The organism is Actinokineospora sp. NBRC 105648 (assembly GCF_030269645.1).
In the GTDB taxonomy this organism is placed as follows: domain Bacteria; phylum Actinomycetota; class Actinomycetes; order Mycobacteriales; family Pseudonocardiaceae; genus Actinokineospora.
Genome location: NZ_BSTR01000013.1, coordinates 1 through 115,343 on the forward strand (window position 1 = coordinate 1; position 115,343 = coordinate 115,343).

Consider the following 115,343-nt stretch of genomic DNA (forward strand, 5'->3'; position numbering starts at 1 on the left):
AGAGTGCCGCTAAACTTGCCGTGGGTGGGGATGCCCTTACCCTGCCCTTTTCTCTCCACCGCGGTGCTCTAGGGGCCCCACACGAAGCGAGTTCACTAGATCGAGCCCCCTATCTTTTCCTCGGGCAGCCCAAGCGATGAGCCGCCGAAAGGTCGACCGTAGGTCCACATGCGACACACCTCACGAGCTACCCGAGTAAAGCGGAGGCTCGATCGGGTGGAATGCCTTCGCGCGGGGCCCCTAGAGCACCGCGGTGGGGAAAAAGCGTGGGGTGAAGGGCATCCCCACCACACGGCAAGTTTAGCGGTACTCCTCCCCCACACGAAGGCATTCCACCCGATCGAGCACTGGCGTAGCGGGTGTTGCGTACCAGCGCGCTCAGCTTTAGAGATTGAAGGGCAAAGGACGAAGAGCGAAGGACGAAGAGCGAAGGACGAAGAGCGGGGTGCGCGGTCGGGGTCAGGTCGGGGCACTGGTTGGGTTAGGTCGGGTTAGATGTTGCCGCGTTCGTTGAGGTATTGGAATGCGGTCTCGCGTAGCCTGGTGTGGATGCCGTCATAAGCGGGTGTCTTGACAATGCCCTTCGGCACCTTCGCCAGCATCGTGTAGGTGGTGTCGACAACGTTCCCCGCCGGTGCGAGTCCGGCCTGGCTCACCAGTTGGTAGGCGTCCAGTGCGTCCAGGTTCAGCAGCTCCGATGTCCAGCCGACCAGGTCGTGCTGGCTCACCCGGAAGGCGTCCTCCAGGGGACGGGCCGATCCCGTTGACATCAGGTAGTCGTCGTTCTCCAAGCGTGGCCACGCCGGGCCGCCGCCCTTGATCAGGTCGACCACGATCACGGTGGACATCGCGGCCTCGACCGCTGTTCCGCAGACCTCGCCCTCGCCCTGCCTGCAGTGGCCGTCGCCCAGGGAGATCAGGGCTCCGGGGACGTTCACGCCGAAGTACGCCGTCGTTCCGGCGCGCATCTCCGGGGTGTCCATGTTGCCGCCGTGCGCGCCCGGGGTGATGCTCATGATCACCTCGTGCGCGGCCGGGGCGACGCCCACGGTGCCGTGCATGGGGTCCAGGGGTAGTTCGACCGAGAAGTCGCTGGAGCGGGCCTGGAATCGGCAGGTGCCGCGCGTGGTGTCCACCTCGTACAACCAGACCCGTTCCGGCAGTGCCTCGTGCAGCATCGCCGTGGTGTGCGTGGCGGTCAGGGCGCCGAAGTGCGGGAAGGTGGTCGACACCGCCCAGTCGCGGACCGGGCGGATGTCGACGAAGTGCACGGCCACGGTGTCCCCCGGTTCGGCGCCGACCACCGCGATCGGGCCGGAAACCGGGTTCAGGTAGGGGAACTGGCAGACCTGGCTGGGCAAGTCGCCGATCCCCCGCACCGCGCCGCCGAAGCAGTCCTCTGTGGACAGCTCGACCACGGTGCCCGGCCGCACGGTGAGGACCGGTTCCCGGCCGCCGAAGACGAAGTTCGGCTCGCCCGGGGGCAGGGCCACGACCTCGATGCTCACTTGTCCTCCTGCGGTTCGCCGCCGATGCCCGCCAGTTCCGGTTTGCGGCCCGCCGCGAGCAGGCCGCCGAGGATGATCACGCCGATGCCCAGCCAGATGAAGCCGGTGGTCTGCGCGGCGACCTTCGCGTTGACCACCACGTAGGCCAGGATCGCGAACCCGATGGCGGGCGCGATCAGGTGCGCCCACCAGTTCCGGCTGCGGTTGCGCACGACGTAGTGCACGACCACGGACACGTGCAGCACCAGGAACGCCGTCATGGCACCGAAGTTCACCAGCGAGCTGAGCAGCGTGATCCCGTCGTCTCGGGACTGCATGTACAGACCCAGGGCCAGCGACACCCCGGCCACCAGCAGGGTCGCGTTGACCGGGATGCGCCGGGTCGGGTGGATCTTGGCCAGGAACCCGGGGAGCTGGCGGTCGCGGGCCATCGCGTAGAGCAGCCTGCTGGTGGCGGCCTGGGCGACCAGGGAGTTGGCGAAGCCCCAGGACACCGCCGTGGCCGCCGCCGTCAGCACGGCCAGCCAACCGCCGCCCGCGACCCGGGCCGCGTCGTAGAAGGCGGTCCCGCCGGAGTCGCCGTTGGCGATCAGGCCCGCCGGGTCGGGTACCAGCAGTGCCGCGACCCAGGTCTGCACGATGAACAGCACGCCGGTGACCAGCAGCGCGGCCACCATCGAGCGGCCGATCGCCTTGGCCGAGTCGCGGTTCTCCTCGGCCAAGGTGGAGATGCCGTCGAAGCCCAGGAAGCTGAGCACCGCGATCGACACCGCGCCGAACACCAGGCCCCAGGAGAACGTGGCGCTGTCGAACACCGGCTTGAAGCTGAAGCCGTGGCCCTTGCCCTGCACAAGGGCCACGACGCCGATCACCAGGAAGATCGCCAGGATGACCAGCTGGGCCACCAGCATCACCCGGTTGACCTTGGCGGTCATCTCGATCCCCAGGTAGTTCACCGCGGTGTTGAGCACCACGAAGATCACCAGCCAGAGCCACACCGACACGGCGGGCACCAGCGAGTTCATCGCGATGCCCGCGATCAGGTACAGCAGGCTGGGCACGAGCACGTAGTCGAGCAGGATCATCCAGCCCGCCAGGAAGCCGACCGGCGCGCCGATGCCGCGGCCGGCGTAGGTGTAGACCGAGCCGGCGATCGGGAACGCCTTGGACATCTGCGCGTAGGACCAGGCGGTGAACAGCATGGCGACCATGCCGATGGCGTAGGCGAGCGCGATCATGCCGCCGGAACCCTGGAACACGCTGCCGAAGATGCCGAACGGCGCGATCGGCACCATGAAGATCAACCCGTAGACCAGCAGGTCCCGGAACCCGAGCGAGCGCCGCAGCTCCTGCTTGTACCCGTACCGCGCGAGCTCCGCGTCCTCGCTCATGCGTCCTCCTGGCCGTGTCGTCGTCCGCGCAGCGTAGGCCCGATCCTTCCATTTGAAAAGATTCCGTCTGGAAGATCTTTACCCGCCGGACACCGCCCCGCCACGCTCACAGCTGCGTGATGACCGTGAGGTCGAGCCCGTCCGCGCGCGCCAGGAAACCGCCCGCGCGCGGTGGGCCCAGCGGAGCTGCCGACCACGCGCCGCGGTCGGTGGTGGCCAGCAGGCCCGCGGTGGCGATCTGGGCACCCGCGGCGTGCAGACCACCGGAGGCGGCCAGCGCCGCGACCAAGTGGACCCCGTCGTAGCAACCTTCGGCGTACGCGTCGAGCACCGGCGCGCGCCCGCCAAAGAGCGCGCGGTGCCGTTCGGCCAGGGCGATCCGGCGCTCGTCACCCTGGCCCGCGAACGAGCGCATCGCCGCGTACAGCTCGCCGGTGTCGTCGCCGCCCGCCGCCAGCAGGCCGTTCTCCTCCAATGAACCCGAGAGCCGCACGACCCGCGAGGCCAGCGGGGACGCCGCGAACGCGCGGTTGAACTTCGCCAGGTCGCGGCCCACCAGGCTGAGCAGGATGGCGTCCACCCGCACCCGGGTGAGCGCGCCGACGATCTCGTCGGCGTCGGTGCCGGGCCCGGGGAACGGCACCAGCCGCTCGGAGACCACCTCGGCGCCGAGCGCGTGCACGATCCCGGTCGCGACCCGGTGCACCGCGCGCGGCCAGATGTAGTCGCTGCCGACCAGGGCCCAGCGGCGCAGCCTGCGCCGGGCGACCAGCCAGCGCAGCGCGGGCGCGAGCTGCCGGGCCGGGCTGTCGCCGAGCAGCACCACCCCGGGGCGGCGCGACCCGCCCTCGTGCGGCGGGGTGAACACGTACGGCACCCGTCCGCCGAGCGCGACCTCCAACGACCGGTGCACATCGCTGGTGTGGAACCCGACGAACGCGTCGACCAGGCCCGCTAGCCCGGCGGCGTCCCCGGCGACCACCGCGGGATCACGACCGGCGTCGACCAGCACGAGCTGCACCTGGCGACCCGCCACCCCACCCGCGGTGTTGAGCTCGGTGGCCGCCAGGGACGCGGCGCCCAGACCCGACGGACCGGTCAGCCCGAGCGCGCCGGACAGCGGGAGCAGCAGGCCGATCCGCAGCGCGCCCGGGTCCGGACCGGCCACGGCGACCTCGACGCGGTCCCGCAGCACCGCGCGCACGACCGCAGACGAGTCCATGACCGGACAGTATGCTCGCGGGACACCCACCCCGGCGGAAGGCGCGTCATGGCTGATCAGCGCGGCACCACGGTGCCGGACCTGGTCGATCTGCTGACCCGCGCGCAGCGGGCACTGGCCCGCGACCTGGGCACGGTGTTCGAGGAGGAGGGCACCACGGTCGACCAGTGGCGCGTGCTGCGCGAGCTGGCGGTGCGCGAGCGGGCGATGGGCGAGCTGGCGGGCGCGCTGGAGATCCCGCACCCCACCCTCACCCGGTTGGTGGACACCCTGGTGGACTCGGCACTGCTCTACCGGTCACAGTCCGAAGAGGACCGCAGGCGGGTCTCGGTGCACGTCTCCGACCTCGGCCTGGCCAAGCTCGACCGGCTGGAGGCATTGGCCGCCGCGCACGAGCGCAAGCTCACCGCGGCGCTGCGCCCGGAGACCGTCGCCGACCTGTCCGGCCTGCTCCGGTCACTGCAGGCCCAGGACTCCTGACCAGCGGGAGCCCGGACCGAACAGGGCGTTCAGACGGTCAGAGGCCGATGGTGTTCTGCTGCAAGGGATCATCACTCGCGGCGGGGGTCATCGAGGCGGGCTCGAGGCGCTGCAGGCCCATGGCGCCGATCATCAGCATGAACGGCACTGCCAGTCCGATCCACATAGGACGGTCCCTTCCCGGTCGCCGACTCGCTTCACCCGACAGATACCCCCTCCCCCGGTCGGTTACACCAACCGGACGAACGGTGTGCGCTGCGTCACGAACCCGGACCGGGCACCGCGTGCCCCGGAGCCGCCCCAGCCGACGAGATCACCCGTACGTTCGCCCAGTTCGGAGCGGGTCAGCCGGTGTGCTCCGCACGTGCCTCCAGCCGTGCCACCCGCGCCACCAGCGGGGCGAGTTCCTTGCGCACCACCGCGGTGAGCGCCGCCGCGGGATCGCCGGCCTGGGCGCGCAGGTGCACGTACCCCGCCAGGGCCGCCACCACCGCCGCCCGCACCGCCTTGAGGTCGGCGCCCGCCGCCCGCAGGGCCGCGCCCCCGGCGCCGTCGGGCTCGGCGAGCAGGCCGATCAGCAGGTGCTCGCAGCCGACGTAGTTGTGCCCCAGCGACACCGCCTCGGTGACCGCGAGCTCCAGCGCGCCCGCCGCGCCAGTCGAGAACCGGTCGGCCGGGCCGTCCCCGGCGGGCAGCGCGACGACCACGGCGGGCGGGTCGACAGCCACCGCGCGCAGCACGTGCAGCGCCAGGTTCGTGCCCTCGGCCAGCATCCCGTGCAGCAGGTGCTCGGTGCCGACCTCGGCGGCGCCGTCGGCGCGCGCCCGCTCGATCGCCAGCCGCAGCACCGCGCGGGTGCGCTCGGTGAACTGGGCCAGCCCGGCCGTCGGGTCGGCGACCGCGAGGTCGCCCAGCACCGTCGCGCGGATCGCGGTCACCCGCTTGACCGACTGCTCCAGTGCCCGCTGGCACACCGCCGACACCGGCACGCCCGCCGCCCGGACCGCCTCGGCCAGCTCGTCCGGCAGGTACACGTTGATCTTCGGCATGGTCGCCCCTTTCGCTACCCCCATAGATAACCCCACAAGGGGTTACATGTCAAAGGGCCCGCACCGGAAACCGGTGCGGGCCCCTGTGACCAGCGGGGTGATCAGCCGCCGAGGGTGTGGAACAGATCGGTGTGGTCGTGGGTGCCCAGCACCGCGAGCGAGCCCGGGCCGATGGCCCAGACCGGGACGACCGCGCCGGTGTGCTGCTGGCTCGGCGCCGTGGCGGCCGGGGCGGCACCCGGGCCGCCGTAGCCGGCGGTGCCGTAGGTCAGCGTCAGGGTGGCGCCGTCCTTGGTGGTCAGGTTGGTCGAGTAGCCGGTGGGCAGGCCGTTGCCCGAGGCGTCCTCGGAGACGATCTGGCTGGTGTGCGCGTGGTCGGCGCTGACCACGACCAGGGTGTTGGGGTGGCTGCGCTGGTAGTCCAGCGCGACACCGATCGCCTTGTCGAACGCGACGGTCTCGCCGACCTGGCCGCAGGCGTTGGTGGCGTGGTCCTGCTTGTCGATCGAGGCACCCTCGACCTGCAGGAAGAAGCCGCGCCGGTTCTCCAGCAGGCTGATCGCCTTGCTGGTCATGTCGGCCAGGCTCGGCTCGTTGGCCGGGCGCTGGTTCTCCACGCACGGCGCGGGGGCGTTGCCCTTGCCGAGCGCCGCGGCCGGGCCGCTCCACTCGACGGCCATGTTGCTCGCGTTGAACAGGCCGAGCACCGGCTTGTCCGCCTTCTTCACCGCGGCGAGGCCCGCGGCGTCGGTGACGTACTGGAAGCCCTTGGCCTGCGCGGCCTGCGCGACGGTCTTGCCCGCGTCCGGACCACCGGTGACGGTCTGGTCGTAGCGGCCGCGGCCGCCACCGAGCAGGACGTCGATCTTGTGGTCGACCTGCTGCTCGGCGATCGAGCCCAGGCCGCCCACGGCCTTGGTCTCCTTGGCGCAGGCGGCCATGTTGGCCGGGCCCTGGCAGCCGCGCAGCGAGATGTGCGAGGACAGCACGGCCGGGGTGGCGTCGGTGATCTCGGCGGTGGAGACGTCGCCGACCTTCAGGCCGCGCTTCTGGGCCTTCTCCAGGACGGTCTCGTAGTTCTCGCCGGGCACGTCGATCGCGGTGCTCGGGCCCTGCGAGATCCGCTCGTCGATGGTCTTGCGGCCGGTCGCCCACATGGTGCCGGTGGAGGCCGAGTCCGGGTCGTAGTCGGGCAGGTACGGCGCCGCCGCGGCGGGCTTGACCGACCAGGTGGTGTCGAAACCGGTGAGCGCGAGCCGGTCGACGTTGAGCTTGTTGTGCACGCCCTGGTAGTAGCGGGCGGCGGTGATTTCCTGCGTGCCCATGCCATCGCCGATGAGGTAGATGACATTCGTCGGGTGCCGGTCGACAAGCGCCTGCACAATGGCGCGCTCGGTGGCGCCGGAACCGTTGAAAGAACCGTCCGCGGACGCGGTACCCGCGCCGACCGCGGCGGTGAGGGCGGCCACACCGGCGACGGCGACAATCACCTGTCGTTTCATTTATTGACCTTTCGCCTAACGAGGAGACTCGGGCGCACGGTAATCCCCGTTCACAGACGGCGGGTGTCCATTCGCCGTCCAGGCGATGACACTCCGCCCGGGGCAATGCGACACAACCGGCAATTCAGGTCAACGCACGGCGCAAACCGGACAAGCCGTCGGACCTCAGTCTTCCGGGTGACCACTGATCGGGCGGCGGTGCACGGGCAGTAGATCGACAACCCCGGCACACGAGCGCGTTTCCGCCACACGATCGGGTGGCATGGAAATCGCTACCCGGTTTCGGTCCGTATGGTGAATCCGCAGCGCGCCCGGACCCAGCGCCGATGCAGGCGCACGTTCGAAGGACTCACGTCATGACTTCAATTTCGGACTCGCCAAACCGTTCCCGGAACCGTGCCACCGGCAGGCGCGGGCTGCTCGTGACCGCCGCCGCCGTGGTCGCCGCGACCGCCACCGCGGGCGTCGCCGCCGCGGCCCCCGGGCAGACCGACACCGACGACACCATCGCCAAGGTCGTGGTCACCTCGGCGATCACCCTGACGAACCTGACCCCGGACTTCACCCTCACCGGGCTGCCGGGCGCCACCGTGGCGCAGAGCGGCATCGTCACCTTCACGGTCACCACCAACAACCTGGCGGGCTACGCGGTCACCGTGCAGAGCCGCACCCCGGCGCTCGCGCCGACGGCGTCGGGCAACACCGACTCGATCCCGATCAGCGCGCTGTCGGTGCGCGAGACCGGCACCACCCCGTACACCCCGCTGAGCAACACCGCCCCGGTGACCGTGCACAGCCAGTCGACCCGCTCGGCGCCGACCGGCGACAACCTGAGCAACGACTACCAGGTCGTGATCCCGTTCGTGAACGAGGACACCTACACCACGACCCTGGACTACGTCGCGACGACGCTCTGAACCGCTGACACGCCCATGGCCCACCCGCTCAGGGGTGGTGCCGTGCTCGCGACCGCCACGCTGCTGTGGGCCTGCACGGCTCCGGCCGCGCCAGCGGTCACGGCACCCGGCACCACAACACCCACCACCCCGACACCCACCACCGCGACCCCTGCGGGCTCGACCCCCGCCGGCTCGAGCACCACCACCCCGCCGTGGTCGAACCCGGCGCAGACCACCTCGTACAGCACCGTCCCGGCGGGGTTCTCGCTGACGGTGAGTCCCACCAGGATCGTGGTCGGACCGCAGGAGAGCACGGGCACGCACGAGGTCCTGGTGGTCAACCGGGGGCAGGCCCGGGCCACCGTCACCGTGCAGGAGCGCGACTTCGTCGGCGGTGCCGACGGCTCGCTGGTGTTCCAGGAGCGGGCGCCGTACTCGGCCTCGGAGTGGGTCGCGGTGAGCCCGACGACCTTCGACCTGGGACCGGGCACCAGCCAGGTGGTGCGCGCCGCGGTCGCGGTGCCCCCCGCGCCGGAGCCGGGCGACCACCAGGTCGCGCTGGTCTTCCTGGTCGAGGCCGGGGTCACCGAGGCCAACGTCCGGGTCAACCGGGGGGTGGCCACGCCGATCTACATCACCGTGTCCGGGCCCGCGCACGACTTCAGCACGATCACCGACCTGGCCGCGCCCGGCTTCGTGCTCGACGGGCCGGTGCGGCTCTCGGCCAAGGTCCACGACGAGGGCACCGTGCACCGCGACTTCCGCGGCCCCACCGCCCTGCGGGTGAGCGCGTCGGGCGAGAGCGCGACGTTCCCGGACTTCACCGTGCTGCGCGGCGGCACCCGCGACATCAGCACCGACTGGGAGCCGCCGCTGTTCTGCGTGTGCTACCCCAGCGTCACGGTCACCAACGCCAACGGGGTCACCCGCACGGTGCAGGCCCAGGTGGTGGTGGTCCCGCTGCACCTGATCGGCGTCGTGCTCGGCGCGCTGCTGGTCCTGTGGCTGGCCTACCGGCTGGCCCGGCGCCGCTACCGCGCGGCGGTGGCCACGGCGGCGGCCAGGGTGAACGAGTCGGGCGATGCGTAGGGCGACTGCCCTGACCGCGGCCGCGGCGCTGGTGGCCGGGGTGGTGGGCGCCGTGGTCGGCGGGGTCTCCCCCGGCACCGCCCGCGCGGCGGGCACCACCCTGTTCGACAACTCTTTCGCCTACAACACCATCGCCGCGGGCGGCACCGGCACGGTCACCGTGCCCACTCCGGTCGGCGGGGTCAACGCCGCCTGCCTGACCGCGACCGGCAACCTGCTCACCGGGCCGGTGACCAGCTGCCTGGGCACCACCGACGCCAACGGCGCGGGCAAGCTCCGGCTCACCTCGGCGGCGGTCACCCAGGCGGGGTCGGTGTTCGGCGCGACCAGCTTCCCCACGTCCAACGGCCTGGACATCACCTTCAACACCTACCAGTACGGCGGCACCGGGGCCGACGGCATCTCGTTCGTGCTGGCCGCGGTCGACCCGGCGAACCCGGTCATCCCGACCACCATCGGCCCCAACGGCGGCTCGCTGGGCTACTCCTCGAGCGCGGGGACCGTCGGCCTGCCCAACGGCTACCTGGGCATCGGCCTGGACGTCTACGGCAACTTCAGCTCGCCGAGCTTCCAGGGCTCCGGCTGCGCCAACCCCACCTACATCAGCGCCGCGGTCGCGGGGGCGATCGTGGTGCGCGGCCCGGGCAACGGCACGGTCGGCTACTGCGGGCTGACCACCACCTACGCCGGGACCACCGCGTCCCGGGTCACGCTGCGCGCCTCGACCAGGGCGGCCTCGGTGGTGCCGGTGCAGGTGCTGATCAACCCGACCACGGTGGCCTACACCTCGGCCACCGGCGTCTCGGTCGCGGGCAACTCCTACAAGGTCGTCGCCACCCCGGTCGGCGGCACCGCCAAGACGCTCACCGGCACCTTGCCGACCGTCTCGTCCACGCTGTACCCCTCGAGCAGCTGGCTCACCGCCTCCGGGGTGCCCAAGCAGCTCGCGTTCGGCTTCGCGGGCTCGACCGGCGCGGTCACCGACGTGCACGAGATCGGCAACGTCAAGGGCCTCAGCGCCAACCCGGTCCCCCAGCTCACGGTGAGCACGACCAGCTACTCGCCCGCCACCGCCACCGCGGGCGGTCCGGTCACCTACACCGTCTCCGCCGGTGTGCTCGCGGGCGCCGACGAGGCGAGCGCGGTCTCGGTCACCCAAACGCTGCCCGCGGGCGTGAAACCGCTGGGCGCCTACGGTTCCGGCTGGACCTGTGCGACCCCGGTGGGCCAGTCGGTCACCTGCACCACGACGGCCACCTCGATCGCCAACGGCACGACCCTGCCCAACATCACCGTCGTCGGGGTCGCCACCACCAGCGTCACCGCGGCCACCGTGCAGAGCGGGTCACCGTCCACTGTGTCCTCTTCGGACGGCAGCCCGGCGACCGACACCACGACCACGGCGGGCACCCTGGCGACCACGCCGTCCGGGCTGGCGCTCAGCCCGGCGACCGGGTCGGTGTCCGGCGGCGGGAACGTCACGATCACCGGCTCGAACATCACCAACGCCACCGCGATCGAGATCGGCACCACGGCCGAGCAGCAGGCGGGTACCCCGGTCACGCTGTTCCCCTGCACCGCCACAGTGACCACGGGGTGCTTCACCGTCTCGGGCAGCACGTTGGTGATCAACGGGATGCCCGCGCGGGCGTCGGTGGGCGCGGTGAACGTCACCGTGGTCACCCAGGGCGTGGCCAACTCGGTCGCCTACACCTATGTGGACAAACCCGCGACGCCCGCGGCGCCCACCGCCACCGCGGGTGTCACCAGCGCCACGGTCACCTGGACGGCGCCCGCCACCAATGGCAGCCCGATCACCGGCTACGTCGTCACGCCCTACCTGAACGGCGTGGCGCAGACACCGGTGAACTACGACGCGTCGGCCACGACACGCACCCTCACGGGCCTCACCGCGGGTGGGAACTACACCTTCACCGTCGCGGCGGTCAACGCGTACGGCACGTCAGCGGCCAGCCCGCTGTCCAACACCGTGGTGCCCTACACGGTGCCCACCGCGCCGACGATCACCGCGGCGAGCGCGGGCGACGCGCAGGCCACCCTCACCTGGACCGCGCCGACCAGCAACGGCGGCAGCGCGATCACCGGCTACGTGGTCACCCCGTACATCAACGGTGTCGCCCAGGCACCGCAGACGTTCAGCGGCACCGCGCTCACCCAGACCGTCACCGGCCTGACGCCTGGCACGGCGTACACGTTCACCGTCGCCGCGCAAAACGCCGCCGGGACCGGGCCGCCGTCGAGCTTCTCCGCCTCGGTCACCCCCAACCGCTCCCCCAGCCTGACCTTCGCCAACCCGGCGTCCGGCGAGGTCGGCGTCGCCTACAGCACGACGTTCACCGTCACCGACGGCACCGCGCCGTTCACCTGGTCCATCCCGAGCGGCGCGCTCCCGCCCGGCCTCACGCTCAACACCTCGACGGGCGTCCTGAGCGGCACCCCGACCACGGCGGGCAGTTACACCTTCACCGTCCAGGTCACCGACGCCAGCGGCCAGACCGCGACCAAGTCGGTGACGATCGTGATCGCCGCCCAGCCCACCATGACCTTCACCCCGCCCGCCGGTGAGGTTGGCGTCGCCTACACGACGCAGCCCACCGTCACCGGCGGCACCAGCCCGATCACCTACGCGGTCACCGCGGGCAGCCTCCCGGGCGGGCTCACGCTCAACACCTCGACCGGCGTGGTCAGCGGGACGCCCACGACGGCGGGCAGCTACACCTACACCCTCACCGCGACCGACGCGTTCAACCAGACCGCCGCCAAGACGGTGACCGTCGCGATCGCCGCACGGCCAACGCTGAGCACCGCGACGCCACCCGCACCGCAGGTGGGCGTCGCCTACAGCACCTCGTTCGACGTCACCGGCGGCACGGCGCCGTACTCGTGGGCGCTCACCGCGGGCAGCCTGCCGCCCGGGCTGACGCTCAACACCGCCACCGGGGTGCTCTCCGGGACGCCGACCACCACGGGGACGTACTCGTTCAGCGTCACCGTGATCGACGCCTTCGGGCAGACCGCGACCAAGGCGGTCACGCTGACCGTCGGCGCGGGTCCGATCGTGATCACCAAGACCGCCAACACGTCCTCGGCCGCGGTGGGCAGCACGGTGGCCTACACGATCACCGTGGCCAACACCGGCTCGACGGCGTTCACCGGGGTCACCCTGTCCGACCCGCTCGGCGGCGTGCTCGACGACGCCACCTACAGCGGCAACGCCACCGCGACCAGCGGCACGCTGACGTACTCGTCGTCCACCCTGGGCTGGACGGGCAACGTCGCCGCGGGCGCCACCGTCGTGATCAGCTACTCCGTCGCGGTCAGCAACCCGGGCACCGGCAACAAGATCCTGGCCAACACGGTGTCATCGTCCACTTTGGGCACGAACTGCCCCAGCGGCGGGGCCGACACCCGGTGCACCGCGACGGTCACCGTGCCCGGCCTGAACATCGTCAAGTCCGCCGACGTCTCCAGCACCACCCCGGGCGGCACGGTCCGCTACACGATCACCGCCACCAACACCGGCCAGACCGCCTTCGCCGCCGCCACCTTCACCGACGGACTCGCGGGTGTGCTCGACGACGCGAGCTACAACGGCGACGGCACAACCACTTCCGGCAGCGTGTCGTTCACCAGCCCGAACCTCACCTGGACCGGCCCGCTCGCGATCGGCGCGAGCACCACGGTCAGCTACTCGGTCACGGTCAACAACCCCGACACCGGCGACAAGGCGCTCACCGGCACGGTGACCTCGCCGACCGCGGGCAGCTCGTGCCCGAGCGCCGCCCCGGCCGCGCAGTGCACCTCGACGGTCACCGTGCTCGTCCCGGCGCTGTCGATCACCAACACGGCCAACACCACGAGCACCACCCCCGGCGGCACGGTGTCCTACACGGTCACCCTGGCCAACACCGGGCAGACCGCCTACACCGGCACGAGTGTCGCGATCGGACTGTCCGGCGCCCTGGACGACGCCATCTACGGCGGCGGTGCGAGCGCCACCAGCGGCAGCCTCGCCTACAGCGCGCCGACGCTCACCTGGACCGGGAACATCCCGATCGGCGGCACGGTCACCATCACCTACGCGCTCACCGCCCGCTCCCCCGCCCCGGGCGACAAGACGATCACCACGGTGGTGTCGTCGGGCGCGGCGGGCAGCGCGTGCCCGGCGGGCAGCGCGAACTCCGCGTGCACCAGCAACGTCCAGGTACTCATCCCGGGCCTCACGATCACAAAGGCCGCTGACTCGGCGACCACCACGCCGGGTGCCACCGTCCGCTACACCATCGCGGTCACCAACTCCGGCCAGACGCCCTACACGGGCGCCGCGCTGAGCGACCAGCTCACCGGCGTCCTCGACGACGCCACCTACAACGGCGACGCGGCGGCCACCAGCGGCAGTGTCTCCTACAGCGCGCCAACGCTTTCCTGGACGGGGAACCTGGCCGTGGGCGCCACCGCGACGATCACCTACTCGGTCGCGGTGAAGTCCCCGGCCACCGGCGACAAGACGATGACCAACACCGCCACCTCAACCGCGGCGGGCAGCACTTGCCCGACGGGCTCGCCGGGCGCCCAGTGCACCAGCACCGTCGCGGTCCTGATCCCGGCGCTGACCTTCGCGGTCACCCCGGACGCGACCACGACCACGCCGGGTTCGACGGTCAAGCACACCGTGTCGGTCACCAACAGCGGCCAGACCACCTACACCAACCTGGCCGTCACGGTGGATCTCAACGGCGCCACCGACGACGCGACCTACGACAACGACGCCGCCGTCAGCACCGGCAGCCTGGTCAACAACGGCGACGGCACCGCCACCTGGACGCTGAGCCTGGCCCCGGGCGCGGCGGCCAACCTGACGCTCACCACCACGGTGAACAACCCGGACACCGGCGACAAGGTGCTGCGGGTGGCGGCCTACAGCACGGCGGCGGGCAGCCCGTGCGCGGCGGGCTCGACCAGTTCGTCCTGCCGGGACACCGTGACCGTGCTGGTGCCGGGGCTGACGATCACCAAGTCCGCCAACGCGAGCGCGGTCACCCCGGGTGACCCGGTGACCTACACGGTGTCGGTGGTGAACTCCGGCCAGACCACCTACTCCCCCGCCGCGTTCACCGACGACCTCACCACCGTGCTCACCGACGCGGTCTACACCGGCAACGCCACCGCCACCACCGGTGCGGTGTCCTACTCCGCGCCAGTGTTGTCCTGGAGCGGCACCCTGGCGCCGGGGGCGACCGCGACGATCACCTACGCCGTGGCGGTCCGCGACCCGGACCCCGGTGACAAGCGCCTGATCAACACGATCGTCTCCAGCGCACCCGGCAACAACTGCCCCGCGGGCGGCACCGACGCGCGGTGCACGGCCACGGTGAGCGTCCTGGTACCCGCCCTCACGATCACCAGCACCGCGGGCAGCGCCACCACTGTCCCGGGGGCCACGCTCAGCAAGACCATCACCGTCACCAACTCCGGCGCGACGCCCTACACCGACGCGGCGTTCACCGACGCGCTGGCGGGAACCCTGGACGACGCGGACTACAACGGCGACGCCGCCGCCTCCACCGGCACGGTGTCCTACGCGGGTGGTGTGCTGAGCTGGTCGGGCAACCTGGCCGTCGGCGCCTCGGCGACGATCACCTACACGGTCGCTGTGCACCCGGCCGACGGCGGCGACAACCTGGTGAAGGACACCGTCACCTCGAGCACCCGGGGCGTGAACTGCACGTCCGGCAACACCGACAGCAGATGCGGCTCGACCGTCCCGGTGGCCAGACTCGTCCTCCAGCAGTCCTATCAGGACACCTCGACCACCCCCGGCGCGGTCGTCCGGCTCAACGCGACGTTCACCAACACCGGCAAGGTGGCCTACACCGGGATCACGGTGTCGAGCCCCAGCGCGGACACCCTCGACGACGCGATCGCCAACGGCGACCAGGCCGCCACCTCGGGCACGCTGTCGCTGGGCGCGAGCGCGATCAGCTGGACCGGCGACATCCCGGTCGGCGGCACGGTGTCGGTCACCGGCACGCTGACCGTCAAGAACCCCGACACCGGCAACAAGCTGCTCACCGGCACGATGAACTCGACCGCGCCGGGCAACAACTGTCCTACTGGGACGACCGACACCCGGTGCACCGCCGCGCTGCCGGTGCTCGTCCCGGGGCTGACCCTGACCAAGGCGGCCAACACCACCACCGCGGTCCCCGACGGCACAGTGAGCTACACGGTCACCGTCACCAACAGCGGCCAGACCGCGCAGACCGGCGCCGCGTTCACCGACTCGCTCTCCGCCGTGCTGGACGACGCCACGTACAACAACAACGGCGCGGCGACGACCGGCACGGTGTCGTTCGCCTCGGAAACCCTTTCCTGGAGCGGAAGCCTGGCCGTGGGCGCCGTCGCGACGATCACCTACTCGGTCACGGTCAACACCAACGGCACCGGCGACAAGACCCTGACCAACTCGGTCAGCTCGACCAACGCGGGCAGCACCTGCCCGCCCGCGAGCGGCAACACCGCGTGCACCAGCACCGTCGCCGTGCTCACCCCGGCGCTGACCCTGGTCAAGACCGCGGACCTGCCCAACGCCACGCTCGGGTCGACGGTCACCTACACGATCAGGGCCACCAACACCGGGCAGACGGCCTACGCCTCGGCCGCCTTCACCGACCCGCTGGCCGCCGTGCTCGACGACGCGGTCTACAACAACAACGCCACCGCCACCGCGGGCACCGTCTCCTACGCGAGCGGCGTGCTGAGCTGGTCCGGCCCGCTGGCGCTGGGCGCCGCGGCGACGATCACCTACACGGTCACCATCCGCAACCCGGACCCCGGCAACCAGTCGATGACCAACACCGTCGTCTCCACCACCCAGGGCGCCAACTGCGCCTCGGGGAGCACCGACGGCCGGTGCACCGCGACCGTGGCGGTCACCAACGCGACCAGCCTGACGCTGACCAAGACGGCCGACGTCACCGCGACCACCGCCGGGCAGCGGGTGACCTATACGGTCAAGGTGGTCAACGCCAGCATCCTGCCGGTGCTCAGCGCCGACTTCAGCGACCCGCTAGCCGACATCGTCGACGACGCCACCTACAACAACGACGCGGTCGTCTCGGCGGGCACGATCACCTACTCCGGCACCACGCTGTCCTGGGCGGGTTCCGTGGGCGCGCTGAGCACGGTCACCGCGACGTACTCGGTCACCACCAAGGCGGTGCCCACCGGCAACCAGATCCTGACCGGGCGAGTCGTCTCCACGGCGTTGCTCTCCAGCAATAACTGCCTGTCCACCAGCACGGACCCGCGCTGCGTCAGCACCATCCCGGTCGCGAGCCTGCGGATCCAGCAGGCCTACACCGAGACCTCGACCACCCCCGGCTCCACGGTGCACCTCACCGCGACGTTCACCAACACCGGGCAGTACGCCTACAACGGCATCTCGATCACCAGCCCGACCGCCGACACCCTCGACGACGCGATCCCCGGCGAGCAGTCGGTCAGCTCCGGGACGCTGGTGCTGTCCGCCACCGCGATCACCTGGACCGGCGACATCCCGGTCGGCGCCACGATCACGCTCACCGGCGAGCTGACCGCCAAGGACCCGCCGACCGGCAACAGGCTGCTCACCGGAACCCTCCAGTCCACCGCGCTGGGCAACAACTGTCCTACTGGGACGATGGACACCCGTTGCACGGCAACGGTCCCGGTGCTCATCCCCGGCCTGACGATCACCAAGAGCGCGGACACCACGTTCGTCGTCCCCGGCGGCACGGCGGGTTTCACGATCACCATCCGCAACTCGGGCCAGACGCCCTACACCGGCGCCTCGGTCACCGACGTCCTCTCCGGGCTGCTCGACGACGCGGTCTACAACAACAACGCGGTCGCTACCTCGGGCGCGGTGGTCTACACGAGCCCGAACCTGGTCTGGACCGGCAACCTGGCCGTTGGCGCGACCGCCACGGTCACCTACTCGGCCACCGCGCGGAACCCGGCCACCGGCGACAAGACCATGGTCAACCCGGTTTTCTCGACCACCGTCGGCAGCACCTGCCCACCCGCCAGCGGGGACGCGGCCTGCCGCACCACGGTCGCCGTGCTGACCCCGGCGCTGACCATCACGTCGTCGGCCGGGACCAGCTCGGCGATCCCCGGGCAGACGGTCGCCTACAGCGTCACCGCGACCAACACCGGCCAGACCGCCTACGGCGCGGCCACCTTCAGCGTCCCGCTGGCCGACGTGCTCGACGACGCCACCTACCCCGGCGGCGCGACCGCGAGCTCCGGCACGGTCACCGTCACCGGCCAGACGCTCACCTGGACCGGCCCGCTGGCCACCGGCGCGGCGGCGACGATCACCTACCCGGTGGTGGTGAACAACCCGGACACCGGCAACCACCGGCTCACCCAGACCGTGGTGTCGACCAGCCAGGGCAGCACCTGCCCGACGGGCGGGACCGACCCCCGGTGCACGACCTCGGTGCCGGTGGCCGGGCTGACGATCACCAACGTGGCGAGCACCGCCACCACCAAACCCACCTCGGTGGTGAGCTACACGGTGACCCTGGCCAACTCCGGCCAGACGCCGTACACCGGGATCACCGTCGACGCGGCCTTCGCCGGTGCCCTCGACGACGCCGACTACAACGGCGACGCCGCCACCAGCTCCGGCAGCCTGCTGCTGATCGCCGAGACCGGCACGGTGCGCTGGACCGGCGACCTCCCGGTCGGCGGCAGCGTGGTGATCACCGGGTCGGTGACGGTCAAGTACCCCGAGCCGGGCGACAAGGTGCTCAGCACCGTGGTGACCACGGCGGCGGCCGGGAGCAACTGCCCGACCGGCGGCGCGGACACCCGGTGCCGCACCAGCGTCACGGTGCTCACCCCGGCGCTGACCATCACCAAGTCGGCCGACACCACCACGACCACGCCGGGCGGCACGGTCGGCTACACGATCACGATCAGCAACACCGGCCAGACCCCGTACGCCGGCGCCCGGGTCAGCGACTCGCTGCGCGGGGTGCTCACCGACGCGACCTACCTCGGCGACGCCAGCGCGACCAGCGGCACCGTCGCCTACACGAACCCCACGCTGACCTGGACCGGCGACCTCGCGCTCGCCCAGGTGGTCGTGGTGGCCTACCACGTCCGGGTCAACACCCCCGACCTCGGCGACAAGCGGATGGTCAACGGCGTCGCCTCCGACGAGCTGGGCAGCACCTGCCCCACCGGCGACGCCCGAGCGGGGTGCTCGACCGAGGTCACCGTGCTGGTGCCCGCACTGGACATCACCGTCACCGCCGACCGGACCACCACCGTGCCGGGCGGGTCGGTCGACTACACGGTGACCATCGCCAACACCGGGCAGACCCCCTACGTCGGCGCGAACGTGGTCGTGCAGCTCGCCGGGGTGCTCGACGACGCGGCCTACGACGGCGACGGCACGGCCACCACCGGCGGCCTCGCCTTCACCGCGCCGAACCTCACCTGGACCGGCGACCTGGCGGTCGGCGCGACGGCGGTGGTCAGCTACGGCGTCACCGTCGCCCGGCCGGACACCGGCGACCTGCGGCTGGTCACCACGGCGTACTCGACCGCGCCGGGCAGCAGCTGCGGCGCGGGCTGCCAGAACACCGTGGTGGTGCTGATCCCGGGGCTGTCGGTGTCCACGACGGCGAACGTGTCCACCGCGACGCCCGGCGACGAGGTGGTCTTCACGATCACCCTGGTCAACACCGGGCAGACCGCGTACACGAACACCACGGTGAGCACATCGCTGGCGAACGTCGTCGACGACGCCCTGTTCGACGGCACCGTGACGGCCTCGACCGGCGTCGCCACCTACACCGCCCCGGCGCTCTCCTGGACCGGCAGCCTCGCCGTGGGCGCCACAGCGGTGATCACCTACGCGGTCACCGTCCGCTCCCCCGACCCGGGGGACAAACTGCTGACCTCGACCGTGGTGGCCCCCGCGCAGGGCAGCACGTGCCCGGCGGTGGGCGGCGCGCCCGCGTGCACGGTGTCGGTGACCGTCCTGGTCCCGGCGCTGACGATCAGCAAGACGGCGAGCTCGCCCACGGCGACGCCCGGGTCCACCGTCGGCTACCGGATCGTGGTCACCAACACCGGGCAGACCGCGTACCCGGCCGCGGTCGTCTCGGACTCGCTGCGCGACGTGCTCACCGACGCCGACTACGACGGCGACGCCGCGGTGGTCGGCGGCGGCACCCTGTCCTACGCCGACTCGACGATCACCTGGACCGGCGCGCTGCCGATCGGGGCGGCCGCGACGATCACCTACTCGGTCACCGTCCGCGACCCGGACCCCGGCGACAAGTGGCTGATGAACGAGGTCAGCTCGCCCTCGCCGGGCAGCAGCTGCCCGCCGGACGGCAGCGCCCCGGGCTGCTCGACCACGGTGCAGGTGCTGGTGCCCGCGCTGGCGATCACCAAGACGGCCGACACCGCGACCGCGGTGGCGGGCGGGTCGGTCCGCTACACCGTCACGCTCACCAACACCGGCGAGACCGACTACACCCCGGCGACCTTCGTCGACTCGCTGGCCGCGGTCCTCGACGACGCCGACTACGCGGGCGACGCCACCGCCAGCACCGGCGACGTCGCCTACACCGCGGGCACCATCACCTGGTCCGGCGGGCTCGCGGTGGACGAGGTCGCCACCGTGTCCTACTCGGTGCGCACGCGGTACCCGGCCACCGGCGACAAGACGCTGTCGAACCGGGTGTCCTCGCCGTCGGCGGGCGCGAGCTGCCGCACCGGCGCCGAGGCGGGCTGCTCGACCGCGGTGGCCCTGCTGGTGCCGGGCCTGGCGATCAGCAAGGCCGCGAACACCGCCCAGGTCGTGGCGGGCGGCTCCGTGCAGTACACGATCACCGCCACCAACACCGGCGAGGCCGACTACCCGTCGGTCACGATCACCGACCCGCTGGCGGGCGTGCTCGACGACGCCGTCTACAGCGACAACGCCACCGCCACGAGCGGCACCGTCGGCTACGCGGGCGGCACCGTCACCTGGACCGGGCCGGTCGCCCGCGGCGCCACCGTGCTGATCACGTTCACCGTCGCGGTCAACGCGGGCACGACCGGCGACGAGGTGCTGCGCAACCGGGTCGAGTCCGCGGCGGTCGGCAGCACATGCCCGGTCGGCGGCAGCGCGCCCGCCTGCTCGACGACGACCCCGGTCGCGCCGCGGTTCATCACGCTGACCGACCTGACCCCGGAGTTCACCCTGACCGGCCTGCCGGGCGTCGCGGTGGACTCGACCGGCATCGTCACCATGACGGTCACCACGAACAGCACCAGCGGCTACACGGTCACCGTGCGGCCGCTCTCGCCGACCCTGGTCGGCAGCACCACCACGATCCCGGTGGAACGGCTCAGCGTGCGGGAGACCGGCGGCGGGGCGTTCCAGCCGCTCGCGCCGGGCGCCGCGCGGGTCGTGCACCGGCAGGACACCCCCTCAGCACCGAGCGGCGACGCGGTCAGCAACGACTACCGGGTCGAGATCCCCGACGTCCCCTCGGACACGTACGCCGCGACGCTGGAGTACGTGGCAGGCACCCAGTGAGCCACCGCCAAGGAGACATGACGTGATCGCCACCGCAGTCCTGGCCGCCGTTCTACTGGCCGCCACCCCGGCCGAGGACGACTCGGCCCCGCGCCTGAGCATCGCGGTGGACAACACGCACGCCTCGGCGGTGGCGGGCGACCGGCTCACCTACACCGTGACGGTCCGCAACCTGGGCGCCACCGACGTCAGCGGGCTGGGCGTCACCCAGAGCGTGCCCGCCGGGCTGCACTTCGACACCGCCGAGCCGGACGGGCGGCCGCGGTCGGGCGCCGTGGCCTGGACCGTCGACCTGCCGCCCGCGGCCGAGGCGGTGTTCCACTCCACCATGACGGTCGTGGACACCCCGGCCGACCAGCTGCGCGTCGCCACCGTCGCGTGCGCGCGCACCGCGGGCGAGGACGGGCCGCCGCTGGTCTGCGCCTCGCACTCGGCGCAGCTGCCCGCGGGGGCGGCCGCCGCGGCCCAGGCGCGGGCACCGGAGCCGTGGATGGCCCGCAACCGGTGGTACGTCGCGGGCGGGCTGATCGTGGCGGCGGGCGGCGCGCTGGTCGTCCGGCGCCGTTTCTCCGGGCGCGAGGAGCAGGCGGAGGACGAGTAGGGCGCAATTCATCGAATTACCACCGGGAATTGGTGTCCGCTACCCATCCGGCGAACGCCCACTAGGCCACCCGGCGGAGTCGAGTTCGAATTCCCGCTACTCCCAGAGTTTCCCTTGGGAGTACTGGGAATGAAACACGACACAACTCCGGGTAGCTACCGGCCGGTTGGTACTCCCCGTCCAGAGCAGTGCGCGCACGACGACGTGCGCACCCGGTGAGGAGATCGTGAAAGTTTGTCCGAGATTGCCCGAAATACCTCACGCAGCGTTCCCGAATGGCCGACCAGGTAACTGACACACCCGCGCGCGAGACCTCGGCGGCCCCCCGAAAAACGTCGTAACGACAAGGGATCGACCGCGATCCACTGGTTGTTTCGTGACGATCATCGGGGACTGGACGAGGGGAACCACCATGGATGTCGTTGTGCCCGCGCACAACGAGGAGTTCGTGATCACCGGGTGCCTGGACCGGCTGGCCGACGCGACCTCGGTGAACCGGGTCATCGTGGTGGCCAACGGTTGCACGGACCGCACGGTCGAACTCGCCCGCGCGCACCCCAGCGCGCCGGAGGTCGTCGTGGTGGAGCGGCCCGGTAAAGCGGGCGCGCTCAACGCCGGTGACGCCCGCTGCGCCACGTTCCCCCGGGTGTACCTCGACGCCGACATCGAGCTCAGCGGCCCCGGCCTGGACGCCCTGGCCACCACGGCCAAGGACACCGACGCCGAGGCCGTGATGCCCGCGGTCCGCCTGGACCTGGCGGGCGCGTCGTGGCCGGTCCGCCGCTACTACGCGGTGTGGCAACGGCTCCCGGCGGTCAACAGCTCCTCGGCCGGGCGCGGGGTGTACCTGCTCACCGCGACCGCGCACGAGCGGGTCTTCCCGATGCCCACCGACCTGATCAGCGACGACGGCTATGTCTCCCAACGGGTCCCGCAGGACTCGCGGGCGCTGGCCACCGAGGCGGTCGTGGTCGTCAAGGCCCCCAAGGACGTGCGCAGCCTGCTGCGCCGCAGGCAGCGGGTGCACCAGGGCAACACCGGGCTGCCCCAGGGGAAGGCGGGCTCCACCGGCCTGCACACCATGGCCGAGCTGGTGCGCACCCGGCAGGCGGGCCCCGTAGACGTGCTGGTGTTCGTCGGCATCACCGCGCTGGCACGGCTGCTGGTGCGCACCCGCCGCGGCCCGGTCGAGTGGGGCACCGACCAGTCGACCCGGACGGCGGTCGCCGTCGACTCGTAGTCCACAAAGGACTCCAGTGCCGCCCTTATACCACAGGGTCCGGACTCCACCCCCGGTTGGGATCCACCCAATCGGCGCTGACCCATGCCCGCACGGGCTGCTAACTTCGGTTTCGGGCGAACATCTGGGGAGGGTGTTACACCGAAACCGAAAAGCTCACCGGCGCCACCGATCGGTCGCCGGTGATCCCGTGCGGCCGAACCCCGGCCGCGACTCATTCGCTTCCCACACAACGGAGGACGACTGTGTCCAGAAACGGCAGAATCGCCACCGCGCTCACCGCGGTGGCCGCGGCGGTGGCCGTCGCGATCGCGGTCCCCGCGGTCGCGAGCCCCGGCCCCGCACCGGTTCCCGCACCGGCGGGGACCACCTCGACGACCTACACCAGCGGCTTCGAGAGCGCGGACTGGCAGGGCTGGTCCCCCGAAGACGGCGGCAACTCCCGCGGCTGGTGGATCGACCACTCCACCGCCCAGGCGCACGGCGGCACGACCTCGCTGAACTACCAGCTCGACGGCACCTGGGACAACGGCACCATCTGGATCGAGAAGGTGTTCACCGGCCCGGTGAACACCGCGGTCCCGGTCACGGTGTCCTACTGGGCCTGGAGCCCGGCCGCGGGCGGCCCCGGCGCGGGCATCTGGGCCACCACGGCCTCGGTGCAGAACACCGACCACGTCCTGGGCAACACCGCGGGCAACGCCCCGTGGACCAACCTCGGCACCTGGGACCACACCCCCGAGCACTACTACGGCAGCTGGCACCAGTACACGGTGTCGACCACAGTGGACACCACGGTGTCCAGCGGCGCGATCAACGTCGCCATCGCCCTGCACGCCAACTTCGAGTCCAAGCGCACCTACCTGCACTTCGACGACGTCTCCGTCACGATCGGCTGAGGGGAAAACCCATGTCCAAGAGACTGATCGCCGTCGCCGCCGCCCTGCTCACCGCGGGCGCCACCCTCACCGGCCCCACCGCCACCGCCGCCCCGGACTCCACTGGCCCGAACCCCACCAGCCCGAACTCCACGACGGCGGTGACCCACACCTACGACTTCGAGAGCGCCGACCTCGACTCCAACTACGACGACGGCGAGACCTCGGGCTACTGGGTCGACCGCGACACCGCCCAGGCCCACGGCGGCACCAAGTCGGCCCGCTACCGGATCCGCTCCTTCACCTCGGCGGGCAAACCCTGGATCCAGTGGGTGTACTACTCCCCGCAGCAGTCCGCCGCCCTCCCGGTGAGCATCAGCTTCTGGGTCCACACCACAGCGGGCGGCCCCGCCAACACCTGGTCCGCCGCCGCCTACGCCGCCACCACCGACGCCCACGACGACACGGGCTCCCCGACAGCGGGCTGGCAGTACACCTCGGTGACCCAGACCAGCGGCACCTGGAAGAAGTACACCTTCACCACCACCGTCAACACCATCGGCAAGTCCGAGCTCTACACCGCCGTCGGCATCAAGGCCACCTTCCCCGCCACCAGGACCTACTACATCGACGACGCCACAGTCACCGTGGGATAGCAAGTCCACAGTAGAGACTCCATTCCAGACAGTCCTCGGGCAGTATGCACTTCGCCTCACCCCACCCCACCCCACCCGGCTCCCCTCCCACTCTGACCCTCGTCAGAACGGGCTGCCTCCACTCCCCACTCTCACCCCTCCTAAATGGAACTCGCCCAGCGCACTGCTGGATTGGGTGAACCTGTTTTGTCTGGGGAGAAAAGAGGCGCTAGCCTGGCCCAGGCGGTGGGTATCCCTTTCCCACCCGCTCTACCCACTGCGCCTCTTTTCTTAGGGGCCCCAGACAAAACAGGTTCACCCGATCCAGCCCCACAGCACAACCCGCGCAACCACCCGGGGCTCACCTACCCCAGCGCCGACAGCACCCGCGCCCGCAAGAGAGCCAGAACCAGCCCCTAGACATGCAACCGTCCGGCTGCCTAAGCTACTCACGCAGCCGGACGGCTGCATATCCACAGGAGGGCACCGCACGCACGAGGACCACGCACGAGGACACAGGAGCGGCACCATCGACGACGTCTTCCGGGCCCTGGCCGACCCCAGCAGGCGCGAGCTCCTCGACCGGCTCAACGCCCAGGACGGCCAGTCCCTGCGCGAGCTCTGCGCCGGTCTGGGCATGACGAGGCAGTCGGTGAGCAAGCACCTGGCCGTCCTGGAGGCGGCCAACCTGGTCACCGCCCGCTGGCGGGGCCGGGAGAAGCTGCACCACCTCAACGCGGAGCCGATCGGCGCCATCGCCGACCGCTGGATCAGCCGCTACACCCGCGAGCGCGTGCACCTCCTCGCCGACCTCAAACGAGCTCTGGAGCAACCGATGGCGCAAGAGGACTTCGTCTACACCACCTACATCAAGACCACGCCGGAGCAGCTGTGGCAGGCGCTGACCGACCCGGCGTTCACCAGCCAGTACTGGGGGGCCACCTTCACCAGCGAGTGGACCACCGGCGCGGAGATGACCTGGCACGAGAACGGCGTCACGATCACCGACCCGGCCCAGGTGGTGCTCGAGGCCGACCCGCCCAGGCGGCTGTCCTACACCTGGCACACGCTGAGCCGGGAGTGGGCCGACTCGCACCAGGCCGACCCCGAGGTGGTGGCGCGGATGGCCGCCGAGCCGCGCTCGCACGTCACCTTCGAGATCGAGGAGCAGGACGGGCAGGTCCGGCTGACCGTCGTGCACGGCGGGTTCGGCGCGGGCTCGGAGCTGCGCGAGGGCGTCAGCCAGGGCTGGCCGAAGATCCTCGCGGACCTGAAGTCGCTCGTGGAGCAGCGGGCCTAATCCGAACGGTCGGCAAGTACACGAACCATCAACGTTTCACCCGATCTCGTTACTAAAGACCCTTTCTGACGCTCCGGCCACACTCTGCGTATAGCTGACACCCCAGATCCCCGGCCGCCCCTCCGGTCGGGGACCGGTTCAGCCCGACTCAGCTCGACGAATGCCACAGAGCGTCCTATCCAGACGATCAGGCCGCCGGTGATCACCGGAAGTCTGCCGTCATGGGCGGCAAACTCGTGCGTACCAACCATGCGAAACCGCCGGGCAGTCCGATGTGGACACTCTGGCGGACCGCGGACCGCGAGACGCAGGCCGGCACCGACACCGAGCCGGAACCCAGGAAGGGACACACCATGAGTTCGGAAACCGGACGCCGGAAGAACCGCCGCTTCGCCGCCCTGGCGATCGTGGGCGGTGTGGTCGGCAGCACCCTGCTCACGCTGTCGCTGACCGGCACGCTCTCGGCGTTCACCGCCGCGATCACCAACACCACCGACACGGTCACCACCGGGTCGCTGGTGCTGCGCGAGACCGACGGCACCAACACCTGCATCAGCACCAGCTCGGCCACCAACTCGGCCAACTGCGCGACCATCAACAAGTACACCGGCACCACGCTGGTGCCCGGCGGCACGGCCACCAAGACCGTCACGCTGGCCAACGACGGCACGGTCACCCCGGCCACCTTCACCCTGACCCCGGGCACCTGCACGCAGTCCGGCTCGGTCAGCGGCATCACCCCGGCCACCGACTTCTGCACCCAGATCAACCTGAAGATCTACGCCGCGGCCACCGCCACCGGCACCCCGATCTACAACGGCAGCCTCTCCGGCTTCACCGCGGCGCTCCCGCTGACCCCGCTGGCCCCGGCGGCCACCCAGGCCTACACCTTCGTGGTGTCGGTGCCCTCCTCGCTGGGCAACACCTACATGGGGCTCACCGCGTCGCAGCCCCTCACCTGGACGTTCAGTTCCTGACCGGGTGGCAGACGAGCAGTCGCCCGACGGGCGGCGGGGCACCCGCCCCGCCGCCCGTCGGGTCGTGGTCACCGCGCTGGTGGGCCTGGTCCTGCTGGGCGCGGTCGCCACCGTGATCACCTGGCGGGCCACCGGCGGGCGGTGGCTCTCGGTGGACACACCGTCGATGGGCGAGGCCGCACCGGTGGGGACGCTCGTGCTGACCAGACCCACCAGCCTCGCCGAGCTCCAGGTCGGCGACATCATCTCGTTCAAGCCACCCGGCGGCGGCCCGATCCACACCCACCGGCTGGTCGCGGTCGACGGGTCCACCCTGCGCACCAAGGGGGACATCAACGGCGCCGAGGACGGCGTGCCGCTGCGCGAGGAGGACGTGCTGGGCAAGGTCGTCGCCCGCTGGTGGGGCCTGGCCTGGCTGGTCAAGGCGCTGCCGATCCTGGCCTTCGGCGGCCTGGCGGTGTGGCTGCTGACCCGCTGGACCGGCCCGAGGTGGCGCACCCCGCTGCGGCTGGTCGGCTACCCGCTGGTGGTGTGCGTGGCCGTGGTGGTGCTGCGGCCGCTGGTGGGGGCCACCCTGCTGTCCACCTTCGCCGCCGTGAACGAGACCAGGGCCACCGTGGTCTCCACCGGGATCCTCCCGATCCGGGTGAGCACACCGGACGGCCGGTACGCCGACCTGCGCGCGGGCCAGGTCAGCGACCTGGTCAGCACGGCCACCGACGACCGCGGCCACCTCCCGATCACCATCGACGCGCACATGCCGCTGTCCTGGTGGGTGGTCTGCCTGCTGCTGTGCGCGGTCCCGCTGGTGCTGTCCCTGTTCGTCCGGCCGAAGGTGGTGCCATGACCAAGCGACGCCTCGCCGCCCTCGCCGCGGTGGTCTTCGCGCTGTGCGCGTACCTGGGTACCAGCCCGACCCTGAGCGCCTACACGGCGAGCGTCGTGAACACGAACGACACGATCTCGATGTACGTCAACAACTGCCGCGCGACCGCCCTGGCCGACAGCGCCACCCGGCTCTACCCGCTCAACGAGAACACCGGCACCACCGCCTTCGATGTCTCCCCGTCCGCGGCCAACGGCGTCTACCAGGGCGGCAGGCAGTCGGTCAGCTCATCGCCCTACCCGTGCGTGCGCGACGTGGGCAACTTCGCGTCCGTCGACACCACCCACTACGTCTCCACCACCGGCACGCTCCCGGTGAGCGCCACCACGAGCTCCAGCCACGAGGCCTGGTTCCGCACGGTGAACAGCCAGGGCGTGATCACCGGCATGGGCGACCTGGCCACCGGCGCCTCCACCAAGAAGGACAACCTGCTGATCATCACCGCCCTCGGCCGGGTGGGGTTCCTGACCTACAACCTGCTGAACTACGAGATCACCTCCCCCTTCGCCTACAACGACGGCGCTTGGCACCACGTGGTCGGCGTGCACGACGCCAGCTTCGGCATCCGGCTCTACCTCGACGGCGCCCTGTCGGCCTCACTGTCCGGCGGCCACCCGGAAACCTTCAACGGCTACGTGCGAATCGGTTATGAGAGCACGTTGGGTTACGTCAACGGCTTCGCCACCCAGACCCTGTCCCACTTCGTGGGGAACTTGGCTTTCGTGGCGTACTACCCGTACGCGCTCACCGCCGCCCAGGTACTCGCGCACTACAACTCCGGCCGCTGATCAGCTCAGACACGCCGGGTCGGCCAATGGCTGCCAGGTAGGGATCAGTCGACCCGGCGGTTGGTGGCCACGATGGCCTGCCGGACCTGGTCGACCACTGGATATCGGCGTCCGCCCGGCGCAGTGGCGCGCGACCGACAGTGTGGGACATTCGCGCCGAGGGATCAGGCGATCGAGACGGCGTCCGCCGGCTGGGTGCGGCGGGCGCGTTGTTCGGTGGGGTCGGGGATGGGCACGGCGGCCACCAGCTGCCTGGTGTACTCGGCCGTCGGGGTGCGCAGGACCTCGTGGTGGGGGCCTTGTTCCACCACCTGGCCGCGGTGCAGGACCGCCACGCGGTGGGCGAGGCTGTCTACGACGGCCAGGTCGTGGCTGATGAACAGGCAGGCGAAGCCGTGTTCGCGTTGCAGGTCGGTGAGCAGGTCCAGGACCGCCGCCTGGACGGACACGTCCAGGGCGCTGGTGGGTTCGTCGGCGATCAGGAGGGCGGGGTTCAGGGCCAGCGCCCGGGCGATGCCGACCCGCTGGCGTTGGCCGCCGGAGAGTTCGCGGGGGCGGCGTTTGGCGTAGCTCGCCGGGAGGCGGACGGAGTCCAGCAGCTCGGCCACCCTGGCGCGGTAGTCGTTGCCGCGCAAGGTCTTGTGCACTTTCAGCGGCTCACCGACGCAGTCCTCAATGGACAACCGTGGGTTCAGTGAGCCGCCCGGGTCCTGGAAGACGAAACCCAGGTGGCGGCGGGCGGTTCGCGGGTCGCCGCCGAGGACTGACACCGTGCCGGTGGTGGGGTGCAGCAGGCCCGCCGCGACCCGGCCCAGGGTGGACTTGCCGGAGCCGGACTCGCCGACGAGGCCGACGACCTCACCCTGGCCGATGTGCAGTGAGACCCCCTGTACCGCGAGGAAGTCCTTGAACCGCACCGAGATGTCGGTCAACCGCAGGGCGTCGACCGGGGCGGGCAGGGCGGCCGCGGGTGCTCGGTGGCCCAGGCGGGGCACGGCGGCCAGGAGTTCGCGGGTGTAGGCGCGGGTGGGGCGGTCGAACAGGTCCGCGACGGGCGCCTGTTCGACCAACTCACCGCGGTGCATGACCGCGACCCGGTCGGCGAGGTCGGCGACCACGCCCATGTTGTGCGTGATCAGCAGGATCGCCGTGCCGAGGCGGTCGCGCAGGTCGCGCAGCAGGGACAGGATCTCCGCCTGCACGGTGACGTCCAGCGCGGTGGTCGGCTCGTCGGCGATGATCAGCGACGGCTCGTTGGCCAGCGCCAACGCGATGACCACGCGCTGTTTCTGGCCGCCGGAGAGCTGGTGGGGGTAGTAGCGCACGCGCGTCGCCGGGTCGGGGATGCCGACCAGGTCGAGCAGGCGGACGGCCTCCTGACGGGCCTGGGCGCGGGTCAGGCGGCGGTGCGCGCGGAGCACGGCCGCGATCTGCCAGCCGACGGTGTGGACCGGGTTGAGCGCGGTCGAGGGCTCCTGGAAGACCATGGCGACCTCCGTGCCGCGCACCCGCCGCAACGCTTCCTCACCCGCACCGACCAACTCGCGTCCACCCGCGCCCTCCTCACCAGGTTCTCCTTGCGCGCCAACGGGTCCGCGCGGTGAGTCCTGATCGCCGCCCAACCGCACGCTGCCGCGGACCGTGGCGGTGTCCGGCAGCAGGCCCAGGATCGCCTTGGCCGTCACCGACTTGCCCGAACAGGACTCCCCCACCAGCGCCAGGATCTCCCCCGGCGCCACCGCGAAGTCGATGCCCCGCACGGCTTGCACCGCACCGAAGGACACCGACAGGCCCGAGACCGTCAGCACGCTCATCGTCGCCACTCCCTAGTCGTAGACGCGTTCGGCCTCGGCCCAGAGCCGGGCGACGAGCTTGGGGTCGTAGTCGGCCTGCGCGCCCGGTTCGTAGCGCACCGAGGTCAGCGCGCCGGTGAACGGGAACGTGCGCTCGCGGGTGTGCAGGTCCCAGTCGACCGGGCCGCCGCGGTCGGCGCCGACGCTGATGCCGGTGAACGGCGCCATGCCGATCAACTGCGGCACCGGGCCGAGCCCCGCGGACTCGGATCCGATTTCCAGCACCAGGTTCCACTGGAAGTCGGGCAGCGCCTCGGCGCTCAGCCGGACGTCGACCGGGCCCGGTACCAGCGGCACCGGGCCGGCGCGGTGGACCTCGCCGTAGGCGTTGTAGGTGAGGTGCGCGGCGCCGTCCTCGACATACACGACGTAACCGCCGCCTTGGTCGCCATGGGCGAAGAGGACACCACGATCGGATGGATCATGGTCGAGGGACGCGGTGGCGGTGAAGTCGCGGAACTGGATCAGCTGCGCGGACCGGTAGCGCTCCAGCAGCGGCGTGCCCGGGTACAGGGTCACCGGCCGCTCAAAACGCTCGTCCGACGGCCTGCGCAGCTCGGCGGCGGGACCGTGGTCGGTGAGCGGGAAAACCGTGTTGTGCCAAGCCGCCTCTTCCCAGGCGGCGGCCAGCTCGGCCAGCTTCTCCGGGTGCTCGGCGGCCACGTTCGTCGTCTCGGTCGGGTCCTCGGCGACGTGGTAGAGCTCCCATTCGCTGTCGTCGTAGGGCTTCCCGGGAATGTGCCGGGTGACGACCTTCCAGCCGTCAGCGTAGTAGCCGCGGTTGCCGCCGGTCTCCGTGTACTGGCTGGTGTGCACGCTGGGCCGCTCGGCGTCGCGCAGCAGAGCGGCAAAACTGACGCCGTCCTGGTCCGCAGCCGGAACTCCTTGGCGCTGCGGCAAACGCGGCACACCGGCTAGTTCGAGCAACGTCGGCGTCACGTCCGTGACGTAGGTGTACTGGTGGCGCAGTCCCGGCTCGAGCCCAGCGGGCCAGTGCACGACGAACGGGGTGCGCACACCGCCCGCGTAGGTGTCGAACTTGTAGAGCCGGAACGGGGTGTTGGACGCCTGGGCCCACCCGCGCGGGTAGTGGATCGTGGTCTGCGGACCGCCCAGCAGGTCGACCTCGCGGGCGACATCACGCTCCCAAGTGGACGGAACACCCGGCACGTGCACGAACTGGCTGAAGTAGCTCCGCGTGCCCTCCGGGCCGCCCTCGGCGGTGGCGCCGTTGTCGGAGGTGAACACGATGACGGTGTTGTCCAGCTCGCCGTGCTTGCGCAGCGCGGCGACGATCCGACCTAGGCTCTGGTCCACATTGTCCAGTGACGCGGCGTAGACCTCCATGTACCGCGCGAAGAGCTCCCGCCGCGACTCCGGGATCTCCGTCCACGGCAGCACGTCGCGCCTGGGCTCGCTGTTGCGCGGCGGCAGCACCGTGCCCTCGGGGAACAGGCCCTCGGCGAGCTGCTTGGCGAAGCGGCGCTCGCGGATGACGTCCCAGCCCACGTCGTAGCGGCCGCGGTAGCGCTCCAGGTCGGCGGGCTTCGCGCCGAGCGGGCCGTGCATGGCGTGGTGGGCGAAGTAGAGGAAGAACGGCTTGTCCGGGTCGTTGGCCCGCAACGTGTCGATCATGCCGACGGCCCGGTCGGTGAGGTCGTCGGTGAGGTAGTAGCCCTCGGGGTAGTCGCCGACGTCGTAGGGGCTGTTGTCCCAGACCAGCCGGTGCGGGTGGTGCAGGTTGGTCAGGCCCTCCAGGCTGCCGAAGTAGCGGTCGAACCCGCGCTGCAGCGGCCAGGACCCGCGGTCGGCGGCGTCGTGGCTCGCGGCGTCGCGGGTCAGGTGCCACTTGCCGACGGCGAAGGTGGCGTACCCGGCCGCGCGCAGCGACTCGGCCACCGAGGGCGCGTCGTCGGGCAGCTGGAAGGAGTACGCGGGGTAGCCGGGGTCGGCGTTGGCCGGGAACGCGAAGCCGGCGCGGTGCGGGTTGAGGCCGGTGAGCAGCGCCGCGCGCGAGGGCGAGCAGAGCGGGGTGGTGTGGTAGTTGGTCAACCGCAGGCCACCAGCGGCGAGCGCGTCCAGGGTGGGCGTCTCGACCTCGCCGCCGAACGGGCCGATGTCGGCGTAGCCCAGGTCGTCCACCAGCACCACGACGATGTTCGGACCACCGGGGCGCCGCTCGGCGGGCCAGCCCGGGCGCGACTCGGCGAACGTGCGGCCGACCTGGCCGCTGAAGTCGCGGTAGCCGCGGGCGTGTTCTGGGATGGTCATCGAGCGGGTCCTTTCTCAGGCGCCGCGGGCGGCGTTCGCGGCTTGGGCGATCAACTGGAACCCCAGCACGAGCACGGCGGTGACCGCCAGGGGTCCGATCGCGAAGAGGGGGTTGAGGTCCAGGTAGCGCAGCGAGGTGGTCAGCACCGCTCCCAGCGAGGGGTGCGGTGGGCTCACACCGATGCCGAGCACGCTCATCGCCCCCTCGATGAACACCGCGACCGACATGGACAGTGCCAACTGGACGAGCACCGGCTCCAACGAGTTCGGCAGCACGTGTGTGCGCAGGATGTGCCCGCGCCCGGCCCCCACCACCTCGGCGGCGGTGACGAACTGCGACTCGCGGACCCGCAGCACCGCGGCCCGCAGCAGCCTGCCGAAGATCGGGATCTCCACCGTGACCACCACGATGACCACCGAGGTGGTGCCCGGCCCGATCACCGCGGCCAGCCCGATGGCCAGGATCAGCTGCGGGAAGGCGAGCAGCACGTCGAAGAGCCGCTGCACGGCGACGTCGAGCACGTTGTTCAGCGTCGCCAGCGCCCCGATGGCGCAGCCGAGCAGCGCGCCGGCGGGCACGGCCCCGAAGCTGATCAGCAGGTCGACCCGGATACCCGAGAGCAGCCGGGCGAGCACGTCGCGGTTGAGGTCGTCGGTGCCGAGCAGGTGCTCGGCGGAGGGCCCGAGCAGGTTGGCGCCGGGGATCTGCTCGTACGGGTCCCAGGGGACGAGCAGCGGCCCGATCACCCCGAGGGCCACCACGACACCCACCAGGACGAGCCCGACGAGCCCCTTGCCCCGCCGGAACGTGGTGGGCCGCTGGGGAACGGCTACCTCCACCGGTTCCTCGGCCGTGGCGGTCGGGTCGGTTGCGGTCATGCGGCGGCCCCCAGCCTGATCCTCGGGTCCAGCCACGCGTGGATCACGTCCGTGAGCAGCTGGACCAGCACGAACACGGTCACCGACAGCATCAAGAGCACCTGCACCACCGGGTAGTCCCGCCGGGTGATGCCCTGTTCGACCAACAGCCCCAAACCGGGCCAGGCGAAGATCGACTCCACCAGTACCGCACCGCCCAAGAGGGCACCGGTCTGAAGGCCGAGCGTGGTTATCGCTACCGGCAGCGCCCCGCGAAGAGCGTGTCGGAGCACTACCTCCCGACGCTTGACCCCGGCAGCACGAACCGTGGTCACGTAGTCCTGTCGCAGCTCTCCGCGCAGGGTCTCGGCGAGGAAGCCGGTAAGCACACCTGCCACCGGCAGCCCCAGACACACCGCAGGTAAGACCAGGTATTGCACCGTGATGTCGACCCGGTCCAAGAGCCCATTGGGAGGCACTCCCCCCGTCGGCAGCACGCGAAACAGCACGCCGAAGACGATGATCAGCAGCACCCCGGTGACGAAGGTCGGTAGCGCTACCGCCGCTGTGTGGAACGCGGTGAGCGCGCGGTCGACCCACCGGCTGCGGGTAGCCGCCCATAGCGGTCCGAGCAGCAGCGCGACGAGCACCGCCAGCACCAAGGCCGCCAGGGTCAGCGTGACCGTGTTGCCCAGGCCGTCGCCGACCAGCTCGGCGATGTCGCCGCCGATCAGGTACGACCGCCCGAGGTCACCGCTGAGCAGGCCGCCGATCCACTGCCCGTACTGGGTGACCACCGGCAGGTCCAAGCCGAGGTCGTGCCGGATCGCGGCCACCACCTCCGGTGACGCGTCCGGGCCCGCGAGGGCCGCGGCCGCGTCACCGGGGATCGCCCGCAGCACCAGGAAGATCAGCACTGAGGCGAGCCAGAGCACGATCAGCGCCGAGGGCGCCCGGCGCAGCAGGTAGCGGGTCATCCCAGGTAGGCCTTGCTCAGGTCCAGCTCCCGCCTGCGCGACCAGTCCACGTCGTGCAGGTTCGACCGGGTGACGAACTGCTCGAAGACCACGCCGATCTCGGCGAGGAAGGCGTTGTCGAGGAGCTGGTTGGACAGCGTCTTGTAGGCGGCGGTGGCCTCGGGACCGGTCGCGGTCGGCAGCTGCCACGCCTTCTCGGCGGCGGCGGTGTACTCCGGCGACAGGAAGTGCGAGGAGTTGCGGCGGGCGTTGAACGGGTAGGCGCTCACGGTCAGCGTGGACGGGGAGAACTGCGCCCACGAGTGGCTGGTCGTCCACAGCCCGGGGAACTGCGCGCCGATGAGCTGCTTGACGAACTGGGTGGAGTCGACCGGGGTGAGCTTCACCGTGATGCCCGCGTCGGCCAGGTCCTTCTGCACGACCTGGGCGATGGCGGTGTAGACCTGATCGTTGCCGACGTAGGCCAGCGGGATCTCCGGCACCGGCTTGCCGTACTCGGCCAGCAGCGCCTTGGCCTTGGCGATGTCGTGCCGGTAGCGGCCGTCGAGCTCCTGGTCGTAGGCCGGGCTGGTCTTGGGCCAGGGCAGCGAGACCGGGTAGCCCTTGTCCCGGAAGACCTCCTTGATGATCCGGTCCTTGTCCAGGGCGTAGGCCACGGCCTGGCGCACCCGCGCGTCCTCGAGCCCGGGGGCGGTCACGTTCAGGCCGACGTAGGCCTGCAGCTCGGCGCCCTCCAGCTGGACCGCCTTGACGCCCTCGGTGGTGGCGGCCGACTCCGCGTCGCGGTAGCCGACGCCGCGGGCGAGCTGCACCTGGCCCGAGCGCACCGCGGCGACGAGCGACTGGCTGTCCGGGATGACGCGGACGTGCACGCCGTCGAGGTAGGGCGCGCCGTCCCAGTAGTCGGCGTTGCGGGAGAACTTCAGCTCGGTGTTCGGCTTCCAGGCGTCGAACTTGAACGCGCCGGTGCCGACGAACCGCTTGCCGGTGGCGATGTCGGCCGCGGACTCCGAGTCGATCACCGGCACGGTGTCGAGCAGGTCGAACAGGTTGCTCACCGGGTGCTCCAGGTGCAGCACCACCTCCTGGGCCGACGGCGTGTCGATCGAGGTGATCGTCTTCGCGGTGCTGAGCAGCTGGCCGTTCCACTTCGGGTCGGCGTAGGAGGCGAGCGAGAACTTGACGTCGGCCGAGGTGAACGGCCGTCCGGTGTGGAACTTCACACCGTCGCGCAGCTTGAGGGTGAGGGTCTTGCCGCCGTCGGCGGCCTGCCACTCGGTCGCCAGCGCGGGCTTGGGCTCGAGCTTGTCGCGGTCGTAGTGCACCAGCGTGTCGTAGACGAGGCCGACCAGGGTGGTGATCGCCACGTTGCTGTTGGTGAACACGTTGCCGGGCACCAGGTCCAGGTTGACGCCCACCTCGGCGACACCACCGGGCTTGGGGGTGGCCGAGGCACCGGCGCCGCCGGTCTGGGCGTCCACGGCGGACTGGCAGGCGGTGGCGGCGAGCAGCACGGCGGCCGCCGCCGTGGCCTTGAGCGTCGCGCGTCTGGTCAGTGCGGTCATCGGGTGGGCGCCTTCCTGGCTGGTGGTTCCGAACGCGGGGCGGGTTCGAGGAGGTCGAGCGGGTGGTCGAAGAGCCGGTTGAGCAGGCCGGTGCACGCGGCCGTGGCCTGCAGCGTGGGGCCGAAGCGGGTCACCGAGACGATGTCGGCGCCGGGCAGGGTCGTGGTGGTGGCGAAGGCGTGCAGCAGGTCCGGCAGCCGCTCGGCCGGGTCGGTGATCGCCTGGCCGCCGAGCACCACCCGGTCGGGGTTGAGCGCGTCGCGCAGCAGGCCGACGGCCCGGCCAAGCGCGGCGGCCCGGTCGGCGAGCAGCCGCTGGGCCGCCGGTTCACCCGCGCGGGCGGCGGCGCGGACCAGGCGGATGTCCGGCTCTGCGACGACCCCTTGGCGCACCGCGTTCTCGGCCACGGTCCGGTCGGCCACGGTCGCCTCCAGGCAGCCGGTGGACCCGCACGGACATCGGGTGTCGCCGCCGATCGGCAGGTGCGCGATGCTGCCGCCGCCACCGGGGCCGCGGTGCAGCGAGCCGTCGACCGCGAGGACCATGCCGACGACCTCGCGGGCGTAGAAGTACAGCAGGCTCGACACCCGCGGCCCCCAGCCGAAGAGCAGCTCCGCGTTGGCCATCGCGGCGACGTGGCCGTCCAGGTGCACGGGGTAGCCGGTGGCGCGGTGCAGCAGGTCGGCGGCGGGCACCCGGTGCCAGCCGAGGCGCTCGTGGTCGAGCAGGCCGCGCTCGGTGTCGACCAGACCACCGCTCGCCAGGCCGATGCCGACCACGGTGCGCCGGGACCAGCGGCGCAAGAAGGAGCGCACCTTTCCCGCTATGTGGGCAAGTGCGTCCTCCGCGCTGCCGGGAGGTGTTGGGATTTCCTCGGAGTCCAAGAGGTTCCCGCGCAGATCCGCGAGTCCGTAGGTGGTGGTGCTCACGCCGATGTGCACGCCGCACGCGGCGAAGACGGTGTCGTCGAGGTCGATCGGCACCCGCGGCCTGCCGATCGCGCCCGCCGGGACCAGCTCGGGGAACTCCCGCAGCAGACCGATCTCGATGAGCGCGGCCACCTGCCTGCTCACCGTCGGCATGCTCAGCCCGGTGTGCTCGCCGATGGCCGCGCGGGAGAGCGGACCCTCGCGGCGGATCACCGCGAGCACCGCGGCGGCGTTGGCCGCGCGGACGCCGGTGCGCGGCGGGCGCAGGGTGTCGGTCAAGGGGAACCTCTCGCGGATGCCCGCTTTTGTTCGGCGGACTGGAAAAGGACACGGGTGGCGTCGATGGGGTACCGGTGGTGGTCAACGACAGCGGTGCACAGCCGAAGACTCCGTTCGTCCACACGGGATGTCAACGACGTCCGGGATATGGAATTCGGTCACCCACTTATTTTCAGTGCTTGACGGAAGCTTGTTGACCGCGCTGGGCCGTTCGTACCGTCGAGGAGCGGGGCCGCCCGCCCGCAGCCGCGATCGCGGCGCCACCCCTTGGAAAGGAACCGCTGTGAGCCTGTCTGTGGAAAGCGTGGGAACCGAGGACCAGGCGGTCTCCGTGGTCCGCCTCGGTTCGGCCATCGGCGCCCGGGTCGACGGCGTGGCGCTCGGCGGCGACCTGTCCGCCGACACCGTCGCCGCGATCCGCGCCGCGCTGCTCAAGCACAAGGTGATCTTCTTCCGCGGCCAGCAGCACCTCGACGACGCCGGCCAACTCGCGTTCGGCGAGCTGCTCGGCAGCCCGACGCTGGCGCACCCGACCGTGCGCGGCCGGGAGAACGCCAACGTCCTGCCGATCGACTCCGACTACGGCAAGGCCAACAGCTGGCACACCGACGTCACCTTCGTCGACCGGGTGCCCGCGATCTCCATCCTGCGCGCCGTGCACCTGCCGCCCTACGGCGGCGACACGACGTGGGCCAACACGGTGGCGGCCTACGAGTCGCTCCCCTTGTCGCTCAAGGCTTTGGTTGACGGCCTGTGGGCGCTGCACACCAACGCCTACGACTACGCGGCCAACATCGACGAGCTGCGCATCGGCGGCGTCGACGTCAAGACCGAGCAGTACCGGGCCGAGTTCGTCTCCGACGTCTACGAGACCGAGCACCCGGTGGTGCGCGTGCACCCGGAGACCGGCGAGCGGGCGCTGCTGCTGGGGCACTTCGTGAAGCGGCTCATCGGGCTCACCTCGACCGAGTCGCAGGCGCTCTACCAGCTGCTGCAGGCCAGGGTGACCCGGCTGGAGCACACCGTCCGCTGGCACTGGGAGGCCGGCGACGTCGCGATCTGGGACAACCGCGCCACCCAGCACTACGCCGTCGCCGACTACGACGACCAGGCCCGCAGGCTGCACCGGATCACCCTGGCGGGCGACGTCCCGGTGAGCATCGAGGGCACCCCCAGCGTCGTGCGCACCGGCGACGCCTCGCACTACTCGGCGCTGTAGGCACCTTTTTGTCCACTATGGACTGATCGGTCCGCGGACGTGGAACCGTCGACCACGGGGGGAGCGGGCCCGCCCGCTCCCCCCGTCGGCAGGCAAACAGGTGAGTCAGCCGCGCAGCAGGAGGTGGCGGTCTCGCCAGGCCAGGCGGAGCAGGGTGAGCGAGCCCGCGGACAGGCGTGGGTCGAGGCGGTCGATGGCCTCGTCGGTGAAGGGGATGTCGGATCGGCCGCCCTCACCGATCACGGTCCCCTCGTCGTTGGTCTTGACCAGTCCCGCGAAGAGCCGGTCGAAGACCTCGTCGTCGACCACGGCGACCGTGCGCTGGCTGGGCCCAAGGGTGAGGGCGTCCATGACGATCCCGTAGTACCAGAGCCGGAAGCGGCCGTCGGCCCGAGCGGCACCGAAGGACCGGAACGGTTCGGCGGTGTAGTCGACCGGGCTTGACCCGTCGGGTTCCGGGTTGCCGAGGAACTCCTCCGCGTACTCGCGCATGATGTTGCGCCACAACGAGAAGTCGGCGCCGCGGTTGGCGACCGAGGTGGGCTGGAACCCGCCCGCGGGCATCACCGTGCACAGGCCGCCGCCGTCGGCCACCGCCCGGCCGTCGCGCTGGTGCAGGACGAACCGGTGGTCGCCGTCCCGGCCGCGCCGGATGGTCAGCGTGATGATCCCCGGCGACATCACCCGCCGCGCGGGGTCGAAGGGATCGCCGAGTGCCGCCCGCAGCGGCAGGGCGCCCCAGCGCGGCAGCGATCCACCCGCGGCCAGCCACGCCGCCTTGAACTCGTGGGCGAACGCCTCCCTGGCGTCGAACCCGGCGAAGAACGTCGTCAGCCCGAAGGTCAACGTGAAACCGTTGTCCCGCTTGACCTCCAGCAGCCGGTAGCTGGGGCGGTCGTCGAACAGCAACGGCCGCGCGAGATCTCGGACGGCGTGGCTGGGGGTGGCGTACCGATCGCCCGCCGCCGTCAGCGGCAGCACGTGGTCCGCCGACCCGAGCCGCGGCAACGGTTGTTCGGCGAACGAGGCAACCAGGACGACCTCGTCCAGCTCGACGGGCTCGGCCAGCAGCCAACCGGAGCCGGTCAGCACGTGCCCACCGTCGGCGTGCTGGTCCCTGGAGTACAGGCGCAGCGCCGATTCCGAGAGTTCCCGCCCCAGAGCGCCCGGGGCCCGCCGAATCCGCAACCACTCCTGCTGACTGCGGCGCACCAGGTCGGAAACGGCCGGTGCCGCGTCCCGCTCCATCGGATACCTCCGAGAATCGAGGTCTTGCCACCGGCACTCGACCGACGGGAGGACGTGTCGGGACCCGGCCAGTCTGGCACAAGCGCATGGACCGGTCCGGGCACCGCGCGCCATCAGTACCAGGGCGGTGGTTCCTCCGGCGGCGGTAAGTCGGCCGGTGGTCGATGATGGTCCAGTGCGACCACTGACCGATCTCCTCGACGTCCTCGACCCCGCGTGGCCCGCCCTGTCGGCGGAACTGGCGGCGGGTCCGGTGCTGGTGCTGCCCGTCGACGCGGAGCAGGGCAGGCGCTGCCTGTTGGAGTTGCAGGTCACGGCCCGTTCGACGCTGGGCGCGCTGGCGCTGCACACCGGCGGCCTGCTCGTGCTGGACGGCTGGCTGCGGGTGTACGGCGGCGGCTCCGAGCTGCCGAGCCTGACCGCGGTGAACGGCGCCGACCTGGCGGTTGGTCTGGTCGTCGCGCACGACGTGCTCGGTGGCGTGTTCGCGGTGAACGGACCGGGCTCGGCCGATGCCGGCCGGCCAGGGGCGCCGGGGCAGATCGTGTACTTCGCGCCGGACACCGTGGCCTGGGAGTGCCTGGACATCGGCTACTCGGACTGGCTGTCCTGGCTGCTGACCGACGGCCCCGCCGAGTTCTACCGGAGCCTGCACTGGCCGGGGTGGCAGATCGAGGCGGCGGCGCTCGAGCTGTCGCAGGGGATCGTGGTGTACCCGTTCCCGTGGTCGACGCAGGCGGCGGCGGACATGGGGGCCACCCGCAGGCGGCCGGTCCCGATGACGGAGCTGCTCGGCCTGGCCGAGAACTCGTGCGAGCAGCTGGGTCTGCCGTCCCCCGGGTTCCTCGGCACGCTCTGACCACTCCCGCGCGGCGAGCCGGTGGCGCGGGCGACATCAGCCGCCTCGGCTATCGAGACCGAGGTGGCCCTGGCGGGATCCCGCGCCGAAGGCTGCCGCCGGACCGACCGCGCTGGTTCGGCGGGCCACCGCGCTACACCTGGGTCAGGCCGGGTTCTGCGGGGCCACCGCGCCACGTCTGGGTCAGGCGGGCTCCTCCACGCCCAGCGCGCCCAGGAACGTCCGCAGCTTGGCGCCCGTCTCGGCCAGTTCGGCGTCCGGGTCCGACCCCGGCACCAGGCCCGCCCCCGCGTACAGCCGCAGGTTCGGCCCCGCCACCTCGCCGCAGCGGATGGTCACCACCCACTCGCCGTCGCCCTGGGCGTTCGACCAGCCGACGACGCCGGTGTAGTAGCCGCGGTCGAAGGGCTCCAGGTCCGCGATGACGCGGCGGGCGCGTTCGGTCGGCGCGCCGCACACCGCGGGGGTGGGGTGCAGGGCGGTGGCCAGCTCCAACGCCGTGGTGTCCGCATCGGCCAGTACCCCGCTGACCCGGGTGGACAGGTGCCACATCGAGCGGGTGGGTAACAGCTCCGGCTGCGTCGGCACGGTCAGCTCGCGGCAGAACGGGGCGAGCGCGTCGGCCACCGCGCTGACCACCAGCTCGTGCTCGCGCCGGTCCTTGGCCGAACCGAGCAGCTCGGTGGCGTGCCGCCCGTCGAGCACCGGGTCCTCCGAGCGCGGCCGCGACCCGGCCAGCGGGTTGGACAGCACGAGCCGCCCGGTGCGCCTGATGAGCAGCTCAGGGCTGGTGCCGACCAGGGTGCGCCCGTCCAGCGGCGCGGCGAAGGTGTGCCCGCGCGGGTCACGCGCGGCCAGGGCGGCGACCAGCTCGGTCACGTCGACCGGCTCGGCGGCGACCAGGTCGAGCCTGCGGGCGAGCACCACCTTGCGCAGCGCGCCACCGGCCATGAGCTCCAACGCCCGGCGCACCCCGTCGCGGTAGGCCTCGGCGTCGGTGTGCTGGCTGAGCCACCGGGCCGACACCGATGGCCGGGGCCGCGTGGTCAGCGGCGCGCCCCTGCGGACGGTGCGCGGGATGACCAGCCTGCTGGGCGCACTGGGGTCGAACGGGACCGCGCCCACCACGATCTCGTCCCGCTCGAGCACCGCGACCGCCTCGGCGGGCGAGCGCAGCACGGCCCGCTCCCCCTCGGCCAGCAGCACCCCGGAGGGCGCGGCGAACAGGAACGCGCCCTCCCGGTAGTCGGCGACCAAGTCCGTCGACAGGGCCTCGGCGGGAAGTGCTCCCAGGACAGGCACAGGCTGCTCCGTTCGGGTCTGGATGTCCGCTGGTTTCGGGTGTCCACCGGTTTGGATGTCCACTGGATGTCCACTGTGGAGTGATCAGCTGGCGAGGGTGGCGCCGCCGTCGACGTAGAGGTTCTGCAGGGTGATGTGCCGGGCCCGGTCCGAGGCCAGGAACAGCACCGCGTCGGCGACGTCCGCGGCCGCGGCGAGGCGACCGAGTGGGATGCCGACCCGGTAGGACCCCGGGCTGCCCTCGATCACCTGGCGGGCCCCGGCGCCGGTCCACAGCGCGCGCTGGGCGGGGGTGTCGGTGGCGCCGGGCGAGACGATGTTGCACCGGATGCCGTGCTCGGCGAGCTCGAGCCCGAGGCACCGGGTGAACATGGTGGCGGCCGCCGCGGCGGCGGCGTGCGCGGCGAACCCGGCGCGCGGCACACCGGCGGCGTCCGAGCCGACGGTGATGATCGCGCCCGAGCCCCGGGCCACCATCTGGCGGGCCACCGCGCGGGAGGTGAAGAAGACACCGTCGACTTGGGCGGCGAAGGTGGACAGCCAGTCGTCGTCAGTGGACGCCAGCACCGGACCCGGGCGCGGGACACCGGCGACGGTCACCAGCAGGTCGATCGGTCCAAGATCGGTGCGCACCCGCTCGACCAACCGGTCGACGGCGGCGGAGTAGCTCACGTCCACGGCGTAGGGGCGTACCCGGGCCCGCCGCGCGACCTGCTCGGCGACCACGGCCTCGACCAGCACCGGGTCGGCGCCCACGGCCGCGACCTGCGCGTTCTCGCCCGCCAGGGCCGCGACGACGGCGGCACCGATGGCCTGGTCCGCGCCGGTCACCAGGGCGACCGCGCCCGCGAAACCAGACATCCGCACTCCCCGCTGTCGCCCGTCGAGCAGTATTTAGGCTAGCCTAACCTGGCCTGGAGCGGCAGTGGGTGTGTCCTACGTCCTGCGGGGTGGACAACCGAACGGGGCGGTCCACAGTGGACCGCCCCGGTGCGTACCCGCGGGTGTGGTGGGTGGCGTCAGCGCCGCGCGAGCCTGCGCTCGGGGGCGGTGCCGTAGTCGAGGTGGTAGTGCGCGAACACCTTGGGCTCGTCGGCCGCCAGCAGCTCACCGTCGGTGGGGATGCCGGGGGCGTCGCGGACCAGGTCCTTGTTGTACCGCACGCGGACGGCCTTGGGGGTCACCGTGACACCGTCGGCCGGGACGAACACCAGGTGGCGGCGGTTGAGGAAGCCGTACTCGACCGTCAGGAAGCTCGGCTCGTCGGTGAGCGTGTCGACGTAGACCGCCTCCAGCGCACCGATCTTCTTGGACTCGGGGTCGATGACGTCCAAGCCGACCCAGTCACGCAGGTTCTCCACGGGGAACATGTCTGGAAAGTACCCCGGAGCCGGGTGGGCGAACCGTGGGCGCGCGCACATGCTGCCCGGTCGGGTGACTTGGGCTTGCTGTGGCTGGTTCGTGCTTGTGGCTGTCGCGCGGGCTTCTGCTGTGGGGCTGGATTGGGTGAGCCCTGGGTTGGGCTGTGCTGCGGGGCTATCGCGCGAGTTGTGCTGTGGGGGCTGGATTGGGTGAACCTGTTTTGTCTGGGGCCCCTAAGAAAAGAGGCGCAGTGGGTAGAGCGGGTGGGAAAGGGATACCCACCGCCTGGGCCAGGCTAGCGCCTCTTTTCTCCCCAGACAAAACAGGTTCACCCAATCCAGCAGTGTGGTGCGCGAGTTGCGGTGGTGCGGCGGTCGGGAACCGGGGGTTGCAGAGGTGCTGCCATTGCGGTCGGAGCGGCGGTTGGTGCGGTGGTTAGTGCGGTGGTTAGTGCGGTGGTTAGTGCGGTGGTGCAACTGGAGGGGGAAGCCTCCGCATGGGCGCATGCCAACCACACGTCCCCGAATTTACTCGCGTAGGGCGGTGAAGACCGCGGAGAAGTCCTTGTCTCCGAATCCCTTTTCTCCCATCAGGGCGTAGAGTTCGTGTGCTTGTTCGGTGAGCGGTAGTCGAATACCTGCGCCGCGTGCGGTGTCCAATGCCAGCAAGAGGTCCTTGCTCATCAAAGCGCCCTTGAAGCCTGGCGCGAAGTCGTTGTCGGCTGGGCCGCCTTTCACTATTCCTGGTACTGGTGGGCGGGTTCGCAATGCCCAGCAATCGCCGGAGCTCGTGGTGGCGACGTCGAAGAGGAGGTTGGGGTTGATGCCCAACTGCTCCGCCAGCAGGAATGCCTCGGCTACCGCGACCATGGCCGCGCCCGCCATTACCTGGTTGGCCAGCTTCACCGCGACGCCGCTGCCTGCGGGTCCGCAGTGGATGATCCGCTGCCCGAGCACCGAGAGGATCGGGTGGGCCGCTGCCAGGACCTCGGCCGGGCCGCCCACCATGATCGTCAGCGTGCCGTCGGTGGCGCCGGTGCTGGAGCCGCTCACCGGTGCGTCCAGCATGCGCACCCCTTGCGCTGTGGCCTCGGTGTTGACGCGGGCGCTGGTTGCCGGGTCGATGGTGCTCATGTCCACCAGGACGCTGCCCGGGCGCATGCCCGCCAGTGCGCCGTCGGGGCCGGTTGTCGCGGCCAGCACGTGCGAACCCTTGGGCAGCATCGTGATCACCACGTCGGCGGTGTGGGCGGCGGTCCTGGCCGATGGCGCCGGTTGGGCGCCGTGTTCGGCCACCTCCGCCAGGGCGGCCGGGTCGGGGTCGTGGCCGGTGACGGTGTGCCCGGCGGCGAGCAGCCTGCGGGCCATCGGGCGGCCCATGGTGCCCAGGCCGATCACCGCCACCCGGCACCTCTCCTCGGGTGCCATGTCAGCGGCCCGCCAGGTCGGGGGTGGACGGCTCCAGCCAGACGATCTCGCCGAGGGTCACCGCGAGGTGGGTCATCGGGCTGTTCGGGCTGGCGCCGTGCCAGTGCTCCTCGCCGGGTGGGCAGCAGACGACGTCGCCGGCGCGGATGAGGCGGGGCTGTTCGCCGCGCACCTGGACGTAGCCCTCGCCCTCGGTGATGTAGAGCATCTGGCCGCCGCGGTGCCAGTGCCAGTTGTTGCGCGCGCCCGCCTCGAACCGCACCATCAGCACGCTGACCGTGTGCGGCTGCTCGGACGGGAACAGGTCGTGCAGGCCGGTCAGCCCGGTGAAGTGCGCCTGGTACTTGGGGGGCAGCGGCTCAAGCGCGTCCAGGCAGCCCGCTTCGTCGATGACTCGCATGTCAGTCCTCCGTGGTGCTGTTGTTCGACACCCGCGCCGCGAGCGCGGCGAGGGTCTGGTCGTCCATCAGGTCGGCGAGGCCCGCGTCGCCGCCGAAGCGCGCTCGGACGCGGCCGAGCATGCGGACCGCGGCCAGCGAGGAGCCGCCCGCGGTGAAGAAGCCGTCCTCGGGGCGCACCGGGCGGTCGAGGACCTCGGCCCAGATCGCCGCGAGCTCGGCCAGCACCTCCGGGCTCGCCGTGCCGGGGGTGGCCGCGGTCGCGGTGCCGCCACCTCGGTGCACGGTCAGCTCGACTGGGACGCCGAGTCCCGCGAGGGCCTGCTCCAGCCGTTCGCGCGGACCCGGTGGTGGCACGCTCGCCACCGCGGCTGCCCTTTCCACCGGGGCGGCGGGGTTCAGGCGGTAGGCGGTGAGGTTGGTGTAGCCGGTGTCCCGCAGGGCGTCCACTGTGGACGTATCGCAGGCGTAGCCCGCCCCGGTGAGCAGGGCCAGCAGGTCCGCCAGGTCGGCGGACTGGTGCACCTCCAGGATGATCCGCTCGACCACCGCCCAGTGCCGCTGTCGCAGCGACCCGAGGATCGCGACCTCGGCGCCCTCGGCGTCGACCTTGAGCAGGTCGACCCGGGGCTCGGCCAGCCGGTCGAGGATGTCGGCCAGCGCGACCACCTCGATCGGCACCGTGCGGGCGCCCGCCATCCGGTCGTCGGCGAGCTGGTCGACCACCGCGCCCGCCTCGTCGGCGGAGTCGGTGGTCGCCGGGTCCGCGCTGTCGGCCACCGCGGTGGCGATGGCGGCGCGGATCGCCGCCCGGTCGGCGGACCGGTCGCCCGCCAGGCTGGAGAAGACCGCGGCGTGCGGGTAGACGGTCATCGTCCCCGGTCCGGTGTGTCCGCCGACGGCCCACGGCAGGCAGGTCACCGGCAGGTCGTGGTCGGCGACGTTGGCCACCAGGGCCGCGTAGGCCTCGGGCGCGGGCTCGAAGGCGTACACCCGCGCCGCCGGGCGTTCTCTGGCCACGTACAGCGAGAACAGGCCGATGTTCGCGCCGACGTCGAGCACCACGGGCGCCGCGGGGAGCGGGGCGGCGTAGACGCGCTCGACGAAGATCTCGTCGTGGACGTAGTCGGTCTCGTGCGGGTTGAGCTCGGTGAGCACCGTGCCGTCGGGCAGCGCGCGCCGGGGCAGTCCCGAGCGCGAGTCCGCCACCCACACCTGGGCCACCACGGCCGAACCGTCGGAAGCGGGCCTGGTCTCCACCGCGGTGACCCCGACCTGCGCGGACAGGAAGCGGCGGACCCGGTCGGCGGCGTCGGCGAGGCCATTCGCGCGGGCTCTGCCCCGGGCTACGAGCGCGGTGGCGGTCAGTGCGTTACCCGTCAGTGCTTCGTCCATCAACGTGTCGTCCATCAGCGTCTCCTTCCTCAGGCGGTACGCGCCGCGGCGGCGGTACCGGTCAGCAGGAACACCGGTTCGGGACCGGTGTTGTCCTCGGTCGCGTACCGGGTGAGGAACTCGCGGGCGACGCCGTTGCGCCCGGTCTCGCGGAACCTGATGAGCGCGCGGCCGTCGGCGGCCACCGCGTTGAACAGCGCTTCGGCCACACCCCGGCCGAGCACTCGGCAACTCATCGCGAAGCACTCGACTGTGGTCTGCTCGGTGGTGGTCAAGGTGAGCGCGGCGGCCACGGTGCCGTAGTCGCCGAACCGGTCGGACATCGTGGCCAACCAAGCAGTCGCGCCCGAGTCGAGCAGGTCGCGGACGCTCGCGGCACCGACAGTCGCAGAGGTGAACTGGTTGGTACGGGCCAGGAGTTGGCGGATGCGACCGGTGTCCCCCGCATCCGCACGACGAACCCGGATGTCGGTACCCAGTCTGGCGTTGAGTTCCTCGGGGCCGGTGATCGCCGCTACCTCGGCGCGGCGCGCGTCGGCGAGGTAGGTGGCGTTGCGCAGCCGGTCCTCAGTGGTGGTGAAGAACCGGTCGAGTTCCCAGGTGTCGTCCAGGATCGCGCGCGCGTCCCGGTCCGGTGGCAGCTGGACGACGGTGACCTCGGGCAAGGCGGCGGTGGTCTCGGCGCACACGTACGGGTCGTCGTCGACCAGCACGAAGCTGTCCACACCCAGGCGCAGCTCGTCCGCCAGGGAGACCAGGTTAGTCCACTTCGGACTCCAGTTCACCCGGGTGGCGACGAAGTCCGCACGCTCGAGCACGAGGTCGTCCGTCCGCTCGGCGAAGACCCGCTCGACCGCGGCCGGGTCGTTGCGGCTGCACACGGCGAGTAGGAAACCCTGGTCCCGCTTGGCTTTGAGGAAACGCTGCACCACGAGGTAGCGCTCTCCCAGGTCCAGCTCACCCGGTGGCAGGTCGCCGCAGGCGCCGCCCCACAGCGTGTGGTCGCAGTCGATCGCGATCACCTTCTTCGGCCGGGCGGTCAGCGACTGGGCCACCCGGATGATCCCGACCGCCAGCGCGGCGAACGCCTCGTCGGTGTAGGGAAGGTGCGCGATCGCGGCGGCCTGCGGGTCGTGCGGGTTCGCACAACCCTGTTGGGCGAACCAATCCGCCGCCCGCACGACCGCGACCTCCGGGATCGCGCGCAACCCGTTGTTAACGAGATCTTCGACTTCGGGGCGGGTCGCGCCGGGCGGGTCGGGGCACAGCACCACCAGTGTCGGCACGGGTGCGGCGAACACGGTCACCGCGGCGATGAATGCCGCCGCGCGATCGGTGACCTCAGGCGCCCAGTCGGACGGGCGGACCAACGTGACGTTGACGCCGTCGGTGTTGCGCGCGAAAGCGCTGTGCGGCAACAGGAACTGCTCGGCGACCTGGCCGTAGGGCGCGACCGCCACCGGGTGGGGATGTCGGGTGTGGGTCAGGGCGTCGCGCAGGAACGCGGTCAACGGGTCGCAGGCGAACGTCGCGGCGACCAGCACCGACGGCGCTACTGGCGCCGCGCGGGACGGGGGCGGGACAACGGGATCGTGCTCGGTCACGGACACTGACGGCCTCCTCGGCTGCCGGGCTCGGTGTTTTCCCAACAGCAGCACGGCCCCTTGACGGCACTGGTTCACCGCCGTCGCTCACACCTCCGGGTGGCTGAGTGGGAGCACCATGGCGCACGTCCGCGCGCCGGGAACCACTGCCACGTCAGGCTTTCGAGGCCCACACGCGGTGTGCCCGCCGCCGCCGGAACCGCCCGTTCGCCGGGACCGCACCCCCTCGACCGAGGACCACGGGTTTCACGCACCGTGTTCGCGGGAACCCGTTCGGTACTCGGGCTGGACGGGGAGCCCGGGCGCCCCTAGGTTCCGACTCGTCGGGGCCACGCTAGTGTCCGGCCAAGATCATGATCGACTATGGAGGTTCCACCATGGCAGTGACCGCCGACCTGGACAAGCAGCTCGACAAGGCCTACGAGGGCCTGTCGGTCGCCGAGGTGCTCGACGCCCCGGTGGCCGCGCTGGCCGGGGTCAGCGAGGGTGACGCGGAGAAGCTGGCCGCCGCGTTCAACATCAAGACGGTGCGCGACCTGGGCACCAACAAGTACTTCCGGCTCGCCGCCGCGCTCGCCGACCTCGAGGCCTCGAGCAAGTAGGCAGGCCCGACCCGGCCGCCGCGCGCTCCCGGCGCGCGGCGGCCGTCCTTTGTGGATCGAGACCGGCCACGCCGGGCCGGTGCCGGCCAGGTGGCCGACCAGCCGCGGCGTGTCGACGAACCGCCTGCGCCGTGAGGTCGACCACCACACCGATAACCCGCCGCAGCGGGTCAGAGGAACTCGGTGAGCAGCTTGTTGACCGCCTCCGGGCGCTCCAGGTAACCGAAGTGGCCCGCGTCGGGCAGTTCATCGAAGCGCGCGCCGGGGATCATCCCGGCCACCTCGCGGCCCAGGTGCGGCGGCGCGATGAGGTCGTCGGCGAAGGCCAGCACCAGCGTCGGCGCGGTGATCCGGGCGCAGCGCGCGGGTAGCCCCGGGTCGTCGCCGATGTCCATCTGCGCGCGCACCCCCGGCCCGGCGGGCTGGTCGCCGAACTCCAGCACGTCGAGCCACTCCTGGACCTTGACCGGGTCGAACAGCGTGCGCGGCGACAGGTTCCACATCGCGGTCGTCGCGGCGTGGTAGCGCGGCGGGAGCCGGAGGCCCTGGTCGGTGAGCTGGCGCTCCCCCTCGTCGAACACCTCGTGCAGCGGCTCGGACCGGCCGCGCACGGCCATCAGCACGACCTTGCGCACCAGCGCGGGCTCCTCGGCGGCCAGGTGCAGCGCGATCCGGGCGCCCAGCGAGGTGCCGACCAGGGAGAAGCGGTCGAGACCCAGGTGCCGGGCGAGCGCGCGCACGTCGGCGGCGAGGTCGGCGACGGTGATGCCGTCGGCGCACAGGTCGGTCGGCGCGATGCCCCGGTTGTCCACCGCGATCACCCGGTGGCCCGCCGCCACCAGCGCGGGGACCTGGTGGATCTGCCACACCCGCCCGGAGCTGCCCATGCCCATGAGCAGGAAGACCGGGTCACCGGTGCCGTGGTCGTGGTAGCTCAGCTGGATCCCGTTGACGGGCACCACAGGCATCGGGCGTGACCTCCTCAGTAGTTAGGTCATCCTTATTTGTCGCCCGATCGAGTGTCAATTCGGGTCGCGCAGCCGAGTCAGCAGCCGGGTGAAGACGGCGTCGAGGACGTCCAGCTCGGCATCGGCGACGTCGGCGAAGAAGTACCGACGGACGGTCTCGACGTGCGCGGGGGCCGCGGCCACAATCGCCGTGCGGCCCGCCTCGGTGAGCCGGATCATGCAGCCCCGCGCGTCCTCCGGGCAGTCCTCCCGGACCACCAGACCCCGCTTGACCATGCGGCTGACCTGGTGGGAAAGCCTGCTGCGCTCCCAGCCGACCTCGGTGCCGAGGTCACGGAAGCGGACGACACCGTCGGCGGCCTCGGAGAGCGGGACCAGCAGGGCGTAGTCGGCCAGGGACAGGCCGCTGTCGCCGCTGAGCTGCCGTTCCTGGGCGTTCTGCAGCTCGCGGTGCAGTTCGCGGTAGGCCCGCCACACCCGGGCCTCGCGCTGGTCCAACCACCTCATGGGCGATCAGGCTACCCAGACTTTGTTGATGTGTCATCATTGGTTCGTGGAACTCGGCATCTACAGCTTCGCGGACCGGCACCCCGACCCGGCGACGGGCGAGCAGCTCTCGGTCGCCCAGGCACTCCGGAACACCCTCGAGCGGATCAAGCTCGCCGACGAGCTCGGGCTGTCCTTCTACGGCCTCGGCGAGCACCACCTGGACACCTACGCCATCTCCAACCCGGGGACGGTGCTGGCCGCGGCGGCGAGCGTGACCTCGAACATCACGCTGAGCAGCGCGGTCACGGTGCTCAGCACCGAGGACCCGGTGCGCCTCTACCAGCAGTTCAGCACGCTCGACCAGCTCAGCGGCGGGCGCGCCGAACTGCTGGCCGGGCGCGGTTCGTTCACCGAGTCGTTCCCGCTGTTCGGGGCCGACCTCGGCGACTACGACGAGCTGTTCGAGGAGAAGCTGGCGCTGCTGCTGCACATCGACCGGGAGGACCCGGTGACCTGGTCGGGCAAGTTCCGGCCGCCGCTGACCGGCGCCCGGGTGCTGCCCCGGCCGTTCGGCGACCGGCTGCGGATCTCCATCGGCACCGGCGGGAACCCGGAGTCGTCGATCCGCGCGGGCCTGCTGGGCCTGCCGGTGGTGTACGCGGTCATCGGCGGCGGCCCGGAGCGGTTCGCACCGCTGGTCGACCTCTACCGGCGCGCCGTCGAGGCGGGCGGACAGGGCGAGCCGCACGTGACGATGGGCGCGATCGGCTTGGTCGCGCGCAAGTCGCAGGAGGCCAAGGACGCGTTCTACCCGTACTGGCTGGAGACCATGAAGTACGGCGCCCGCGCCCGCGGCTGGACCGTCCCGAGCCGCGGCGACTACGACGCCTACACCGACGGCGCCTCGGCCATCTTCGCCGGCAGCCCGGACGAGATCGCCGACCGGCTGATCACCGTCGGGCGCCTGGTCGGGGCCGACCGGTACGCGATGCAGATGGACTGGTCCGGCGTGCCGCAGTCGATCGTGATGACGGCCATCGAGCTGCTGGGCACCGAGGTGCTGCCCGCCGTGCGCAAGGAACTCGGATAGCGGGAAGGGGCGCCAGGTGGTGCCGCGCGAGGACGGGCACGAGGTCCTGGATCCTCCGCTGACCCCGGCGCTACGGCTCGATCATGGTCACCCCGGTCCCCGGCGCGTTGCCCATCGCGGTCAACGCGGCGGGCGCCTCGGCCAGCGGGATCGTCTTGGTGATCATCAGGTCCGGGGTCAGCGCCCCGGCGGTGATCATCGACATGAGCTGCGGGTAGGCGTGCGCCTGCATGCCGTGGCTGCCGAGGACCGACAGCTCGTAGGCGATCACCCGGGCCATCGGCACCGGCGGGTCGGTGGGCAGCAACCCGACCTGCACGTGCCGCCCGCGCCTGCGCAGGCAGGTGATCGACGCGGCACAGGTACCCGGGCTGCCCAGGGCGTCCAGCGAGAGATGGGCCCCACCCCGCGTCGCCTCCACGATGGCGGTCGGGATGTCTACGGTGGTCACCGGGTTGAGGCCCAGCTCGGCCCCCATGGCGGCGGCAAGGTCCAACGCGGTCTGCGAGATGTCCACCGCGATCACCCGCGCACCCGCGGCGGCGGCCACCGCGACAGCGGACAGACCGACACCACCGCACCCGTGGACCGCCACCCACTCCCCCGGCGCGACCCGCCCCTGCGCGATCACCGCGCGGAACGCCGTAGCCACCCGACACCCCAGACCCGCCGCCGTCGCGAAGGACATCTCATCGGGCAAGCCGACCAGGTTGACCTCGGCGTCCTCGATCGCGACGTACTCCGCGAACGACCCCCAGTGCGTGAACCCGGGCTGGGTCTGCCGCTCGCACACCTGCTGATCACCAGCCGCGCACGCCGCGCAACTGCCACAGGCGCACACGAACGGAACCGTGACCCGATCCCCGATCCGAACCCGATCGACACCGGACCCGACGGCGGCCACGGTGCCCGCGAGCTCATGACCGGGAACGTGCGGCAACACGATGTCCGGGTCGTGGCCGATCCACCCGTGCCAGTCACTCCGGCACAGACCGGTAGCGGCCACCTGCACCACTACCCCTCGCGCGGAAGGGGCGGGATCAGGCACCCGCGTGACCTTCGGATCCACCCCGAACCCCTCGAACAGCACCGCCCGCACCGCAACTCCCTCCGCCGGTTGGTCGACGCCCCAGTCGACCACATGGACGACCACCGGCGAAACGCCCAGCAGACGGACACGGACCCGCGCCAGCCACGGCTGGCCAACCGCTGCCAGCGGGTGTGGAATCGGGAAGTGGCAGTGATGCGATAGGCGGTATGTGTGGAAATGTCGGGAGAGCGGCACGGAAGCAGGAGTCGAAGCGAGTGCAAAATCCCACCCCGGCCCACCAAACCGCAGCGGATAGGCCGCCCCCGCTGGAACGCAAGGCCCGCTACGGATGCTCGATCTAGTGGACTCGCTTCGTGTGGGGGGAGAGCACCGCTAAACTGGCCGGTGGTGGGGAATGCCCTTCACCCGCCCTTTTTTCACCACCGCGGTGCTCTAGGGGCCCCACACGAAGCGAGTTCACTAGATCGAGCCCACGCTCTTACTCGGGCAACGAAGACGGCAACACCAAAACGAGTCATTAGATCGAGCCCAGCTAGCCACCAGGCAACAAAGCAGCACCTGGGAAAAGCGCGAGAGGGTGGCCTGGGCATAGACCACCATCGCGTCCCAGCTGCACCGCCACCCGGCTCCCAACACCCCGACGCGGCACCGTTGCCGCGGCCGGGAGTGTCCACAGTGGTCGGCCTGTCGGGAGAAGAGCCACCTCGCCTCGTGCCCCGACGTCGCAGGGCACCGTGTGCCCTGGACCGCCGCCACGGTAACGACGTCGTCGAGTCCCAGGTACCTCCGAACGGCCCAAGCCCGAGTCTCAGCCGTGATCGATGCGTGATCTCTCCGAGACCGAGAGGTCGCCGCACACCCGTGCGGAACCGCCGATCAATCCACAATAGAATGTCTACTTCAGACTCCGAACTGGTAGCTCATGCTGGCGTCGTAGCCGCCTGCGTCGAGGAACAGCAGGTGATCCCCCGCGCGCAGCCCCGGGGGCAGCGCGAGCCCCTCTCGCGGCCGGTCGTGCTCCATGCACAGCCTGCCGAGCACCGCCTCGTCGCCCGGACCGAGTCTGCGCCAGTTCGCGCCGGGTGGGCGCCACAGGACCGGGTGCGGATGGGTGGTCCAGTCCGGTAGCTCGGCCACCGAAGCGTCCACTACCGCCGCCCGACCTGCCGGACCGTCGCGCACGTCGAGCACCGTGCTGAACACCGCCATGGCGGGCTCCACCAGGTACTTCCCCGGTTCGAACAGCACCTGGTCGACCGTGCCGAGCCGATCGGTGGCCACCCGCACAGCCCGCACCAGCGCGTCGGTCAGGTCCTCGGCCCGCGTAGCCGGTGACCAGCCACCGCCCAGGTCGAGGCACTGCACCCGCACCCCGGCTCGCGCGCACAGGTCGGCGGCCGCGGTGATCGCAATGGTGAACTCCCGCAGCCACCGCGCCTGGCCGATCCGGCTCGCCGCGCAGTGGAAGTGCAGGCCAATCCGCCCGACCGGGGCTGCCCGGAGCGCGTCGACCAAGCGCGCCTGGCCGGTTGGGTCACTGACGTCGACACCGAACCTGGACGGGACGCCCGGCGGGGCGAGGCGCACGCCGAGCACATCGGTGTGCACCGAGCCGTCCCGGATGAGGTCGACGGTGCGGGTCAGGTCGGCGAGCGAGTCGCAGAAGACGGCGCCGTACTTGGCCGGCACCCCGTCGAAGCGCCACCACTTGGCCGGGCCGTTGAGCACCACCCGGTCCGCCGGGAACCCGGCCGCGGCGCACCGGCGGGCCTCGGCCTGCGAGATCACCTCTGCGCCCGCGTCCGCGCGCAGCACCGCGTCGAGCACGCGCGGGTCCGGGTTCGTCTTCACCGAGTAGGCGAACCCGGTCGGCACGCCGCTGGCGCCCGCCACCGCGCGGGCCACCCCGGTGAGGGCGGCGATCCGGCGGTCGAGAACCGGGCGCAGCAGCACCCGGGCGGGTGAGTCGCCCGGGTCGACGGGCAGCGTGGCGGCGACGTCGGCGGCGGTCCGCTCGTCGAGGTCGAGCGGTTCGGTGGGCACCGGTCCGGCCGCCAGCCTGCGCGCGAGCACCGGCATGGCCGACGGGTGCTTGCCGCCGGTCGGCCATGCCGGTGCCCCGGCCGCCCGCGCGCCGAGCAGGCGCGGGGCAGCCGGGATCTCCTCGACGACCCGGACGAAACCGTTGGCGAGCAACGACTCCGGCCGGGTGGTGGAACTCCCGGTCGCGGCGGAGACCAGCCGCGCCGGGAGGTTGATCCCCGCCAGGGTGGCGCCGTGCACCCAGGCGGGGAAGCGGGGGTTGACCTCCAGCAGGTGGCGGTCACCGTCGTCGTCGCGCACCATCTCGACCTCGCCGCCGCCGGTCCAGCCGGTGTGCCGGACGAACTCGACCAGACCCGCGTGCTCGACCGGCTCGACCGCGCCCGCCCAGGTCTTGCCCTCAGGGGTGACCAGCGTCTTGCGCATGGCCGCCGCGCCGAGCAGCACGCCGTCCAGGGCGGCGAACACGATCGACTCCTCGACACCGTCGACGTGCTGTTGCAGCAGGACCTCACCCGCGCCCCAGGTGACCCGGGCCCGGTGCAGCGCGCCGGAGAGCGCCGTCAGGTCGGCGGGCGCGGTCGCCTCGTAGCGCGGACCCTTGACCCAGATCCGCCAGCCGTGCGCGACCGCGAACTCCGTCGCGTCCTCGATCCCGGCCGCGAGCAGGTATGCGGGGACCCGCAGACCCAGCAGCCGCGCGGCCTCGACCCCGGGCTTGCGCACGGCGTCGAACGCCGCGACCCCGGGCAGCAGCAGCGCGCGCTGCCCCGGGTGCCGCTCGGCGAGCAGGGCCGCCTCCAGGTCCAGTCCGGGTACGAACACCGCGTCCTCGGACAGCACCGCGTCGACCAACCCGGCGCACGTCGCGGCCAGGTCCGCAGCGGCCCAGTCGGGGCGCACCAGCACGCGGTCGAATACCGTCGCGCTGAGACCGGTGGCCGCCGCGGAGTAATCCACCGCGACCAACCGAGCCCCCGGCCAGGCGAGCCGGAGCGAACGGGCCACACCCAGCCCGGGCGACGGGTTGGGTCCACTATGGACACCAGAGACCAGGACCGTCGGTGCCACCACGCCCCCTCAGTGCCCGAGGGCGAAGTAGGCGGCGAGCCGCTCGCCCTCGCGCTCGCGCAACCGGGCCCACAGCTCGGCGTACTCCGCGGCCGGGATCTCGGAGTAGTCGTCGTTGTGGTCGGAGTAGTCCTGGAACGCGGTCTCGGCGAACTCCTCGGCGGACATCCGGGCCCGGGCCGCCGCCCAGCGGCCGCGCTCGCCGAGCGGGGTGTGCGGCAGCGGGTAGTAGCGGTAGGCGTCGAAGGCGAGCCGGGGCACCGCGTCGATCAGCGCCAGCGTCTGCCGGGCGTGCGCGCCGGTCTCGCCGGGCCAGCCGATGCCGATCGACGCCCGGAGCACGTAGCCCGTGTCCAGCGCGCGGTTGAGCACGTCGGTGGCCGCGGCCCGCAGCACCCCCTTGGCCAGCCGCTTCCTGGTCTCCGGCGCGGCCGACTCGACCCCGACGTAGAGCGAGCGGAAGCCCGCGCGGTACATGAGCGCGAGCAGGTCGGGGTAGCGCTCGAGGTCGGTGAGCTGGACGTCGCAGCCGAACCGGAACGGGGCGCCGTCGGCGATCATCCGGGCGCAGAACTCGCGGACCCGCTCCTGGGCGCGGTCGATGAAGCAGTCGTCGACGAAGTAGAAGCCGCGCGCGCCGGTGGCGGAATTCAGCGACCACAGGTCGGTGTGCAGCCTGGCCGCCGAGACAAATCGAAAACGGGCACCCGGGTATTGCGCGTTGAGATAGCAGAATGTGCACCGGCGGGTACACCCGCGCGCGGAGGCGACGTGGATACCGGGGACGCCCATGTTCGGCCAGCTGCGCGCCGGGTGGACGTAGCCGGGCAGCTCGGGCCACCAGCTGGGGACGCCGACGTCGTCGAGCGAGATCGGCTCGGCGCCGTGCACCAGCCCGGCCGGGCGCGACCGGTCGGCCAGCCAGGAGACCAGCGCTTGCTCGCCGTCGCCGAGGAAGATCGTGCGCACACCGCGCCAGATCGGGCTCGCCGGATCCGGGAAAGTGCTGACCAGGGGCCCACCCGCGATGATCGGGACACCCGGGGCGACCGCGCGCAGGTGGTCGACGGCGGCCCGGAACCGGCGCGCGCCGACCCCCTGCTTGGCGGTGAAACCCACCACCGTCGGGGGTGCGACGACCAGCTCGGCGTCCAGGCTCGCGGCGACGTCTTGGCCGTTCAGGTCGAGCACCCGAACCTCGTGCCCGACCGCGCGGAGCGCGTGACCGATGGTCAACGCACCCCACGGCGGGAACGCGCGCGGATCGACATCGTCGTAGATCCCCGGATGGATGAGCAACACCCGTTCACCGAGCATGACGCCTCCCCCTCGTCAAAATAGGGTGTCGCGGCATTTCCGAGACCTGTTACCCCCGGCCACATATCGATGCACCAGGCATTAACACATTCCCCCAACTTGTCACCCCGAACGAACCAAACGAATTCCCGAACCGACGAACCAACCTTCACGGAAAGTGAACGAGCCACCCACAGGCTGCGCCGACAGGGGACCCAGAGACCCAAGCCGCCACACGGAAGGGTGGGATCAGGCTGCCCGCCATCACCCATCCGACACCGTGCTGTCGTTTTTCCGCTGGTAGGAGCGCCCGCGACGGACGATGCTGGACGCCATGCACTCCGACACCGAGCGCTGCGTCCGCGCCGTCCAGTCCCGCGACGCCCGCTTCGACGGCTGGTTCTTCACCGCCGTCGTCACCACCGGCGTCTACTGCAGGCCCAGCTGCCCGGTCGCGCCGCCCAAGCCGGTGAACATGCGGTTCTACCCGAGCTCGGCGGCGGCCCAGCAGGCCGGTTTCCGGGCGTGCAAGCGGTGCAGGCCGGACGCCACCCCCGGCTCGCCGCAGTGGAACGAGCGCGCCGACCTCGTCGGCCGCGCCATGCGCCTCATCGCCGACGGGGTCGTGGACAACGGCGGCGTCACCGCCCTGGCCACCCGACTCGGCTACAGCGTCCGCCAGGTCGAACGCCAACTCCGCGCCGAACTCGGCGCGGGCCCGCTGGCACTGGCGCGGGCCCAACGAGCGCAAACAGCCCGGATCCTCATCGAAACCACCCCCCTGACCATGACAGACGTATCAGTGGCGGCGGGGTTCGGGAGCCTGCGGGCGTTCAACGAGACCGTGCGCGAGATCTTCGCCCTGTCCCCCACAGAGCTGCGACAACGCACCGCCAAGCGCACCCGGGCAACCCCCGGCGGCCTGTCCGTACGACTCCCGTTCCGCGCGCCGCTGTGCCCGGACAACCTCTTCGGCCACCTGGCCGCCACCGGCATCCCCGGCGTCGAGGAATGGCGCGACGGCGCCTACCGCCGCACGCTCCGCCTGCCCAACGGCCACGGCATCGTCGCCCTGCGCCCACTACCCGACCACATCCGCTGCGACCTGTCCCTGGCCGACCTGCGCGACCTCCCGGTCGCCATCGCCCGCTGCCGCCGCCTCTTGGACCTCGACGCCGACCCGACAGCCGTGGACGACCAACTGTCCACCGACCCGGCCCTGGCCCCCTTGATCGCCAAGAACCCCGGCCGACGCGTCCCCCGCACGGTCGACGGCCCGGAGCTGGCGGTCCGCGCCGTCCTGGGCCAACAGGTCTCCACCCAGGCCGCCCGCACCCACGCCTCCCGCTTGGTACAGGCACACGGCGAGGAAATCGAGGACACCGAAGGCGGCCTGACCCACCTCTTCCCCACTCCCGAGGCACTGGCCGACCTGGACCCCGAGTCCCTAGCCCTCCCCCGCTCCCGCCGCCGCACCCTGATCGCACTGGTGGAAGCCCTCACCACAACCCCCTTGGACCTCACCCCGGGCGCGGACTGGGAGGCGGCAAGGGAACGACTGCACGCCCTCCCCGGCTTCGGCCCCTGGACAGTGGAAACCATCGCCATGCGCGCCCTCGGCGACCCGGACGCCTTCATCCCCACCGACCTGGGCATCAAGGCAGCGGCGGAATCCCTTGACCTGCCAACATCTCCACGCGCCCTGACCGAACACGCCACCGCCTGGCGCCCGTGGCGCTCCTACGCCACCCAGTACCTCTGGGCCACCAGCACCCACCCCATCAACCACCTACCCGCATAACCCACGCCCAGCACCACACCGCGCACCGCACCGCACCGCACACCGACCTCTGAGGTGCTTCGAAGTTTCCGGACAGTGAACCAAGGTAGAATTGGGTTCTCTGGAAGGGGACGATGTTGGCGCGGTCGAGGAGGAGTTTCTCTCGGGAGTATCGGGAGGAAGCTGCGAAGTTGGTGATCGAGACCGGGCGTCCGATCGCACAGGTGGCGAAGGAGTTGGGTGTCGGTGAGGTCAGTCTCGGAAAGTGGGTGAAGGACTATCGTGCGTCGCAGGGTGGCGAGGAGTCGCCGTTGACTGTGTCGGAGCGGGCGAGATTGCGGGAGTTGGAGCGGGAAGCGCGTGATCTGAGGCTGGAGAACGAGTTCCTGAAAAAAGCTGCCGCGTACTTTGCCAAGGATCATCGGTGAGCGACAAGTTCGAGTTCATCGACGCACAGCACGCACCCGACAATACGGACTCCCCGACATCGTTGCCGGTCACGCGGATGTGTCGACTTCTCGGCATATCGCGGTCGGGCTTCTACGAATGGAGGACTCGCCCAACCTCGGCCACCCTGGTGCGTCGGAGCGGACTGTCGCGGTTGATCACGTCGTTCTTCGAGGCGTCCGACGGTACCTACGGCTATCGGCGGATCCACGCCGATCTGGCGGCCCAGGGCGTGCGGTGCGGGCCCGAGTTGGTACGTCAGGTCATGCGTGAGCTGGGGCTTCGAGCGTGTCAGCCCCGGCCGTGGCGGTTCTCACTGACCGCCGACGACGGCCAGGTCCACGACATCCCCGACCTGGTCCGGCGAGATTTCACCGCCGAGGCGCCGGGCCGGAAGGCCGTGGGCGACATCACCTACATCCCGACCGACGAAGGGTGGCTCTATCTCGCCACCGTCATCGATTGCCACACCAGGGCCGTGACCGGTTGGGCCATGGACGACAACTACAAGACTCCCCTGATCGACACCGCGATCCGCCACGCCGCCGGCAAGGGCCTCCTGGCCGACAACGCGATATTCCACTCCGACCGCGGCAGCAATTACACCTCGGCCACCTTCGCCGCCACCCTCACATCACTGCGAATCCGACAGTCCGTGGGCCGCACCGGAATCTGCTATGACAACGCCCTCGCGGAATCCTTCTTCGCCACCCTGAAAAACGAACTCGTCCACCGCACCCGCTACCCCACCCGCGAACACGCCCGCCAAGACATTGCCCGATACATCGAACTCCGCTACAATTCCAGACGCCGTCACTCCGCACTGGGATACCGCACACCACGAGAAGTGCACCACGCATACCATGCTCGACAATCAGCAGCTCCAGTCGCTGTTTAGTCACTGTCCGGAGACTTCGGGGCACCCCAATCTAGTGGACTCGCTTCGTGTGGGGGAGGAGTACCGCTAAACTTGACCCTGTGGTGGGGATGCCCTTCACCCCACGCTTTTTCCCCACCGCGGTGCTCTAGGGGCCCCACACGAAGCGAGTTCACTAGATCGAGCCCTGCTTGTAAATCGGGCAGCCCAAGCGACGAGCCGCCGAAGACGGTCGACCGTAGGTCGGTGTGCGGCACACCCTCCGAGCTGCCCGAGTAAGAGCGGGGCTCGATTGGCTGGACTGCCTTCGCGCGGGGCCCCTGGAGCACCGCGGTGGGGAAAAAGCGTGGGGTGAAGGGCATCCCCACACACGGCAAGTTTAGCGGTGCTCTCCCCCCACACGAAGGCAGTCCACCCAATCGAGCACAAACGTAGCGGGTCTTGCGTACCAGCGGGCTCGGCATTTAGAGATTGAAGGTAAAGGCAAGGGCAAGGGCAAGGGCAGGGTTGGTGGTGCGGTTTGTGGGTGGAAAGGCTGAGGGCGCAGCGGATGTGTTCCGCTGCGCCCTCGTCTCCGCTGCTCGCGACTCGACCTTCGTCAGTCGCCGTGCTGTGAGCCGGCCGGTCAGTCGATTGCCGGGTCGTATTCGTTCGGGTGGACTGTGTTGCTCAGCATTCGGCCGTGGGCGCCGAAGGTGAAGTGGGTTGGGGTTTGGCCGGTCTCGTCGAGTCCGAACAGGACTCCGTGGGACCGGAGCCTGCGTGCGTCGCGGTGGTCGGCGACCGTTACTGAAGCGCAGGGGATGACCTTCTCGCGCCAGGTGAAGACGTAGATGCCGGGGCGGAGCTCGTACACCGTGTTCTCGTCGGTGTCCGCTAGGCCCTTCTCCGGGCCCGCGAGGCACTGCCAGGTGTACCAGTGCCTGCTCAGGTAGACGTGCTCGTAGGCGTGGGCCTCGCTGTAGATCCACATCGCCCGCCTGCCGATGAGGGCGGTGCTGGGGGCGGGGGTCTCGCCCCGGACGTCGACGCCCTGGATGGTGGCGGGGGTGAAGGTCTGGGTGACCCGGGGGCGACCGTCGCCGATCGTGGTGCGGACCTCGAGGGCGCGGCCGAAGCGGGTGTCGAGGAACAGGGACACGGCCTGCTGGTGGTTCGCCTGCGCGTGCAGCTGCACGTAGTAGAGGCCGTCGTCGACCAGGAAGGTCTCGCACTGGTCCACACCGCCGTCCCACTCGACCCGGGTGCCGGTGAAGGACGCGGTCAGGGTGCTGCCGTCGGGGCGCTCCAGGACCAGCGTGCTGCCGTGCAGGTCACCCACGGTCGGGGCCTTGTTGGCGTCGAAACCCGGGGCCAGGCCGTCGAGCGGCAGCCAGGTCGAGGTGTCGGACAGGGAGAGCGCGGTGTCGGTCATGACGGTCCCTTCTCAGCGGGTTGCTCAGCAGTGTTGGCCGTGCGGCGCCCGGGCGGAACCGGGATGGGAACCGCCGTGCGGTCGCGGTCAAAGACGGTGCAGTGGGTGGCAACCGGAGCACCCCGGGAGCGCCCAGGATGGGCCGCATGCGTCTGGAACTCGCGGGTAGAGCGGTACTGGTGACCGGCGCGGCCTCGGGGATCGGCCTGGCCTGCGCGCGGGCGTTCCTCGCCGAGGGCGCCCGGGTGGCCATGCTGGACCGGGTGCCGGTGCCGGTGCTCGACGGGCTGGTGGTGCAGGCCGATGTCACCGACGAGTCCCAGGTCGTCGACGCGATCGCCTCGGTGGTGGCGCGGTTCGGCGGGCTGGACGTCGTGGTCGGGTGCGCCGGGGTGTCCGGGCCGGTCGGCACGCCGCTGGTGGAGACCAGCGCGGCCGACATCGCCAAGGTGCTCGCGGTCAACGTGACCGGCCAGCTGCTGGTCGCCAAGCACGCCGTGCCGCACCTGCCGGTCGGTGGTTCGATCGTCCTGCTGGCCAGCGACTCCGCCTTCGTCTCGGCCCCGGGGATGGTGCCCTACTGCGCCTCCAAGGGCGCCGTGGTGGCCCTGACCAGCGCGCTGGCCGTGGAGCTCGACGGCATCCGGGTCAACTGCGTCTGCCCGTCCATCGTGGACACCCCGATGGCCCGCGCGGACCTCGGCGACCACGTCATCGACGAGGCGGACTTCCCGGTCCTGGCCGCCGACGAGGTGGCCGCGCACGTGCTGTACCTGGCCTCGCCGGTGTCGCGGTCGATCAACGGCCAGGCCGTCCTGGCCGACTTCGGCGTGTCGGCCCGCTCCGGCTTCCCGGCCTGACCCCGCGCCACAGCGGGCGGGTTCGGCCGGCTCCGCGCCGGTGTCCGAGCACCACTGCCAGTCGGCGAAGACGCGGCGGCCCGGCCCGGGTCCGCGCCGAGGTCCAGCTCCGGTGGCGGGAACCGCCGCGCGACCCCCGGGTCGACCCGGTAGTCGACCAGTGCCCGCCAGGCGGATCCGGCGCGAGCGGTATTCGGCGATCAACGAGCGAGCGGTGCCCACCGACCCGATCAGGCCGGTGGGCACCGCCCACGATCCCCGGTGCTAGGCGCTCTCGCCCAGGTAGGCGTGGTGCAGGGTCTCCGGGGAGCCCAGCAGCTCCTGCGCGTCGCCCTGGTAGGTGACCCGGCCCGAGGACACCACCAGCGCGTCCTGGGCCACCCCGAGCGCCAGGTGCGTGAACTGCTCCACCAGCAGGATCGCCGCGCCCTCCTCGGCGAAGCGGGTGACCATCGGCAGCAGCCGGGTGAACACGACCGGGGCCAGGCCCAGGGACATCTCGTCGATCAGCAGGAACTTCGGTCGCGCGGCGAACGCCCTGGCCAGCACCACCATCTGCTGCTCTCCGCCGCTGAGCAGCGCGGTGGGGGAGTTCCGGCGCTTGTCCAGCTCCGGGAACAGCGCCAGCACCTCCTCCACTCGGGGCCAGGTGCGCGCGGTCAGCTTGAGGTTCTCCATCACGGTCAGCCCCGGGAACACCGCGCGGCCCTGTTCGATGTGCGCCAGGCCTTGCTTCGCCCTGGCCACCCGGGAGTGCTTGGTGATCTCGGTGTCTCCGATGTGGACACTGCCCGCCGCGGTCGGGACGACCCCGGAGATCGCCTCCAGCAGACTGGTCTTGCCCGCGCCGTTCGGTCCGACCAGGGCCGTGATCCGGCCCGGCGCCAGGGTGAGGGTGACGTCCCGGATGACCGGGCCCGCGCCGCGTGTGACCGTGACGTCCTGTACCCGCAAACCGCTCACAGCAACTCCGTTTCACCCATGTACGCCTTGAGCACCGCCGGGTCCGCCAGCACCTCGGCCTGCGGGCCGCTGGCCAGCACCTGGCCGAAGTCCAGCACCGTGATCGTGTCGCAGACGGTGCGCACCAGGTCCAGGTCGTGCTCGATGAGCAGCACCGACACCCCGAACCGGGCGGGCACCTGGCGCAGCCGGGCGCCGAGCGCGACGTGCTCCTCGTGCGGCAGGCCCGCGGCGGGCTCGTCGAGCAGCAGCACCTTCGGCTTGGCCAGCAGGTGGCCGACGACCTCCACGAGCCGCCGCGCGCCCACGTCGACGCGGCGCAGCGGGGTGCGCGCGGGTGGGCAGCCGAAGAACTCCAGCGCCTCGGCGATCTCCGTCCCGCTCAGCCTGCGCCGGGCGACGAACCGCACGTACGCCCCGACCGTCAGCCCTGCGGGCACCCGGTCCTGCTGGAAAGTCCGCCGCAGACCCGCCCGGGCGCGCTTGGTGGGTGAGAGCCCGGTCAGCGGACGCCCGTCCAACTCCACCGATCCGCTCGCCTGCGGGAGGAATCCGCTGATGATGTCGACCAAAGTGGACTTCCCGGCGCCGTTGGGGCCGATCACGCCGAGCACCCCGTTGGACGGCACTGCCAAGTCCACATGGGACAAAGCCTTGACCTCGCCGAAGCTGACACTCAGGTCGCGCACCACCAGCACCGGCGCGCCCGGTGGCGGCACCTCGAGGTCCGGTGGCGGCTCGGACAGCGCCACCCCGGCGGCGTCCTTCGAGCGCTTGCGCCACAGCTCGCGGACCAGGACGCCCAGGTTCCCGCCGGTGGTCAGCGCGTGCGTGCCGAGCAGGCCGAAGATGACGAAACCCCAGTCCTGCGGCACCCCCCAGCGCTTGAGCAGCTCGGGGACCGCGACCCACAGGACCGCGCCGAACACCGCCATGTCGATCAGGTGCGCGCCGGACATGATCGCCAGCACGTAGAGCGCCAGCGACTGCATCGCCGAGAAGCTGGCCGGGAAGGCCAAACCGACCTGGCCGGTCAGCAGGCCGCCCGCGACACCACCCAGTGCGGCGCTCACCGCGAACGCGGTCAGCTTCGACGTGCGCACGCTCGCGCCCGCCGCCGCCGTGCCGCGCTCGGAGAACGCCACCGCCTGCCACCCGCTGCCCCACCGGCCGCGGCGCAGGAAGTGCACACCCAGGCAGCACAGCGTGAGCACGATGATGCCGAGCAGGAAGTACTCCCGGTCATCGGCGAAGGCCGTGGGCCGCTCGACCGAGATGCCGTCGACGGTCCCCGGGAACTGGATCTGCACCAGTGTCAGGTCGGCCGCCGCGGCCAGGCCGAGGGTGACCACGGCGAGGTTGATGCCGCGCAACCGCAGCGCGGGCAGCCCGACGATCACGCCCACCACGCCCGCGGCCAGACCGCCGAGCAGCAGCCAGACGAAGAAGCCGCCGGGCGCGCCCTCCCGGTTGAGCCAGGACACCACCCACGCGCCGACGGCGGCGAAGGTCAGCTGGCACAGCGAGACCATGCCCGCGCTGCCGGTGACCACCCCCAGCCCCAGCAGCGCGATGCCCGCGACGATCGCGCTCATCCCGAGGTAGACGAAGTAGCCGTCGAGCCCGACGCTGAGCAGGTACCCGACGACGATGGCCGCCCCGGCGACGATGAGCGGGACCCCGAACCGGCTCAGCGGCCCTGGCTCAGCGCGTGACATCCCAAACCTCCTTGCGCCGCGAACGCGGCGGCAGTGCGATGACGGGCAACGCGGCGACGGGCAGTGCGGTGACAGGCAGTGCGGTGACAGGCAGTGCTGTGACAAGCAGTGCGGCGACCGGCGCGGTGTAGTGGAGGGCGGGCGCCGCACGGTCCCGTGTGGACCGGAGGGCAGGTGCCGCGTGGTCATTGGTGGATCGGAGTGCGGGCGCCGCCCGGTGCCGCACAGATCGGAGGGCGGGTGCCGAACGGTCCTGTGGGGACAGGAGGGCGGGTGCCGCGCGGTGCCGCACAGATCGGAGAGCGGGCGCGGCAAGGTCCTGCGGGGACTGGAGAGCGGGTGCCGCGCGGTCCTCGGTGGATCGGAGTGCGGGCGCCGCCCGGTGTCGCGCGGATCGGAGTGCGGGCGCCGCCCGGTGTCGCGCGGATCGGAGAGCGGGTGCGGCGCGGTGCTGCGCGGATCGGAGATCGGGAGCGGCGCAGTCCTGTGTGGACTTCAGAGCGGGGGCGGCGCGCCCGACCGCGGCCAGGGTGCCCAGCGCGGGCCCTGCCTCCGCGCTGGACACCCGTACCCGCCCGGTGCCCCTGGACACCGGCTCGTGGGCCGCGCGCGGCCCGTGTTCAGCGCGCGACATCCCAGACCTCCTTGCGCTGCGACCACAGGAGCAGGCCGACGATCACCAGGAACGGCAGGAAGTACCGCGCCACCGACAGGCTGTCCACCTGCGCCACCGCGCCCTGGGCCATGCCCAGCACCAGCCCGCCCGCGACCGCCAGGTCGAGCCTGCGGAAACCGCCCAGCAGGGCGGCGGCCGAGGCCGGGACCACCAGCATGGCCAGCGAGGTGGCGTCGTTGGACTGCGACGGCGCCACGATCGAGATGACCAGGGTGCTCAGCAGCCCGGTCACCCCCCAGACCGCGACGCTGAGCTTCTTGGCCGGGATGCCCATCAGCTCCGCGGTGGTCGGCCGCTCGGACAGCGCCCGCAGCTCCAGGCCGAACGAGCTCTTCACCAGCACCGCGCGGCAGCCCAGCGCGATCAGCACCGAGAGCGCCACGGTCACCACCGTCACCTGGCTGACCACCACGCCGTTCACCGAGAACGCCGGGCCGTCGAGGATCGGGTGGAAGGGCTGCGGCTTGTTGCCGAACAGGATGAACGAGAGCGAGATGAGCAGCAGGAGCACCGCGACGGTGACCGCCGAGCGGGTGCCGATGTCGGCCTCGGCCAGCCAGGTGGCGACGATCCAGCCGAGCAGCGCGCTCAGCAGGCCGCCCAGCGCGATCCCGACCAGCGTCGCCGCCCAGGTGGGCAGTCCGAAGTAGATGGACAGCCAGACCGCCACGTAGCAGCCGAACATCCCGGTCGCGGACTGGCTGAAGTTCACCACCCGCACGAGTCTGGACATCAGGGTCAGGCAGACGGCCAGTACCGCGAACAGCCCGCCCGCGGCGAGCCCCGCCAGTGCTCCTTGCAGCATGTGCTGTGTTCCCTACTACTCCTGGAGCGGTCGGGGCCGCGGTAGTCTCGCCCGCGGCCCCGACCGGTCGTGGTGGGTTCCCGTTACTTCTTGGGGATCCGCAGCCAGTCGTCCGCGGCCAGCTCCCACTTGTTGGTGCCGGTGGCGAGCTTGATCGGCCAGCCAGCGGTGTTGTCGTGGTGGGTCTGGCCCTTGCCGAACACGTACGGGGTGCCGACCATCGGGTCGCTGATCGGCGACATCTCCTGCAGCGCCTTGGTCACCGACTCCCGGTTGATGTCACCGGAGATGCCCTTGATCACCTGCAGGAAGTACTTCGCCGCCAGGTAGCCGCCCTGGCTGAACGAGGTCAGCGGGATGTTGTTCTTGGTCATCAGCTCCCGCCACTCCTTGGTCTGGGTGCTGGCGGCGTCGGTGAACGGGTAGAACTCGGCGGGCACGTAGACGCCAGCGCCGGCGTTGGCGATCGCCTTGGCGTAGTTCTCGCTGTAGACGCTGGTCAGCAGCAGCCAGGTGACGTCGTTCCAGCCCTGCGCCGCGGCGGCCTTGAGCTGGCCGATGGAGTCCGGCTCGACCGGGTTCACCGTGATGGCCTTGCAGCCCGCCGAGCGCGCCTTGACGATGTAGGAGGTGTAGTCCGATCCGCCGTAGGGGACCGTGGCGTCCATGTACGTGAGCTTCTTGCCGGTGATGGCGGTCCACTCGTCGATCGCGGCCTGGTACGAGGGCAGCGTGTTGCCCGCGATCTCCAGCAGCGCGCAGATGTTGTCGAGCTTGAGCACCTCGGAGCCGTAGAGCAGCGTCAGCGTCATGTCGTGGTACGGGCCGACGTTCGCCGGGGCGATGTTGGGGCTGCTGAAGCACGCCGGGTCCACGCCGATGCCGGAGATGGACAGGATCTTCTGCTGCGCGTAGTACTTGTTGTTGATCTCGCACTCGATCAGGCTCGACGAGCCGACCAGCGCGACCGCGTTGTCCGCGCCGACGACCTCGCGCGCGGCGGCCGCGGCGGCGGCCGGGTCGCCCTTGTCGTCGAGCGCCTTGTAGGAGATCTGGCGGCCGTTGACGCCACCGGCGGCGTTGGCGGCGTCGAAGACGGCCTTGGCCGCGGCCGAGGCCTCGGGGAAGGTCGCCGCACCGCTGAGCGCGTTGACCGAGCCGACCACGATCGGGCCGCTGGACCCGCCGCTGCCGCCGCTGCTGCTGTTGTTGGCACACCCGGCTGCGACGAGCGTGACCGCGGCGGCCACGGCCACGCGGCGCATGATCTTTCTCATAGCGGTCCCTGTCCTGTTTCTCGGCTGCGGTCGCTTTCGCTCGCAGTACACGGGGATCTTCGAGGTGGATGGGACCCTACGAGCGCCGAGCGCGCCGGGCCTTGGCTTTGCGGGCACGCAAGTTGTCTCGCCCGGCACGGGGTGCGACCTGGATCACCCCCGCGACGCCGAAAGCCGTCCCCCGGGCACGGGTGGGCCCGGGGAACGGCTTTCCTTCGCGGAGAAGGTCTATCCAGCGGTGGCGGCGACCACCGGTGCGGAGTCCACGATCTGCTCGAAGCTGGTGACGGTCTCGCCGTCGAACTTCCACACGTGCGCCACCCGCGCGGTGAACGAGCGGCCGGACTCCTTGTGGGTGGCCGCGTAGCTGCCCAGGCCGACCACCGTGGCACCGCCGTCGACGAGCTCGGCGAGGGTGAAGGTGTAGCCGTCCCAGTCCCGGCCGATCGCCTCGAACACGTTGGCGCGCACCGCGTCCGGGCCGGTGTAGGTGCCCGCGTAGGGGAACCCGGCGGCCTCGGTCCAGGTGGTCGAGGCGGTGATGGGGGCGAGCATGCCGTCGAGGTCACCGCGGTCGCTGGCCGCGTAGTGCGCGCTGACGACGTCCACTGTAGACAATCCGGTCTCCTTCTAGACGGGCTGGGCGTCGGGGTAGGTCACCGAGCCCAGCGGGTAGACGTGCCCACCGGCGGTGGAGTGCTCCGTGCTCCCGTCGCCGGTGATCCCGAGGAACACCCCGGTCGTGCGCAGCGCGAGCCCGAGGTCGTGCAGCCACACGCTGGCCACCGCGATGCGGAACTCGCGGAAGCAGAACAGGTACAGCCCGTCGGCGAACTTCCACACGGTCGAGAGGTCCATGTCCCCGTGCCCGCGCTGGATGCCCTCGAGGCACTGCCAGGCGTAGCGCTGCGAGGAGACGTAGACGTGCTCGTAGAGGTGTTCGGGGCTGTAGCGGTAGAGGTTGCGCCGACCGATCAGGTCGCGCGACGGGCCGGGGACCTCACCGGTCGGCTCGCCGCCGTCGGTGGTGCCCGCCCAGAAGGTCTGCGACACGCGGGGGACGCCCTCGACGTCCTCGGCACCCAGCACCGACCGCACGGCGAGCGCGCGGTGGGTGGTCGTGGAGAACACCACCGTCAGCGACTCGCCCTCGACGCTGGTCTTGGGCAGGTTCACGAAGTAGACGTCCTCGCGCACGGCGACCGCGTCGTAGGGGTCCTGCACACCGTTGCAGGTGAGCTTCTCCGCGTCGTCGAAGCGCAGGTCGAGCGTGCTGCCGTCATCGAGGGTGACGGTGAGCTCACGCCCGGTGAGATCGGCGTTGGGCAGGCGGTAGGTGGCGATCCCCGCGGCGAACTCGTCGTAGGTGCGCCACTCGTCCTCGGGTGCGGTCGACATGCGCCCATCGTGGGAGCCCGGCGCCCGCCGGGCCAGCCGCGCGGGTCCGCCTGAGCGCTGGGGGGCAAGATCTGGTCGCTCCAGGTCAACTGGCCTTGATCAACTGGATACGATGGTCCCCCGTGCTCAGCGGAGGGAGAACCGCCGTGCGGCGACCCTGGGTCGGCTACACAGTGCCGGTGCTGGCCAACGTCGTGCTGGGAGTCTTCGCCAGCTACCCGGTGCTGATCTACTACTCGGCCGCGCGCGACTACATCAGGGAGCGGTTCACCGGTATCGGGGACCCGCTGGAGGGTGACTTCACCGCGGCGCTCGCCGTCGGTGGCGTGCTGGCGGCGGTGGCCATCTTCGCGGCGGTGAACGCGATCCTGCGACACGCCGTGGCCGAGCGCGGCAGCTGGTACTGGCCGGTGACCATCACCCTGCTGCTCGCCCCCGGCCTGGCGGCACTCGCCTGGGCCGGACCGTTCGCTGGCTGAGTTCACCCAGTTCAGGTGAGGGGTTCACCCGGGTGTCACCCGATCGGGTAATACCCCGGCATGGACACGGCGATGCTGGTGCTGGTCGGGCTCATCGGCCTGGCCCTGCTGTTCGACTACACCAACGGCTTCCACGACTCGGCGAACTCGATCGCCACGGTGGTCGCCACCGGCGTGCTGCGCCCCAGGTGGGCGGTGGCCTGGGCGGCCGGGTTCAACTTCATCGCGTTCCTGCTGGTCGCCACGGCGGTGGCGGACACCGTCGGGCAGACGGTCAAACCGGAGTTCTTCAGCCCGACCCTGGTCTTCGCCGCCCTGTTCGGCGCGATCAGCTGGAACTACGTGTCCTGGCACCTGGGCCTGCCCACCTCGTCCTCGCACTCCCTGGTCGGCGGGCTGGTAGGTGCGGGCCTGGCGGTCGGCGGCTTCGCCGCGCTCAAAGGCGCCAGCGTGATCAAGACGGCGGTGTTCATCCTGGTCAGCCCGGTAGCGGGCATGCTGCTCGGCGGTCTCATCATGCTCGGCCTGCGCGCCCTGCTGGCCCGCGCCGACGTCGAGAAGAGCGAACGCGGCTTCCGCTGGGCGCAGCTGGTCTCCTCGGCGGCGGTCTCGGTAGGACACGGCGGCAACGACGCGCAGAAGACCATGGGCGTCATCGCGGCACTGCTGGTCAGCACCGGCCACCTACAGGCCCAGGACGGACACCTGCCCATCCCCCTGTGGGTCGGCCTGGCAGCCGCGAGCGCCATCGCCCTGGGCACCCTCTCCGGCGGTTGGCGAATCGTGAAGACCATGGGCAACGACATCACCCCACTACGCCCGGTGAGCGGCTTCGCGGCCGAGACCGGAGCAGCCATCGCCCTGTTCGGCTCGACAGCTCTGGGGGCACCGGTGTCCACAACACACACAGTGGCGGGTGCCATCACCGGCGTAGGCACGGTGAACAAGGGCGCATCAGTCGATTGGTCGATCTTCCGCCGAGTCGCACTGGCTTGGCTCGTGACGATCCCGTTCGCCGCAGTGGTCTCGGCGGGAACCTACGCACTGGCGACACTGCCCAACCACGCGGTTGCGGCGACGTTGTGCAGCTTGTTGGTGGCGGCCTTGGCTGTGTTCGTGGTGATCGCACTGCGCCGGGCACCGGGAGCGGGAGACGTGGAACCGGAACGCCGACCGGCAGTAGCGGAATCGCTCTAGCCCATTTCTTTCCTTTTCTCGACCCCCTGTCCAGTCACAGCGGCAAGGCGGCCGCCCCCTCCCGCCACCAAACCGCAGCGGATAGGCCGACCCTGCTGGTAAGCAAGTCCCGTTACGGATGCTCGATCTAGTGGACTTGCTTCGTGTGGAGGGAGAGTGCCGCTAAACTTGCCATGGGTGGGGATGCCCTTACCCTGCCCTTTTCTCTCCACCGCCGTGCTCTAGGGGCCCCGCGCGAAGCGAGTTCACTAGATCGAGCCCCCGTCTTTTCCTCGGGCAGCCCAAGCGATGAGCCACCGTGGACGGTCGACCGTAGGTCGGTGTGCGGCACACCGTGTGGGCTGCCCGAGTAAGAGCGGGGCTCGATTGGCTGGACTGCCTTCGCGTAGGGCCCCTAGAGCACCGCGGTGGGGAAAAAGCGTGGGGTGAAGGGCATCCCCACACACGGCAAGTTTAGCGGTGCTCTCCCCCCACACGAAGGCAGTCCACCCAATCGAGCACAAACGTAACGGGTGTTGCGTACCAGCGGGCTCGGCATTTAGAGATTTCGAGACTAAAGATTTAGGGCGAGGGCGAGGGCGAGGGCGAGGGCGAGGGCAAGGACAAGGGCGAGGGCAAGGACAAGGGCGAGGGCGAAGTTGCAGCGAGAGTTGGGTGCGGCGGATTAGGCGGGGTGGAGTGGGAAATTGGGAACTTGGAAAATGAAAAGCGTGAGGGCGGGCACCCCTGCCGGGTGCCCGCCCTCACGGGTCTGCGACTAGCTGCCTAGCTGATGACTCAGCCCAGGGTGAGGGCCAGGTCGTCGAGCACGAAGGAGGTCTGCAGTGAGGCGTCCTCGGTGCCGTTGAACTTCAGGGTGAAGGTGGAGCCTGCCAGGCTGGACACGTCGACCGACTTCTGCACGTAGCCGGCGGCCTTGTTGACGTTGGAGTAGCTGGCCAGCGTGGTCGAGCCTGCGGTCACGGTCAGCTTGTCGTAGACGGTGCTGCCGGTCTCGGCGGTGTCGATGTGCAGGTAGTAGGTCAGCGTGGCGCGGCAGCCCGCCGGGATGGTCACCGACTGGGCGACCGAGTCCGTGTGGGTCGAGCCGTAGCCGTTGAGCCACGCGTCGTAGGTGCCGCCGTGGGCGGGCTCCTGGGTGCCGAACTGGCCGATCACGCCGGAGGTCTGGGTCCAGGAGGCCGCGCCGGACTCGAAGCCCGGGTTGAGGATCTTCTGGCCCGAGCAGCCGCCGGGGGGAGCGGTGGTGGTGGTCGGCGGGGTGGTGGTGGTGCTCGACGGCGGGGTCGTCGTCGTGCCGCCGGTGCAGGTCGGGTCGGCCGACTGGGCCGGGACCGAGACCGCGTCCCAGGCCGCCTTGACCTTGTTGAACTCGACGCAGCTGCCCGGGTACAGGGTCTTGGCCGCCTGCAGCGTCCAGGTCCGGTACTTCAGGTAGGAGCTCGAGGAGGTCTTCAGCAGCATGGCGTTGTACATGATCTTGATGGCGCTCTGGATGCCGAGGCCGGTCAGGCTGCTGTTGTTGCAGGTCGGGCTGGCCGGCTTGCCCGCCGGGGCGTTGCCCTCGGCCAGCAGGTAGAACCAGTGGTTGCCCGGGCCCGCGGCCGCGTGCACCTCGCCGCCGGGGACGCTGCTGGAGTAGCAGTTGGCGTTGTTGTTCACCAGCGACGGGTTGTACATGTTGCGGATCGGGCCGTTGCCGACCAGGTTGATCTCCTCGCCGACCAGGTAGTCCGGCGGGTCGTACTGCGAGGCCTCGTTGGCGAAGGCCTCGGTGGCCGCGCCGAAGGTGTCGGCGACGAACTCCTGGGTGCCGCCGTTGGAGATGCCACCGGGGGTGTGGTCATCGATGCCGTGGCCCATCTCGTGGCCCACGACGTCCATCGAGCTGATCCAGCCGTTGGACTGGTTGTGACCGATCTGGACCTGCGAGCCGTCGTAGAAGGCGTTCAGGTCGTCCAGGCCGACCTTGATCGGCCACGCGCCGCCGTTGCCGTCCATGCCGTTGCGGCCCAGCCACTGGGAGAGCATCTTCTTCTCGGTCTGCGCGGCGAACAGCGCGTCGACGCAGCCGGTCTCCTTGCTCGTCGCCGAGCCGTTGCCCCAGCTGTCCGAGGACTTGGAGAACACCGTGCCGGTGCTCAGGTCCTGGCAGGACAGGTTGGTGGTGTTCGGGTCCCGCAGGGTGTACGTGCTGCCCGAGTGCGTGGTGTCGATGGTGACCGGGCCGTTGTAGGCGGAGTTGCCGCTGCCGTGCGCGACGTGCTCCTGGGTCCGGACGACCTTGCCGCTGGTGGCGTCGGTGTAGACGCTCAGCCGGCTGTACTCCCCGTCGGTGGAGGTGCCCTTGACAGTGGTCTCCCACGCCAGGGTCGGGGTGCCGAGCGAGACCACGACGAGCCTGCTGCCCTCGACCTCGGTGACGGCCTTCAGCTTGCCCTTGGCGGTGCCCTCGGCCTGCGCCTGGGTGATCTTGGCGGTGGTGCCGACGCCCTGGATCGCCTGGTCCTGGGCGACCGAGGTGTACTGCACCGCGCCCGCGGCGTTGGTGGCCACCACGAAGTCGCCGCCGATGACCGGCAGGCCCTTGTAGGTGCGGTCGTAGGAGACGTACTGCGAACCCGCGTACGAGTACACGTTGCGCTGGACGAACGCGTCGTCAGCGGAGGCGTGCAGGGCGGCCGGGCGGCTGTTGACCAGCGCGGTCGCGGCCTGGACCGCGTTGCCCTGGGCCTGTGCCGCGGACGCGGTGGGGGCCTGCGTGGCGTTCGGGGCCGCGACCGCGGTGCCGATCACCACCAGACCCGTCACCACCGCGCCACCCACGGCGAGCAAGCGATGTGTGGACTTCATGGAACATGGCTCCTTTCCCGCGACTCCACGCGGTCCCGGGCCGCTCGTGGCGGCCGGGCACGGCGAAACGCGGAAAATGCAGGGGGAACGAGTGATGGGAACACTCTGCTAACAAATGTCCGATTCGTGCTATTCGAATCGCGGCTTTCGAGTCGTGCCTTTCCTCGCCCTCTTCCGCCGCTTTTCGGGGCATGGCCGGACGTTCAGACGTTAACTCCGCGCAGGTCGGACCGGTAGACGTCGTGGCCGTCGAGATATTCACACATAGCCAAGTGTTAATCAGCCAATTCGGGCAACCCGCCGCAGAGCGGGCGGGGGTGCCCGGGTGTCGGGGGTCGAACGGCCGCATAGACCCACTGTGCGTAGGTGTCTTATGGTCCGATTCTTCCGAAAGACCCCTATCGCGTTTCGCCTTTGTAACGGTGGTGCCAAGAATTGTTCCGCCCGCGGCCGCGGTCGCGGCGGTCGCGCGTCGGCTTGTGCCTGCCGCACGCAGCGGGAAGGCTCTCCCGCCATGGGCGCTGGCGGGGTGGCGGGTCGGGAGCGGTTCCTGGCCGCGTTCGAACGCGCGCTACAGCCGCTCGAGGACGCCGAGGAGATCATGGCCGTCGCCGCGCGGCTGCTCGGCGGGCACATCGGGGCCGACCGGTGCGCCTACGCCCGGACCGAGACCGACCAGGACCACTTCGTGATGAGCGGCGGCCACGCCACCGGGCTGCCGCCGCTCTCCGGCCGGTTCGCCATGTCCCGGTTCGGGCCCGGGTGCCTGGCCGCGATGCGCGCGGGGCGGCCCTGGGTCGTGGTCGACAGCCACACCGACGAGCGGCTGGGCGACCGCGAGGCCTACCGGATCACCGGGATCCGGGCGGTCATCTGCGTGCCGCTGCACAAGGCGGGCCGGTTCGTCGCGGCCATGGCGGTGCACCAGACGACCGCGCGGGACTGGACGCCCGCCGAGGTCGACCTGGTCGACGTGGTGGTCGGGCGCTGCTGGGAGTCGCTGGAGCGCGCGCACGCGATCCGCGCGCTGCGGGAGAGCGAGGAGCGCTACCGGCTGCTGTTCGAGCGCGCCAAGGACGGCATCTGGATCGCCGACGCCGAACGCCGCTACGTCGAGGTCAACCCCGCCGCGTGCGAGCTGTTCGGCTACCGCCGGGAGGACCTGCTCGGCCGGACCGTCGAGGAGTTCATCGGGGCCGCCGACCAGGACAAGCTCGCCGACCTGGTCGACCGGCTGTCCGCGGGCGAGGTGGTCACCGAGGTGTGGGACGTGCGCCGCGCGGATGACCAGGTCATCGCGCTGGAGCTGAGCATGCAGGCCGTCCCCGGCGGTGGTCTGCAGGCGATCGGGCGCGACGTCACCGCCCGCGTGCGGGCCGAGGCCGAGCGCGAGCGGCTGCTGGCCCGCGAGCACGAGATCGCCGAGACCCTGCAGCGCAGCCTGCTGCCCCGCGAGTTGCCCCGGTTGGCCCGGCTGGCCACCGCCGCGCGCTACCTGCCCGCCGCCCGCCACACCCAGGCGGGTGGGGACTGGTACGAGGTCCTGCCGCTCACCGACACCGTGGTGGCCCTGTCGGTGGGCGACGTCGTCGGCAAGGGCCCGACGGCGGCGGCGGTGATGGGGCAGCTCCGCAGTGCCCTGGCCGGCTACCTGCTCGACGGCCACGCGCCCGCCGCGGCGCTGGAACGCCTCGACGGGTTCGCGCTGCGCACGCCGGGCGCGGTCGGCAGCACCTGCGCGTGCCTGACCTTCGACTGGTCGACCGGTGAGCTGCGCTGGGCGCTGGCGGGTCATCCGCCACCGCTGCTCGCTGAGGCGGGCGGCCAGCGCTACCTGACGGGCGCGGTCGGCACGGTGCTCGGCGTCCCGGGCCGGGCGGCCTACGCCGACCACGCCGAGACCCTGGTCCCCGGCACGTCCGTGGTGCTCTACACCGACGGCCTCGTCGAGCACCCGGGCCAGGTGATCGACACCGGCCTGGACCGGCGGCCGCCCTGGTGGGCGCGGGCGCCGACCTGGACCCGGACGCGCTGACCGCCCGGATCACCGGCGAACTGCTCGCCGACGGCCAGGACGACGACGTCGCCCTCGTCGTCGCCCGCTTCATCCCACCCCCGCTGACCAGGCGGAACATCCCCGCCGTCGCGGCCGAGCTGGCCGCGTTGCGCGAGGCGGTGGAGCAGTGGGCGGCCACCGCCTGCCTGCCCGACGACCTGCTGGGCGACCTGCAGCTGACGTTGGGCGAGGCCGCCGCGAACGCCGTCGAGCACGCCTACGCGGGCGGCGGCGACTTCGACGTCGAGATCGCCCGCACTGGCGACGGCGGCGTGGACGTGCGGGTCCGCGACCGCGGCCGGTGGCGTCCAGAGCCCGAGGACAACACCCACCGGGGCCGCGGCGTCGACATCATCCGCGCGCTGTCGCACTCGGTGGACTACCTCCAGTCCGACGCGGGCACGACGGTGCACTTCCACCTGACCCGCGAGACCCGTGCACTCCCCACACCGCCGACGACGCTCCCTGCGGGGGAGATCCGCGTCGTCCACCTCACCGAGGACCTCGACCTGGCAGGCGCGACCGCGCAACGCAAGCGGCTGAGCGACGAGCGGGGCCCGATCGCGGTCGACATCACCGAGGTCCGCTACCTCAGCAGCGCGGGTATCGCGTTGCTGTTGGAGCTCGCGGAGGGCCGCCCACTGACGGTGATCACCAGGGCAGGTAGCGCTCCCGCACGCATCTTGTCGTTGTCGGGCTTGGATAGCGCTACCGAGGGATTTCAGGTAGTCCGCGTTCCCAAGTAAACCGCGGGCACCTCGCGGGTCGGATCGATAGTCTCGGCCGGTGCTCAACGCGTTGCGGCTGCGCGACTTCCGGTTGCTCTGGTCGGCTCGCCTGGTCAGTCTGCTTGGTTCGTGGCTGCTCGTCGTCGCGGTTCCCGCGCACGTCCTCTTACTCACCGGCTCGCTGACAGCCACCGGTCTCACTCTTGCTGCCGAGTTCCTACCGCCGCTCCTCCTAGGTCCGCTCGCAGGCGTGTACGCGGACCGGCACGACCGGCGACGCTTGATGATCGTTGCCGACCTCGCGCGCGCGGTTGCGGTGGTCTTGCTCCTCTTCGTGCAAGAGCCTCAGGACGTCTGGCTCGCCTACCTGGCGCTGGCAGTGGAAAGCACTGGCACGGTCTTCTTCCGACCCGCCGCCCAAGCGCACACGCCAGCGGTAGTGGGAACCGGTCCGCTCTTAACGAGTGCCAACGCTCTTAACGCGATCACCGATGGCGCTGTCCGGCTCATCGGCGCACCGCTAGGTGGCGCGCTCCTGGCTGTCACCGGCTTCTCGGCGCTCGTCTGGATCGACATCAGCACCTATCTGCTGTCCGCCGCCGCGATCGCCGCCACCGCCCGCGTCTCCGCGCCCGCTCGCGAGCACAGGGTCGACATCAGGTCCGGTCTGGTCTTCCTCCGCGCGAACCGGACCGCTGCCGCGCTCTTAGCTGTCAACACACTCTTCTTATGCGCCAACGCTTCTCTTACCGCGCTCCTCGTCCCCTTCGGGGTCCAGGTTCTTGGCGGAACTGTCCAAACTGGCGTCTTGATGTCCGCGCTCGGTGTCAGGCTTCTTATCGGCGCCCCGCTGATCCGCCTCCCCGTGTCGACGACACGACTGCTCGCGGCCGCCCTTGCCCTCACCGGCATGGGGTTCGCCCTCCTGTTCAGCGCCACCGCGCTCCCGCTCGCCCTGGTCGCCGCCGTCCTCGTCGGGGCAGCGGGCTCGCTCGCGCTCGCCTCGATCCAGACGACCCTCAGCGCACCGCCCCCGACGAGCTGCTCGGTCGAGCCTCGGCCGCCTTCTTCACCGCCGAAGCCGCGGCGACCCTCGCGGGTGCGGTGGCGGGTCCGGCCCTCGCCCAAGCCCTCTCGATGACGACCACCGCCTACCTGGCGGCCGCCGCCACGGTGCTGGCAGGCGCGTTGGTCTCCTTCTTGCCACGCGCGTAGGCGGTCCACAGCGCCGCCAGCACCCCGAGGACGGCGAAGACGGCCAGGGTGAGGGGGATCCCGGCCGGGTACTCCTGGTCCGCGGTGAACCCGATCAGGACCGGGGCGACCGCGTTGGCCACCGAGGAGCAGGTCATCAGCACCGAGTTCGCCAACCTGCCGCGCGTGGTCGCCTGGGCCAGCCAGGCGAACAGGGTCGGGATCACCGGCCCGATGCCGAACCCGGCCACCGCGAAGCCCAGCACCGCCAGGTCGGGCCCGGTCGCCAGGCCGAGCCCGACCGCGGCCACCCCGAACCCGCAGCAGATGATCATCGCCGGCGGTGCCCAGAACAGCGCGACCGAGATGACGACGCGCCCCGCCGTGAGCCCGAGCCAGAACAGCGCGGTCATCCGCGCCGCGTCGACCGCCGGGGTCCCGGTCCAGATCAGGTAGGTGGCCTCCCAGGTGCCCGCGGACGTCTCCAGGACCCCGTAGAGGAAGCCGACCAGCGCGAACGGCAGCGTGAGCAGCACCACCGGGAACGCCGGTGCCGACACCTCGGCCGTGTCGCCGCGCGGCACCGGGCAGCGGGCGGCCGCGACGCACAACACGGACACGACCCCGACACCCACCAGCACGCCCCGGACGTCGACGCCCAGGCCGACCAGCAGCGGACCGGCGACCGCGCCGACCCCGAAGGCCGCGTTCAGCAGGTTGACCATCAGCACCCGGTAGCGGCCGAAGCCGTGCGCGAACGAGGTGTTCAGGTGCAGCGCCAGACCGCCGAAGCCGAGCCCGGCCACCACGGCGGCGACCAGCACCAGCGCCCACGCCGGGGCCAGCGCGATGCCGGCCACGCCGACCGCGAAGGCGCCGATCATCCCGGTCATCGCCGGGCGCGGCGCGAGGACGCGTTCGGCGAGCCCGCAGCCCACGATCGCGGCGAGCGAGCCCAGGTAGAACGCGGTGACCATCGACGCGCCGTCGGTGAGGTCGAGGTGGTGGCGCTCGCGCAGCGAGATCATGGCGACACCGAGCGTGGCGTTGGCCGCGCCGAGCGCCACGAACAGCACGAACGCCGCCGCCGTCGGGAACGCCCCCGGTCTCTGGCCCACCGTCGCCACCTTTTGTCCCAGAACTTGATAAAATCCGTCGACGCCCACGCTAGGTGAAGGAGTCGTCGGTGGAAAGGCCCGTTCGTCCTACCGCTGTGAGCAGGCTGCTGCGCCTCTTGCACGAAGAGGGGCCGATGAGCCGCGCGGAAGCGACCACCCGCCTCGGCCTGACCAGGACTGCGATCGGTGACGCCGCTCGGTGGCTCACCGACCTTGGCGTGCTCAGCGCCGAGCACACCGCCCCGGTCGGCCGCGGCAGACCGTCGCCACTGCTCGGCCCCGACGAGCGCGGGCCGGTCGTGGTCGCCGCGCACCTCCTACCGCGACGGGTGGACGTCGCCGTGGTCGGTCTCGGTGCGTCGCCTGGACCCAAGCGCGCGTACCCGCTGAGCGGTGAAGACGCACCCGCCAAGGTGTTGCGCGTCGTCGCTGGCCGGATCGCGGCGGCCGCACGGCGGGCCGGTAGACCGTGCGTGGGGGTAGCGGTAGGGCTGGCGGGTATGACCCGCGCAGGGGGCGTCGCACGCAACGCAGTGCATTTCAACTGGGATCACGTTCCTGCGCAAGAGTTGCTGGCAGAACACCTCCCGATGCCAGTCCTCTTGGAGAACGACTCCGGACTGACCGCCCTCGCCGAGTACCGCCGCGGCGCGGGCCGACACGCGGGGACGGTGCTGGTGCTCAGCTGCGCACACACTGGTATCGGGGGCGCCCTCTTAGGCGACGGTGTCTTCCCGCCCGGCGGACACGTCTTGGAGGCGGGGCACGTCTCGATCGACCTCGACGGGCTCCCGTGCACGTGCGGCCAGCTCGGCTGCCTGGAGATGTACTCCGACGGCCAGTCCATCCTGCGCGCCCTCGGCGCGGCGGACGTCGACGACCAGACCGCCTTGCGCTCGGTCCTCGACCGCGCGTGGTCCACCGGCTCCGCGGAGGCGCGGGTCGCGTTGACCGCCGCCGACCGCCTCGGCGTCGGTTTGGCCAGCATGGTCAACCTGCTGGCGCCGGAACGAGTGGTGCTGTCCGGCGTGCTGGGCGAGCTCTACCGGCTCGGCGCGGCCGAGGTGCGCGCCCGGCTGAACCGCTCGATCGTCGCCCGCGCCGACGGCACCGAGATCGTGGTCGGCACCGTCGCCGACCCGGTGCTCGTCGGCGCGGCCGAGTTGGCGTTCGAGGGCTTCCTGGCCCAGCCGCAGGACTTCGCGCTGTGAGAGAGGAGCTTCCGGTGGCCGAGCCGGTCAAGGCTGTGCTGTTCGACATGGACGGAGTCGTCGTCGACTCGCGAGCGGTGATCGAGGCCGCCTGGGGTGAGGTGTTCACCCGCTACACCGGCCGGGTGCTCACCCCGGCCGCGATCGAGGAGCACGTGCACGGCCGAGTCGGGAGCTATACCGTAGCCGCGCTGTTTCCAGAGCACCCCGACGCGCACGCCGAGATCTGGTCTGCGGTAGACGAGCTTGAGGAGAACGCGCACTACCAGTTGATTCCGGGCGTGCGGGACCTCTTAGCGGCTCTCACCGCGCGCGGCACGGTGGTCGGATTGGTAACCGGTAGTTGGCGAGCGAAAGTGCGCAACGTGCTGTCCCTGTTGGACCTGCCGACCCCGTTCGCGACGGTGGTCACGCGCGAAGACGTAGTGCACGGGAAACCGCACCCCGAGCCCTACCTGCTGGCGTGCGCGGCACTGGCTGTCGACCCGACTGACGCCCTGGTGTTCGAGGACTCGGCCAGCGGTGTCCGCTCTGCGTTGGCGGCGGGCTCCCGGTGCGTCGGCATCGGCGGTGCGGACTTGGCGGCCGAGGGCGCGCACCACGTGATCGCCGACTTCACCGAACTGCGACTGACCGGCGCTGGTCTGCTCGAAGGCGTCGATCCTCCGCTGAGTCTCCGGTGAAGTCCCCGCTTCGTGCCCCCGCCTCGCCACCGGGACGCTGACAAGCCCATCCCGCTCTCTACCGAGGCAACTACGTCGCCCGTCCCACCTGCGAGCACCCTCTGCTAAATCCATTGTGGACTGTCAGACCGCCGCAGGCGTGTTCGCGATCACCTGCTCCAGCAGGGCGCGCGCGGTGACTAGCTCGTCGATCGCGGCGGTGATCCGGTCGCGTTCGCGCTCTAGCTCGGGCACCAGTTCCGGGCAGCCCGGGGCCAGTCCGGCACCGGTGTCGACCATGCACGGCAGCAGCTCGCCGATGATCGCCGTGGACAGCCCGGCCGCCAGCAGGCTGCGGATGCCGCGCACCGTGGTGACGTGCTCGTCGGTGAACTGCCGGTAGCCGCTCGCCGACCGGGTGGGCGCCAGCAGCCCTTGTTCCTCGTAGTAGCGCAGCGACCGCTCGCTCACCCCGGTCCGCCGGGCCAGCTCGCCGATCCGCATGTGGCCTCCCTCACCGTGCGTTGACCTTCACGCCGGTGTCAACTTCTACCGTGCCGGTATGACATCCCAGCCACCAACATCCCAGCCGTCGACAACCCAACCGCCGACAATCCAGCTGCCGACAACCCAACCGCTGACAGCCGAGCAGCCCGTCACGATCCTGGGTCTGGGCCCGATGGGGCAGGCGCTCGCGGGCGCCTTCCTGCGCGCGGGCCACCCGACCACCGTGTGGAACCGAACTCCCGCCAGGGCGGACACCCTTGTCGCGCAGGGCGCGGTGTGTGCTGACACCGTCGCCCGCGCGGTCGCCGCCAGCCCGGTCGTGATCGTGTGCGTGATCGACTACGACGCCGTGCACGCCATCGTCGACCCGGTCGCCGACCAGCTCGCCGGGCGCGTGCTGGTGAACCTCACCTCCGACTCGCCCGACCGGGCCCGGACCACCGCGGCCTGGGCGGCTGATCGGCGCGTCGACTACCTCGACGGCTCGATCATGACGCCGACGACCACGATCGGCGGCCCGGCCGCCCTCGTCCTCTACAGCGGTCCCGCCGAGGTTTACGCCCGGAGCCGGGCGGTGTTGGCGAGCATCGGCGGTTCGGCCGCGCACCTGGGCGCCGACCCCGGTCGGGCCGCCGCGCACGACGTTGCCTTGCTGGACCTGTTCTGGACGACCATGAGCGGTCTCACGCACGCCTTCGCCCTGGCCAGGGCCGAGGGGATCACCGCGGCCGACCTCGCGCCCTACGCCGCGGGGATCGTCGGGCTGCTGACCGGTCAGGGGGTGATCGCCGACTTCGCCGCCAACGTCGACGCGGGCACGCACCCCGGCACGACCTCGGCCATCGACTCCGCGGCGGCGGGCATGCGGCACATCGCGCACGCCGCCCGGTCCCGCGGCATCGACACCGGTGTGCTCGACGCGGCATTGGCCGTGGCCGACCGCGCGATCGACACCGGTCACGGTGGGGACGCCTTCTCGCGGCTCGTGGACGTCCTCTCGCCACGGTCGGCCTAGTCGACTTCGCTTATGGCGCAGGGTGAACACGATCGGTGAACCGGACGTCGCTCGTTCGAGGACTTGTCGGGCACGGATGCGGTCGTAGTGTCCATTGTGGTCATATCATCGAGGCGGCGGAGGTCGGCGTGAACACCTTCAACATCTACTGGGACGACAACGCGACCGCGAACCAGATCCAGTGCATGATCAATTCTCTGCTGGCGATACCGGGGGGTGGGTCGGTGGAGCAGGAGGACGAGTACTTGGAGGCGACGATCCAGTGGGGGTCGGATCAGCGGGCGATCAACAATCTGCAGGGGCGGTTGAACTCCAGCTGTGGGAATGCTGGGTGTCGGCGGCCTGCTGAGTCTGTTGAGCTTGCTTGATCTTTGTGTACTTGCTGCGTCGGGGGTTCGAGCGTGGGCTCGTTTTCGTGTTGCCGTCTTCGTTGCCCGGGTCGCGAGGGTGGGCTCGGTCTGGCGGGTTTTGCTGCCCTGTGTTGCTCGGGTTTTGAGCGGGTCCTGCCGTGGTGTTGTCGTCTTCGTTGCCCGGGTTTCGAGCATGGCTCGATCTGGTGGACGCGCTTCAGGCGGCCGTCTTCGTTGCCCGGGTTACAAGCGTGGGCTCGATCTAGTGAACTCGCTTCGTGTGGGGCCCCTAGAGCACCGCGGTGGTGAAAAAAGGGCGGGTGAAGGGCATTCCCCACCACTGGTCAAGTTTAGCGGTGCTCTCCCCCCACACGAAGCGAGTCCACTAGATCGAGCATCCGTAGCGGGGCCGCCGGTACCAGCGCAGTCGGCCTCACCGCTGCGGTCTGGTGGGGGTGGGAGCTGCGCTGTGGTCTGGCGATGGGGCGGGCTCTCCGCTGCGGTTGGGTGGATGGGGGCGGGATTGCTGTGCGTGTGAGGGTGCGGGTTCGTGGTGTCAGGGGCGGTTTAGTAGCAGTTCTATGGCTTGGCGTGCCTGGTGAGCGGTTGTTGGGTCGCCGGTGATTGCTGCGGTGGTGATGGCGCCTTCGACCAGGAGGTTCAGGTGGTCGGCCAGGTCGGGGACGTTGGTCTGGTCGGCCAGTGTGGCGAGGTATTCGCGTACGGCCGCCTTGTGGTCGCGGACTGCCGCTAGTACCTCGGGGGAGGTGGCGCCCAGTTCGCCTGCGGAGTTGATGAACGCGCAGCCTCGGAAGCCTGGTTCGCTGAACCAGGCGTGCAGCCAGTCGAAGACGGCGGGGATCTGGTCGGTTGGGTCGTGGTGGGCGACGAAGTTCGCCAGTGAGCTGAGCCAGCGGGTGTCGCGGCGGCGTAGGTAGGCGACTACCAGGGCTTCTTTGGCAGGGAAGCACTGGTAGAGGCGCTTGAGGGAGACCCCGGAGGCGGTTCGGACCTCGTCCATGCCGACTGTCTGGATGCCGCGTTCGTAGAAGAGCCGCTCGGCGGTGTCGAGTAGTCGGGTGGTGGCCTCGTCGTGGTCCATCGTAGGGTCCCCTTGCCGTGGAGAACGTTCGTTCTCTAGTGTAGTGGCAGCTGGGGAGAACGACCGTTCTCCCGATGAGGGGAGTGCGCGTGAGCATTCGGCCGCCGTTCGATGAGGACAGCGCTCGGCGCAAGGTGCAGGTTGCTGAGGACCTGTGGAACACCCGTGACCCGGAGCGGGTGGCCCTGGCGTACACAGCGGACTCGGTGTGGCGCAACCGGGATCGGTTCGCCACCGGGCATGGGGAGATCATCGCGTTGCTGCGGGAGAAGTGGGCGGTCGAACTGGACTATGCGCTGCGCAAGGAGTTGTGGGGGTTTCGGGGGAACCGGATCGGGGTGCGGTTCCAGTACGAGTGCCGGGATCGGGCGGGGCGGTGGTCGCGCTCCTACGGCAACGAGCTCTGGGAGTTCGCCGATGACGGCCTCATGCGGCGGCGCGAGGCGAGCATCAACGACGTGCCGATCACCGCCGGTGAGCGTCGGATCTTCGGTTCCCGGCCGGAGTCCGAGCACGGGCTGCTGCTCCCGGTGAAGTAGGCGTCAAACCGGTGGATCGGTGGTACTTGACTGCCAGGAGCCCCACCTCGCCGCCGGAGTCCCCACCTGGAGTGTCGCCATGAACACCGCACTGCGCCCGCAGCCCAGCACCCGCCCCCAGCCGCGCACCAAGCCGATGGACGACGCCGAGTACAACGACCTGTGCGCCTGCCGGTGCTCCCGGCTGCCCGGTATTCACCCGGCGGGGCAGTGCGCCACCCGCAAGTCGTGAGTGTCCGGTCACTGTCCCTTGTGGATGGTGGTCACCACTGCTCGGCCGGGATCGGCCTGCCGAACAGGTAGCCCTGCGCCCGGGGGCACCCCGACTCGCGCAGGAATGTGGCCTGCCGCGAGGTCTCGACCCCCTCGCAGACCACCGGGGTGCGCAGCGTGTCCGCCAGGGCCAGCACGCAGGCGACGATCCCCGTGGTCCGGCTGGACTGCTCCAGTTTGCCGGTGAACGACCGGTCAATCTTGATGACGTCGAACGGGTGCCTGCGCAGCAGGTTCAGCGACGAGTACCCGGTGCCGAAGTCGTCCAGCGCCACCCGCACGCCGCGCGAGCGCAGGTCCGACAGCACGGCGATGACGCTGTCGTGGGCCACCGCGTACTCGGTCAGTTCCAGCGTGAGCGAGCCGGCCGGGAGCCCGGAGTCGGCGAGGGTGTCGGTGACCCGGTCGGGGAAGGCCGGGTCGAGCAGCTGGCGGGCCGAGACGTTCACGCTCATGTCCAGCGGTCGACCCTCGGAGTGCCAGCGCGCGGCCTGGGCGCACGCGGTCCGCAGGACCCAGTCGCCGAGGTCGATGATCAGGTCGGACTCCTCGGCCAGGGCGACGAAGGCGTCCGGCGGCAGTAGGCCGCGGCTGGGGTGCAGCCAGCGCACCAGGGCCTCCGCGCCGATGGCTGTGCCCGTGGCCAGGTCGACGATCGGCTGGTAGTGCAGCACGAACTGCTCGTCGACGATCGCCGAGCGCAACTCGGTGCGCAACCGTTTGCGGGCCAGCGCCTCGACGTGCATGTGCGCGCCGAACACCGCCACCCGGTCGCCGCCTGCGCGCTTGGCGGTGTACATCGCCGCGTCCGCGTCACGCAGGAGAGTGCTGCCGGTGGTGCCCGGCGTGGTCGCCAGCGCCAGCCCGACGCTGGCCCGCGCGCGGTCGCGACCGTCGAGCGGCAGACGTAACTCGGTGAGCACGGCCTCGGCGAGCTTGGTGGCGGTCTCGGTGTCGAGGCCGGGGGCGAGCACCGCGAACTCATCACCGCCGAGCCGAGCGACCAGGCCTTGGCCGAGGCACACCCGGTGCACCCGGCGCGCGACCGCGATCAGCACCTCGTCGCCCGCCGCGTGCCCGTCGACGTCGTTGACCTGCTTGAACCCGTCGAGGTCGATCAGCAGCAGGGCCACCTGGGCGTCGTCACGCAGCGCACCCGCGAGCGTGTCGGAGAAGTGCGCGCGGTTCGCCAAACCGGTCAAGTCGTCGCGCTCGGCGCGCGTGCGCAGGCGGTTTTCCAGGCTCTTGCGCGCGCTGATGTCGGACACCGCGAGCAGGATGTCGGCCGCACCACCGTGCCGCGAGGGCAACGCGGTAGCGCTAACTTCCAAGGTCGCTTCAACGCCGTCGGGGGTCTGGTGGCGTACCTCGACCGGCTCACCCGCGCCGATCACCGCACCAAGACACCCGGTCGCGCAGGTGCGCACGTCAGGGGAGTGCGGGCAGGGGACAAGATCGCCGAGTAACCGCCGCGCGCGGTCATTCGACAGCACCGACTCGCCAGTGCTGTCGAGCAACACCAGCCCCACCGGACTCGCCCGCAAGATCGCCGCCGTACGCGCCTGCGCGTCCTGGGCGTCCCGGCGCGCACTGCGCTCCCGCCGCGCCGACATCACCGTGAGGCGCAGCGCGAACGCGCCGATCATAAGCCCGACCAGCGGAAACAGTGCTGGCCCAAGCACACTCAACCCGGCTCCCCCACCCGCCGCGACATACCCGGCCAGCCCGGCCAGGTAACCCACGAGCGGCCCGACCGCCGCGATCGCGAAGCTGGCCTCATCCTCGTCGAGCGCCCGGCGCATGGTGAAGGCGAACAGCAGCCCGACCATCGGGTTGGGCGCGGGCAGGGCCAGGCAGCCCAGCAGCATCGCGGCCCCCTCGACAGCCGTCGACACCCAGGGCAACCGGCGGGGGAGGACCCAGAGGACCAACGCCACCAGCACGACACAGGCCGCGAACCGACCGCAGGTGCCGGCGAGCAGCAGTTGGGTGGCCACCGCCAGTGAGTTGAACCAGGAGAAGACCTCGGTCAGGGTCCGGATCCGGCGCAGGGAGACGGCGTCACCGTCGGCAGGTGCCGTGGTCGAGCTCGAACTGTCGGCCGACACCCGGCGCCCCTCCACTGATCATCTGTCGAGGACAGCATGCGTACCGGGTCAACGGCTCAGGGACATCGCCCATTCGGGTGGTCCAGTAACACGCCCCCCAGCGCCGCCAATCGGCGGGAACACACGCTACCCGGACACGTCCGGTCACCAGAGCCGGCCCGCTCCTGTCTACTGTGGATAGTCGCTGACCTCGACCTGCCGCTCGATGTCCGGCTCCTAGGTGCTCCCGCACACCGCTACCTGGTTCCCCGGTCGAGTGGACACCAAGCTGCTCGCTTCCGCTGAGGCAGGAGCATTCGGTACCGTCTCGGCACACACCGGATAAGGACACTTCGTGCGCATCGGCATTACCGGCCATACCAACCTCACAGCCGCGACGGCTCGGCTCGTTGCTGTTGCCATCCGTGACGCTCTTGCCCAGCACGCGGGTACCGACCTCGTGGGCGTCACTTGCTTGGCGCGCGGAGCAGACCAGATCTTCGCTCGCGAGGTGCTTGATTCGGGAGGCACCTTGGAGGTGGTCCTACCTGCCGCCGACTACCGGGACCGCAAGGTAAAGCCCACCAACGCGGCCGATTTCGACTACCTGCTCGGCAGGGCGGACACCGTGCACACGATGCCGTTCGCCGACTCGAACAGCCAGGCGTACATGGCGGCCAGCGAATACGTTCTCGAGACCGTCGACACGATCATCGCTATCTGGGACGGGCAACCGGCCGCGGGGCAGGGCGGCACCGCTGACGTGGTCGAGGCTGCTCACCACCGGGCTATACCGACAACCATCATCTGGCCCCAGGGCAGCGCACGCGACAAGTAGCCGAACCACGCTGATACGCAACAAGATCCCAGCCCGCTGGAAGCACAGGTTCCCGTCCCCGGCAAAGCGCAGCGGCATCCCGCCCCCGCTGGTACCGCAGCGGATAGACCGACCCCACTGACAGGCAACAAGATCCCGTCCCCGCTGGTACCGCAGCGGATAGACCGACCTCGCTGGTACGCAAGTCCCGTTACGGATGCTCGATCTAGTGGACTTGCTTCGTGTGGGGGGAGAGTGCCGCTAAACTTGCCGTGGGTGGGGATGCCCTTACCCTGCCCTTTTCTCTCCACCGCGGTGCTCTAGGGGCCCCGCACGAAGTGAGTTCACTAGATCGAGCCCCCATCTTTTCCTCGGGCAACCCAAGCGATGCGCGGCCCGTGGCGTCGACCCCAGGGCGGCGCATCTCGTGAGCTGCCCGAGTAAAGACGGGGGCTCGATTGGGTGGACTGCCTTCGCGTGGGGCCCCTAGGCGACCGCGTGGGGAAAAAGCGTGGGGTGAAGGGCATCCCCACCACAGGTCAAGTTTAGCGGTCGCCTCCCCCCACGCGAAGGCAGTCCACCCAATCGAGCACAAACGTAACGGGTCTTGCGTACCAGCGGGCTCGGGATTTAGAGATTGAAAGATTTAGGGCAAGGGCAAGGGCAAGCGTGAAGCGGTGGGGCGGCTAGGTGGAATAGGTGGGGCGGGGTGTTTGGGTTAGAAGTCTGTGCTTGCGAGTAGGTGTTCCAGCAATTCCTGTCCTCCGGTGACAGCTATCTGTGGCGCATTTTGTGAGGTCCTTCTCGTGAGCAGAAGCAGTAGGTCCTGCGGGCTCCCCGTCGCTGTAACATCCGCCTGACCTGCAACCAGATCTGTGCTGATCCCGGTCGACGTCCGGGTGATGAGCCAGGTTTGTCCGGTTGTGGCGTTCAGTCGGATTGTCTCGCCGTCGCCCCTCAACCTCTCCACCGACGGTAGTAGCCCCGCCGCGATCCGTGCGATCGCCAGTTCCAGGTACTCCGTGATCCCGTCGGCCGCAAGCGAGTCCTCGATCTTGAACTCGGCACCGGTCGTCAGGGCGGCGTCGACGTTGTGCACGACCGTGTCGTGGGTCATCCGGCGCAGCCAGAACAGGGCTCGGCGGGTGCCGAAGCGGGTCCAGACCTCGGTGTCGGGGCCGGTGGTTCGCAGTGCTGCCAGCAGGTCTTCGGCACCACCGGTCAGCCAGGTTCGCCAGTTCTGCTGTGGTCCGGGGTCGGCGGTGCTGGCCGGGGCGGCCTGGTGGGTGCGCACGGCGGTCGTCGAGTACCGGTGGGCCTGGCCCACGTGGGTGACCAATCGCCGGATTGTCCACTCCGGACAGGTCGGGACCAGGGCGTCCGGGTCGGCCAGGGACGCGGTGGTGGCGAGGGTGTCGGTGTGGGCCAGCAGGGCCTGGGCGAGCATTCGCACGGGGTGTGCTCCTTCCGGGGGGCCACCGTACGGTAGCGCGTCCTATGGAAAACACCAGAATTGTCGGACTGGTGTTTTCCTCATAGACGTGCCCGGCGGTCTCGAAAACCGTTGATCAAGTGCCGGTCGTTCTGATTCAGTGGTGGCACGGCACAGCAGTGCCGGTCGGTTCCGCAATGAGAACTCACGGAGGTTGTCATGGAGAACGAGCTGACCTACGAGGCCCCGCAGCTGGTCGAGCTGGGCGACTACGACGACCTGACCAGGGGCGTCGGCTTCCCGCTGGCGGACTTCTTCATCCACTTCGACTAAGTTCCGGCGATTTCGGAAGCGTGACCGGGAAGGCGGCGGAGTTCCGACTCCGCTGCCTTTTCCCGGCAAGAGGCGGAAGAGGGCGGAATCGTGCGAACTGACATCGGCGGCTGGCTGGCGCTGCCGGACCGGGACATCGCGGAGGTGCTGCCCGCGACCGTGTTCACCCACCCGTCCGGTCGGCCGTGGCTGGTCGGCGACCTCGACCGGGGCGGTGCCGACGCCGTGGTCGCGGCGGCCGTGGGTGATGTGCGGTTGGTGGTCGTCGGTGCCACCACCGTCACCGAGGAGCGGTTGCGCGACTACGCCGCTCAAGTCAACTCACTGTCTGATGTGGACAAAGTCGCCCGACGCCTGCACGGGAGCGTGCACGTGATCGCCTCCGTCGGCGGGCGGGTTCGGGTGCAGGGCAGCGTGTCCGGTGTGCGCGCGGTGAGCCACGCCCGGGTCGGTGGCATCACCATCGCTGCTGATCGCGGTGACCTGCTGGCCCGGATGATCGGCGCCGGGTTTGACGAGATCGCTCTGGCGACCCGCTTGCTGCCGATCTCCTCGACCGCGCTGGCCGGTTCCATCTGGCAGGGCGTGCGCCAACTGCCGCCCGACTCCTGGCTCGAGCTCGACCGCGCCGGCCGCGACCGGGTCGTGCGCTGGTGGTCTCCGCCGGAGCCGCACCTCGACCTGGCCGCCGGGTCTGAGGGACTGCGGGAAGCGGTCGAGCAATCAGTGCTCGCCCGGGTTGGGCACGATTCGCGGGTCGGTGCCGATCTTTCCGGTGGACTGGACTCGACGCCGCTGTGCTTCCTCGCCGCTGATGCCGTCACCGGCGCGGGCGGGAGCCTTGACACGGTGCGGATCTCGGTGGACGACCCCGCTCACGACGACCACGTCTGGGCGGCGCGCGCCGAGCGGTCGTTGGCCGGTGATCACCTGCGCCACCACGTCTTCACCAGCGCCGACATGCCGCACATGTTCGCCGAGGTCGGGACCCCGATCGCCGGTGTGGACGAGCCGCTGCGCTGGATCCGGTCCGCCGGGCGACTGCGGTTCACCGCTGGCTGGCTGGCGGAGCAGGGCGCCCGAGTGCACCTGACCGGCCACGGCGGCGACGAGGTCCTCGTGGCCAAGCCGAACTACCTGCACGACCTCATCGCCCGCAAGCCCGCCCTGGCCAAGAGCCACTTCACCGCGCTGCGGGCGATGAAGCGCTGGTCGCTGACCGCGGGCCTGCGCGAGTTGAGCGACCGCACCCCGTACCCCCGCTGGATGCTCCGCGAGGCGGACCGGCTCACCGATCCGTTCCCGGCGCCGGAGATCCCGATGTTCGGTTGGGAGTACCCGGTGCGCATGCCGCCGTGGGCCACTCCGGCCGCGAGCGCCGAGGTCGCCGACCGGCTCCGCGCCGCGGCAGCGCACGCCGAACCGCAGGGCAGCCGGGCGACGCACCTGACCGTGGACCTGGTCCGGCAGGTCGGCGCCGCCGTGCGCCAGGGTCAGCAGGTCACCCTCGCCGCCGGTGCCCCGCTGCACGCGCCGTATCTCGACGACCGGGTGTTGGAGGCGTGTCTTGCGGTGCGGCCGGAGGAGCGCAGCAGCCCTTGGCGCTACAAACCCCTGATGGCTGAGGCGATGCGTGACCAGATGCCGCCGGACTCGCTGCGCCGCGGCACCAAGGGCGAGTTCTCCGACGACCTGCAGCGCGGCCTGCACCGGCACCGCGACCAGCTCGCGCTGCTGTTCGAGGACTCCCTGCTGGCCCGGATGGGCCTAGTGGACGGGGACAAGCTCCGCCGGGCGGCGCTGTCGGCCTACCCGGTGGGCCTGCCGATGGCCGCCCTGGACACCGCGATGTCGGTGGAGAACTGGCTGCGGGCCGTCGGCGCGGGTGCGCGCGACGTCGGCCGGGTGGCGTGACTGTCGCAAGTAGATTGTCGCGGCTTGGCCGCGTCGGGTTCGTTGTCGGACAAGGATTCTGGAGGGACGATGTCGATCAAGTTGCGTGCCGAGGTGTCCATGGCCGCCGCGGAGCTGGGTGTGGTGCTGCTCGACGAGCGCACCGGGAAGTACTGGCAGCTCAACCGCTCCGGCGGTCTGATCCTGGACAAGCTGCTCGCCGGCGGCAGTCTCCCGGACGCGGTGGCCGAGGTCGCCTCGGTCTACCGGGTGGCGCCGGACGTGGTCAACGTCGATGCCCAGGAACTGTTGGGGCGCTTGGTATCCAGTGGATTGGTGACCTCGTGACCGCGCCGGTCACCATGGGTGCTCGGGTTTCCGTCGCGCCCCACCACCGAGTCCTCCCGTGGCTGGCGGTGCGGCTGGCAATGGTGATCGCAGCCCAACCGCCAGCCCGGATCCGCCGCATCATGACCCGCCTGCGCGCCGGCGCCCGCCCGGCGACCACTGTGGAGGCTGCCCGCGCACGGTCCCTTGTGGTCACTGTGAGTTCGACCTGCGCGGGCGAGGGCTGCCTGCCCCGGTCGATCGCCACGGCTCTGCTCTGCCGGGCGAGCGGGACCTGGCCCACCTGGTGCTCGGGCGTGCGGGTGATGCCATTCCTCGGCCACGCCTGGGTGGAGGTCGACGGCGAACCGGTCGACGAACCGTACCCGGCCGGCTACCACCGTGCGCTGATCAAGGTCCCGCCTGCGGGGGCCCGCTAATGCTGGGTTACCGACCAGACAGCCACGACGACCTCCCGCGACTGCTCCACGCGCACGGTGTGCTGGTGCTGAGCGACTTCCCCTCGAACGCGGGCGACCTGGTGCGACTCGCCGAGCGGTTCGGCGAGCCGGAGCCGGTGTTCCCCGAGGCCCACCAGGTCCCCGGCCACCCGGCGGTCCGCCTCCAGTCCAATGTGGGCGGTCTAGGCGCCAGCGCAGGCGGCCGCTACTGGCACGCAGACGGACCGCTGAAGCCCGACCCCACGGCGGTGACGATCCTGCTGTGCGTCCAACCACCGGAGTCGGCAGGCGACACCCTCTTCGCAGACATGCGAGCCGCGCTGCGCGCACTGCCGGAGCCGGTGCGGGCCAGGGTCACTGGGCTGCGCGGCTACTACCCGGCCAAGGACATCGCCCGCCAGGACATGGACCGGGCCCGGGTCCTGCGCACGGCGGCGATCTCGGCGGAGGAGCGGGACCGCAAGCTCGCCGAGCTGCGGAACCTGCACCACCCGCTGGTCCGCAACCACCCGGTGACCGGCGAGCAGGCTCTTTACCTGAACGAGCACTGGCTCCGTTCGATCGCCGACATCCCCGAGCATGAGAGCACGACCCTGCTGCGCGAGCTGTACGGGACGGCGACCGCGGCCGAGAACGTCCACCGACACTCGTGGACGGCCGGCGACGTGCTGGTCTGGGACAACGCCCTGGTGATGCACAAAGCTGAGGGAGCCCAGGGCAGGAAGGTCACCTACCGCGTGACCACCGGGTCCTACGCCTGACCGCTGTTGCTAGACGGCGGTGCCCGCGGTGATGCGATGCACGAGGTCGGTGGCGTCTGTGTTGCGAGGGTGGTATTGGGCGGCGCGAGCGAGCATCCGGAGGTGCTGGCGCAGACCGTCGGAGGAGATGCCCGCCGCGAGGTCCGCTGCTTGATGTCCACAGTGGATGCCAGTGGCCGGGTCACCGCTGCGCAGGTGGCAGGTTGCCAGCTCGGTGAGGGCGAATGCTTTCCGCTTGACCCGGACCGGGTCGACGGTCGCGGTGTACGCGGACAAGGAGTCGATCGCTGACGCCGCGTACGTCCCGTCGGTTTCGGCGAGGGCGAAGTTGACCTTTCCGGCGATGCTGGTCCAGCTGTCGAGGGTGAAGTTGTTGGGGGCGGGAATGGCTTCGCTTGGGGCATCCAGCGCGGATCGAGACTGCTCGATGGAGTCGCGTGCGCGTGCGGCGTCCCCCATGGCCGCGTGAACTCGCGCTTGGGAAGCGTGCAGCCACCCGGCCGCCTCCGCCGAGCGGGCCCGGTCGGCAGCCATCACCCCCAGGCTGAAGACCTGCCGGGCGTCTTCCAGCTGCCCGGCGCGCAGGTAGATCCGCCCGATCCGGTCGAGGGCGAGCGCGCTGCGCATGCCGTCGTCGGCGTCACGGGCGGCCACTAGGGCTTGGCCGATCGCCGGTGCCCGCACGGTACCGCTACCGAACCTGGCACCAGGTCAGGTTGGACGGAGCTAGCTGGCTGTGCCGGCGGTGATGCGGTGCACGAGGTCGGTGGCGTCTGCGTTGCGAGGGTGGTACTTCGCGGCGTGCGCGAGTGTTCCGAGACGCCGCTGCAGGCCGTCTGATGAGATGCTCGCCGCGAGGTCCGCTGCCTGATGCCCGTAGTGGATGCCGGTGGTGGGGTCGCCGTTGCGCAGGTGGCAGGTCGCCAACTCGGCAAACACGATGGCCTTCCCCTTGTTCTTGACCCATTCGAAGGTGGTGAAGGTCGTCAGGGCGTCAATTGCCGACGCGGCATACGCCTTGTTCTTGTCCGACAGGGCGAAGTCGACCTTGCCTGCCAAGCCGTTCCAACTCTCGATCGTGAAGCTGTTGGGTGCGGGGATGCGATTGTCGCTGGTGGTGACCAAGGCGAGCCGGGAGCGCTCCATTGAGTCGTGCGCGCGTGCGGCGTCCCCCATGGCCGCGTGCACACGGGCCTGGGTGGAGTACAGGCACCCGGCCGCCTCCCCGGACCGGGCTCGATCAGCGGCGATCACGCCCAGGCTCAGGACCTGCCTGGCGTCGTCGAACTGCCCGGCGCGCAGGTAGATCCGCCCGATCCGCTCCAGCGCGAGCGCGCTGCGCAGGTCGTCGTCGGCTTCACGTGCGGCGACGAGAGCTTGGCCGAGGTAGCGCAGGCCTGCGCCGGTGTTTGCGGTACCAAGGTTCGCGCTGTCGTGCGAGGTCCAGCCGGCCAGCAGGAGCAAGTCGCTGTGCACCCCGTGCAGTTCGCGGGCGATGTCGTCGGTGTGGGTGGCCTTGAGCATGTCGCGGGCGTGGCCGAGTTGGGCGATCGCGGCTCCTCGCACTGCACCACCGCCGAGGCGTTTCTCCTGTGTCCACAGGAGGAATGTCATCTCGCGCAGCTGGTCGACGTCCGTGCGGCCGATCCTCGACCGAACCGGGATGGCCGAGCTCGGGGTGGTCAGGATGCCGAGATCCGCTGGGCTTATGCCTGCGCCGACGGCGGCTTGGGCCAGTAGTCCGATGAACGTGCGTCGATCCGGCATGTCCCCCGCCTCTCCCGCTGCGCTACCACCCGACTCCACACCTGTCGCGCCTGCCAGGCCCATCCGCTCCCGTGGGATCCCCAGGCCGTCGGCGATGCGGACGAGGACGTCGTAGGCCATGACCTGGCGGCCCCGGACGATCGTGGACACCTCCGCCTGCGCCTGCCCGGTCAGTGCCCCGATCCGGCGTTGGGACACGCCGTGCCGCCTGAGCAGTCGGAACACGGCGCCGATGTCGCGGATGGCGAGGGCGTCCCGCATGGGTGGGGTGTCCCAGATCGCGGCGTCCGGCTGGTCTTGTGCGTCGCCCCACGTGGTGGTGTTCATCGGTCCTGCCTCGGTTCGGCCACGTCAGGAACCTCACGGTAGCCGACTGGGCACCCACAGCGACACATGTCTCTGGCCCGGTCGCGCGCGGGAGCCGCTGATCTGCCAAGGGGATATGCCGGGCATATCACCGCCACTATCCCCACTGGTCACATCGGTCACATGCGCCACGGTCACACTCGACCTCCGCGGCACGACGGGGGATCGCCATCGCACGTGCGTCTCGCACCAGGGAGCCGGTGTGCCCACCCTTGCCTGGTACGCACCCCCATTCGGAGACCGCACCCATGACCGCAGACAGCTGCACCGCGGCGATCACCGCGCCGCCGCCACCGGAGACGATCTACGTGCTGGGCAACCTCACCGACGTCGGCATCCACGCCCGGGCCCTGCGCGCGCACATCCAAACCGGCACCCTCACCGCCGCCGCGATCGACCGCCTCGACCGCGCGCACGCGCTTAGCGTCGCCGCCGCCCGCTGGCTGCTCGCCAACCCGGGATCCCAGCTCGCCCGCGACATCCGATAGACGGGAGAACAGCCTTGGTCGCCACTATTGCCGCCGTCCCCGATGGCGACGGGGACGAGGAGCAGCAACGCCTCTGCGCGACCCTGTCCGCGGTCAGCACCGCGATCACCGGCTACGTCCGGCGCGACGTCGACGCGCACCTGGGCCGCGCCACCCCCACGCCGCCCCGGGACGAACACCAGCTCGGCCGAGTGCTGATCGCCCTCGGCAACCGCCTGGCCACCCGCGCGCTGCACCGCGATGTCACCGCCGTCTGGAACACCTACGACGCGGGCATCCACCGACCGACCGGTGAAGCGCCCTGACGCGACTTGGGGAGCCCCACCCGATCGGGCGGTACCGGCGATATCAATCGCTCACGAAACGAACAAAGGGGCGGGGCGCCTATTGTTCGGCGCCCCGCCCCTTTTGTCCTGCATTTGTCATTACGGCACGATCTGTGTCAGCTGGCCACCAGGCGCGGCGGCCATTGTTGGGCGTTGAGGATTCCCAGCACGTACGCCTTGGACACCAGGGCGGCGCGATTGGGCACATCCAATTTCTTCAGCATGCTGCTGACGTGGTATTCGACGCCCTGTTTGCTCAGGTACAGCTCGGTCGAGAGTTCTTTCGTCGACACCCCCGCCGCGATTCCCTCGATGATCTTCATGTCGATGTCGCTGAGCACCAGGGTCTGGTTCTTGCGGCTCCTGGTGTCGGTGCTGACGTAGGGCCGCAGCACGGCCACCACCCGGCTGGTGCCGTCGTCGCCGCGGACCTCGTTGGGGAAGGCCAGGATGCGCACCGCCGACTTCACCCGCGGCGGCCCGGCCAGCCGCGCCTCGATGGCCACCCGCGGCAGGGTGCCCTTGACCAGGGCGTCCAGCCTGGCCGAGAGGTCCTTGCGGTCCTCTGCGTGGAACCAGCCCGCGACCCGGTTGCCGCGCAGCCGGGCGGGCGGCAGGCCGCCCATCAGGTGGCAGGCGCCGCTGTTGGCGTCGACCACCCGCAGCCGCTCGTCCAGGGTGAGGATGCACAGGTCGGCCGGGAAGATGAACATCGAGTTGGCGATGATGTCGAGTTGGCGGACTGATAAGTAGCTCCGGCAGTCGCCCGCGTATTCCGCGGAATCGGGCACCACGCTCATCGTGGCCGTTCTCGCCTCGATTGTTTCGGTCATGAAAGAACAACCCCCAGGTAAATACGGGCAACCCCCGAGCCCGGCGCGATTCGGCCGAACTCTTTTCCGATATTTCCTGTATACCAGTCCGGGATTCCATGGTCAAGGATAAACCGACCACTGGAACGGGCCGTGGGTATCACACCATCGAGGTACCTCCGATCAGGTAATGGCTCAGCTGCCCAGGTACTTGACCACCGCGACGACGCGCCTGCTCAGCCCGGTCGAACGGGCCAGGCCGAGTTTGTCGAAGATCGCATTGATGTGCTTTTCCGACGCGCTCTGCGATACGTGCAGGACCTCGGATATCCGCGCGTTCGTCAAGCCCTGCGCCATCAGCGCCAGCACCTGTTTCTCCCGCGGTGTCAGGCGTTCGAGCGGGTCGACGTGCGTGGTGCGGGTGAGCAGCTGGCGCACCACCTCCGGGTCGAAGGCGGTCCCCCCGGCCGCGACCCGGCCCAGGGCCTCCAGGAACTCGTCCACCTGGGCCACCCGGTCCTTGAGCAGGTAGCCGACCCGGCCCGCGGTGCTGGTGATCAGCTCGGTGGCATAGCGGTTCTCCACGTACTGGGAGAGCACCAGCACCCCGATGTCGGGCCACTCCCGGCGGATCTGCAGGGCCGCCTTGAGGCCGTCGTCGTTGTGCGTGGGCGGCATCCGCACGTCGGTGACCACGATGTCGGGCTGGTGCTCGGCGGTGGCGGTGATCAGGTCGGGGGCGTTGTCGACGGCGGCGAGCACGTCGTAGCCCTCCTCGGCGAGCAGCCGGACCAGTCCCTCGCGCAGCAGGGTGGAGTCCTCGGCCAGGATCACGCGCACGGCAGGCTCGCCTCCACCACGGTCGGGCCGCCCAGCGGGCTGCGCACGGCGAAGAGCCCGTCCACCGCGGCCACCCGCCGCGCCAGCCCGGACAGGCCGGTCCCCGCCGGGTCCGCGCCGCCCTTGCCGTCGTCGGTGATCACCACCTGGATCCGGTCCTGCTGGCGGGTCACCACCACCTCCACCGTGCTCGGGCTCGCGTGCTTGGCCGCGTTGGTCACCGCTTCGGACACCACGAAGTAGATCACTGCCTCCACTGTGGAGCGCAACCGCTCGCCGAGCTGGAAGTCCAGCCGGATCGGCACGCTCGAGCGCTCGGCCAGCGACTCCAGGGCCGCGTGCAGGCCCGCGTCGTCCAGCGCGATCGGGTACACCCGGCTGGCCACCTCGCGCAGCTCGCTGATCGCCTCCTGGGCGGCGACCTGCGCCTGCTCCAGCAGCCCGCGCAGCGCGTCGGAGCCGACCGCGGCCCGGCGCGCCCGGCCGACCAGCATGCCCAGGGCCACCAGCCGCTGCTGCACGCCGTCGTGCAGGTCGCGCTCGATCCGCCTGCGCTCGTCGTTGATCGCCTCGACCACCTCGGCCCGGGTGTTGGTCAGCTCCAGCACCCGCTGCTGCAGCACCACCTGCGCGCTGAACCCGAGCGCCTCGGTGGCCAGCCAGCGGTCCAGCGTGCCCACCCCGAGGATGCCCACGGCGCTGACGAAGGTGAGCATCGTGCCGGGCAGCGCGGCCAGCAGCAGCAGCCAGGTGTCCACCCGGTCGGAGCCGTTCTCGATCAGCCCCCAGCCGCCGTCGAGGACCCACGCGGAGAGCATCGAGCCCGCCACCACCAGGCAGAGCACCAGCATGAGCAGCACACCGAGACCGAGCCCGCCCACCATCCAGCGCAGCGCCAGGTAGCGGCGGCAGCGCGCGGGGGTGAGCACGTCGATGTGCATCGGGCCGTGGAAGCGGGTGACCCGGCGCAGCTCCAGCTCGGTGAGCCGCAGCGCCTGCTGGTCGGCCGCGGCGGTGATGGCCCGCCGGTGCGGGCCGGGGATCGCGGTGAGCGCGGCGCCGAAGAGGGCGAGCACCAGGTAGCCGAACTCGGCCAGCGCGGTGACCGCCCCCGCCAGGATGCTCGCCACGGCCCGCAGCCAGCGCCCGGCCAGCGCGCGCGCGTTCAACTCCTCCGGCAGCGGTATCTGCAGCGCCGGGGGCGCCCAGGCGGCATTCTGGTGCACATACCCCAAGGTAGCCGACCCGCAACGAGCCGGTACTGCGGTTTACCGCACTATCCCCCTGGCGGTTTGACCCCGCCCGCTGGGTGGCTCGCCTCATTGTCGGCGCGGCCGGTGGTTCCTAGGTTTGTGACAGCCGCGGAACCACAGTCCACGACCTGTCAAGGGGTTGCACACCATGTCCTATTTCCTGCTTGCCGAAGGTACCGCCGAGCCGGTGGGCGGCCTGGCCGGCTGGGCGGTCGACCTGATGGATTCGCTCGGCGGCCCGGGCGCGGCCCTGGTGGTCGGCGCGGACAACCTGTTCCCGCCCATTCCGAGTGAACTCGTCCTGCCGCTCGCCGGCTTCTCCGCCAGCCGGGGAACGTTCAGCCTGGTCGAGGCGCTGGCCTGGACCACCGCCGGTTCGGTGGTCGGCGCGATCATCGTCTACCTGCTCGGCGCGCTGCTCGGCCGGGAGCGGACCCGGGCGTTGATCGCCAAGATCCCACTGATGAAGGTGACCGACTTCGACCGCTCCGAGGCCTGGTTCGCCAAGTACGGCAACAAGGCGGTGTTCCTCGGCCGGATGGTCCCGCTGTTCCGCAGCGTGATCTCGCTGCCCGCCGGGGTCGAGAAGATGAACGTGGCCAAGTTCCTGTTCCTCACCACGCTCGGCAGCCTGATCTGGAACTCGATCTTCGTGCTGGCCGGCTACGGCCTCGGCGCCAACTGGCACCTGGTCAGCGACTACGCGGACATCTTCCAGAAGATCGTCATCGTCGCCGTGATCATCGCCGTGGCGCTGTTCGTGGTGGTCCGGCTGCGCAACCGCGGCAAGGACAAGGGCGGCGACGGCGGTGCCGGTGGCACCGGCTACGACCCCGAGGCCACCCAGGTCATCCGGGCCCAGCGCCGGTACTGACCGACCCGGTCCAGGTCCCAGGCGGGACCAGCGAGGTGGACAGCGGCGCACACCCCCAGTGCCGCTGTCCACCGCTGGGCGTACCGGGGCCGGCGCCGGTGGTCGGTGATTTGCTAACGAAGCCACTAGAGGTTGCCCGGCACCCGGTGCCCCCGCCGCGGGCCGCGAAATGGATTCCCACCTGCTGGTTCACCCGATTCACCCGGGCTCGGTCGGGCACTCGCCCGCCGGGCCCGCGGCCTTGACGCCCACCGATCCCGCGGGCAATGCTGCCATTGCTGACCCGGTCTCATCGAGCCGGGTGAAATGGGGAATCACCGCAGGGCGCCACTCGGGGGCCGCGTCCTATTTCCGGACGTGGGACGCCGGTCGTTCGCGCGCTCTCGCGGTACTCGGGCGAAGGGCAGTCCTAACCAGTGAGCGCCGCGACTTCACGCAATGTCGGAACCGATTACGCGCCCGGGGAAGCCGAGCGCGTCCTGACCAGGGTGCCCCGGTGGATTCACCCGGACGCGCCGGTTCGCCCGGCTTTTCGGAGCCATTCCACCCCCCTTTCCGCCGAACTCACCGAACTCGCCGAACGGGCGGGAGCGGACCGGGGGACCCTCCTGGTGGCGGTGGCCGCCGCCGTCCTGCGCACCGTGGTCGGCGAGCGGGATCTCGTCCTCGGGCTGCGCGAGGGTGGCCGCGAGCACCGGCTGGACATCACCGTCGTGGACGGCACTTGGCGCGCCCTGCGCGCCGCCGCCGACCAGGCCAGGGCCACCGCGCGGCCTGAGGTGGGCCGGTCCGAGGTACTGCTGGACCTCGACGGCGCCAACACCGACCCCGCCGAGCCGGTCGCCTTGGTCATCGCCCTGCACGCGGGCGAGATCCGGCTGCGCCACCGCGGCGACCTGTTCGACGCCGAGCACGCCCGCAGGCTGGGCGGCTACCTGCGCGGCGCGCTGCGCGCCGCGCTCACCGAACCCGACGCCCGGCACGACGCCCACGGTCTCCCGGACGCCGAGGAGACCCACCACCAGGTGCACGGCCTGGCCGGGCCGACCCGCCCGGTGGGTGAGGCGATGTTCCCCGAGCTGTTCGCCCAGCGGGTGCGCGCCCACCCGGACGCGCCCGCGGTCAGCCACGGCGACCGCGCCTGGACCTACCGGGAGCTCGACGAGCGGTCCGACCGGGTGGCCGCCGCCCTGCTCGGCGCGGGTCTGGTGGCCGAGGACGTGGTCGGCGTGGTCACCGAGCGCACGCTCGGCTGGGTCGCGGCCACGCTGGGCGTGCTGAAGGCGGGCGGGGTGTACATGCCGATCCGCCCGGGGTTCCCGGCCGACCGGATCCGCACCCAGCTCGAGGTCGCGACCGTGCGGTTCACCCTCTCCGAGGCGGGCAGCCACGCCACCCTGGACACCGCGCTGGCCGCGTTGCCGCAGGCACCGCCGCTGCTGCTGGTCGAGGACCTGCCCGCGGCGACCGCGCCGCCGGTGCCGGTCGGTCCCGGGCAGCTGGCCTACATCTACTTCACCTCGGGCTCCACCGGTCTGCCCAAGGGCGCCATGTGCGAGCACGCGAGCATGGTCAACCACCTGCGCGCCAAGATCGACGACCTGGACCTGGACGCGGGCACCGCGGTGGCCCAGACCGCGTCGCAGTGCTTCGACATCTCGCTGTGGCAGCTGGTGGCGCCGCTGCTGGTCGGCGGGCGGGTGCGGCTGGTGGACACCGACACCCAGCTCGACGTGCCCGCCTTCCTCGACGAGCTGGCCGGGCACGGGATCGGCGTCGTGCAACTGGTGCCGTCCTACTTCGAGGTGCTGCTCACCGAGCTGGAGCGGCACCCGCGCGAGCTGGGGCCGCTGCGGTCGATCTCGGTCACCGGCGAGGCGCTCAAGCTCGACCTGGTGCGCCGCTGGTTCGCCCGCTACCCCGAGATCGCCCTGGTCAACGCCTACGGGGCCACCGAGGTCGGCGACGACACAATGCACGAGGTGCTCACCGGCGAGCCGGGTCGCGGCTTCGTGACCGTCGGGCGGTCGCTGCGCAACGTGCGCACCTACGTGCTCGACCCCGACCTGCGGCTGGTGCCGCTGGGCAGCCCGGGGGAGATCGCGTTCGCCGGGGTGTGCGTGGGCCGGGGCTACATCAACGACGAGGAGCGCACCCGGCAGGCGTTCGCCGACGACCCGCACGTGCCCGGCGAGCGGCTCTACCGCACCGGCGACTTCGGCCGCTGGCTGCCGGAGGGGCGGATCGAGTTCCTCGGCCGCCGCGACCAGCAGGTCAAGATCCGCGGCTTCCGGATCGAGATCGGCGAGGTCGAGGGCAGGCTGCTGGAGCTGCCCGGGGTGCGGGGCTGCGCGGTGGTCGTCGACGGCGAGGGCGAGGCCCGCAAGCTGGTCGGGTTCTACGCCGGGCCAGACGTGGCCGAGGCCGAGGTGCTCGCGCACTTGGCCGCGGCGCTGCCGGACTACATGGTCCCCGGGGCCTGCCACCGGATGGACTCGCTGCCGCTGACCGAGAACGGCAAGGTCGACCGGAAGGTGCTCCGCGAGCTGGCCGCCACCCTGGGCCACGCCGCCGCGAGCTACGCCGCGCCCACCACGGTCGCGGAGAACGCGCTGGCCACCGCGTGGGCGGAGGTGCTCGGCGTGCCGGTCGAGCGGATCAGCCGGGCCGACCGGTTCTTCCAGCTCGGCGGCACGTCCCTTGCCGCCGTGCGGCTGGTGGTGCGGCTCGACCGCAGGCTCAGCCTGCGCGACCTGGCCCAGGACCCGTCCCTGAGTGAGCTGGCGCTGCGGCTGCAGGGCGACCACCTCGACCAAGCCGACCAGGCCGACCGGCCCCGGCCCGCGCTGCTGCACCGGCTCAGCCCGGACGGCGTGGACGGTGTGCACCTGGTCTGCTTCCCTTATGCGGGAGGGAACGCGGTCAACTTCCGCGGTTTGGCTGGTGCCCTGGCCGAGCACGGGGTCGTCGTGTTCGGGGTGGAACTGCCCGGCCACGACCTGTCCCGCGCTCGGGAGGAGTTCGCCGATGTCGGCGCCGTCGCCGCGGCGGTGCGCGCTGAGGTCGCCGGGCTGACCGGGCCAGTCGCCGTGTGGGGACACTGCGCGGGGGCCGCGCACGCGGTGGAGCTGGCCCGGCTGTTGGCGGCCGATGGCGAGTCGCCCGCGGCGGTGTTCGTCGGTGCCGCGCCGTTGAGCGGCCCGGAACCGCTGCGCGCGGAGATCACCGAGGTGTCGGGGCTGGCGAACCACGAGATCACCGCCGTCCTGCGGGCGGACAGCTCCTACGTCGAGCTCGACGACCTCAAGGCCGAGCGGGTGGACGTCGTCGGCGCCGCCTACCGGCACGACGTCCTCAGCACCAACGAGTACCTCCTGCGCGTGCTGGCCGACCCGGGCGCGCACCGGTTGTCGACGGCGCTGCATGTGGTCAACGCCGCTGACGACCCAGGGCACCCGAGCGCGGACGCGGGCCGGTGGGTGGAGCTGGCCGAGTGGGTGAGCACGCACGTCCTGCCGCACGGCGGGCACTACTTCGTCCGCACGGTCGCCGACGAGGTCGCGGCCCGGGTGCTGGCCGCGCTCGGCGCCGTGTCGGTCGCCCGATGACCGTCGAGGCGCTCACCGGGCGGATCGCCGCCGGGCCCAGTGCGCTACTGCGCGCCGAGGTGCTGCTGCCCCAACTGCGCTTCGAGCTGGACAACCTGTTGCCGCACTACCTCGCGATCGAACGGGTGTTGCTGCTGGAGTACCAGCGGATGGGCGTGCTCACCGACGACGAGGTCGCCCGGATCGGCACCGCTCTGTCCACAGTGGATCGGGGTGTGGTCGAGGCGGCCGCGGAGGGCATGGCGGACATCGCCTTCGGGGTCGAGCGCGCGGTCACCGCCGAGCTGGGCGAGGTGCCGCCCGCCTGGCACGTGGACCGCAGCCGCAACGACCTGCAGGCCACGGCGCAGAAGATGTACGGGCGGGCGCGGGTCTTCGAGCTGGTGGCCGAGCTGGCCGACCTGGTCCGGGCCGCGCACCGGCTCGCGGAGCGGGAGCGGGGTGTGGTCATGCCCGGCTACACCCACTCCCAGCCCGCCCAGGTGATGACGGCGGACTTCTACTTCACCGCGCTCGCCGAGCAGTTGTTGCACGCGCTGGACCGGTTCACCGCGTTGCTGCGGGTGTTCGACGAGTGCCCGATGGGCGCGGGGGCGATGACCGGCGGCGACCTGGGCTGGGACCGCGACCGGATGGCCGAGCTGCTCGGCTTCGCGAGCGGCTCGGGCAACGCGCTGCGCGCGGTGGCGGCCCGGGACTGGACGCTGGAGGCCACCGCCGAGCTGTGCCTGCTCGGTGTGCCGCTGAGCCGATTCGCCACCGACCTGATCACCTGGGCGGGGGCCGGGTACGGGTTCCTGGACTTGCCCGACGAGCTCAGCGGGATCTCCTCGGCGATGCCGCAGAAGAAGAACTTCCCGGTGCTGGAGAGGATCCGGGCCCGCACGGCCCGGCTGGCGGGCGCTTTCACCGAGGTGGTGGTCGCCCAGCGCGCGACGCCGTTCAGCAACACGGTGGAAGTGTCCAAAGAGGCCAGTTCGGGGGTGCCTGCCGCGTTCGACGACGCGGGTTCGGTGCTGCGGCTGCTGCGCGTGGTGCTGGACAACCTGGTGCTGCGCGCGGATCGCCTGCGGGCGGTGTGCGAAACCGAGTACCTGGGCGGGTTCGGGCTGGCCAACGGCCTGTGCCTGGCCGCCGGGGTGCCGTGGCGGCAGGCGCAGGTGGTGGCGGGCCGCTACGTCGTGGCGGCCCTGGAGCGCGGGCTGACCCCGGGTGAACCGGACGGTCGGCTGCTCGAGGAGATCGCGCGGGCGTCCGGGCACCGGGTGGCGGACGGGCACGCGCTGCTGGTCGAGGCCTTCGACGTCGACCGCGCGGTGGCCGCCAAGCGCACGGCGGGGTCGACCGGGCCCGAGCACGTCGCGGCGGTGCTCGACGCGCAGCGGTCCGCCCTGGCGCGGGCCGAGGCGGAGTGGGCGAGGCGGCGCGCGGACGTCGAGGACGGTGGTCGAGTGGTGGAGCGCCTGCTGGCAGGCGCGGGGGAATGGAGGGGGAGCAGGTGAGCACATCAATGATCTTGGCGCCGTCGTACCGCGGCGCGACCGGCGTGAGCACGGCGTTCGGCACGTTCGGCGAGCTGTTGCAGGGCGCGCTGCCGGAGGCGGACGGGGACTTCCTGGTCACGCTGCCGATCGCGCGCTGGAGCATCGCGACGTTCCGCACCGACCCGGAGTCGGTAGAGCTCCAGGTACGGCCCGCGGGCAAGCGCAAGGCCCTGCGGCTGGCGCGGATGATCTTGGCCGACGCGGGGGAGACCAGCGGTGGGCTGCTGACCATCGACAGCGGGATCCCCGAGGGCAAGGGCCTGGCCAGCTCGTCAGCCGACCTCGTGGCGACCGCGCGGGCGGTGGCGAACGCGCTGGGGCTGCCCATGCCCGCGCACCGGGTGGAGGAGCTGCTCGGCCGGATCGAGCCGACCGACGGCGTGCTCTACCCCGGCATCGTCGCCTTCTACCACCGGCGGGTGCGGCTGCACTCGTTCCTCGGGTCGCTGCCGCCGATGGCGGTGGTCGGCATCGACGAGGGCGGCACCGTGGACACCGTGGCGTTCAACCGGATCCCGAAGCCGTTCACCGCCGCCGACCGCCGCGACTACGCGAGCCTGCTGGACCGCGTCACGGCGGCCGTGCGCGACGGCGACCTCGACACGATCGGCGAGGTCGCCACGCGCAGCGCGGAGATGAACCAGGTGCTCCGGCCGAAGCGCACTCTGCCCGCGCTGCAACGGATCTGTGCCGAGGTCGGCGGCCTGGGCGTGGTCAACGCGCACAGCGGCACGACCCTGGGCATCCTGCTCGACACCCGGGCGCCGGAGAGCCGCGTGAGGGTGGCGGAGGCGGCCAAGAAGTGCCTGAGCCTGGCGGGCAACGTGACTGTTTACCGCTCGCTGAGCTTCGACGGCGGGCCGTCCCCGGAGGGGTACCCCCATGCGCAGTGAGCACCTGATCGACGCCATCGGCGGCACACCTCTGGTGCGGCTGCGGTTGCCGGAGCGACCGGACGTGCGCGCCTACGCCAAGCTGGAGCTCAACAACCTGTTCGCGATGAAGGACCGGGTGGCGCGCAACATCATCCTGCGGGCGCGCGAGTCCGGCGCGCTGGCCGAGGGCGCGCCGCTGGTGGAGAGCTCGTCGGGGACCATGGCGCTCGGGGTGGCCCTGGTCGGGCGCGCGCTCGGGCACCCGGTGCACATCGTCACCGACCCGCGGGTCGACGCGATCACCCTGGCCAAGCTGGAGGCGCTGGGCTGCGCGGTGCACATCGTGTCCGAAATGGATGAACACGGCTGGCAGGGCGCCCGGCTGACCAGGCTGGCCGAGATCATGGCGGAGCACCCGGGCGCGTTCTGGCCACGGCAGTACGACAACCCGGACAACCCGGCCGCCTACCGGGTGCTGGCCGAGGAGCTGGTGGCCGACCTCGGGCACATCGACACCATCGTCGGCCCGGTGGGCAGCGGCGGCTCGCTGTGCGGGACCACGCGGGCGCTGCGGGAGTCGTTGCCGGGGCTGCGGTCGGTGGGCGTGGACTGCGTCGGCAGTGTCCTGTTCGGACAGCCGGACTGGCCGCAGCGGTTGCAGAGCGGGTTGGGCAACAGCATGCACCCGCCGAACCTGGACCGCTCGGTGATCGACGAGGTGCACTGGCTCAACGACCGCGAGGCGTTCGCCGCCACCCGGGACCTCGCGCGTGAGCAGTTCCTGTTCGCGGGCAACACGTCCGGCTCGGCCTACCGCGTCGTGTCCTGGCTGGCCGCGCGGGCCGAGCCGGGGGCGACGATCGTCGGGATCTTCCCCGATCGGGGCGACCGCTATGTTTCCACCGTGCACAACGAGAAGTACTGGGAAGAGCGCGGCCTGGCGGGCCTGCCGCTGCGCACCCGGCCGCGGCTGGTGCCCTCGGACGCGGTGGTCCGCGAGTGGGCGTACTCGGTGCCGCCGGAGGAAGCGCGGCCCGCGTTCGTGTTCGTCGAGTCCAACACGACCGGCACCGGGATGCGCGCTCTGGCGACCGCGTCGAGCCTGGGGTACCGGCCGGTGTTCCTCACCGACCGGCCGTCCCGGTACCTGGGCCTGGCCGACGCGGCGGTCGAGACCGTGGTCTGCGACACCGGCGACCTCGACGCGATGACCACCGCCCTGGCGGAGCTGGTCCCGCTCGAACAGGTCTCCGCGGTCGGCAGCACGAGTGAGTTCTACCTGGTCAGGGCAGCGGAGTTGGGCGCGCGGCTGGGATTGCCCGCCGCCGCGCCGGACGCGATCGCGCGCTGCCGGGACAAGGGGGCGCTGCGGTCCACGCTCGCGGAGGCCGGTGTACCCCAGCCCGCGTTCGCCTTGGTGGCCAGTGCGGACGAGGTCTTGAGCCGGGCCGACCTGCCGTTGCCGTGCGTGGTCAAGCCGGTGGACGAGTCGGGGTCGACGGGGGTGCTGCGCTGCTCGACCCTCGAGGAGGTGGCGGCGCAGGTCTCGGCGATCACCGCGGTGGCGGTCAACGGGCGGGGGCAGCGGCGGGCGCCGGGCGCACTGGTCGAGTCGTTCGCCGACGGGCCGGAGTACAGCGTCGAGATGATCGGGGTCGACGGCGAGCCCAGGCTGTACGCGATCGTGGCGAAGTCCCTTGTGGACGATGTGCAGTTCGTCGAGGCCGGGCACGTGGTGCCCGCGGACCTGCCCGCCGACGCCGCGACGGCGATCGTCGACACGGTCCGCAAGGCGTTGCTGGCGCTGGGGATGACGCAGGGGGCCACGCACACCGAGGTGCGGGTGGGCGCTGACGGTCCGGTGGTGATCGAGGTGAACCCGCGGCTGGCGGGCGGGATGATCCCCGAGCTGGTGCGGCTGGCGACCGGGGTGGACCTGCTGGAGCAGCAGGTGCGCCACCTCGGTGGGTTGCCGGTGGCCGAGCCCGCGCCGTTCGACGGGTACGCGGGGATCCGGTTCCTGCGCACCGAAGCCCGAGGTGAGCTGGCCGAGGTGGTCGGTGTGGCTGCCGCCGAAGCGGTTCCGTTCGTGCGCCAGGTGACGGTGACGACGTCGCCGGGTGCCGTGGTCGGTCCGCCGACCGACGCCTATGGCCGACTCGGCTACGTCATCGCCCACGCGCCCAGCCGGGCGGAGCTGTCCGAGGCGCTGGACCGGGCGACCGGCCTGGTGGAGTTCCACCTCGCCGCCGAGCGCTAGCGCGCGTTCGCCGGGTGAACCGACTGCGGTTCACCCGGCGGGCGCCGAGAGACATTGACGCCGAGAAACATTGACGCCGAGATCATCGACGTCGAGGTCATCAGCGGTGCACGAGCGGGCCGTGCATGGCGACCACAGTGCGGTCGCCGCGGTACGGCTGGCGGCTGTGCGCGGTGCGGGTGTTGTCGACGAGCAGCAGATCGCCGTCGCGCCAAGGGGTGCTGACGGTGTGGGCGTCGTAGGTGGCGTTGATCCGGTCCACGGTTTCGAGGTCGAGCGGGCTGCCGTCGCCGAGGTAGGTGGTGAACGGGAGGCCGTGCTCGCGGCCGAACTCGGCGATCAGGTAGTCCCGCACCGCCGGTTCCATGGTCCACTCGTTGAGGAAGGCGACCTGGTTGAACCAGCACCGCCTGCCGGTGTTCGGGTCGACCCGCACCGCGGGCATCCGCTGCACGGTGTGCAGCACGTCGTCGGGGCCCCACGAGAACTCGATCCCGGCGGCGGCGCAGCGGCGTTCGACCTCGGTGCGTTCGCTGGTGCCGAATGCGTCTCGCCAATCCACGCCGAGCAAGTCCCCGTAGTTGCGGGTGAGAATCCAGCCGTGCTCGGAAAATGGGTTGCGGATGTCGGCGGGAAGGGCATCGAACACGTCGGCCGCGTCGGCCAGTGCGGTTTCCCCGCCCGCTTCTGGGGCGCGCACGCAGCCGAAGGCGAGCAATTCCGGGAACTCCGTGCGGTAGCTCAACTCGTGGTGCATGCACATCGGCTGATCGGCGGGCCACCGCGTGCCCGAATAGAGGCCGCCACCGTGGTCGTCGCGCGGCGCGAAGCCCTCGCGCTCGATCGACAGCGAGCCGAGCAGCGCGTTCCCCGCCACCCGGAAGTCGGAGTGTTCACACAGGTCAAGACCTCGGATGAGCAAGCTCCCGTGCTCGCGCGCGACGGCGCGGGCGGCCTCGGCGTGTCGCTCGGGCCAGCCTGCCCGCGCGGGTGGCGGTACGGTCAGCACGGGCGGTCTGCCGGGCTCGAGCGCTGGTTCCAGGGTCCCCGAGATGATCTGCGAAGCGGTCACGGCACATTCTCCATCCTGGTCGCCGGTGGTTCCATCATCCGGTCCGCGGGCCCGTTCATCCTTTGCCCCCGGGTATTTCTAATGCCACCACCAGTGTTTTCGCCGACGCTGGGTCACCGCTTTGGCCGATCGTAGGATGGGGACCGACAGCTGGAATTTCCGGATTAGGGGTGGGGACATGGAGACCTGGCTACTGGGCCAAGACGACCTGGAGCGCATTCTCCAGGTCATCGGCCGCGACACACTCATGCGCAGGATGATCGACCGGATGGGCCATGAGCTCACCGAGCTGGGCCGGGGGGCCCGCGAGGACACCCCGACCCGCGGCGGGTTCGCCCGCACCGGGGAGCTGACCGGGGTCATCGAGCTGATGCCGCACCGCGAGTCCGGTTCGTCGGTGACGGTGAAGACGATCGCCTACAGCCCGCACAACCCGCGGCTGTTCGGGCTGCCCACCATCGTGGGCACGATCTCGCGGATCGACGAGGCCACCGGCAGGCTGATGGCGCTGGCCGACGGCGTGCTGCTCACCGCCGTCCGCACCGGCGCCGCCTCGGCCGTCGCCAGCAGGCTGCTCGCCGCGCCGGAGTCGACCCGGCTCGGGCTGATCGGCGCCGGCGCCCAGGCGGTGACCCAGGCGCACGCGCTGAGCCAGGTGTTCGCGCTGGACTCGGTGCTGGTCAGCGACATCGACCCGGCCGTGGCCGCCGGGTTCGCCGACCGGGTCAGGTTCCTGGACCTGCGGGTCGAGGTCGCCACCCCGGCCAGGGTGCTGGCCGAGAGCGACATCGTCTGCACCGCGACCTCGGTGCCGGTGGGCGGCGGCCCGGTCGTGCCCGACGGCCCGCACCTGGGACACCTGCACGTCAACTCGCTCGGCGCCGACGAGGTGGGCAAGACCGAGCTGCCGGTCACCCTGCTGCGCCGGGCCTTCGTCTGCGTCGACCACCGCGGCCAGGCCGAGCGCGAGGGCGAGTCGCAGCAGCTGCGCGCCGACGAGATCGGCCCGACGCTGGGCCACCTGTGCGCTCACCCGGACGAGGCGGCCGCGCGCCGGTCCGGGCTCACCGTGTTCGACTCGACCGGCTTCGCCTTCGAGGACCACGTCGCGCTCGACGTGTTCCTCAGCGCGGCCGAGGAACTGGGGCTGGGCACCAAGATGGCGATCGAGCACCACCCGGAGAACGTGCTCGACCCGTACTCCACCCGGTCGCTGCGGGTCAGGGCCTGAGCCGTGGACTTCAGCCTGCTGTACTTCGCCAACCGCGAGGTCGACGACGCCCCGGCCGAGTACGACCTGTTGCTGCGCGCCGCGCGCTTCGCCGACGAGCACGGCTTCACCGCCCTGTGGCTGCCCGAGCGGCACTTCCACCCCTTCGGCGGCGCCTACCCGAACCCGGCGCTGGCCGCCGCCGCGCTGGCCACGGTCACGTCCCGGATCCGGCTGCGCGCGGGCAGTGTCGTGCTGCCGCTGCACGACCCGCTGACCGTCGCCGAGGACTGGGCGTTCGTGGACAACCTGTCCCGGGGCCGGGTCGACCTGGCCATCGCCACCGGCTGGAACCCCAACGACTTCGTGCTCGCCCCGGACGCGTTCGCCGACCGGCGCGCGCGGCTGCCCGAGCAGGTGGGGCAGCTGCGCGACCTCTGGGCGGGCAAGTCCGTGACCAGGCGCAACGGTGCCGGGGCCGAGGTGGAGGTCACCACGTACCCGCGGCCGGCGCAGGACGACGTCGAGCTGTGGCTGACCTGCAGCTCCAGCCTCGGGACCTTCGAGCTGGCGGGCGCGCTGGGCGCGAACGTGCTGACGGCGCTGCTGTTCCAGCGCGTGGACGAGCTGGCGCCGAAGCTCGCCGCGTACCGGGAAGCGCTGGTGGCGCACGGGCACGACCCGGCCGAGCGCAAGGTCACGCTGATGGTGCACACCTTCGTCGGCGAGTCCGACGAGGCGGTACGCGCCACCGTGCGGGAGCCGTTCACCCGGTACCTGAAGTCCTCTGTGGACCTGTGGAAGGGGCAGTGGTCCGAGCTGGACTCGATCCACGAGGACCGGCTGCTGGACTACGCCTTCGAGCGCTACTTCCGCACCGCGGCGCTGTTCGGCTCGGTGCCGACCTGCGCGCGGTTCGTCGATGAGCTGCGCGCGGTCGGCGTGACCGAGGTGGCCTCGCTGATCGACTTCGGGGTCGATCCCGCGACGACGCTGCGCGGTCTGTCCTATTTGGATGAGCTGCGCGCCCTGTGAGGACGGCGAAAGGGGCCATGTCGATCACGACATGGCCCCTTTCCCCTTGTCAGGCGGGTTTGCGGGTGAACAGCCGGATGGTGACGGCGGCGCTGACCGCGCCGAGCGCGACGATCACGACCACGGCGGTGACCGTGGCCGCCGGGAGCCCCAGGGCCAGCGCGCGGGTGGCGTCGATGCCGTAGGTGAGCGGGTTGACCCGGGCGATCGCGCCCAGCCAGCTGGGCAGCCGGTCGGCCGGGGCGAAGGCGCTGGAGGTGAACATGACCGGGAACATGAGCACCCCGAGGCTCTGCAGCACCTCGGGGCTGCGCAGCCAGACGGCCAGCGCCAGGTAGACCCAGATCAGCGCCCACGCCAGGGCCCAGGCCAGCACGAACGCGGCGATCAGGCCGAGCGACGGCGTGAACCCCAGCGCGATCGCGGCGGCGAGGACGAGCACGGCCTGCGCGCCGTAGCGGACCGCGTCGGCCAGGCTGCGCGCGACGGGCAGGACCGCCAGGTGCACCGGCAGTGACCGGAGCCGGTCGAACACGCCGTTGCGCATGTCGCGGAGGAACGCCTGGCCGGAGACCTGCGCGGCGCTGACGCCGGTGGTGACCAGGATGGCCGGGGTGAGGTAGTCCAGGTAGCCGACCCCGTGCGGGAGCAGGTCGGCGTCGGCGATGCTGCCGAAGACCTGGCTGAGGATGACCAGCATCAGGATCGGGCCGACGGCGCCGAGGACGGCGGCTCGGGGATCGCTGACGTGGGCGCGCAGTGACCGGCCGGTCAGCGCGGCGACCTGCTTGCGGGCACTGGGCTGCCGGGGGCGCGGGCGTGCGGGCACGTCGACGGCGGTCATGCGACCACCGACCCGGCCCGGGTGGGGCGGCGGTGTGGTCGGACGGTCATGCGGGCACCTGCCCTTTCTCCGCCGTCCAGGGTGGGCGGTCGGCGAAGTAGTTGATGTCGGCCAGGATCTCGTCGGTCAGCGCGGCCGTGCGGTGGCTGAGCAGCCGGTGTTGGCGTCGGAGGACGTCGCCGGACAGCGGGAGCGCGCCCGCGGCGTGGTAGCGGATGGCGCCGGTGGGGTCGCGGAGCGGGACCACGTCGGCGCGGGCGTGCACGCTCGCGCTGAACGGGATGTCCAAGGTCCCGGCGGCGAAGCCCGCCTCGACGGCGGTGGCCAGCCGAGGGCGCTCGAGCACCGGGGTGACCAGCTCGGCGACCTCGCGCTCGATCCAGTGCTGCTCCTCGGCGACCCGGCCCTCGTCCAGCCGGACGAAGTCCAGCAGCGGTGAGCACGCGGCGCGGGCCAGGCGCAGGCCGTGGGCGTTCGCGGCGGCGGTCGGGATACCGAGCGCCTCCTGGTGCGTCTTGGTGATCACCTTGTCGGCGCCGCCGAGCCTGCCGACCAGGCCGCCGTAGTGGACCAGGGCCTCCGCCCAGTCGCGGCCCGCCGGGAAGACGCCCATGAACTCGTGCAGCACGGTGAACACCGTCATGTCCGCAGGCAGGTATTCCGCCGCGACCGCCCGGATCGCGCGCAGCGCCGCCACGTCCTGGTGAACCTCGCCCGACTGGGGGTAGGAGATCGACACGCAGCGCACACCCTGCTCGGCGGCGAGCACCGCCTCCAGCAGCGTCATGGCCAGGCTCAGCGAGGGCGGCACCAGCACCGCGGTGAGGCTGCCGAACAGCTCCCGCTCCAGCACCACCCCGGACCGCGCAAGCTCGGCCGTCACCGCGTCGACCTGCTGCCACGCGCGCAGCGAGTCGGCTAGCGGGACGTCCTTGGCGTAGGGGATGTTGTAGCCGATCCCGCCACCCTCGAATGAGGTGATGCCTGCGGCGAGCGACACCGCGAACAGGTCGCGGCCGTCCGGCGACCCGTGCCGCACCTGTAGCGGCACGCCGACCGCCGCGACCAGCTCCCGCCCGCGCTCCCAACCGTGGGCCACCAGCGGGTAGCCGTTGAGCTGCGCGGGGTTCTCCCGGCGCACCCGGTCGGCGGTCGCGAAGTGCCGGAGCCGGGTGTGCGAGTCGATGGTCACCGACAGCAGGTCCGGCGCGCCCGCGCTTTCCAACGCGCGCAACAGGTCCAGCATCTCCGCGTGCCCGCCGACACCGCACCGAGGTTGCAGGACGGGCCTGCCCTTCGCGCGCTTGAGCACCTCGACTGCGGTGTCTGAGGTGTCCGAGGTGGCCGAGCGCAGGCCGTCGACGATCTCCGACCAGGACGGCAGCCGTTGCCGCCGCTCCCGGTCGAGCTCGATGACGTCCTCACCCAGCATGGGTGAGCACCGGCGCCAGGATCGAGTCCAGCAGCGCGGGCAGCTGCTCCGCCCGGTCGAGCACGTGGTCGACGCCCAGCTCGCGCAGCCGCGCCCGGCCGGTCGCGGCACCGCCCACCTCGATCGAGGGTCTGCCGCCGAACACGACCGGGCAGGCCAGCCTGCCCATCGCGCGCAGCCCGGGCAGGTCGGCGAGGTCGTTGACGGCGTGCCCGTTGACGCTGCCGATGATCACCGCGGCCGCGTCCAGCTCGGCGGCGGCGTCGGCGAACTCCGCCAGCGGGGTGCACACGCCCAGGTTGCGCACCCGGAAGCCCTGCTCGGTGAGCATCAGGTGGATCAGCCGGTTGGCCACCGCGTGCGCGTCGCTGGCGGCGACGCCGAGCACCAGGGCGCGGCGGGGGCGGAAGGTGGTGTCGCGCATGGTGGGGCGCTCCTTGATCATGGGAATGGGAGCGCGGCGCGATCTCCCGCGCGCACGCGTGGCTTTCGGTGAACGTAACAACCGGGGTCAATGGGGACCACTGGCAAAGGCGGGGTCCGGGATTTTCACTAGTCCCGGCGCAGTTCGTTGGTGGGTGCCGTGTGCGCTGGTAGCGTCGGGTCTGGCCCTGGTGGGACGGTGTTCCCACCCGGCCGGGGGCTCGGGGGCAATCGCATTTCGGCGGCCGCGTTTCGCGCGGTCGGCGTATTTCGCCGTGCCCGTGGACTTGTCGAATCACTCGACCGGGATGGTGGACCATGCACGCGGATCTGGACCGGCGAAATGCCTGCGCGGCGGTGCGGGCGCACGCCGTGGCGACGCCGGGGGCGCAGGCGCTCACCTTCCTCGTCGACCCCGAGGACGACGCGAGCGCACGCACCTGGACCTACGGCGCGCTGGACGAGCGGGCCAGGGCGATCGCGGTCGCCCTGCGCGCCCAGCTGCCGGTGGGTTCCCGGGTGCTGCTGCTCTTCCCGCAGGGCGGCGAGGCGGTGCACGCGTTCGTCGGCTGCCTGTACGCGGGCATGGTCGCGGTGTTCGCCCCGGCGGGCGGCCGCTACCGCCACGAGCGCAACCGGGTGCGGGTGATCGCCCGCGACGCCCGGGTCGGCGTGCTGCTCACCGACACCGCGACCCGGCCGTCGGTGCTGGAGCTGGTCGCCGACCAGGGGATGACCGACCTCGACGTGCTCGCGGTCGACGAGCTGACCGGTGGCGCGGCCGAGTGGGTGCCACCGGACACCGACCGCGACGACCCCGCGCTGCTGCAGTACACCTCGGGGTCCACTTCGGACCCCAAGGGGGTGGTGGTCACGCACGGCAACCTGCTGGCCAACACCCAGGACATGATCGACGTGCTCGGTCTGCCCGACCGGCCGCGCCTGGGCGGGTGGGGGCCGCTCTACCACGACATGGGCCTGATGGGTCAGCTCACGCCGCCGCTGTTCCTCGGCGGGGCGTGCGTGCTGATGAGCCCGATGGCCTTCCTCAAGCGGCCGCACCTGTGGTTGCGGATGATCGACCGGCACGACCTGTACATGTCGGCCGCGCCCAACTTCGCCTACGAGCTGTGCACCCGGCGGATCACCGACGAGCAGCTGGCAGGCGTCGACCTGTCCCGATGGCACCTGGCGTGCAACGGTTCCGAGCCAGTGCACATCCCGACCATGCGGGCCTTCGCCGAGCGGTTCGCCGGCGCGGGCCTCGCGTCGCACGCGCTGACGCCGTGCTACGGGCTGGCCGAGGCGACCGTGCTGGTTAGCGGGACCCGCGACCGTGCCTACGCCGCCTGTGCGGTCGACCGGGAAGCGTTGGCACGCAACGAGTTTGTGCTCAGCGACGGGCCCGACGCGCAGGAGTTGGCGAGCTGTGGGCCCACGCGTGCGACCACGGTGCGGATCGTGGACCCGGTCACGCTGCGGGTGCTGGAGTCCGGGGAGATCGGCGAGGTGCTGCTGCGGGGGCCGAGCATCGCCCAGGGGTATTGGGAGAATCCCACCGCCACGGCGGAGGTCTTCGAGGCGCAGCTCTCTGATGGAGTGTACCTGCGCACCGGCGATCTCGGCGTGCTGCACGACGGTGAGCTCTACATCACCGGGCGGCTCAAGGAGATGATGATCGTCCACGGCCGCAACCTGTACCCGCAGGACGTGGAGCAGGAGCTGCGCGCCCAGCACCCGCCGTTGGCCGGTCTGATCGGCGCGGTGTTCTCTGTGGACACCGATCTCGTTGTCGTACACGAGATTCGGGGCCGGTTCTCGGCGGAGGAGCACGGGTTGCTGACGGCCGAGATCCGGCAGACGGTCGGCCGGGAGTTCGGGGCCGGGGTCGCCGAGGTGGTGCTGGTGCGGCCGGGGACGGTCCAGCGGACCACCAGCGGCAAGGTCCAGCGGATGGCCATGCGGGCCGCCTACCTGGCCGGGACGTTGTCGCCCGCCGGGATCGCCGTCCCGGCCTGACGGTCCTGGAGTGATCGCCGAAGACTTCGAGGAGGGGCTATGGCCGAGGTAGTGCACGCAGGGGTGCAGGAGTGGTTGGTGGCGCGGGTGTCGGCGGTGACCGGGCGCCCGGTCGAGGCCGTCGACGTCGACCTGCCCATCGCGCAGTTCGGGTTGGACTCGGTGTCGGCGCTGACGGTCGTGCTGGCCGCCGAGGACGAGTTCGGCATCGAGCTCGACCCCGCCGACCTGTGGGACCATCCGACGGTCCGGGCGCTGAGCGCGCGGATCCTGGTGCTGGCGGAGAGCTGAGATGACCACACGGCGGCTGCCCCTGTCCTCCGCGCAGGCCGGGATCTGGGTCGGTGAACGGCTCTACCCGGGAACCGCGCAGTACAACTGCGGCGTGTTCGCCGATCTCGACGGCCCGGTCGACGCCGAGGTGTTCGGTGCCGCCGTCCGGGCCGTGGTCGCCGAGGCCGAGGCGTTGC

At 71.0% G+C, this 115,343-nt stretch carries 95 protein-coding genes (1 of these 95 running past the window's edge); 48 read left to right on the forward strand and 47 right to left on the reverse strand.

The features are described 5' to 3' along the window. Positions 1-491: 491 nt before the first annotated feature. The 3 genes from QSK30_RS14325 to QSK30_RS14335 all read right to left on the reverse strand — a co-directional run bounded on the left by QSK30_RS14325 (position 492) and on the right by QSK30_RS14335 (position 4,121). Positions 492-1,508 carry an acetamidase/formamidase family protein gene (locus QSK30_RS14325; protein WP_285503091.1) on the reverse strand — a complete coding sequence of 339 codons (1,017 nt, stop codon included), beginning with the start codon at positions 1,506-1,508 and terminating at the stop codon, positions 492-494. After that, entirely contained in the window at positions 1,505-2,899 is a 1,395-nt protein-coding gene (locus QSK30_RS14330) for an APC family permease (RefSeq protein ID WP_285503092.1), read from the reverse strand. The genes QSK30_RS14325 and QSK30_RS14330 overlap by 4 nt, the downstream gene beginning before the upstream one ends. A gap of 106 nt (positions 2,900-3,005) precedes the next feature. After that, positions 3,006-4,121: an ABC transporter substrate-binding protein gene (locus tag QSK30_RS14335; protein WP_285503093.1), complete on the reverse strand. Its 1,116-nt coding sequence runs from the start codon at positions 4,119-4,121 to the stop codon at positions 3,006-3,008. Between the two features lie 48 nt (positions 4,122-4,169). Here QSK30_RS14335 and QSK30_RS14340 point away from each other — a divergent pair, with 48 nt between their 5' ends. Then, positions 4,170-4,601: a MarR family winged helix-turn-helix transcriptional regulator gene (locus QSK30_RS14340; RefSeq protein ID WP_285503094.1), complete on the forward strand. Its 432-nt coding sequence runs from the start codon at positions 4,170-4,172 to the stop codon at positions 4,599-4,601. Positions 4,602-4,638: 37 nt separating this feature from the next. Here the strand turns inward: QSK30_RS14340 and QSK30_RS14345 are convergent, their stop codons facing one another. From QSK30_RS14345 to QSK30_RS14355, 3 genes are all read right to left on the reverse strand, one after another. Further along, positions 4,639-4,767 (reverse strand): hypothetical protein, encoded by a 129-nt coding sequence (locus tag QSK30_RS14345; RefSeq protein ID WP_285503095.1) that lies wholly within the window; start codon positions 4,765-4,767, stop codon positions 4,639-4,641. A 178-nt stretch (positions 4,768-4,945) separates the two neighbouring features. Then, the gene (locus QSK30_RS14350; RefSeq protein ID WP_285503096.1) at positions 4,946-5,650 is read right to left on the reverse strand and encodes a Clp protease N-terminal domain-containing protein; all 705 of its coding nucleotides are present in this window, start codon (positions 5,648-5,650) and stop codon (positions 4,946-4,948) included. Positions 5,651-5,751: 101 nt separating this feature from the next. Then, on the reverse strand, positions 5,752-7,152 hold the full coding sequence (locus QSK30_RS14355; RefSeq protein WP_285503097.1) for an alkaline phosphatase: 1,401 nt from the start codon (positions 7,150-7,152) through the stop codon (positions 5,752-5,754). Between the two features lie 356 nt (positions 7,153-7,508). On the opposite strand from QSK30_RS14355, the gene QSK30_RS14360 reads away from it, so the two are divergent. The 11 genes from QSK30_RS14360 to QSK30_RS14410 all read left to right on the forward strand — a co-directional run bounded on the left by QSK30_RS14360 (position 7,509) and on the right by QSK30_RS14410 (position 28,059). Beyond that, positions 7,509-8,069: a hypothetical protein gene (locus QSK30_RS14360; RefSeq protein ID WP_285503098.1), complete on the forward strand. Its 561-nt coding sequence runs from the start codon at positions 7,509-7,511 to the stop codon at positions 8,067-8,069. Between the two features lie 42 nt (positions 8,070-8,111). Beyond that, positions 8,112-9,140 carry a fimbrial biogenesis chaperone gene (locus tag QSK30_RS14365; RefSeq protein ID WP_285503100.1) on the forward strand — a complete coding sequence of 343 codons (1,029 nt, stop codon included), beginning with the start codon at positions 8,112-8,114 and terminating at the stop codon, positions 9,138-9,140. Then, positions 9,133-20,754: a DUF7927 domain-containing protein gene (locus QSK30_RS14370; RefSeq protein WP_285503101.1), complete on the forward strand. Its 11,622-nt coding sequence runs from the start codon at positions 9,133-9,135 to the stop codon at positions 20,752-20,754. The genes QSK30_RS14365 and QSK30_RS14370 overlap by 8 nt, the downstream gene beginning before the upstream one ends. Before the next feature lie 22 nt (positions 20,755-20,776). Next, positions 20,777-21,355, forward strand: coding sequence for a hypothetical protein (locus tag QSK30_RS14375; protein WP_285503103.1), 579 nt, complete (start codon positions 20,777-20,779; stop codon positions 21,353-21,355). 412 nt (positions 21,356-21,767) lie between these two features. Further along, complete coding sequence (locus tag QSK30_RS14380; protein WP_285503104.1) at positions 21,768-22,595, forward strand: glycosyltransferase family 2 protein; 828 nt, start codon at positions 21,768-21,770, stop codon at positions 22,593-22,595. A gap of 245 nt (positions 22,596-22,840) precedes the next feature. Further along, positions 22,841-23,494, forward strand: a complete 654-nt coding sequence (locus QSK30_RS14385; protein ID WP_285503106.1) for a hypothetical protein — start codon at positions 22,841-22,843, stop codon at positions 23,492-23,494. An 11-nt stretch (positions 23,495-23,505) separates the two neighbouring features. Beyond that, positions 23,506-24,129: a hypothetical protein gene (locus tag QSK30_RS14390; protein ID WP_285503108.1), complete on the forward strand. Its 624-nt coding sequence runs from the start codon at positions 23,506-23,508 to the stop codon at positions 24,127-24,129. Positions 24,130-24,637: 508 nt separating this feature from the next. Beyond that, positions 24,638-25,408 (forward strand): ArsR/SmtB family transcription factor, encoded by a 771-nt coding sequence (locus QSK30_RS14395; protein ID WP_285503231.1) that lies wholly within the window; start codon positions 24,638-24,640, stop codon positions 25,406-25,408. Positions 25,409-25,761: 353 nt separating this feature from the next. Continuing rightward, on the forward strand, positions 25,762-26,385 hold the full coding sequence (locus tag QSK30_RS14400) for a hypothetical protein (protein ID WP_285503109.1): 624 nt from the start codon (positions 25,762-25,764) through the stop codon (positions 26,383-26,385). 4 nt (positions 26,386-26,389) lie between these two features. Next, positions 26,390-27,232 (forward strand): S24/S26 family peptidase, encoded by an 843-nt coding sequence (locus QSK30_RS14405; RefSeq protein ID WP_285503111.1) that lies wholly within the window; start codon positions 26,390-26,392, stop codon positions 27,230-27,232. Beyond that, on the forward strand, positions 27,229-28,059 hold the full coding sequence (locus QSK30_RS14410; RefSeq protein ID WP_285503112.1) for a LamG-like jellyroll fold domain-containing protein: 831 nt from the start codon (positions 27,229-27,231) through the stop codon (positions 28,057-28,059). The genes QSK30_RS14405 and QSK30_RS14410 overlap by 4 nt, the downstream gene beginning before the upstream one ends. 164 nt (positions 28,060-28,223) lie before the next feature. Here QSK30_RS14410 and QSK30_RS14415 read toward each other — a convergent pair whose 3' ends face one another. From QSK30_RS14415 to QSK30_RS14440, 6 genes are read right to left on the reverse strand one after another with little or no spacing between them, the layout of a single operon-like run. Beyond that, on the reverse strand, positions 28,224-29,873 hold the full coding sequence (locus QSK30_RS14415; protein WP_285503114.1) for a dipeptide ABC transporter ATP-binding protein: 1,650 nt from the start codon (positions 29,871-29,873) through the stop codon (positions 28,224-28,226). 12 nt (positions 29,874-29,885) lie between these two features. Then, complete coding sequence (locus QSK30_RS14420; RefSeq protein WP_285503115.1) at positions 29,886-32,183, reverse strand: arylsulfatase; 2,298 nt, start codon at positions 32,181-32,183, stop codon at positions 29,886-29,888. Between the two features lie 15 nt (positions 32,184-32,198). After that, positions 32,199-33,062 carry an ABC transporter permease gene (locus QSK30_RS14425; RefSeq protein ID WP_285503116.1) on the reverse strand — a complete coding sequence of 288 codons (864 nt, stop codon included), beginning with the start codon at positions 33,060-33,062 and terminating at the stop codon, positions 32,199-32,201. Then, positions 33,059-34,018, reverse strand: a complete 960-nt coding sequence (locus QSK30_RS14430) for an ABC transporter permease (protein WP_285503117.1) — start codon at positions 34,016-34,018, stop codon at positions 33,059-33,061. The genes QSK30_RS14425 and QSK30_RS14430 overlap by 4 nt, the downstream gene beginning before the upstream one ends. Beyond that, positions 34,015-35,583 carry an ABC transporter substrate-binding protein gene (locus QSK30_RS14435; protein ID WP_285503118.1) on the reverse strand — a complete coding sequence of 523 codons (1,569 nt, stop codon included), beginning with the start codon at positions 35,581-35,583 and terminating at the stop codon, positions 34,015-34,017. Before QSK30_RS14435 ends, QSK30_RS14430 begins: the two co-directional genes overlap by 4 nt. Beyond that, positions 35,580-36,791 (reverse strand): ROK family transcriptional regulator, encoded by a 1,212-nt coding sequence (locus QSK30_RS14440; RefSeq protein ID WP_285503119.1) that lies wholly within the window; start codon positions 36,789-36,791, stop codon positions 35,580-35,582. Before QSK30_RS14440 ends, QSK30_RS14435 begins: the two co-directional genes overlap by 4 nt. Positions 36,792-37,074: 283 nt before the next feature. Here QSK30_RS14440 and QSK30_RS14445 point away from each other — a divergent pair, with 283 nt between their 5' ends. After that, positions 37,075-38,010 carry a TauD/TfdA dioxygenase family protein gene (locus QSK30_RS14445; RefSeq protein WP_285503120.1) on the forward strand — a complete coding sequence of 312 codons (936 nt, stop codon included), beginning with the start codon at positions 37,075-37,077 and terminating at the stop codon, positions 38,008-38,010. A 105-nt stretch (positions 38,011-38,115) separates the two neighbouring features. On the opposite strand, the gene QSK30_RS14450 is transcribed toward QSK30_RS14445, so the two are convergent. Then, positions 38,116-39,258 (reverse strand): XRE family transcriptional regulator, encoded by a 1,143-nt coding sequence (locus QSK30_RS14450; RefSeq protein ID WP_285503121.1) that lies wholly within the window; start codon positions 39,256-39,258, stop codon positions 38,116-38,118. A gap of 175 nt (positions 39,259-39,433) precedes the next feature. On the opposite strand from QSK30_RS14450, the gene QSK30_RS14455 reads away from it, so the two are divergent. Next, entirely contained in the window at positions 39,434-40,117 is a 684-nt protein-coding gene (locus QSK30_RS14455; protein WP_285503122.1) for a DUF2625 family protein, read from the forward strand. Positions 40,118-40,300: 183 nt separating this feature from the next. Here QSK30_RS14455 and QSK30_RS14460 read toward each other — a convergent pair whose 3' ends face one another. From QSK30_RS14460 to QSK30_RS14490, 7 genes are all read right to left on the reverse strand, one after another. After that, positions 40,301-41,419, reverse strand: coding sequence for an isochorismate synthase (locus QSK30_RS14460; RefSeq protein ID WP_285503123.1), 1,119 nt, complete (start codon positions 41,417-41,419; stop codon positions 40,301-40,303). 84 nt (positions 41,420-41,503) lie between these two features. Next, entirely contained in the window at positions 41,504-42,280 is a 777-nt protein-coding gene (locus QSK30_RS14465) for an SDR family oxidoreductase (RefSeq protein WP_285503125.1), read from the reverse strand. Positions 42,281-42,438: 158 nt separating this feature from the next. Beyond that, the gene (locus tag QSK30_RS14470; RefSeq protein WP_285503127.1) at positions 42,439-42,789 is read right to left on the reverse strand and encodes a PRC-barrel domain-containing protein; all 351 of its coding nucleotides are present in this window, start codon (positions 42,787-42,789) and stop codon (positions 42,439-42,441) included. A 519-nt stretch (positions 42,790-43,308) separates the two neighbouring features. Beyond that, the gene (gene mmsB / locus QSK30_RS14475) at positions 43,309-44,184 is read right to left on the reverse strand and encodes a 3-hydroxyisobutyrate dehydrogenase (protein WP_285503130.1); all 876 of its coding nucleotides are present in this window, start codon (positions 44,182-44,184) and stop codon (positions 43,309-43,311) included. A 25-nt stretch (positions 44,185-44,209) separates the two neighbouring features. After that, positions 44,210-44,608, reverse strand: a complete 399-nt coding sequence (locus tag QSK30_RS14480) for a cupin domain-containing protein (RefSeq protein WP_285503132.1) — start codon at positions 44,606-44,608, stop codon at positions 44,210-44,212. Between the two features lies 1 nt (position 44,609). Continuing rightward, entirely contained in the window at positions 44,610-46,016 is a 1,407-nt protein-coding gene (locus tag QSK30_RS14485; protein WP_285503133.1) for an FkbM family methyltransferase, read from the reverse strand. Between the two features lie 14 nt (positions 46,017-46,030). Continuing rightward, the gene (locus QSK30_RS14490; RefSeq protein WP_285503135.1) at positions 46,031-47,611 is read right to left on the reverse strand and encodes an HAD-IIIC family phosphatase; all 1,581 of its coding nucleotides are present in this window, start codon (positions 47,609-47,611) and stop codon (positions 46,031-46,033) included. Positions 47,612-47,982: 371 nt separating this feature from the next. Here QSK30_RS14490 and QSK30_RS14495 point away from each other — a divergent pair, with 371 nt between their 5' ends. Continuing rightward, positions 47,983-48,207 carry a hypothetical protein gene (locus tag QSK30_RS14495; RefSeq protein WP_285503137.1) on the forward strand — a complete coding sequence of 75 codons (225 nt, stop codon included), beginning with the start codon at positions 47,983-47,985 and terminating at the stop codon, positions 48,205-48,207. Positions 48,208-48,377: 170 nt separating this feature from the next. Here QSK30_RS14495 and QSK30_RS14500 read toward each other — a convergent pair whose 3' ends face one another. Both QSK30_RS14500 and QSK30_RS14505 read right to left on the reverse strand, forming a co-directional pair. Next, on the reverse strand, positions 48,378-49,175 hold the full coding sequence (locus QSK30_RS14500; protein WP_285503138.1) for an alpha/beta fold hydrolase: 798 nt from the start codon (positions 49,173-49,175) through the stop codon (positions 48,378-48,380). Positions 49,176-49,229: 54 nt separating this feature from the next. After that, entirely contained in the window at positions 49,230-49,682 is a 453-nt protein-coding gene (locus tag QSK30_RS14505) for a MarR family winged helix-turn-helix transcriptional regulator (protein ID WP_285503140.1), read from the reverse strand. Positions 49,683-49,728: 46 nt separating this feature from the next. Between QSK30_RS14505 and QSK30_RS14510 the strand changes: the two genes are divergently transcribed. Beyond that, a complete protein-coding gene (locus QSK30_RS14510; RefSeq protein WP_285503141.1) occupies positions 49,729-50,754 on the forward strand; it encodes an LLM class flavin-dependent oxidoreductase in 1,026 nt (341 codons plus the stop codon). A gap of 70 nt (positions 50,755-50,824) precedes the next feature. On the opposite strand, the gene QSK30_RS14515 is transcribed toward QSK30_RS14510, so the two are convergent. The 3 genes from QSK30_RS14515 to QSK30_RS14525 all read right to left on the reverse strand — a co-directional run bounded on the left by QSK30_RS14515 (position 50,825) and on the right by QSK30_RS14525 (position 56,236). Next, complete coding sequence (locus tag QSK30_RS14515) at positions 50,825-51,853, reverse strand: zinc-binding dehydrogenase (RefSeq protein ID WP_285503143.1); 1,029 nt, start codon at positions 51,851-51,853, stop codon at positions 50,825-50,827. Between the two features lie 852 nt (positions 51,854-52,705). Beyond that, positions 52,706-54,808 (reverse strand): ATP-grasp domain-containing protein, encoded by a 2,103-nt coding sequence (locus QSK30_RS14520; RefSeq protein WP_285503144.1) that lies wholly within the window; start codon positions 54,806-54,808, stop codon positions 52,706-52,708. A 120-nt stretch (positions 54,809-54,928) separates the two neighbouring features. After that, complete coding sequence (locus QSK30_RS14525; protein ID WP_285503145.1) at positions 54,929-56,236, reverse strand: B12-binding domain-containing radical SAM protein; 1,308 nt, start codon at positions 56,234-56,236, stop codon at positions 54,929-54,931. Positions 56,237-56,549: 313 nt separating this feature from the next. Here QSK30_RS14525 and QSK30_RS14530 point away from each other — a divergent pair, with 313 nt between their 5' ends. Both QSK30_RS14530 and QSK30_RS14535 read left to right on the forward strand, forming a co-directional pair. Continuing rightward, positions 56,550-58,016 carry a DNA-3-methyladenine glycosylase 2 gene (locus QSK30_RS14530; protein WP_285503146.1) on the forward strand — a complete coding sequence of 489 codons (1,467 nt, stop codon included), beginning with the start codon at positions 56,550-56,552 and terminating at the stop codon, positions 58,014-58,016. A 116-nt stretch (positions 58,017-58,132) separates the two neighbouring features. Continuing rightward, a protein-coding gene (locus QSK30_RS14535) for an IS3 family transposase (RefSeq protein ID WP_502871838.1) occupies positions 58,133-59,340 on the forward strand; the annotation gives its coding sequence in 2 pieces (ribosomal slippage) (positions 58,133-58,394 and positions 58,394-59,340; 1,209 coding nt in all). Positions 59,341-59,944: 604 nt separating this feature from the next. Here QSK30_RS14535 and QSK30_RS14540 read toward each other — a convergent pair. Further along, entirely contained in the window at positions 59,945-60,733 is a 789-nt protein-coding gene (locus tag QSK30_RS14540; RefSeq protein ID WP_285503148.1) for a molybdenum cofactor biosynthesis F family protein, read from the reverse strand. 146 nt (positions 60,734-60,879) lie between these two features. On the opposite strand from QSK30_RS14540, the gene QSK30_RS14545 reads away from it, so the two are divergent. Continuing rightward, positions 60,880-61,593: an SDR family NAD(P)-dependent oxidoreductase gene (locus QSK30_RS14545; protein ID WP_285503149.1), complete on the forward strand. Its 714-nt coding sequence runs from the start codon at positions 60,880-60,882 to the stop codon at positions 61,591-61,593. A gap of 264 nt (positions 61,594-61,857) precedes the next feature. Here QSK30_RS14545 and QSK30_RS14550 read toward each other — a convergent pair whose 3' ends face one another. The 6 genes from QSK30_RS14550 to QSK30_RS14575 all read right to left on the reverse strand — a co-directional run bounded on the left by QSK30_RS14550 (position 61,858) and on the right by QSK30_RS14575 (position 68,430). Next, positions 61,858-62,556, reverse strand: coding sequence for an ABC transporter ATP-binding protein (locus QSK30_RS14550; protein WP_285503150.1), 699 nt, complete (start codon positions 62,554-62,556; stop codon positions 61,858-61,860). Continuing rightward, complete coding sequence (locus QSK30_RS14555) at positions 62,553-64,274, reverse strand: branched-chain amino acid ABC transporter ATP-binding protein/permease (protein WP_285503151.1); 1,722 nt, start codon at positions 64,272-64,274, stop codon at positions 62,553-62,555. The genes QSK30_RS14550 and QSK30_RS14555 overlap by 4 nt, the downstream gene beginning before the upstream one ends. Before the next feature lie 620 nt (positions 64,275-64,894). Then, complete coding sequence (locus QSK30_RS14560; RefSeq protein WP_285503153.1) at positions 64,895-65,755, reverse strand: branched-chain amino acid ABC transporter permease; 861 nt, start codon at positions 65,753-65,755, stop codon at positions 64,895-64,897. An 83-nt stretch (positions 65,756-65,838) separates the two neighbouring features. After that, entirely contained in the window at positions 65,839-67,032 is a 1,194-nt protein-coding gene (locus tag QSK30_RS14565) for an ABC transporter substrate-binding protein (protein WP_285503156.1), read from the reverse strand. Between the two features lie 228 nt (positions 67,033-67,260). After that, positions 67,261-67,641, reverse strand: coding sequence for a nuclear transport factor 2 family protein (locus QSK30_RS14570; RefSeq protein WP_502871839.1), 381 nt, complete (start codon positions 67,639-67,641; stop codon positions 67,261-67,263). 21 nt (positions 67,642-67,662) lie between these two features. Further along, on the reverse strand, positions 67,663-68,430 hold the full coding sequence (locus tag QSK30_RS14575; RefSeq protein ID WP_285503159.1) for a MoaF C-terminal domain-containing protein: 768 nt from the start codon (positions 68,428-68,430) through the stop codon (positions 67,663-67,665). 146 nt (positions 68,431-68,576) lie between these two features. On the opposite strand from QSK30_RS14575, the gene QSK30_RS14580 reads away from it, so the two are divergent. Then, the gene (locus tag QSK30_RS14580) at positions 68,577-68,909 is read left to right on the forward strand and encodes a hypothetical protein (RefSeq protein ID WP_285503161.1); all 333 of its coding nucleotides are present in this window, start codon (positions 68,577-68,579) and stop codon (positions 68,907-68,909) included. A 60-nt stretch (positions 68,910-68,969) separates the two neighbouring features. After that, positions 68,970-70,106: an inorganic phosphate transporter gene (locus QSK30_RS14585; protein WP_285503162.1), complete on the forward strand. Its 1,137-nt coding sequence runs from the start codon at positions 68,970-68,972 to the stop codon at positions 70,104-70,106. 777 nt (positions 70,107-70,883) lie between these two features. On the opposite strand, the gene QSK30_RS14590 is transcribed toward QSK30_RS14585, so the two are convergent. Then, positions 70,884-72,959: a M4 family metallopeptidase gene (locus QSK30_RS14590; RefSeq protein WP_285503163.1), complete on the reverse strand. Its 2,076-nt coding sequence runs from the start codon at positions 72,957-72,959 to the stop codon at positions 70,884-70,886. A 514-nt stretch (positions 72,960-73,473) separates the two neighbouring features. On the opposite strand from QSK30_RS14590, the gene QSK30_RS14595 reads away from it, so the two are divergent. The 3 genes from QSK30_RS14595 to QSK30_RS14605 are packed head-to-tail and all read left to right on the forward strand — an operon-like array spanning position 73,474 to position 76,884. Continuing rightward, entirely contained in the window at positions 73,474-74,994 is a 1,521-nt protein-coding gene (locus QSK30_RS14595) for a GAF domain-containing SpoIIE family protein phosphatase (RefSeq protein WP_285503165.1), read from the forward strand. After that, positions 74,958-75,761 carry an ATP-binding protein gene (locus tag QSK30_RS14600; protein ID WP_285503166.1) on the forward strand — a complete coding sequence of 268 codons (804 nt, stop codon included), beginning with the start codon at positions 74,958-74,960 and terminating at the stop codon, positions 75,759-75,761. The genes QSK30_RS14595 and QSK30_RS14600 overlap by 37 nt, the downstream gene beginning before the upstream one ends. Positions 75,762-75,801: 40 nt before the next feature. Then, on the forward strand, positions 75,802-76,884 hold the full coding sequence (locus QSK30_RS14605; RefSeq protein WP_285503168.1) for an MFS transporter: 1,083 nt from the start codon (positions 75,802-75,804) through the stop codon (positions 76,882-76,884). A gap of 10 nt (positions 76,885-76,894) precedes the next feature. Here QSK30_RS14605 and QSK30_RS14610 read toward each other — a convergent pair whose 3' ends face one another. Then, a complete protein-coding gene (locus QSK30_RS14610; protein WP_285503170.1) occupies positions 76,895-78,055 on the reverse strand; it encodes an MFS transporter in 1,161 nt (386 codons plus the stop codon). Positions 78,056-78,123: 68 nt separating this feature from the next. On the opposite strand from QSK30_RS14610, the gene QSK30_RS14615 reads away from it, so the two are divergent. Next, on the forward strand, positions 78,124-79,266 hold the full coding sequence (locus QSK30_RS14615; protein WP_285503171.1) for an ROK family transcriptional regulator: 1,143 nt from the start codon (positions 78,124-78,126) through the stop codon (positions 79,264-79,266). Positions 79,267-79,280: 14 nt separating this feature from the next. Beyond that, positions 79,281-79,949, forward strand: coding sequence for an HAD family hydrolase (locus tag QSK30_RS14620; protein ID WP_285503172.1), 669 nt, complete (start codon positions 79,281-79,283; stop codon positions 79,947-79,949). Between the two features lie 123 nt (positions 79,950-80,072). Here the strand turns inward: QSK30_RS14620 and QSK30_RS14625 are convergent, their stop codons facing one another. After that, a complete protein-coding gene (locus tag QSK30_RS14625; RefSeq protein WP_285503173.1) occupies positions 80,073-80,432 on the reverse strand; it encodes a MerR family transcriptional regulator in 360 nt (119 codons plus the stop codon). Between the two features lie 160 nt (positions 80,433-80,592). Here QSK30_RS14625 and QSK30_RS14630 point away from each other — a divergent pair, with 160 nt between their 5' ends. Further along, on the forward strand, positions 80,593-81,450 hold the full coding sequence (locus tag QSK30_RS14630) for an NAD(P)-dependent oxidoreductase (RefSeq protein WP_285503234.1): 858 nt from the start codon (positions 80,593-80,595) through the stop codon (positions 81,448-81,450). A 128-nt stretch (positions 81,451-81,578) separates the two neighbouring features. Beyond that, a complete protein-coding gene (locus QSK30_RS14635) occupies positions 81,579-81,818 on the forward strand; it encodes a hypothetical protein (protein WP_285503174.1) in 240 nt (79 codons plus the stop codon). A 538-nt stretch (positions 81,819-82,356) separates the two neighbouring features. Here QSK30_RS14635 and QSK30_RS14640 read toward each other — a convergent pair. After that, positions 82,357-82,902 carry a TetR/AcrR family transcriptional regulator gene (locus QSK30_RS14640; RefSeq protein WP_285503176.1) on the reverse strand — a complete coding sequence of 182 codons (546 nt, stop codon included), beginning with the start codon at positions 82,900-82,902 and terminating at the stop codon, positions 82,357-82,359. 89 nt (positions 82,903-82,991) lie between these two features. On the opposite strand from QSK30_RS14640, the gene QSK30_RS14645 reads away from it, so the two are divergent. After that, positions 82,992-83,441 carry a nuclear transport factor 2 family protein gene (locus QSK30_RS14645; RefSeq protein ID WP_502871837.1) on the forward strand — a complete coding sequence of 150 codons (450 nt, stop codon included), beginning with the start codon at positions 82,992-82,994 and terminating at the stop codon, positions 83,439-83,441. Positions 83,442-83,520: 79 nt separating this feature from the next. Beyond that, positions 83,521-83,673: a hypothetical protein gene (locus tag QSK30_RS14650; RefSeq protein WP_285503178.1), complete on the forward strand. Its 153-nt coding sequence runs from the start codon at positions 83,521-83,523 to the stop codon at positions 83,671-83,673. A gap of 31 nt (positions 83,674-83,704) precedes the next feature. On the opposite strand, the gene QSK30_RS14655 is transcribed toward QSK30_RS14650, so the two are convergent. After that, positions 83,705-85,822, reverse strand: a complete 2,118-nt coding sequence (locus tag QSK30_RS14655; protein ID WP_285503179.1) for a putative bifunctional diguanylate cyclase/phosphodiesterase — start codon at positions 85,820-85,822, stop codon at positions 83,705-83,707. Between the two features lie 334 nt (positions 85,823-86,156). On the opposite strand from QSK30_RS14655, the gene QSK30_RS14660 reads away from it, so the two are divergent. Further along, positions 86,157-86,639, forward strand: a complete 483-nt coding sequence (locus tag QSK30_RS14660) for a hypothetical protein (protein ID WP_285503181.1) — start codon at positions 86,157-86,159, stop codon at positions 86,637-86,639. A 697-nt stretch (positions 86,640-87,336) separates the two neighbouring features. Here the strand turns inward: QSK30_RS14660 and QSK30_RS14665 are convergent. Beyond that, the gene (locus QSK30_RS14665; protein WP_285503238.1) at positions 87,337-88,065 is read right to left on the reverse strand and encodes a maleylpyruvate isomerase family mycothiol-dependent enzyme; all 729 of its coding nucleotides are present in this window, start codon (positions 88,063-88,065) and stop codon (positions 87,337-87,339) included. Between the two features lie 204 nt (positions 88,066-88,269). Here QSK30_RS14665 and QSK30_RS14670 point away from each other — a divergent pair, with 204 nt between their 5' ends. The 5 genes from QSK30_RS14670 to QSK30_RS14690 all read left to right on the forward strand — a co-directional run bounded on the left by QSK30_RS14670 (position 88,270) and on the right by QSK30_RS14690 (position 91,825). Beyond that, positions 88,270-88,383 carry a lasso RiPP family leader peptide-containing protein gene (locus QSK30_RS14670; protein ID WP_285503182.1) on the forward strand — a complete coding sequence of 38 codons (114 nt, stop codon included), beginning with the start codon at positions 88,270-88,272 and terminating at the stop codon, positions 88,381-88,383. 90 nt (positions 88,384-88,473) lie between these two features. Further along, positions 88,474-90,297 (forward strand): asparagine synthase-related protein, encoded by a 1,824-nt coding sequence (locus QSK30_RS14675; protein WP_285503184.1) that lies wholly within the window; start codon positions 88,474-88,476, stop codon positions 90,295-90,297. A gap of 69 nt (positions 90,298-90,366) precedes the next feature. After that, a complete protein-coding gene (locus QSK30_RS14680) occupies positions 90,367-90,624 on the forward strand; it encodes a lasso peptide biosynthesis PqqD family chaperone (RefSeq protein ID WP_285503186.1) in 258 nt (85 codons plus the stop codon). Then, positions 90,621-91,043 (forward strand): lasso peptide biosynthesis B2 protein, encoded by a 423-nt coding sequence (locus tag QSK30_RS14685; RefSeq protein WP_285503188.1) that lies wholly within the window; start codon positions 90,621-90,623, stop codon positions 91,041-91,043. Before QSK30_RS14680 ends, QSK30_RS14685 begins: the two co-directional genes overlap by 4 nt. Then, positions 91,043-91,825 carry a TauD/TfdA dioxygenase family protein gene (locus QSK30_RS14690; RefSeq protein ID WP_285503190.1) on the forward strand — a complete coding sequence of 261 codons (783 nt, stop codon included), beginning with the start codon at positions 91,043-91,045 and terminating at the stop codon, positions 91,823-91,825. Before QSK30_RS14685 ends, QSK30_RS14690 begins: the two co-directional genes overlap by 1 nt. A gap of 9 nt (positions 91,826-91,834) precedes the next feature. Here QSK30_RS14690 and QSK30_RS14695 read toward each other — a convergent pair whose 3' ends face one another. Beyond that, on the reverse strand, positions 91,835-92,509 hold the full coding sequence (locus QSK30_RS14695) for an NsdA family TPR-like regulatory protein (RefSeq protein WP_285503191.1): 675 nt from the start codon (positions 92,507-92,509) through the stop codon (positions 91,835-91,837). 42 nt (positions 92,510-92,551) lie between these two features. Continuing rightward, on the reverse strand, positions 92,552-93,919 hold the full coding sequence (locus QSK30_RS14700; RefSeq protein WP_285503192.1) for a helix-turn-helix domain-containing protein: 1,368 nt from the start codon (positions 93,917-93,919) through the stop codon (positions 92,552-92,554). Between the two features lie 287 nt (positions 93,920-94,206). Here QSK30_RS14700 and QSK30_RS14705 point away from each other — a divergent pair, with 287 nt between their 5' ends. After that, positions 94,207-94,446 (forward strand): hypothetical protein, encoded by a 240-nt coding sequence (locus tag QSK30_RS14705; RefSeq protein WP_285503194.1) that lies wholly within the window; start codon positions 94,207-94,209, stop codon positions 94,444-94,446. Between the two features lie 14 nt (positions 94,447-94,460). Continuing rightward, positions 94,461-94,751 (forward strand): hypothetical protein, encoded by a 291-nt coding sequence (locus tag QSK30_RS14710; RefSeq protein ID WP_285503196.1) that lies wholly within the window; start codon positions 94,461-94,463, stop codon positions 94,749-94,751. 137 nt (positions 94,752-94,888) lie between these two features. Here QSK30_RS14710 and QSK30_RS14715 read toward each other — a convergent pair whose 3' ends face one another. The 3 genes from QSK30_RS14715 to QSK30_RS14725 form a co-directional block, all read right to left on the reverse strand. Beyond that, complete coding sequence (locus QSK30_RS14715; RefSeq protein ID WP_285503197.1) at positions 94,889-95,605, reverse strand: LuxR C-terminal-related transcriptional regulator; 717 nt, start codon at positions 95,603-95,605, stop codon at positions 94,889-94,891. A 174-nt stretch (positions 95,606-95,779) separates the two neighbouring features. Then, complete coding sequence (locus tag QSK30_RS14720) at positions 95,780-96,424, reverse strand: response regulator (protein ID WP_285503198.1); 645 nt, start codon at positions 96,422-96,424, stop codon at positions 95,780-95,782. Beyond that, positions 96,415-97,650, reverse strand: a complete 1,236-nt coding sequence (locus QSK30_RS14725) for a sensor histidine kinase (RefSeq protein WP_285503200.1) — start codon at positions 97,648-97,650, stop codon at positions 96,415-96,417. Before QSK30_RS14725 ends, QSK30_RS14720 begins: the two co-directional genes overlap by 10 nt. A gap of 175 nt (positions 97,651-97,825) precedes the next feature. On the opposite strand from QSK30_RS14725, the gene QSK30_RS14730 reads away from it, so the two are divergent. The 5 genes from QSK30_RS14730 (at position 97,826) to QSK30_RS14750 (ending at position 106,838) form a co-directional block, all read left to right on the forward strand. Further along, positions 97,826-98,551 (forward strand): DedA family protein, encoded by a 726-nt coding sequence (locus tag QSK30_RS14730; RefSeq protein ID WP_285503202.1) that lies wholly within the window; start codon positions 97,826-97,828, stop codon positions 98,549-98,551. 611 nt (positions 98,552-99,162) lie between these two features. Continuing rightward, positions 99,163-102,159: a non-ribosomal peptide synthetase gene (locus tag QSK30_RS14735; protein WP_285503203.1), complete on the forward strand. Its 2,997-nt coding sequence runs from the start codon at positions 99,163-99,165 to the stop codon at positions 102,157-102,159. Then, positions 102,156-103,661, forward strand: a complete 1,506-nt coding sequence (locus QSK30_RS14740) for an argininosuccinate lyase (protein ID WP_285503204.1) — start codon at positions 102,156-102,158, stop codon at positions 103,659-103,661. Before QSK30_RS14735 ends, QSK30_RS14740 begins: the two co-directional genes overlap by 4 nt. Then, positions 103,658-104,596, forward strand: coding sequence for a GHMP family kinase ATP-binding protein (locus QSK30_RS14745; protein WP_285503205.1), 939 nt, complete (start codon positions 103,658-103,660; stop codon positions 104,594-104,596). The genes QSK30_RS14740 and QSK30_RS14745 overlap by 4 nt, the downstream gene beginning before the upstream one ends. Continuing rightward, positions 104,586-106,838, forward strand: a complete 2,253-nt coding sequence (locus tag QSK30_RS14750) for a pyridoxal-phosphate dependent enzyme (RefSeq protein ID WP_285503207.1) — start codon at positions 104,586-104,588, stop codon at positions 106,836-106,838. Before QSK30_RS14745 ends, QSK30_RS14750 begins: the two co-directional genes overlap by 11 nt. 100 nt (positions 106,839-106,938) lie before the next feature. Here QSK30_RS14750 and QSK30_RS14755 read toward each other — a convergent pair whose 3' ends face one another. Then, the gene (locus QSK30_RS14755) at positions 106,939-107,910 is read right to left on the reverse strand and encodes a TauD/TfdA family dioxygenase (RefSeq protein WP_285503208.1); all 972 of its coding nucleotides are present in this window, start codon (positions 107,908-107,910) and stop codon (positions 106,939-106,941) included. A gap of 178 nt (positions 107,911-108,088) precedes the next feature. On the opposite strand from QSK30_RS14755, the gene QSK30_RS14760 reads away from it, so the two are divergent. After that, a complete protein-coding gene (locus tag QSK30_RS14760) occupies positions 108,089-109,141 on the forward strand; it encodes an ornithine cyclodeaminase family protein (RefSeq protein WP_285503210.1) in 1,053 nt (350 codons plus the stop codon). Between the two features lie 3 nt (positions 109,142-109,144). Beyond that, positions 109,145-110,155 carry a MupA/Atu3671 family FMN-dependent luciferase-like monooxygenase gene (locus tag QSK30_RS14765; RefSeq protein ID WP_285503211.1) on the forward strand — a complete coding sequence of 337 codons (1,011 nt, stop codon included), beginning with the start codon at positions 109,145-109,147 and terminating at the stop codon, positions 110,153-110,155. Between the two features lie 49 nt (positions 110,156-110,204). Here the strand turns inward: QSK30_RS14765 and QSK30_RS14770 are convergent, their stop codons facing one another. Genes QSK30_RS14770 through QSK30_RS14780 form a run of 3 tightly spaced genes read right to left on the reverse strand, consistent with a single transcriptional unit; the run spans position 110,205 to position 112,855 of the window. Beyond that, positions 110,205-110,999, reverse strand: a complete 795-nt coding sequence (locus QSK30_RS14770; RefSeq protein ID WP_285503212.1) for an ABC transporter permease — start codon at positions 110,997-110,999, stop codon at positions 110,205-110,207. A 46-nt stretch (positions 111,000-111,045) separates the two neighbouring features. Beyond that, positions 111,046-112,431 (reverse strand): methylaspartate mutase, encoded by a 1,386-nt coding sequence (locus QSK30_RS14775; RefSeq protein ID WP_285503213.1) that lies wholly within the window; start codon positions 112,429-112,431, stop codon positions 111,046-111,048. Further along, a complete protein-coding gene (locus tag QSK30_RS14780) occupies positions 112,421-112,855 on the reverse strand; it encodes a cobalamin-dependent protein (RefSeq protein WP_285503214.1) in 435 nt (144 codons plus the stop codon). Before QSK30_RS14780 ends, QSK30_RS14775 begins: the two co-directional genes overlap by 11 nt. 317 nt (positions 112,856-113,172) lie before the next feature. Between QSK30_RS14780 and QSK30_RS14785 the strand changes: the two genes are divergently transcribed. The 3 genes in view from QSK30_RS14785 to QSK30_RS14795 are tightly spaced (at most 39 nt apart) and all read left to right on the forward strand, a layout consistent with a single transcriptional unit that may run on beyond the window. Beyond that, positions 113,173-114,873: a fatty acyl-AMP ligase gene (locus QSK30_RS14785; protein ID WP_285503216.1), complete on the forward strand. Its 1,701-nt coding sequence runs from the start codon at positions 113,173-113,175 to the stop codon at positions 114,871-114,873. Positions 114,874-114,912: 39 nt separating this feature from the next. Beyond that, on the forward strand, positions 114,913-115,164 hold the full coding sequence (locus tag QSK30_RS14790) for an acyl carrier protein (protein WP_285503218.1): 252 nt from the start codon (positions 114,913-114,915) through the stop codon (positions 115,162-115,164). A 1-nt stretch (position 115,165) separates the two neighbouring features. Further along, a protein-coding gene (locus tag QSK30_RS14795) for a non-ribosomal peptide synthetase (RefSeq protein WP_285503220.1) crosses the window boundary here: on the forward strand, positions 115,166-115,343 show its 5' portion. The gene runs 9,146 nt beyond the window's last position; only the first 178 of its 9,324 coding nucleotides appear in the window; the start codon lies at positions 115,166-115,168; its stop codon lies beyond the right edge, outside the window.

Coding starts and splice junctions, on each gene's coding strand:
- QSK30_RS14330 (WP_285503092.1), bottom strand. CDS start 2,899: ATGAGCGAGGACGCGGAGCTCGCGCGGTACGGGTACAAGCAGGAGCTG.
- QSK30_RS14335 (WP_285503093.1), bottom strand. CDS start 4,121: ATGGACTCGTCTGCGGTCGTGCGCGCGGTGCTGCGGGACCGCGTCGAG.
- QSK30_RS14340 (WP_285503094.1), top strand. CDS start 4,170: ATGGCTGATCAGCGCGGCACCACGGTGCCGGACCTGGTCGATCTGCTG.
- QSK30_RS14345 (WP_285503095.1), bottom strand. CDS start 4,767: ATGTGGATCGGACTGGCAGTGCCGTTCATGCTGATGATCGGCGCCATG.
- QSK30_RS14350 (WP_285503096.1), bottom strand. CDS start 5,650: ATGCCGAAGATCAACGTGTACCTGCCGGACGAGCTGGCCGAGGCGGTC.
- QSK30_RS14355 (WP_285503097.1), bottom strand. CDS start 7,152: ATGAAACGACAGGTGATTGTCGCCGTCGCCGGTGTGGCCGCCCTCACC.
- QSK30_RS14360 (WP_285503098.1), top strand. CDS start 7,509: ATGACTTCAATTTCGGACTCGCCAAACCGTTCCCGGAACCGTGCCACC.
- QSK30_RS14370 (WP_285503101.1), top strand. CDS start 9,133: ATGCGTAGGGCGACTGCCCTGACCGCGGCCGCGGCGCTGGTGGCCGGG.
- QSK30_RS14380 (WP_285503104.1), top strand. CDS start 21,768: ATGGATGTCGTTGTGCCCGCGCACAACGAGGAGTTCGTGATCACCGGG.
- QSK30_RS14390 (WP_285503108.1), top strand. CDS start 23,506: ATGTCCAAGAGACTGATCGCCGTCGCCGCCGCCCTGCTCACCGCGGGC.
- QSK30_RS14400 (WP_285503109.1), top strand. CDS start 25,762: ATGAGTTCGGAAACCGGACGCCGGAAGAACCGCCGCTTCGCCGCCCTG.
- QSK30_RS14410 (WP_285503112.1), top strand. CDS start 27,229: ATGACCAAGCGACGCCTCGCCGCCCTCGCCGCGGTGGTCTTCGCGCTG.
- QSK30_RS14415 (WP_285503114.1), bottom strand. CDS start 29,873: ATGAGCGTGCTGACGGTCTCGGGCCTGTCGGTGTCCTTCGGTGCGGTG.
- QSK30_RS14420 (WP_285503115.1), bottom strand. CDS start 32,183: ATGACCATCCCAGAACACGCCCGCGGCTACCGCGACTTCAGCGGCCAG.
- QSK30_RS14425 (WP_285503116.1), bottom strand. CDS start 33,062: ATGACCGCAACCGACCCGACCGCCACGGCCGAGGAACCGGTGGAGGTA.
- QSK30_RS14430 (WP_285503117.1), bottom strand. CDS start 34,018: ATGACCCGCTACCTGCTGCGCCGGGCGCCCTCGGCGCTGATCGTGCTC.
- QSK30_RS14435 (WP_285503118.1), bottom strand. CDS start 35,583: ATGACCGCACTGACCAGACGCGCGACGCTCAAGGCCACGGCGGCGGCC.
- QSK30_RS14450 (WP_285503121.1), bottom strand. CDS start 39,258: ATGGAGCGGGACGCGGCACCGGCCGTTTCCGACCTGGTGCGCCGCAGT.
- QSK30_RS14465 (WP_285503125.1), bottom strand. CDS start 42,280: ATGTCTGGTTTCGCGGGCGCGGTCGCCCTGGTGACCGGCGCGGACCAG.
- QSK30_RS14470 (WP_285503127.1), bottom strand. CDS start 42,789: ATGTTCCCCGTGGAGAACCTGCGTGACTGGGTCGGCTTGGACGTCATC.
- QSK30_RS14480 (WP_285503132.1), bottom strand. CDS start 44,608: ATGCGAGTCATCGACGAAGCGGGCTGCCTGGACGCGCTTGAGCCGCTG.
- QSK30_RS14485 (WP_285503133.1), bottom strand. CDS start 46,016: ATGGACGACACGTTGATGGACGAAGCACTGACGGGTAACGCACTGACC.
- QSK30_RS14495 (WP_285503137.1), top strand. CDS start 47,983: ATGGCAGTGACCGCCGACCTGGACAAGCAGCTCGACAAGGCCTACGAG.
- QSK30_RS14500 (WP_285503138.1), bottom strand. CDS start 49,175: ATGCCTGTGGTGCCCGTCAACGGGATCCAGCTGAGCTACCACGACCAC.
- QSK30_RS14505 (WP_285503140.1), bottom strand. CDS start 49,682: ATGAGGTGGTTGGACCAGCGCGAGGCCCGGGTGTGGCGGGCCTACCGC.
- QSK30_RS14525 (WP_285503145.1), bottom strand. CDS start 56,236: ATGCTCGGTGAACGGGTGTTGCTCATCCATCCGGGGATCTACGACGAT.
- QSK30_RS14530 (WP_285503146.1), top strand. CDS start 56,550: ATGCACTCCGACACCGAGCGCTGCGTCCGCGCCGTCCAGTCCCGCGAC.
- QSK30_RS14540 (WP_285503148.1), bottom strand. CDS start 60,733: ATGACCGACACCGCGCTCTCCCTGTCCGACACCTCGACCTGGCTGCCG.
- QSK30_RS14545 (WP_285503149.1), top strand. CDS start 60,880: ATGCGTCTGGAACTCGCGGGTAGAGCGGTACTGGTGACCGGCGCGGCC.
- QSK30_RS14555 (WP_285503151.1), bottom strand. CDS start 64,274: ATGTCACGCGCTGAGCCAGGGCCGCTGAGCCGGTTCGGGGTCCCGCTC.
- QSK30_RS14560 (WP_285503153.1), bottom strand. CDS start 65,755: ATGCTGCAAGGAGCACTGGCGGGGCTCGCCGCGGGCGGGCTGTTCGCG.
- QSK30_RS14565 (WP_285503156.1), bottom strand. CDS start 67,032: ATGAGAAAGATCATGCGCCGCGTGGCCGTGGCCGCCGCGGTCACGCTC.
- QSK30_RS14575 (WP_285503159.1), bottom strand. CDS start 68,430: ATGTCGACCGCACCCGAGGACGAGTGGCGCACCTACGACGAGTTCGCC.
- QSK30_RS14585 (WP_285503162.1), top strand. CDS start 68,970: ATGGACACGGCGATGCTGGTGCTGGTCGGGCTCATCGGCCTGGCCCTG.
- QSK30_RS14590 (WP_285503163.1), bottom strand. CDS start 72,959: ATGAAGTCCACACATCGCTTGCTCGCCGTGGGTGGCGCGGTGGTGACG.
- QSK30_RS14595 (WP_285503165.1), top strand. CDS start 73,474: ATGGGCGCTGGCGGGGTGGCGGGTCGGGAGCGGTTCCTGGCCGCGTTC.
- QSK30_RS14625 (WP_285503173.1), bottom strand. CDS start 80,432: ATGCGGATCGGCGAGCTGGCCCGGCGGACCGGGGTGAGCGAGCGGTCG.
- QSK30_RS14640 (WP_285503176.1), bottom strand. CDS start 82,902: ATGGACCACGACGAGGCCACCACCCGACTACTCGACACCGCCGAGCGG.
- QSK30_RS14650 (WP_285503178.1), top strand. CDS start 83,521: ATGAACACCGCACTGCGCCCGCAGCCCAGCACCCGCCCCCAGCCGCGC.
- QSK30_RS14665 (WP_285503238.1), bottom strand. CDS start 88,065: ATGCTCGCCCAGGCCCTGCTGGCCCACACCGACACCCTCGCCACCACC.
- QSK30_RS14670 (WP_285503182.1), top strand. CDS start 88,270: ATGGAGAACGAGCTGACCTACGAGGCCCCGCAGCTGGTCGAGCTGGGC.
- QSK30_RS14680 (WP_285503186.1), top strand. CDS start 90,367: ATGTCGATCAAGTTGCGTGCCGAGGTGTCCATGGCCGCCGCGGAGCTG.
- QSK30_RS14690 (WP_285503190.1), top strand. CDS start 91,043: ATGCTGGGTTACCGACCAGACAGCCACGACGACCTCCCGCGACTGCTC.
- QSK30_RS14700 (WP_285503192.1), bottom strand. CDS start 93,919: ATGAACACCACCACGTGGGGCGACGCACAAGACCAGCCGGACGCCGCG.
- QSK30_RS14705 (WP_285503194.1), top strand. CDS start 94,207: ATGACCGCAGACAGCTGCACCGCGGCGATCACCGCGCCGCCGCCACCG.
- QSK30_RS14715 (WP_285503197.1), bottom strand. CDS start 95,605: ATGACCGAAACAATCGAGGCGAGAACGGCCACGATGAGCGTGGTGCCC.
- QSK30_RS14730 (WP_285503202.1), top strand. CDS start 97,826: ATGTCCTATTTCCTGCTTGCCGAAGGTACCGCCGAGCCGGTGGGCGGC.
- QSK30_RS14740 (WP_285503204.1), top strand. CDS start 102,156: ATGACCGTCGAGGCGCTCACCGGGCGGATCGCCGCCGGGCCCAGTGCG.
- QSK30_RS14750 (WP_285503207.1), top strand. CDS start 104,586: ATGCGCAGTGAGCACCTGATCGACGCCATCGGCGGCACACCTCTGGTG.
- QSK30_RS14760 (WP_285503210.1), top strand. CDS start 108,089: ATGGAGACCTGGCTACTGGGCCAAGACGACCTGGAGCGCATTCTCCAG.
- QSK30_RS14770 (WP_285503212.1), bottom strand. CDS start 110,999: ATGACCGCCGTCGACGTGCCCGCACGCCCGCGCCCCCGGCAGCCCAGT.
- QSK30_RS14775 (WP_285503213.1), bottom strand. CDS start 112,431: ATGCTGGGTGAGGACGTCATCGAGCTCGACCGGGAGCGGCGGCAACGG.
- QSK30_RS14780 (WP_285503214.1), bottom strand. CDS start 112,855: ATGCGCGACACCACCTTCCGCCCCCGCCGCGCCCTGGTGCTCGGCGTC.
- QSK30_RS14785 (WP_285503216.1), top strand. CDS start 113,173: ATGCACGCGGATCTGGACCGGCGAAATGCCTGCGCGGCGGTGCGGGCG.
- QSK30_RS14790 (WP_285503218.1), top strand. CDS start 114,913: ATGGCCGAGGTAGTGCACGCAGGGGTGCAGGAGTGGTTGGTGGCGCGG.